Genomic DNA, 107388 nt, shown 5'->3' with positions numbered 1-107388 from the left:
TTAAACTGTCTTTAAACGGATTGAGCCCGGTAAAATACCGAACTCAATCTAAATATAGTTAATAATTTATTGTCCAACTTTGGGGGGGCACTTCACTTTCCCGGCTTTTGTGTTTATTTCAGTTTGTCGAACATTTCTTGTAACGCCTTATCAAGCCCGTCACTGTTTTTGCCTCCGGCTGTAGCGAAGTGAGGTTGTCCTCCGCCTCCGCCTTGTATATGCTTGGCCGCATCGCGTACTATTTGTGATGCATTGAATCCTTGTGCTACAAGGTCGTCCGAAAGCATTAGCATCAGGGTTGGCTTGCCTCCATTGTCAGTTCCCCCGATGAAAGCGGATGCTTTAGGATATTCGCCACGTATCTGGAATGCTATATCCTTCATTGCTTCTACTGGTAAATGCCCTCTTTGAGAGAAAGTCTCAACACCATTGATGATTTGCTTATTTTTTATAATATACTCCTTCATCTGGACTGTTTTTTCTTTCATATATTCTTCGATGCGTTTTTTCATCTCGGTGTTTTCTTCGAAGAATTTTTGAAATGCCTGTACCAGATTTGGGGTATTATGCATCAGTGTCTTTAATTCGCTGATAATATCTTGTTGAGCATAGAAGAATTCTTCACAAGCTACAGCTGTGATTGCTTCTATACGTCTAATCCCCGCAGCGATAGAGCTTTCGTTTATGATGCGGAAAGAGCCTATGCGGCCTGTTGATGATATATGTGTACCTCCGCATAGTTCTACTGAACTTCCGAAGCGGATTACACGCACTTCGTCTCCGTATTTTTCACCGAATAAAGCCATTGCTCCCATGTTTTTAGCCTCTGCGATAGGAACTCTGCGAGCCTCGTCGAGTGTTATGTTTTGGCGGATTTTGTCAGTAACGATTCTCTCTATTTTCCTGATTTCTTCGTCCGTTAATTTCTGGAAATGAGAAAAGTCAAAACGTAGTACTTGAGGAGAAACAAAAGAACCTTTTTGTTCGACATGAGTACCCAATACTTCGCGCAAAGCTTCGTGCAACAAGTGTGTTGCTGTATGGTTGCATTCTGTAGCCGTACGGTTTTCCGTATTAATCTTTGCTGTAAAATGTGCTGTTATGTCAGCGGGAAGTTGTTTCGTTAGGTGTACCGATAGGTTATTCTCTCTCTTAGTATCAATTACTTCAACTTTGTTTTCACCATCAATAAGCCAACCGGTATCGCCCACCTGTCCTCCCATTTCGGCGTAGAAAGGAGTACGGTCCAGTACAATCTGGTAAAAATCATTGTTTTTCTGCTTAATCTTCCGGTATCGAAGTATCTCAGCATCACATTCGATATAATCGTAACCTACAAATTCGGGTTCTCCTTCTTTGATGACTACCCAATCTCCGGTTTCAATAGCGGCCGCATTTCGTGCGCGGTCTTTTTGTTTTTGCATTTCAGACTTAAAGCCGTCTTCATCTACAAGCATGCCATTCTCACGGAGGATAAGCTCTGTCAAGTCAAGTGGAAATCCGTATGTATCGTATAGAGTAAATGCGTCTATACCATTTAATATGGTAGAGTTTTTGCTTTTTGTTTCTGCTATTTGTTTGTCTAACAGTTTTATCCCTGTTTCGAGAGTTCTAAGGAAAGATTCTTCTTCTTCTTTTATTACTTTCTCGATTAGAGTATGCTGCTGGATAAGTTCGGGATAAGCTTCGCCCATTGTTTCTATTAATGCAGGCAGTAATTTATACATAAAAGCATTGTGCTGGTTCAGGAATGTATAACCATAACGAACTGCACGGCGCAGAATACGGCGTATAACATATCCGGCTTTAGCGTTCGATGGTAATTGACCGTCGGCTATAGAGAAAGCAATTGTACGAATATGGTCTGAGATCACACGCATAGCAATGTCTTTCTTTTTATCCTGGCCATATGTAGTATTCGATAATTTGGCAACAGCATTGATCAGAGGTTGGAATACATCGGTGTCGTAATTTGATTTTTTACCTTGTATTGCCATACAAAGACGTTCGAATCCCATTCCTGTATCGATAGTTTTAGCAGGTAGAGGTTCCAGTGATTTATCTGCCCTCCGGTTATATTGCATAAACACGAGGTTCCAGATTTCGATCACATCCGGGTCTTTGTTAACCAAAGTTGCTCCGTCTATCTTAGCTCTTTCTTCGTCAGAGCGTATATCTATGTGAATTTCGGAACATGGACCACATGGACCTGTTTCACCCATTTCCCAGAAGTTATCTTTTTTATTACCATTGATTATCCTGTCTTTGGGTAAATGCTGTTCCCAATATCCGGCTGCTTCGATATCTCTTTCGAGTCCATCTTCGGGGCTACCTTCAAATACAGTTACGTATAATCTGTTCGTATCTAGTTTAATAACTTCGGTGAGATATTCCCAAGCCCAATCGATCGCTTCTTTTTTAAAGTAATCGCCAAATGACCAGTTACCCAACATTTCGAACATTGTATGATGATAGGTGTCGTGGCCTACTTCTTCGAGGTCGTTGTGTTTTCCACTTACCCGGAGGCATTTTTGAGAATCCGCGACTCTTGGATATTTAATAGGTGAATTACCTAATATAATATCTTTGAATTGGTTCATTCCTGCATTCGTGAACATCAGCGTCGGATCATCTTTAATAACCATTGGTGCAGAAGGAACTATTTGATGTCCTTTCGATCTGAAGAATTCTTTGAATGAATTACGGATTTCTTTAGAAGTCATCATACTCAATTTTAAAATATGTATTTTGTTTTACAGATTCTTAATAAATAATAGTTTGCAAAAATAAGCTAAAAACTTTACTTTTGCGCTTATCTCGAAAAATAAAATCGGGAGGCACTTTTATCATACAGAATGGCTAAAAAAGTATATTATATATATAACCCTCAATCTCTCACGTACGAGCGCGTCTATCCTAGTATTGGTAAAAAGGTATTTATTATAATCCGTAATCTTTTGGGAGGTATAATCTTAGGAGCAGTCGGTTTTTGGGCTCTTATGTATTATGTACTGGATTCTCCAAAAGAAATGGAGCTTAAGAAAGAGAATAAACTAATTCGCGCTCAATACAATATATTGTCGAAGCGTTTGGAGAATGTGTCTGAAGTATTGAAAGACATTCAACAACGTGATGATAATATGTATCGTGCTATTTTCCATGCTGACCCTATTGCTTCTGCTATTCGGAACTCAACCGGAGGTGGAGTAGGAAAGTATGACTATTTGATGGAGTTGTCGAATCCGGATCTTATAATGCAGACATCCAAAAAGATGGACTTGATATCACGTCAGTTATATGTACAATCTAAATCATTCGATGAGATACTGAATTTTTCTAAACAACAGAAAGACCGTTTACAACATATTCCAAGTATTCAGCCTGTTGCGAATAAAGATTTGTCGCGTGTAGCCTCTGGCTACGGTACCCGTATCGACCCTATATATGGTACTCTGCGTTTCCATGCCGGTATGGACTTTACAGCTAAAGAAGGTACAGATATTTATGCTACGGGAGATGGTGTTGTAGTATGGGCTGAGTGGCGCCAAGGCTATGGAAACTGTATTATTATTGACCACGGTTATGGTTTTGAAACCTTATACGGGCACATGAGTGCTTATGTTGCGAAAGCAGGGCAGAACGTGAAACGTGGTGAGTTGATCGGTAAAATCGGTAGCACAGGTAAGTCTACGGGACCTCACTTACATTATGAAGTACACGTGAAAGGTAAACCGGATAATCCTGCTAAATATTACTTCATGGATCTTACTCCTGAAGAATATGATCAGATGTTGCGTATTGCAGATAATCATGGTCAGGTTATGGACTGATGTAAAGTGGAGGATTGTTGTATGATTGATTTTGAAAATAATAAGAAACTTTACTATTCAATAAAAGAAGTTGCAGCTCATTTCAATGTAAATGAGTCGTTACTGCGCTTTTGGGAAAGTGAATTTAAAGAGATTAAGCCCCGGAAAACATCCACAGGTATCCGTCAATATACAAAAGAGGATATTGATGCTATAACTTTAGTTTATTCTCTTGTAAAAGAAAGAGGGCTGACCCTAGAAGGCGCGCGCCAAACATTGAAGATAAAGAAAGACGAAGAAACCCGGCGTTTGGAGCTTCTTAATCGTTTAGAAAAGATCAAGTCTGAATTGAATGATTTGAAAAGCGGTTTCGATATTTAACGGCCTCCGGAAGAAGCAACGCTTCCTTTTTCTTTTGGTGAAAATTTACGTTTACGTATTTGCCCGGGGGTAGCTCCAAAGTATGATTTGCAAAAATCGTTGAAGTGTGCCGGAGAAGTGAAGCCATGATGGAAACTGATTTCTTTAAATGTTTTGTTTCCGTTATTAATATCATGATAGATAATTTTTGCCCGTTGTGATTTCATCCACTGGCTGGCAGACACACCAAACACTTTCTTGAAATGCTTTTCAAACCCTGATAAGCTATAATTTGTGAGTTCTGCTAATTCTTTAACTGTCCTTACTTGGTGATAGTTTTGTAAAATGAAGTTAGAGAAAGACAGATTATTACTAAGTAAGGGATAAAAGAAATATAGAAGGTCTTTCTTATGATAATATGCTCTAAGCAGAAATAATAATTCTTTTATTTTGATCTCGTAAAAGTGGTAGCATCTGAGGCCTGCTTTTATATGCTTAATCAGGCTATCAAGAAATTCGGTCATAACCTCATTAGACTCTAGTATTCCTATGTCATTAAAATCATCTTTGTCTGTCTTCTCTAGTAAGAGCTGCTCTAATGCAAATCTATCGCAGAGTTCGATATGAGTCCTGATGCGTAAGATCACAAATTCCGTGTCATCGAGGGCTTTTGCTATTAATTGAAATCCTGCAGGAAGGATAATCATTTGACCTACTGTTAAATGACGGTTCAGATACTCACCGAAGGAAAAATCTAAAGTCCCTTTTCGAACAACAACTACTTTGTTTTCAATAGTATCTATTGTAAAAGTTTCATTCTTAAACAAATTTATAGGTTCGATTGCAGGGCGATCGCCTTTCTCATAATTGTAACAATTGAGATGTTCTTGCGGATATAATAATTCCATATCTGTACTTTAAAGGGTCAACTCAGTTAAGAGTTTATAAATGCGAGTCTATGTAATTGTATCAGTGTTGAATAATATTGAGAATAATCTTTCACAATTTTGTGCTGATTATCTTAATATGACCTTTGCGTCATATTGACAATAAAAGTATCGGAGCCCACTATTTTACATTACTACTACTCGGTAGTGCAAATTTATTCATAAATTTAAATATTTGACCTTAAATTATAAGAAATATATGTTAATATATTAATGAAAATGAATATTTCGTACAAAATCTATTGGTTTTTTAGTTAAAATCAGAGTTTGTTTAATAAAAGTATTACTTTATTAAGCTAATCTTTGTCAGGGATTTTATATTCTTTTTTATTATAACCAGTTTAGGGTTGTATGTTTAACTCATGATCTTACTCAAAAGGTTAAAATAGTTTTTCTTGAAACTTTGTCGGATATTTTGGTTGATTTTATTTTCAATATTAAATTATAAATACTTACTTTGCATTTCAAAGTTGATGTTTATGGAAAGTAATATTGATGATTTGAGATTTATTCGCTCCACAATGGAGCGATCTAGCAAATTTTTGACTCTTAGCGGAATATCTGGAGTTGCTGCCGGAGTAGTTGCAATTATAGGGGCATTTTTTGCATATAAGATTGTATACAATGATTTGTCATTCACCGGAAATTCTCTGATCGATATGATTATCGTGGCAGCTATTGTCTTGATATTGGCTGTCGGACTCGGATTTTATTTTTCATTGAGAAAGGCTAAGAAAGTAGGAGAGAAGCTCTGGAATAGTATTACTATACAAATATTTAAAGACGGATGTATTCCTCTGATAGTAGGCGGAATTTTTTGTTTTATTCTCATAGTCGATCATAGTTCTCATTTGGTCGCTGCTGCAATGTTGATTTTTTACGGAATAGCCTTGATTAATTTCGGTGCGCGTAGTTATAGAGATATTCGTATTTTGGGAGCATGTGAAATCGTCTTAGGTGTAATTGCCGGATTTCTGCCTGAGTATGGATTATTACTTTGGACAATTGGTTTTGGCATATTGCATATTATATATGGGACTTTTATGTATCTGAAATACGATTATAAGAGAAACTCGAGTAATACTGATTAATATGAAAGATATAATATCGGGCTTGAACAAGGTTTTCGATAGCAGGGTTCGATTAGGTATAATGTCGGTATTGGTTGTTAATGATAGTGCCGATTTTAATACGATAAAAGAGCTGTTGGATATTACCGATGGTAATTTGGCCAGCCATCTGAAAGCTTTGGAAAAAGAAGAAATAATACTGGTAAAAAAACAATTTGTAGGACGTAAACCCAATACTTCCTATAGTGTGACTGGTACTGGGCGAAAAGCATTTCAGACACATATAGATGCTCTTGAGAAGTTAATAAATCCGACAAGATAGTGATCGTTACTTGTATAGTTGATGTATGTTTAAATATTTACTATTAGTTATATCTATTTTTTTTACAATAAAACTTTGAGATACAAAGTTCTTTTAATTTATAATATTATGGGAAGATTAAATCCAATTACAAAAAAACATTCGATTACTATTAAAGCAGTAGTAATAGGTATTCTGATTTTACTGATGTTAATTCCGGTAAGTATGGTTAAGTCATTGATTCGGGAAAGAGAAGATCAAAAAGAGTCTGTCCGGAACGAAATAACCTCCAAGTGGGGTGGACGGCAACAAATTTTAGGGCCGGTGTTAGCCATTCCTTATATTACAGGAACAGGAGATAAAGCAAGGGTGAGTTATGCTTATTTTTTACCGGATGAATATAAGGTAAATGGAACTATGGAACCGGAAAACAGATCGAGAGGTATATACGAAGTACTATGTTATCAGTCAAAAATGAATATACAAGGAAAGTTTAGCTATCCGGAGCTTGGTAAATTAAATATAGCTTCTACTAATATTCTATGGAATGAGGCTTTTATTACAATGGGAATACCTCATTTACAAGGAATAAAGAACAAGATTATTTTTAGTGTAAATGGAGTTCCTCGAGAAATAGTATCAAGTGTTGTGAATAATGATCTTGTGCAATCGGGGCTTACGATTAAAGTACCGATTGATGCTGAAAATAAAAGTAAAACTTATAGCTTTAGTTTGGATTTATCGTTGAATGGTTCTAACGGACTTTACTTTGTTCCTATAGGAAAACATACCAGTATTGAAATGAAATCGGATTATAAAACTGTTACTTTTATTGGAGATTTGTTACCTAATAAACGCAATGTTGATAAGGAAGGTTTTGCGGCGCAGTGGGACATTTATGATTATAATCTAAACTATGTTCCGGCATGGACAGGCTCTAATCCTGATTTAGGAAAGGTAACTTTAGGTGTGGATTTATTATTGCCAGTCGATCAGTATCAAAAAACAATGCGCTCTGCGAAGTATGCAATTATGTTTATTGCTCTTACTTTTCTTGTCTTTTTTATGGTAGAATTACTAAATCATAAGCAAATACATCCGGTGCAGTATCTATTGGTTAGTTTAGCTTTGGTTTTATTTTATAGCCTGCTATTATCCTTGTCCGAACAAATTGGTTTTGGATTGGCGTATATAATATCAGCATTCGCTGTTGTGGCATTGATTGCATCGTACTCTTATACAATCTTCAAGGAAGTAAAACGGGCTGTTGTAGTGGGGATATTTCTTTCCGTCCTGTACATGTTCTTATATGTTGTGCTACAGCTTGAAGATATGGCTTTACTTTTAGGTAGTATAGGCTTATTTGTGATATTGGCTATTGTGATGTTTGCTTCGCGAAAAATAAATTGGTACAGAGAAGAATAAGATCTTAATAACTGCAGATAAAACACAGATTTACATGATAATAAACAAAGAGCATATCCCGATTTGGGGTATGCTCTTTGTTTATTATCAGCTTATTTCTTTTTTAAAACAACCATATCACTAAACTGTTTTATGAGTACACTGAAGGAGCCTTTAAGACGAGCATAGTCTTTGGCGTCATATATATTGGTGTTGAATTCGTAAGTAGCTGTGATGATTATTTTATTGTTATTAATCTCGCTTTTATAGTTGATATCCATAATTCGGCTGCTATGTTCTAAGGGGTTGGGTATATACTCAATTTCATATCCGTTCGGAATTGTTATTTCTGATTTATATGCTTCTTTTTGTAGGTATATTAAGTCTATAGGCAGCATCCTTTGTTTTTGTTTAAATATATTGGACGATATAGATAGATTACAGAATGGATGAATAAAGAGTTTATCCGGTGTACTTTCAAATCCGGTAGAAGAGGTGAATGTAAATTTGAAAGGTTTTTCGGGGTTCTCGTAATTAAAAATATGCAAACTGTCAATCTTATTTATATTGTTCTTTTTACGGAAGTTTTCAATCAGATTCTCTTCTTTTCCGCTATATATAGAACGATAATCATACGCTTCCTGACCTGAAAGGGTATATGTTATTTGTACATCCAGAAGGCTTTTGGGTGGAATAACCTTTATTTTGAATTCTTTTTCTATAGAAGATATCTCTTTTTGTGTAGTTACGAGCCATTCTTCCTCCGATTTAGCTTTTACAACCAGACCTTCAACATTGGTACATCTGGTAGGTAATTCGTCGAAATGCCGCAGCGGATCAGTTGCGTCAATGAAATATGTTTTGCCGTCTATAACTACACGGGCAATAACATAATTCAAAAATTGTTGGAAGGGGTGTCCTTTACTGACAGATCCATTGTTTCTGGTACTTAAGACTAAAGGCTCAGTGTCTATTTGGGCAGATTTCAGTAATCCGATAAGAAAAAGGTTAATGTCGGCGGCTGTACCTCGTTTTGCTTTGAGAAAAGAAGATAATTTGTCAGTAGAATATTTTGTATTATATCCATCCCAGCTATACATGTTTTTTACGTATTCCGAAATGATTTTAGCTTGTTCTAATTCGGATTTATCAGATAGGTTGAGGGTTGATACTATTTTCTTCCCTTCTTTTTCGCTGTCTTTAATGTATTTGCCAAAATCTGGATCTTTTAGAAATTCGTTGCACATTTCGGGCCACGTAGACATGTAATCACGCTTGGCTCCGTTATAAAAGGAATAAGTGCGTGATATTTGAAAATTAATACTTGCAATAAAGTCTTTTTCTGAACTGATGAATTCCTCGTCTCTGAATGCCGGTAAGTCTTTCATCCCGAAGGTGTATAGTTTTTCTTTGTAAGTGAGTCCGGCAAAAGAGATATCGCGGTTTATAGTCTGCGAGTCGTATTCATCAAATTGTTTTGCGCCGCGGACAATGTATGTATATTCGAAATAAGGTATTGCTTTATATATAAGTTTACTCTGTATTACCGGAATTTTTTCTTGAAAATTCCATTTTCTCATATGGAAGAAAAAGGGTGTTTCTATTTTATATTTGTATTCGATGATAGATCCTTCCCTGACATCGGGTAAAGCAATTTTTTTAATAGATAATTCATTATTAATTTTTTCATCGAAAATTTTTTTCGTGTCAAATTTACTTTTGACAAGCTGTCCATTTTCCATATTATAAACAGTTGCGTCTACATCTTGCAGATATTCAATCTCACTATCCTTCTTATAAAGAGGGATTTCTATATTGGCATATATTACACCGGCTTGTTTCAATATCTTAATTTTTCTTTTAACCTCCATGTACAGAAAAAAGCCCTGTCCGTCCACTCCTCGAAAATAGTTATTACCTAAGCTATATAAAACTAAGGCTTCGGCATCGGGATCGTCCGGATATTCAGTGATTGACATCTCATATTGAGTGATTTTTCCATATTGCTCCGAATAGTTTTCCTGAGAATACAAGTTTGGTAAAAGTGCTGTTGTTAGCAACAAAATAATAAACTTCTTCATAGTATTTCGATATAATATTTTTTCGTTTGAATATTTCTGACCTGTTGGATAAAGTCATAGAATTTATCATATTCAGTTATTGGATATCTGCCTGATTTAATAAGTAAAGATTTTTTTATAAGTATCTTATTTCCATCCAGATCGAAGTTAAGTGAAAAATTACCATACTTTGTTTCCAGAGTAATATTGTCAGGTATTTTGGATACAGATGTATTGTTTACTTCGTACGTCTCGGTATATTTTTGAAAGTATGGATAATCTATTTGTATGTCACGCTTCCTATAGCTGATACTTTCCATGGTAGGTAAGTCAAACGAAGAGATAGGTGATATAGAGATATTATTTCCAAAATATTTAAATAGATTATGGATATTTCCCGAAGCTTCTATTTCGATGAACAGACTGTCTCTTGAGAGTTCATTTATACTATAATCGACTAGTTCAGTTATATTTGGAATAATGTTTTGGCGAATATATTTATCTGTAGTATTTTTGTTTTTACTGCTGATTATATAGTTTGTAGTCTCAAAATCGGGCCCACGTTGAATCGCTTTCGTATGGATTACGGTTAGGTCATTGGAATTTAATGTTGTTTTACTTGAATCTTCACATAATACGTCTTCATCTTTCAAAGACGGAATATTGATAAGGTGACTGGTGTTTTCGGAAATTAAAAGAGCTTTCCGGCCTTGTATCGATGAATGGATGTATCCAAAGGGAAGTGTTTTACTTGTACACTCCAGAAATAGTGTGTCATTTTCGACAGGGATCGTTAATATAGCATGATTAAAGGCTTGAGATGCAAAATCAGGATCTATGTCTTCAATACGGTTATCCGAATTTATGAGTGTATAAAAAGATTCTATACCAATGTATTTTAGCATTGCTTGCATGTAGTTGGTCAGGGCTTTACAATCTCCATAATGATTGTTCGATACATATTCGGCAGGGTAGGTCTGTAGGCCGCCAATGTTTAGAGATATATTAATATAGCGGTTATAATCTTGCAAATAATGATATAAAGTTCTTATTTTCTCTCTCTTTTCGGTAATATCTTTTGTAAATGCGTCAATCTTTTGTTTCTCGAGGTCAGGCAGTATGTCCCGTCCTTTATTCAACCTGTATATCCAGTTACCGAAAGTTTGCCAGTTTTCAAAACTTCCGGTTACTCCATAAGTAAAATTTAAGGGGACTACATGTAAATATGGTTCTTTGCTATCATTGATGGATGCATAGCGTTCCCATTTTTGAGGTTCGAAACTATATGTCCATGTGTATCTGATACTTTTATTAAGCTTCTCTACACTAGGGTTGGATATATTTTTTTGTTTGTATCTGATCTGATTATTATCATCTGTTTCAATAACTATTTGAGCCTGTTTAATAGGAGTTTGTTTGCCGGTATAGTCTAGAGATGCAATTTGGAAAAAGCGTGAACTTGTGGTCTTATACGAATATTTTATTTTGTACGGATATTGGTTATGTGTAAGATTAAACTCTTTTACAAAATCGTCTTCATATAAAGAGAAATCAGAAATAGAGCTTCGGTCTGAAATCTCCTTATTTTTTAATTTTCGAATAATATTGCCGGACATATCTTCGATCCATGCATCACCAATATCTACTTTTTCTCCTTTTCTATAAGGTATTATTATGTGTGCCAGATCAGCCCCGTCCCGATTGTTTATTTGTATGGTTACCGAATCCGTGATTATTAGTTTATTACCTTGTAACTGCCTATAGGAAATTAAACTAACAATTTCGCTATCTCTTTCGTCGTTTGCAGCTAGAGACAAGGTGCTTAGTAATATTGAAATTAAGGTTATAAAATGACGCATAGGTTTAATCAGTTAGATTTTTGTCAAAAGTAAATATATATTGTTAATAAAACTAAGAATATGTAAAAGGATTTTAATGGCAAATGTGAAGTAAGAGAAGAAGTTTTTTGTGTTTCATCAGAAAATAAGTTGCTTTTTAATTATATCTGTAATTATTAGATTATGGATAGTCAAAATGTAATCTTATAAAGTGAAAATAATAGCAAGTTTGAAAACTACAGATTGCATTTTGCTTGTTCATATGTCATTCTGCTATCAAAACACAATTAAATACATTCTTAAATATTTTTTTCTCGCTTTATTTTTTTATTTTTGTATAGGTTATTCGAGTATAATCAGTATTTATATATAATTAATATTAAAAACAATGGTAAGTTACAAAGAATTAGGTCTTGTAAATACAAAAGACATGTTCGCAAAAGCTGTAAAAGGCGGATATGCGATCCCTGCGTTCAATGTTAATAATATGGAGCAATTGCAAGCTATCGTACAAGCTGCATCAGAAACAAAATCTCCAGTTATTGTTCAGGCATCAAAGGGTGCACGTCAATATGCTAATCCTATCTTATTGCGTTATATGCTTCAAGGAGCTGTAGAATACGCAAAAAGTTTAGGATGGGAAAATCCACAAATCGTTCTTCACTTAGACCATGGTGATACTTTCGAAACTTGCAAAGAGTGTATCGATTCAGGTTTCTCATCAGTAATGATCGACGGATCTCACCTTCCTTACGAAGAAAATATTGCTCTTACTAAAAAAGTAGTAGAATATGCGCATCAATTTGATGTGACAGTAGAAGGAGAACTAGGAGTATTGGCTGGTATCGAAGATGATGTTGTTGCAGAACACCATACATATACACAACCTGAAGAAGTTGTAGATTTCGCAACAAGAACAGGATGTGATTCTCTTGCTATTTCTATCGGTACTTCTCATGGTGCAAACAAATTTACTCCAGAGCAATGTACAAGAGATGCTAACGGTGTATTAGTTCCACCTCCATTGCGTTTCGATATTCTAGAAGGTGTAGAGAAAGAACTACCTGGATTCCCTATCGTATTACATGGTGCATCTTCGGTTCCTCAGGAAGAAGTTGCTACAATCAATAAATATGGTGGTGCATTGAAAGATGCGATCGGTATTCCGGAAGATCAATTGCGTAAAGCTGCTAAATCGGCTGTATGTAAAATAAATATCGACTCTGATAGCCGTCTTGCTATGACTGCTGCGGTTCGTGAAGTATTTGCAACTAAACCGGGTGAATTCGATCCTCGTAAATATCTTGGACCAGCTCGCGACAATATGAGAAAACTATACAAGCACAAGATTGAAGCTGTACTAGGTAGTGCAGGTAAAGCTTAAAACGCTTGTCCATAAATAAAAAAGCGGAATCTTTTAAGATTCCGCTTTTTTTATAATAACAATTTCATGTTCCCCTGAATTATTATATTCTCACAACAAACTATTGTAGCGAATACAGGCTTTTACTATCCCTATACGATTTATCCTTGATTTTAATACGTCCAGTGGCGGATATATCGGATTGTAACTATGAAGAGATATGTAGTCATCACCAAGCTCTGATTTGAATATATATTTCAAAGTAAGATAGTTTTCATCTTCGGGTCTTTCTAAGTCCATAACGTACATTTCGCCCCAATATAATGAATCCAGATTGGTTATTCTTTTATAGAGAACTATGTCTCCTGTTTTTAAAATCGGATACATAGTATCGGCTTGTACATATAAGGCTGCATCACAAGGTGGCATATGCGGAATCGAAACCGTTTCATTACTCCGCCAAGGGCCAATTCCCGGATGTTTCGCTTTACTTATTTTGTCCAGAGTGTATAAGGGGATAGGTTTGTCCGCCTCGCTATTTTCGGAGTGGGATGAACTTTTCTGCTTATTTATCATATTTCCCTTTCCTGTAATTAACCATTCGAGAGAAAGTTCGGGGTATGTCGCAATAATCTTAGCAAGTAGTTGGTCGGATACGCTGGCGTCAAGTTTGTCTTTATCCAGAAATCCTCGCTTTATATTAGTTGTAGCCAGGAATATTGTCTTACTAATGTTTTTGTAATTAATGAATTGAATAATTCTGTTTTTAGTTGTTGGATCCATAAGATTGATAAAATGTTGTTCAAGAGTGTTTGCAAATTTAGTGAAAGGTTTCGAGAAAAAACGTTTTTTTTTGCTAAAATGATTTGGATGGTATAAAATATTTCTGTTTTTAGTCTCTTGTTATGCAAGCTTTTTAGTTTATTTTGTTCTTTTTATTTGACTTTTTTCTCTTTTTTGTAGAAAAAAAAGATATTTTGTATAGATTTTGAATATTTAATTGCTTGTTTTATAGTGTTTTATTTGATGGAGAGTATTTGTTTAATTTTTTTTCACTAAAAAGCCTGATTTTTTTTACCTAAATACTATGTTTTTAGTAAAAATGTACTACTTTTGTACATGTCAATTTAATATTTAGTACATAATTGATGTATTAATAAAATTACTTGAAAATAATTAAGTCAGAGATGGGTTTTGGTATTTCTTTAATTGATATTATTGCAAGAATTTCTTTAAAAAAAGAAATTATATGCTTTGGAAGAAATGCAAAAAGATGTATGCCTGTTTCTGTGGATGATCAAGAAGATGTAAAACGAAAAAAATATATTCCGAGTACATGTATAAATAATTGTATTGGTATTTCAAAATTCAAAAAGAATTGTTTGTTTGAGTGTTGTTCAAATTCTATGCAAATACCACTGACACAATTATATTTGGCAGTAGGGTGTAGTGATTACACTCTGCTGTTTACTTTTTTGTCAGAAAAAATGAGCGGATTCTCATTTTTCCCCGAAAGAAGGTTCTCGGTTGCTGTGGCGTAATATATATAAACAAGGAATTAAACAGAAGATGAAAATATATAATAATGAATTAGACTACGTGAATATCCCTAATATACGTTCATTGGTTCTGTTTGTGTATTAATGCTTTAGCATACAAAGATATAAACAAACCAATAAGGCAGTAGTGTGTAGTGATTACACGCTACTGTTTTTTTTATAAGATAGAAAAAACAAGAACGGAAATATTAACAAATATTTCCGTTCTTGTTTATCAGATTTTTTAATTATTTATTCAGTATCTACATCTTCATCGTATTTCTGGAATAGGAAGTCATTATATGGATATCTCTCTATATGTATTTCCTTAACCTTGTTGTATAACATCTCTTTTAGCTCTTCGATGTTTGTTTTGTTTTTTGCCGATATAAAGATGCAGTTGTTTTGCATTTTGGCCATCCATGTTTTACGTAAGTCATCTAATGAGAGATTGGCTCTTGTAGATGGTGTTAGATCAAATTCATCCTTTTTGACGTATGAGAATGCATCTATTTTATTAAAGACCAGTATTGTCGGTTTTTCTTCACCATCAATTTCAAGTAAAGTTTTCTCCACAATTTCGATTTGTTCAGCGAAATTAGGGTGTGAGATATCAACGACATGAATTAATAGATCGGCTTCGCGAACTTCGTCTAATGTTGATTTAAATGATTCGACCAGATGGGTTGGCAGTTTGCGAATAAATCCGACTGTATCCGATAATAGAAAAGGAAGATTGTCTATGATAACCTTTCGGACTGTTGTATCCAAGGTTGCGAAAAGCTTATTTTCGGCAAATACTTCCGATTTGCTTAGCATATTCATCATAGTTGATTTTCCGACATTGGTATATCCGACTAATGCTACCCGTACCATTTTACCACGGTTTTTGCGTTGCACAACCATCTGTTTGTCAATGGACTTTAATTGGTTCTTCAGATCCGAAATTTTGTCTAAAACAATACGGCGGTCTGTTTCGAGCTGGGTTTCACCAACTCCACGCATAAGTGCGCCTCCGCCTCGTTGTCTGTCGAGGTGAGTCCACATCCGGGTTAATCGAGGTAAAAGGTATTGGTATTGAGCTAGCTCTACCTGAGTTTTTGCATATGCTGTTTGTGCCCTCATTGCAAATATATCAAGAATAAGGCTTGTTCTGTCCAATATTTTTACTTGAAGTTCTTTTTCAATATTGCGTATCTGTTTCGCCGAAAGTTCATCATCAAAAATAACGAGGCCGATCTCGTGTTCTTCCATGTATTCTCTGATTTCCTGAAGCTTTCCTGTTCCAACAAAAGTCACAGGGTTGGGGTGGTCGAGTTTCTGAGTGAAATATTTTACAGATTCGGCCCCAGCTGTGTCAGCGAGAAAAGCTAGCTCATCAAGGTATTCTTCTACCTGTTCTTCGGTTTGTTGCTGAGTAATTAATCCGACAAGGATAGCTTTTTGGTTTTGTATAGTAGTTATAATTGAATCGATCATTTATTCGTTCCTTTTTCTGTATAAATTGACTAAATTAATTTATTAAAGACTACTTATAGCCTATACTGTGTAGCGACAAGATTCTCATCTTATCCTTTAATAATCACATTTAGTGATTAGGTCTGAACTTCTACTTTTGGTGTGAATTAAGGTACATTGTCAATTATTTTAAATGAATATCTGTGCAAAGATAATAAAAAAAGGTGTTTGATTATAAAAGCTTTCCAAGAAGATATAGTATGTTTCTTGTGTCGGTATTGAATGCGTATTTATCAATTTAGATTCTCGTCTGAAAAGAGATCTTTGCTTGTTAAGCATATATAGAGGAAATCTGAATTAAAGCTAAAAAAAACTAGGTTTTAACTCAAAGCTTGTTATTCTTTAATCAGCATTATGAGATTTGCGGCTAATTTGTGTTATTTTTAACTTGTACTAAAGAAATCTTAAAGCTATGGAAAACATTAAAGGCAAAACTATTTGGATTACAGGTGCGTCATCTGGACTTGGAGAGGCTTTGGCTGCAGCGTTAGCTAGGCGTGGAGCAAAGATAATATTGTCAGGAAGAAATGCAGAGGCTCTGAGCCGGGTTCAGGTTTCTGTAGGAGAGAGTAAGGTGATCGTTATGGATATGGAAAAACCGGACACTTTCGAAGATAAGACCCGCGAAGCTATATCTGCATTCGGGCAAATTGATATTCTTATACATAATGCAGGGATTGCCCAGAACTCACCTGCGCAAAAGACTCACCCTGAAATAGAACGAAAAATAATGCAGATTGATTATTTTGCACCTACAGAACTAACGAGGTGTGTGGTGCCTCATTTTATGGAGCGAAAGAGTGGGAGAATAGTTGTTATCTCCGGGTTGTTGGCGTATGTCAATCTGCCGGGGAGGTCTAGTTATTCGGCAGCTAAAGCTGCTTTGGTTGGTTATTTTGGTTGTTTACGGGCTGAATTACAGAATTATAATATCGGAGTATCAGTTATTGTTCCGGGAAGCTTACAGACTGATTTAGTAAATAAGGCATTGAGTGGAGATGGAAGTGTTACTGATAAAAAAAGAGCAATTGGTGGGTTTCCGCTGATTAAGGCTGCAGATCAGATAGTGAAAGTTATACGAACCGGAAAGAACCAAAGTTATATCGGAGGAAAAAAAGAATTTTATATGTGGAAGTTGTCCGGATTGTATCCTGATTTCATGATTAAGAAGATTCTAAAGATGAGCTCGCAAAGATAATATGTGAAAGTTATTCCATTTTTTGTATTTGGGTTAATTTGATTTTTTTTATTAAAATTTGTGGCGTAATTTAAAAATGAAAAGTTAATTTTATATAGTAAAAAACATGTGCAAGCTTTGTATATTGTGTGAATTATGCTTTTTTTTTAATTGTTAACTGTTTTGGGTTTTGGGTTCTTTGTTTTGACTATAATTAACTTAATTTGCTTAAAATTAAATAAAATTACATCTATTTTCTTGTAATTGGTGATTTTTTATTTATGTTTTTAAGATTTTATTTGATGTTAATTGTTTTATTTTAACAACCTGTTTTTTGTTGATGGTAGATATTATGTAAATTTGTACAAACAACGAAACAATGTTTTTACTATTTAGAAATTCAGACAACACAATGAAAAGAGTATTTTCTATTATCCTATTTCTATTTAGTGTAGGATTGCTTAATGCACAAATTGGAATAAATACGAATGATCCGAAAGCAAGTTTAGATATACGGGCTCAGACAACAGATGGTACTACAGCCGAAGGGTTGATTGTGCCTCGTCTTACACTGGCTCAATTGGTTTCTAAAGATGCGAAATATACATCAGATCAGACAGGTTCTCTTATCTATGTGACGGATGCTACTGGTACGACAACAACCAAAACTAAGAAGGTTATTGCTCCCGGATATTATTCTTTTGATGGAACAATGTGGCAAGGTATGTCTCCGGACCAGAGTCTGAGATTTTTCTATATGCCCTCTATTGTATTACCAACAGATATAAATGACGGTTCTTACAATGCAGGCACCGGGACATTTACAATTGATCTCTATAAAGCATATTCGGAACAGTTTGGTTTAGCGTCAGCTAATGCAAGTTCGTGGGTCAAAAGTCCAAGTGCGACAGCTTTACCTGTGCTGGCAAACAGTGCATTTGAGTACCTTATTACTTATTATGATAATACCGTTTTTCAGAATGTTGCAGTGACAGATGCTGGTGTGTTAACGTATAAACTGCCCACAACTGTAGCTGTTTCTGAAAAAACATTTATGAATATAATATTCAAGCTTAAATAAGGGAGTAGACAAATTATGAAACTATTTTATACGCTCATATTATGCTTATGTGCCGGATTTGTGTATTCTCAAACAGAACAACAAACGACGGTGGCAGATGGAGATTATATCTTCAAGAAAGCAACTTTTACAGTTCTCAATTATGATGGACAATCTATTGTTGATACTCATGATATAGATGATCCTAAAATGCTGGATAAGACTGAAATATTTTATTATAATGTGTTTTTAGAAGCAACTATTTATAATGGTTTTCTGCAATCTTGTGTGTTACCCGATCAGCAACCTTATTCAGTAAAAGATGGAGGAGGTGGATTGATTCCGGCTAAAGAATATGAAAAGGATGAAAAAGCTGGTGATATCGAACTTCAATTGGCTCCTTATTCATTCTCAGCAAAAGGAAATGAACTGACTTTTATAGTCTGTTATTTATATGGGGACTCACGGTATAGTTTTCCGTTGGAAGGAAAACTAACGCTCGTTCTTACTAAACAGTAATATCTATGAAACTATTATATTCATTAGTGCTTTTTTTTAGTTTGTTTGCCGGCTTTACGGGGACAATTGACGCGCAGACAACCTGTAACGAAAACTTTACTGTAACAACTACATCTACACCTTCTACCTGTCAGTCTAATGGAACTATAACCGTTACATTAGGAGGGGATATTACAGATATATTTAATGTTCAGTATGGAGTAAGCTCTCAGGATGGATTTCTTATCAATCCTCAGGAAAGTAATGTTCTGACCAATATTCCTCCGGGAACTTACGAGGTGACAGTACGGGCTTTTTGCCGGATTAATTCGGATTATGATGTTGTAAAAACAATATCGAATGTTGTTGTCGGTGGAAATTATATTGTACCTACCGCATCCTTTAACGCTACATCTTCACGTAAATCTTATGATATATGTGATACCGGTATCATTGCTCTGAATGTGAATAATGGTAGTGGAACGTTTACATTTACTATTACATCAGCGCCAACGGGTGTACCAACAGGTGTAATAACTCCAACAAAGAGTGGAACTCTTTATACATTCCCTGGGGAGAATTATCCTTCGGGTAATTATGAGGTTCAGATAAACGATGGATGCTACACTACAGTGTGTGCTTTCGAATTGGGGCAGGTTACCGGATTCCCTGCATTTACTTATAGTAGTTATACAGGATTCAGACCTACTCTTGTTGATAATACATGTACTACTGTTTATTGGTACGCAGGTGCAGTCACTACCGCAAATGCCGATTATTACAGATATTATCAGGATGGAATGTATCAAGTGGGAGCTGCGCCATATAACACAACAATACCTACAAATTGGACAGATTGGACAGCAGCAAATTTATCTAGCTCAAGATTATTGCTCGACATATCTCCTAATAATTATATTAATTTTTATCCGGGTACTACAACTACTATATCGGTTTATACTCGTCTGAAGGGATGCGATACTGGATATAGTATTATTAATACATATATCAAGGCTCCTTCTATGACTAATGCGGTAACACTTCGTACTTGTGAAGATTATGTATATACAATTAGGCCATGGACAGATTACGATGGTGTATTTTGTTATCCGTTGTCTGTCGAAGTAACTAAAGTTAGTGATGGCTCAGTTGTTTTTACTAATCCTAGCTGGTCATATAACTCATCAGGTATACCTGTTACCTTGGAATACAATGTGAACTACCGGGTAACTATGACCGGAGCTGATAGTAAAGTCGCATCTACTACTACTAATCAAAACCGTAATTTGGTTTTTACAACTGATATTCTCAATTGTGATACGTATCAGATTCGATATTATGCTCCAACTTATACCACTTGTTGGCCTGTTACGGTGACTATAACAGATGAATCAGGGAACTTAGTATGTACAAATACATTCTCAACTACTGCAACACAAACGTCCTGTGAATTACAGTATGGCGTAAACTATACTGTTACGATGACTTATGATACAGATCCCAGCTTCGTTTATACTGTCACGAAGAAATTGGATTCTGCTTTCCCTACTGCTTATACAATGTCTTTATATTCGAGTACAAGTTATTGTTATGAAAATTATGGATATATAAATGTAACAAGAGTGGGGTCCGGAACTTATCCTGCCGGAACAAAAGTTACTATTACAGGACCAGCCGGATATACTTCTCAGACAGTGACAACTTCATCTTCCAGTACAAGCAGTATCTCTATGGGGTATACAACTTTACCGCCGGGAGAGTATACAGCTACTATTGACCACGGTTGTGGGACACCTATTACTGCTGTTGTGACCCTGAATGGAGCCTATAGTGGAAATGCGCTGGATTACACTACTGAAAATACGTGTTCGGGAATGAAAGTCACCCCTACAGGTTTAATGACTTATCAGGGTTCATCTACTACCACCTATTATAGGTTGATAAGCGGCCCTACCGGATATGATAAAACGGTAATAACTCCCGGTGGATACTTTGTCTTTTCGGCTCCCGGAACTTATGTACTGGGAATCATGGTAACTAACAGTGCAACGGCATGTGCATTTAAACAGGTTACTATTGAATATACAGCTCCTCCATTGGCATTAAGTGGAACGGAAACAAGTGCTTATGTATGTACTGATGATGCAACCGGTGTTATCCGCCTGAAGGCGATTAATGGGGTCGCTCCGTATACTTATCAATTGTGGAATGAGGAAAATACCGCTAAAGTAGGTGTGGCTGATATTGAATCTTCGGGTGCTGTAAATTTTATGTATGGTACAAGCGGTGCTACTTATACGGCACGAATAATAGACCAGTGTGGTAATATGTTTAGCCAGCAAATAACTATGGCAAGGCTCAAGGATGCCCGTGTAGTATATACTCCAAATAACAATGTATGTACAGATGGTTCGATAGAATTGAAATGTATTACACTGGGCGAAACCATGTATAAGTGGACTGGTCCTAATGGGTTTACTTCTGATAGCCAGAGTCCTACAAGACCTGATGCTGATGTAAGTATGTCGGGCTGGTATAAAGTTACGGTTATGCCTGAGTTTTGTGGAGATCCGATGCAGGATAGTGTTTATATTAATGTTTATCATCCTTTAATAGCCGGGCAAGTAACAGCTCCACAGGAAATATGTGTGAGGACATTGGTGCAAACGCCTTTAAACTGTACAGTAACTGGTGGTAGTGGAATATATACTTATCAGTGGCAAATTAGTACTGATGGAACTTCGACCTGGTCGAATATTACTGGAGCAAATACAGTAAGTTATACACCGACAGTTCAGATAAGATCGGGAATTTATTATTACCGTGTATTGACAACGGATATTTGCGGAACGGTTGAAAGTGCCCCGATAACGGTGAATGTGACTCCTTGTTATATTCCTATAAACCCGCATATTAGAGGTCGGGCAGATCAATAATAGATCATATCTGATTTATACGAAAAAGGAGGATAGTAGATAATAACTCACTATCCTCCTTCTTTGTGTATTAAGCTAAGTTATTTTTTTACTTAAGTCAAAAGTAGTTTATATGTAAACTATGTTTGGCTTTTCTTGTTATATTTGTAAGTATAAACCTGCATCAATATTTACAGAATGAAACAAAAGATATCGTTAGTTGCTCTAGCCTTTATAGTAGTATTACTGAGCGCCTGTTCGGCTAAAGACTCTTTCGAAAAAGTAGCAGAGTCGGATTATCAGTGGACAGGCATTGCTGTATCGGGAGAGGGGCGTATTTTTGTTAATTATCCTACATGGCAATTGGCTTCTCCTTTCAAAGTTGCGGAGATAGTTAACGGAAAAGAAATTGCATATCCGTCAGAAGAGATAAACAATTTGTTCGTTTGTGTTCAGAGCGTCGTTATAGATAAACTGAATCGACTTTGGGTGCTTGATCCGGCTAATCCTCAATTTAAAGGAGTTGTTGAAGGAGGCCCAAAACTATATCAAATAGATATTCAAACAAATGATATCGTTAAGATTTACAACTTTCCTGAAACAGTTTATACCCCTACAAGTTATCTGAATGATGTGAGGATAGATACGAAAGACGAAATTGCTTATATGACAGATTCGGAAGACGGAGGAATTATAGTTCTCGATCTGAAATCGGGGAGTTCTTGGCGTGCATTGAATAGCGGTTGCCCTGCTGTATTGGCTAATCTGGATGGGATTGATTTTAAATCGACAGGCAAATCAAAAGGTATAACAAATAGTGATGGCATTGAATTATCGGAGGATAACCAGACTCTTTATTTTTCGGCGTTAACAGCTAATATATTATATCAGATACCGACATCGGTATTGAGAGATACGATGCTTGTGCCCGAAGAAAGATGTAAAGAAGTTTCTGTTTTGAATAATAAAAATGTACCTACCGATGGAATGGTTCTGTATAACAATTCGTTGTATATGGCTGATCTACCTAATGAGAGCCTATGGGCTTTTGACTTGAAAACGAAAGAGGGTAGAAGTTTCGATTTCGGTACTACGATCCGTTGGGCGGATAGTTTTGCAGTAGGTGCTGATGGTTATATTTATTTCACGACATCGCAGATAAATTATCCCGAGAAAGAAAGAGTTCAATATGGTATCTATAAGTTTAAACCACAATAAATATGAGGAAAAATAAAATTGTAGCAGTTCTAATTTCTTGCTTTGTAACTATGTCGTTATGGTCGCAAACCAATCAGAGTGTCTTACCAGAAGAAGATAATACTACAATTTCGGTTATACATAAGAGAACCAGTATACGTCAGTTTACTGATCAGAAGCTGACAAAAGAGCAATTGGAAACTTTAGTGAGGGCGGGTATGGCTGCTCCTTCGTCGGTTAATGCCCAACCATGGCATTTCATAATAGTTGACGACCCTGAGCTTTTGCAGCTGATAGGAGGAAGTGTCAATACATCAAAATCGGTGTCTGAAGCTCCGGCAGCAATACTGGTTTGCGGAGATATGCATAAGGCAAAAGAAGGATGGCTTCAGCAATACTGGATACAGGACTGCTCTGCTGCAAGCCAGAATATTTTACTGGCGGCAACAAGTATGGGACTGGGGGCTGTATGGACTAGTATATATCCGGCTGAGGATAGGATAAAGAAAGTTGCGGAAATACTAAGCCTACCCAACTATATTATTCCACTGAATGTTATACCTGTAGGTTATCCCAAAACTCCAAAACAACCCATGGATAAATGGAAGCCCACAAATGTAAGCTGGAATATCTGGAAATAATTTAATAAAAACCTAAATATATACTAAGGTGAAAAGACTGATTTCTTTTATGGCATTATGCTTTGTTGTTACTACATGGCTTTCGGCGCAAGTAACAGAGATAGGAATACTCAATTCAGATAATATGAAAAAGAAAGTATTGTTTGTTATCACTAGTCATGGCACTAAGGGAGATACCGGACAAAAAACAGGTTATTATTTAAGTGAAGTTGCTCATCCATGGAAGGTTCTAACCCAGGCTGGATATGAGATAGATTTTGTCAGTCCTCTGGGCGGAAACTCACCCGTTGATGGATTTGATCTGAATGATCCGGTTAATAAGGAGTTTTGGGAAAATGAATACTATTACGATAAAATTAGCAATAGTATGAAACCTTCTGAAGTTGATCCTGAAAATTATGCAGCCATATACTATGCAGGAGGACATGGTGCTATGTGGGATTTGCCGGATAATATTGAGATTTCTGGTATTGCTGCGAAAATTTATGAAAATAATGGTATCGTAGGAGCTGTTTGTCATGGTCCGGCAGGATTGGTAAACATAGTGTTAAGTGATGGAAGTAACCTTGTGTTCGGGAAGAGAGTCAGTGGTTTTACAAACGAAGAGGAAGCTATTGTAGGGCTTACGGATGTAGTCCCTTTTCTGCTAGAAGATAAATTAAAGGCACAGGGAGCTATTTTCGAAAAATCAGCACCATGGCAGGTACATGTCGAGTCTGATCAGAGGCTTATTACCGGACAGAATCCTCAGTCGGCAACAAGTGTCGGGGAGGCAATCAAAGAAGCATTAAAGTAAATATTGAAATTAATTAAATAAAATATATTCAGCACTTTATAATCATGGAAAAAAAAGGATATCAGTATAAACTCAGATTACAGGCTTTAAAAGATTTACAAGGTGAAGAGGTGAATAAAGAACCATTGGAATTTGAGTTCGTGAATCACGATGATTTATTTAAGGTTATTGGATTTATGAAAGAGAAAAACCTGTTTCAAAATTCAGACGAGAGTGTTCAGTTTGCGTTGGGATTGAAACTTTTCAGCGAGGTAATGCTCCATAATCGTACCCATCCCATATTTGAAGAATTAGGCCCGGCATTTGGCTCGTTTATGAAAAGGCTGAAAGGATAATAAAGAGTATCATCCGATGAAGAATATAAGAATAATTATAACAAATTTGTTAGCTGTTCTTTCATTAGGTCTATTTGCTCAGAATGGCAGCTATAAATTAGAATTTGATTCCCAAAAGTATAAGAAACAAACGCTTGAGTATCGCGGGCAGAAATTTAATATACGGGCATTTGAAGGCATCGTTTATGTCGCTAATCCGGTAGATACAGTTTATCATAAGATGAATATCTATATCCCGGAAGCTTATTTTCAGGGAAATAGTATTAATGGTTATTCATCCGAAACTGCACCTGTCTTTTTTCCTAACCAGATAGGTGGTTATATGCCGGCTACACCGGCATCTACACAGAACACCGGTTTCGGGAATGAAAGACCGATGAATAATAGAGCTAACAGGGATCGGCGCGAAGGCAGACCGAGAAGCGACAGGCCAAGAACAGGTAACAGGGATGGGCAGTTCAGGCATGCTGATAATAGACCGTCTATGATGGAAACTGCTCAGAAAGAGAATACCGTAATTGCGGCATTGTCTAAAGGATATGTGGTTGCTTCGGCAGGAGCCAGAGGACGTACCAATAAAGATGGAAATGGACGGTTTTATGGAAAGGCTCCGGCTGCCATTGTTGATTTAAAAGCGGCTGTCCGTTATTTGAAATACAATGACAAAGCAATGCCCGGAGATGCGAATAAGATTATTTCAAATGGAACGAGTGCCGGAGGGGCAATGTCTGCTTTGTTAGGAGCTACCGGGAACAATCCGGATTATCAACAATATTTAGATGAACTGGGGGCCGCTAATGGCAGCGATGCTATTTTTGCGACTTCGGCATATTGCCCTATAACAAACCTCGATAATGCTGATATGGCTTACGAATGGCAATTTAACGGTATTGATCATTACCGCAAAGGAGGAATGTTCGCTTCTGAAGGTAATAATACGGAGATGAACTTAACAGAACAACAAACCGGAGTCTCCACAGCTTTGAAGAACATGTTTCCGGACTATATCAACAGCTTGCAACTGAAAAATCTTCAAGGTGATATTCTGACTCTTGATAAAGACGGTAACGGCAGTTTCAAGACTCTGGTTAAATCTTATGTTATCGCGTCTGCTAATAAAGCATTGAAAGAAGGTACTGATATATCGCAATATAAATGGATTGTTATACAAAATAATGTAGTAACTGATTTGGATTGGGATGCTTATATCCGTTATATGGAGCGACAGAAAACCCCTCCAGCTTTTGATGCTCTGGACTTATCCAGTGGAGAGAACAACCTGTTTGGTACGGATATTATCGACAATCAGCATTTTACTGAGTATGGACAACAAAATACTACCACCAGTGCAAGCAGAGCTGACAAACATATTGTGAAGCTGATGAATCCGATGTATTATATCGGTACCCCCGATTCAGAAACGGCTAAGTACTGGCGAATCAGGCATGGCTCTAAGGATAAAGATACCGGATTAGCTATTTCGGCTATACTGGCTACCTACCTGCAGAACAGAGGATATCAGGTCGATTATGCTCTGCCTTGGGATAAACCACACAGTGGAGACTATGATTTAGATGAATTATTCCAATGGATAGATAGCATTTCAAGATAAGAAGGCTTTCAGGGTAAACCAGGAATCGCAGAAAAAGTATATCCGTTAGATGTTTCACTTTTCCCGATTTCTCCGACACCCGAGTAAGGAACATGCATTCCGGCAATCTTGATCTTATTTTTAGCTACATATTCCAATACTTTTAAACGGCTATTGCGTGCCATATCCGGATCTATGTCATAAGTGACAGATATCTCAGGGTGTGGCATTTGTATTGCCAGTGCATGAGTAAGGTCGCCCCATATAAGCAGTTTATCCTCTCCGTCTTGTATTAAGTACATTACATGTCCCGGCGTATGCCCGTAAGCCTCCAGCATATGGATACCGTCTGTAAACTTGCTATTAATATCATAAGGTTGTTGTATCTTGACCTTATCTCCGTATTGGCGGAAGACGTTTTGTGCGGAAAGGAAATTTCCTCTGCGGTTTTCGGGCATTTCCATCATTTTTTCTTCACTTCCCCAATATTTTTGCTCATTTTCGGATACAGTTACATCTGCATTCTGAAAAGCAGGTTTGTCTTCCCTGAGCATCCCTCCGATATGGTCACCATGCATATGAGTTAATAAGACATGGTCGACATTCTCGGGCGAAATACCTATTGATTCCATCTGTGTAAATATATTTCGACCGAATCCTGTATCGACAAGCCAGATTTCATCTTGCTTTTTTATTACGATCGCATGGACGGCATTTGGGAATGTGCCGTCGGGAGTATATTCGTCAGTAACTTCTTTAGGAGCATCAATCAATATCTTGATATTGCCCTGTCCTTCATTTTCGGTCAATACATAAATACTGTATTCTCCTACCTGATATGACCGTGGTTCTTCAGCTTTAAGCTCAAATAGATTCATTGTTGCAAAAAGGCAAATTATAACTAAAATATTCTTGTTCATAATATATAACTTTTATCCAAAGATATAGTTTTTATGCGAATCAATAATTGAAAACATTCTTTCTTTCTGTAGTTGTAATCTTTATAAGAAAGGTGACAGTTACTAAACAAATGAGACATTAGAGTGTCACCTGAGTGTTTCCTTTGTTACCTCTTTATTTTGTTTTATATCAATTGATTATTCTCTGTAAAGTGACAAAGGTGACAAAAGTGACACCATTTTTGAAGATTTTTTTATTCTTCTTTTTGGGTTTTTTATTCTTAGTTTCAATATACCAAAGATCTCTATTTATATAATAGATAAAAACAACACGGATTTTACAGTTGAAAAACATACTTTATAAAAAACGATTAAAAAAATACGAGGAGGTTGAGTTTAAAAATGAAAAACCACTTGCTTCTGGTTTATATGTAAACTAAATTTGTGATATTAACAGAGATGATATGATAAACAAGAAAGCTGATAAACCGGATGAACAATTAGGCTATTTGTTGACACAGGTGACCTTTTTGAAGCAGCGTATTGTTAATGCGGCTTTGAGGGAACTGGATATCACCTATATACAGTTCATCATTCTGGCCGGGACTATGGAGTTGGGCAGTGAGGATACTATGGTTACGCAACAAATGATTTCCGACGAACGCCGTCTTGATAAAGCGATGGTTTCGAATGTCGTGAAATCTCTGGTCGAAAAAGGACTGATGGTAAGGGATATTCACCCTACGGATAAACGTGCATATATTTTATCGCTGACAGAAAAAGGTATCGAGAAAGCTCTAAAAGGTAAAGAAAAGGCCTTGATGGTCGATGAGACTTTTTTTTCCGCGATTGATAAAGAGAAGTTACAGGAAGCTTTAGTAATACTTTTGAAGAACGATTTGTCTCAAAGTTAACTTCTTTAAAAAGATCAGGCTATCTTATTTTTTGTATATTTGAGACTGTTACAACCTTATCTTATATTTTAAGTGAATAAATGATCTGTCAATTTGTAGAAAGAATAAACAGATGGTGTGCTTTTATTCTTACAATTATTGCCTTAACTCATACTTATAATCTCTCAGGGCAGGATAACAATAAATATTGGGAGCTGGAAACAGTTCCTTTCGACGATTTATTGTTTGTAAATTGCTTTGTGCAAGATCCTTTAGGCATGATCTGGATGGGTACGGATAAGGGTGTTTATTCTTTTGATGGATATGCAACATATAAAGTAAGCCCGGCTTCCGAAGTTCCGGTAAATACGAACCATGTAAGTTGTGGTTTTATCTGGGATAGTGAGAATATTTGTTTCGGATCGGGAAACGGCCTGTTCTTTTTCAATTATAAAAAAAATAAGTTTTCGCCTCCTCCGATAGATATCTCTTTTGATATACGATCTTTATTGCGGGATGAAAATACTCTATGGATTGGTTCGATACAGGGATTGTATAAATACCACACAAATGACAATACTCTAGAGGAGGTAAAGAACACAAATATTCCTCATCAGGCAATTTATTCCATAGTACGTTCAAATGATGGAGACTTGTATATAGGCACATACGATGGATTATGTGTGTATATATCGGATTCGGATAAGTTTGAAAAAATTGAACTACCGGCAATTAATCTTAAAAACAACCTCTGCATTTATGTATTATATTACGATTCGTTGCGCAATTGCGTATGGATTGGGGCTGATGGAGCACTTTTTGTATATGAACTGAAAAACCGGAGAATTGAAAGGTTAGATCAGTTCAACGGTAGTACCGTGAAGGCAATAAACTTGGATAATGACGGAAAATTATTAGTTGGTACTGACAATGGCCTGTATGTATATGAACCTGAGAATAAGCAGACAAAGCACATTATGCATGATTCGAGATATTCTCAGTCGCTGGTCAATAATTCTCTTACCAATATATATTTAGATAAAAGCAGGAATATTTGGATAGGAACAAACGGTGGTGTTTCTCTTCTCAGGAACCAAAATGCTTATCATTTTATACCTATTTCTTATATTACAAATATTGGAGATGGAAATACATTTTCGAAAGTATACAGGGATTCACGTAATAATTTATGGCTGGGTGGTACGGATGGATTAATCCTCACAAAATACAACTTCAATTTTCAACCCGGAAACTATATATGGTATCGTGTTGGTGGTAAGCGTTATTCTTTGCAGCACAATCATGTAAGGGATATTTACGAAGATAAGGAACAGAATATTTGGATAGCCACAGATGGGGGTATTGGGCGATATATAGATGAAACACAAGAATTTGTTTATTATAATATAACAGACAGTACAAATCATTATAATGCGAACTGGGCATATAGCATAATTGAAGATGATAACAGGCGACTGTGGATTAGCACATGGCTGGGAGGTATTTTTGTGGTAGATAAGGATGCTTTGGTAAATACAACAAAAGGAGATTATGTAGCCATAGACCACTATTCAAAAGCCAACGGATTGGACAGAAATCATATACATAAGATTCTGCAAGACAGATCGGGGCATATATGGGTAATAGGACAGGGGCTGTTTAAAATAGATATGGAAACAAGCCATGTCACTAGTATCAGGTTATATAATGATCGTAAGAAAGAGGTATTTCCCTTATTCAAACAAATGCTTTTGGATAGTAATGGTTATATATGGACTGCTGTAAATAAAGGAGTATGCAAGATTGATACCCGCACGGATAAAGTTACTTATATAAAGTTTAAGGGCTTTGAGAGCGGCAATATATATTCTATGGTAGAGGTTGAAGACGATATTTGGGTATCATCTTCTAACGGGATAATTCTTATAAATAAATTATCGGGAACTATTAATTATCTGGATTATCCGGAAAAATATTTCTCGGGTGGATATTATGATAAGATATCAGATCAGGTAATTTTCGGGATGGTCGATGGTATTGGTGTCTTCTCTAAATATCTGGCTAAATCAGAGATATCCGAATCCCCCATTTATTTGACAAGGCTGTATGTTGACGGCAAACCTTTCAGATCAAAAGGTAAAAGTATAAGATATGTTCAATCTGTGGAGTTAAATTACAATCAGAATAATATAATTATCGAGTTTTCGGATTTAAAGTATTCTTCCCGGTCCGGAAAGTTTATGTATAAGATGGATGATTTTGATGATAACTGGCAAATGGTTGAATCCGGATCAAACAGGATATCATATTCGCATATACCTCCCGGTAAATATATCTTATCTATTTGTTTACTTGATGCGAATGGTAAACCATCCTCCGCGAAAAATAAATTTGAATTTATAATTCATTCACCATGGTATCTTTCCGGATTGGCTAAATTTATTTATGCCTTACTTTTAACTTGTTTGCTTTTGTGGATTTTGAACTACAATATGGTAAGGCACCGTTTAAAGATTGAACGTATCGAAAAAGAAAAGACTTTGGAATTATCCAAGCTCAAGATTGACTTTTTTACAGATATTTCACATGAGTTTAAGACTCCTTTGAGCCTTATTATTGCACCTGTAAGTAAATTGATACATGAAACTAAGAATGTGGAGTTGAGAAAGAACCTGAAAATGATAGAACAGAATGCTTTACAATTAAACAGCTTAATCAATCAGGCATTGAATCTCCAGAGAAATGATAAAAATGAACAAAGCCTTATCTGTTCGATTGTAGAGTTTGTAAGTTTTGCCCGAAAAATAGTAGATGCACATCAAACCCTCTTTTCGGGTGGAAATGTGAAGGTCTCATTTGTTTCGAATGTTGACAAACTGTATATGAAGATTGATGTAATCAAAATGGAATCAATCTTAAATAATTTACTCTCGAATGCTTATAAATATACTAACTCTGGCGATGAGGTCGAATTATCTGTAGAGTATCAAAAAGAAGACAGGATTCTGTCTGTAAAAGTAAAAGATACCGGAGAGGGGATTGCCGAATCGGAGCTTCCTTATATTTTCGATCGTTTTTTTCAATCGAAAAATGCAAAAGATAAAGAAGGTACCGGCATCGGATTGGCTTTAGTAAAGAACTTTGTTGAATTGCATGACGGCAAAGTATATGTTGAATCTGTCGAAGGCGAAGGAACATTATTTACCGTAATCTTACCTCTTGCTGTAGAGGAAGACAGTGAATCGTCGGAGAATGAAGATGTCCTAGCAGACACTGATGAAAGAAAGTATCTGATCTTAGTTGTAGATGATAATATTCAGATAACCGATTTCCTGTCTCAATATTTAGGCACATACTACCGGATCGCCATAGCTAATAATGGCAGGGAGGGTTTAGACTTGTGTTTGAAAGTAAGGCCCGATCTTATTATTGCTGATGTAATGATGCCGGAGGTAGATGGCTTGGAAATGTGCCGTCAAATAAGGAAACATGTGCCGTTTGCAACAACGCCCATCATTATGCTTACAGCGAAAGACGATATGCAAACCGAATGGGAGAGTATTGATATTGGCATTGAATATTTTATAGCAAAACCTTTTGATATTCAGGTATTACTGTCGCGGATAAAACAGCTTGTATCTAAACAGGACATTTTAGAAGAAAAAATCAGGATCGAGACAGTTACAACCCCTTCCAAAATGGATGTGGTTTCAATAAATGAAAAATTTCTGACCAGGATAACACGGATAATTGAAGATCGAATTGCCGATCCCGATTTTAATGTAAATGCATTGTCCTCTATAAGCCGGACGGATACCAAACAGCTCTACCGAAAAATAAAACAACTTACAGGAAAAACACCTGTCGAATATATTCGTACGATCAGATTGAAAAAAGCAGCAATGCTACTATCCGAAAAGAAGTTTTCGATAGCAGAAGTTGTTTATTTAGTAGGATTCTCCAATCATTCTTATTTTACCAAATGTTTTATCAAAGAATTTGGGAAAACCCCGAAAGAGTTTCTCGAAAAGTCTTAGGCTGATTCTATATTTAAACTACTATTCAAAAATACAGGGTAACGATAACAACTGATATATGAGTGTTTGCGCAATGCGTTTCTGTCCGTTTGTACTGGGATGTAGCCGGTCGAAGCCCGGATCATAAAAATAAATGAGTTGTTCTTCTATCATGGGATTCATTCCGGTGGCAGCATTCATGTCGATAACAGGTATTCCCCATATATTTCCGGCCTCTTTTGTTACCTGAACATAGGCATCGATATATTCGCCGCATCTATTTTGATAGCTTTCATCCGGCTGGACATTCTTCTCTCCAAAGTCGGCTAATGACCGGTGCATTGGAGTTAATAATATTATCTGTTTGTCAGGATATAGTTTCTTTAGTTCGGTTATACCTATATTGATACGTCCTTTATATGTGTCGTTATTCATGATAGGTGTACGTTTTTTACGTGTCACCAATTGCTTAAGTTCTCCATTGGCGGCCATAACCTGTTCTTCTTTTTCGGTAAACCATTCGCCGATAGGGACACCATTATTAAAATCGTTGGTTCCCATAAAGACAAGTATAGCATCAACATCATTGCCGTGATTCTCTTTTAATTGCTGTGCCTGATGGGGTACGTCATTCCACTGACGGCCACTGACTCCATATACATAAGGGGTTATATTAAGCCATTCCTGTAAAAAAGACCAATATTTCTGAATCTTATCTCCATAACTATTCGGGTCAGTAAAAGAATCTCCGATGTATGCTACCCGTTTTCCATACCAAGGGTGCATAACCCAACCTCTGAGATTATTTGCTTCTGGAATTTGTTGCTGGGAGAATAAGGGGGAAGAACAAAGCAACAAGCATATTAATATTAGTCTATAATTTTTCATTGGGTTGATCCGAAATATGATTAGTAAAACTCTTATCTGGTATTATCAAGTAACGAGTGCAATTTATTAAAAAATGTTTATGTAATCAAATCCGGGATGTTTAAGTGTATTCCTTCTTCTATAAGATTATTACCAACGTTTTTTGTCTCCTCTATGTATTTGGTATACTTGTATGTTATTGAAATATAACGTGATAAATTGGTTGTCCGATTTGTTTTATTTTTTGTCCGAAATATGCTTTTTACAATATCTTATCATTTTTACATTTGCTTCGCTCCTAGGGAATTATGATAATTTAATAAATTTTGTTTCTTTTTTCAATGACATATACTGCTCTTATTTTTGAGAGAAGAGCGGAAAAGTAACCAACCTTATTAAAACTATATTCCTTTATTATTAGTAAAGTTTGAAACACAATGGCATGAATTAGAATTAACCTGGTCATGCTGTCAAAACTGAAATCTTAACCATTTAGTACCCATGAGAAAATCGAAGAAAAGAAAGCTTTTTAAGGCAAAAGGCATGTTAACCCTGATCTTAGGATTCATGTCTATGTTTGTTTTTGCACAGACAAAAACGGTAACAGGGACAGTAGTCGATGAACAAGGCTATGAAGTTATTGGTGTATCTGTTTCTGTGAAAGGTTCTGCAACCGGAACCATAACGGATATGGACGGGAAATTTAGTATTAACGCAAGCCCCAAAGATGTTTTACTGGTCAGGTACGTAGGATATGTTGAGCAAAGTGTGCTCGTAGGTACACAAACCAATATCCGTATAGTGCTGCAGGAAGATACTCAACTACTCGATGAAGTTGTTGTAGTCGGTTACGGGACTCAGAAGAAATCTGACGTAACAGGTGCGATGATCAGTGTCGGTGAAAAAGAATTGAAATCACGTCCGGTATCAAATGCCTTTGAAGCTTTACAGGGAAAAGCAGCAGGGGTTGATATTACATCAAACGAACGTCCCGGTGAGATAGGTAACATTAATATCCGTGGGGTGCGTTCTCTTACTGCCAGCAATACGCCTCTGTATGTTGTCGATGGAATTCCGATCATGTCTTCCAGTGGTATCGAGACTTTAAATACCAATGACATTGAATCTATAGATATCTTGAAAGATGCTTCTGCTACAGCTATTTATGGATCTCGCGGTGCTAATGGGGTTGTGTTGGTCACTACCAAACGGGGAAAAGAAGGCCGATTAACCCTGAATTATACAGGAACGGTAACTGTTGAAAACATACAAGACCGCATGAAAATGATGAATTCAGACGAATATATTACGTGGCGTCGTTGGGGATACTATTATTTAGATCCTAATGTTTATCCACGAGGAGACCAACCTACACAAGATAATGACTATAAGATCTTCCTGGGGGCAAATGATTCGTATGCATGGAATAACATTATGAAAGGGTGGGCGAGTGGTACTTGGGATGGGTCGAAAGTAGCTACTACCGACTGGACAGATATGGTTACCCGCACAGCCATCAGTACAGAGCATAATTTGAGTGTCAGTGGAGGTACCGATAAAATGAGTGCGTACGGATCTTTTGGATACCTTAATAATCAGGGTACTCTCGAAGGTCAGGAATATACCCGCTATACTGCTAAAGCGAGTATTGATGTAATGGCTACAAAATGGTTCCGAATGGGAGTTACAATCAATGGTACTTATAGCCTTCAACAATATGGACAGTCCACTACCGGAGGCAGTCCTTCGGGTCCTAACAGTATTTATGCGGCTGCTAATGCAAATCTTCCGTATGCAGTACCATATGATGACGAAGGAAACCGCATAATATATCCTGGTGGGGATGATGCGATAAAAACTGCTATCGACGAGTGGAAATATACCGATGACGAGCGCCAGATGTTCAGAGCTATAGGAAGTGTTTATGCTATGCTGGACATTGGTAATTTGGTTCCTGCCGTAAAAGGCTTGAAATACCGTATGAATTTTGGACCGGACTTCCGTTATTACCGTAGAGGAATCTTTTTGGATGAAGAGTCGGTTAACCGCAATGGTACTAATTATGCATCGAAGGAAAATCAACAGGATTTTTCGTGGACATTGGATAATCTGATCTACTACGACCGCACTTTCGGGAAACATAATCTGGGAGCTACTTTACTCCAAAGTGCCACTAAATATAATTATGAGCAGACGTATTTGCGTGCTATAGATATCCCTTTAGCCAGCCAGAAATGGAATGCTTTGAGTAAAGCTAATATATCATCTCTGGATGATTGGAACTCTGATATGACGGAAAAGCAATTATTGTCTTATATGGGACGTATAAACTATAGCTTTGACGATAAATACTTATTAACGGCTTCCGGACGTTGGGATGGAGCTTCGCAGCTTGCCGAAGGCAATAAATGGGCATTTTTCCCTAGCTTGGCATTGGGATGGCGCCTGGAGCAGGAAAATTTTCTGAAAGAGGTTAATTGGGTGAGCCAATTAAAACTTCGGTTAGGTATGGGAACAACAGGTAACTCTGCTATAGATCCTTATCAGACAAAAGGTGCGATAGTCTCACTTTTCTATCCATATGGAAATACGGCAATTCCCGGTTATTCGGCCTCCGAATCGTTGATCTCCAACGGTAATGTCGCAATGGCTAATCAAGATCTGACGTGGGAGAGAACAACCCAGTATAACTTAGGGGTGGATTTTTCTTTCTTTAAAGGCCGTTTGTCTGGTATTCTGGATGTGTATACTTCAAAAACAAAAGACCTTTTGATGGAAATGACTATTCCTGCATTGACAGGGTATACGTCGACTTATGCCAATATCGGGGAAACATCGAATGTCGGTTTTGACCTCACATTAAACACAATCAATGTAAAAACAAAAGACTTTGAATGGTCTACCAGTATAAGTGCTGCATGGCAAAAAGATAAAATAGATAAACTGGCCAATGGTAAAGAAGATGACATTGTTAATGGCTGGTTTATAGGACATGGTGTAGGTTATAGGCAAGGTGATACTAATTATTCGGGTGTAATTTATAATTATGCAAGTGCAGGTCTCTGGAAAGAAGAGGATGCAGCAGAGATGGCCAAATTTAATGCCAACGGGCATAGTTTTCAGGTAGGTATGGCACGTCCGGTAGACCAGAACGGAGACTATAAGATAGACCCGAATGATGACCGTGTAATTATCGGGCATACCCGTCCCCGTTGGACAGTTGGCATGGGTAATACATTCACATATAAGAGCTTTGAATTCTCTTTTTTCTTATCCGGACGTTTGGATTATACTTATGACACGGGTGGTGAATGGCAAGGTGGACGCTATGTACAACGCAGTATCAGTTACTATAACGAAAATAATAAAAATGCCGACTATCAAAAACCTATCTATAATGTAGCCGGAGGTGATCCGTACTATAATATCCTTGGATATAAAGATGGTTCATTCATCAAACTGCGTAATATTTCTTTAGGATATACATTGCCTGTAAAAACGGCCCGGCAGTTGGGAGTAAATAATTTGAAAGTGTATGTACAAGCTAAAAATCCGGGGTTACTTTACTCGAAGATCGACTGGATTGACCCCGATCTTGGAGGTTCAACATGGAATCGTGGCTATACTTTCGGTCTGAATATTGAGTTCTGATGCATACACTGATTATTACTAACAAATAAAGATTATCAAAATGAAAAAATATAATACATTGGCCAAAGGGTTGCTGGTTGCAATACTATTAGGTTACACTACTGTTTCGTGCAGTGACTTTCTGGATGAAGAGCTGACAACGCAGAGAGATACTGATTATTTAAAAACACCCGAAGGTATCGAATCTTTAGCTGTAGGCCTTTACTATAATCTGCGGTTTGACTTCGGATGGGAGTGGGGCTTTGCTACTACTAATTATGGTACAGACGAATTTCGTGTCGGCGGCGATGGTTCAAATGCGATGTGGAATTCTTATGACGGAAGTTTCAACTCTATGATAACGGCTGTAAATGTAAACACAGCAATGGCTGAAACCCTATGGGATAATATGTATACGGGTATTAATTCTGCTAATATCCTTATTGAGAATGCATCTTCAGAATCATATACTGATGCTAATAAAAACACTTATTTGGGCGAAGCTCATTTTCTTCGGGGATACAATTACCTGAAACTGGTACGCCAATATGGAGGAGTTCCGCTAAAGCTGGTTCCAAGTACAACTGCCGAACGCGAATTTTCGCGGGCGTCGGCAGAAGAAGTTTTGAAACAGGTTATAGATGATTTGACACAAGCTTATCAATTGCTGCCAGCCAGTCCGTCAATGACAGGAAAGATGACCAAATATGCAGCTGCCCATTTTCTGGCAAAGGCTTATCTGACCCGTGCCAGCGAAATAAACGACTCATGGAACAGTACAACTAAGCAGTCTGATAGTCAAATGGCATTGCAATATGCCGATGAGGTTATAGGACGTCATCAATTGGCTTCTAATTTTTCTGAATTATGGAATTATACTGATCCTGATGGGGCTAACGAATTGTTAGATGAAATTATCCTTGCAGCTCAATTTTCTTCGATTAAGTCTACCCTTGGTACTTACGGAAATCAAACCCATCTCTATTATCTGTCTCAATACTTGAATTTGCCGCAAATGGAACGAGATATTGCGGGTGGACGCGAATATCAACGTCTTCGTACCTCTTACTATATGTACAATGTATATGATATGGTAAATGATTCGCGTTTTTGGAAAAGTTTCAAAACAAAATATGCAGTGAATAATCCATCAGGAGATTATTATGAATCGGGAGACCTTTCTATAATGTATGTTATTAACCGGCCCGGAGATACCCGTTTTAGTAATGTGCAACTATCAGATGAAGTGAAATATGAGAAAACGGGTAAGACTATACCCACCGTGTTTGCTGCTTATGTAAAAGGACGTGCTGAAAGTGAATTTCCATTATATGACTTTACAAACAGGTTTCCGCCGTTAAGTAAATTTATTGACGGGTCGAGAGAAGCAATCCCGGATGGGATTGGCTATCGTGACGGTATTCTGGCAAGGGTAGCTGATACTTATTTACTTGCAGCGGAAGCCAAAATTCGTTTAAGTGATTATAGTGGTGCATTGTCATATATAAATAAAGTACGCGACCGTGCAGCATACAAGTCAGGGGAAAACCGTGCAGCATATTGCGACGGAGGTGCTGCTTACCACGAAGGTTCACTTGGATATAAAAAGAGTGCTACTTCTTATATGCCTGAAAATTCGTATTATGAATCGAATAATATCGCTAAAACTACCGAAGCAACTTCACTTACTGTTTCTAGTATAAGCAGCCTGCCTGCAGAAGATGAAACGATTATCAAAAAGTTGGGCTATTCAACAGATTATGACCGGATGATGTGTTTCTTACTAAACGAACGTTCGCGTGAGTTATGTGGAGAATTCCAGCGTTGGGAAGACTTAGCACGGACTAAAACTCTTGTTGCACGTGCTACAGCATATAATCCGGATGCCGCTAAGAACGTTGATGATCATCACTGTCTGCGACCAATACCGCAGAAATACCTGGATTCTATTCAAAAGGATGGGAAAGCTTTAACCTCGGAAGAGAAAAAAGCAGAGCAGAATCCCGGATATTGATCTGATATAAATAAAGATGGAGGCTCATCCGGTCAGAATAGTTTATGCCCTATTAATCCGAATGAGCCTTTGTTTGTCTATAAAAGTGTAAAACAAGAGAATTAATTATGACTAATCTATACAAATATATGATAGCAGGAATTTTGAGTATTGGGCTCATTTCCTGTAATAACCAACAAAGTACATCTACAGAAAAGATAAATGATTCTAATACACCCCTTCATTTGTTGACTCCCGAATACAATACCCCTTACAGGGAATGGAAAACAGAAGATATAAAAGTTCCGCTTGACCGGGTATTGAAATATTTGGAATCATCTACACCGACCCGGGTGATAGATAGAGAGACAGGGAAGGAAATCAAAGACTATACACAAATAAACCGAAACTCGGAACTCGAAAGGGGCGATTTTCGTTTAGCAAGTTATGAGTGGGGGGTAACATATTCGGGTATGATGCATGCAGCGCAAGCCACTGGCGATGCACGGTATATGAAATATGTAGAAGACCGCTTTCGTTTTCTAACGGCTGTATTTCCGTATTTTACATCTATTGTAGATAAGTATGATACAGTAGACGAGCAGATGCGCCAGATTATACGTCCTCAGGCTTTGGACGATGCAGGTGCTGTATGTGCCGCTATGATAAAAATGAACAGAATTGTACCCGAGATGGATTTCAATATAATGATCAATAATTATATGGATTTTATTGAGCATAAAGAGCATCGGCTGAGCGATGGTACATTTGCCCGCATGCGTCCTCAGGCTAATACTTTGTGGTTGGACGATATGTATATGGGTATTCCTGCTCTGGCTCAGATGGGAGCATACAGTAATGATACAAAATATTATGACGAAGCAGTAAAACAAATAGTATCATTCTCAAAACGTATGTTTGTAGAAGAAAAGGGATTATATATGCATGGCTGGGTCGAAGGTGTGGAATATCATCCGGCTTTTCATTGGGGGCGTGCCAATGGCTGGGCATTACTTACTTTGTCGGATGTACTCGATATTCTACCGGAGACTCACCCCGGATACTCTCTGGTATTAGAACAATATAAAGCTCATGTTAAGGGAGTAGTAGCCCTTCAATCGGGCGAAGGCTTCTGGCATCAGTTGCTAGACCGGAATGATTCTTACTTGGAGACATCTGCCACTGCTATATTTGTATATTGTATTGCCCATGGTATCAATAGAGGATGGTTGGATGCAATATCATTCGGGCCTGTAGCCCAGCTTGGGTGGAGTGCAGTTTCGTCCAAGATAAATGATAAAGGGCAGGTCGAGGGTACTTGTGTAGGAACAGGAATGGCTTTTGATCCTGCATTCTATTATTATCGTCCCGTAAATGTATATGCGGCACATGGTTATGGCCCGGTACTTTTAGCAGGAGCGGAAATGATAAATCTGGTGAATAAAGTATATCCTAAAATGAATGATAGTGCGATACAGTATTATTCCGTAAAACAAGATACTACGGAACCTATTTTTGCAGTCGAATGAATAAATAATATCATGATAAATGTCTGAATAAGGAGATTCTGTGTTATTCGCGTATTATTTCCTTATTCAGATATTACGTGATGGTCACGAGTATGGAATCTGATATAAAAGGTTGTGACCACACCAATAGCTGAGTTTATTCCTATTTGACCTTTATGTATTTTAATTACTTTATCAACAAGAGCTAACCCGATACCATTGCCGGTTATAAACTCTTTATTCTTGCCCCGGTAAAATGGCTTAAATATATTTTCCATGTCTTCGGGCAAAATACCAATACCTGTATCGGAGAAACTAATACATATTGCATTCTGTTCCGAAGATATCTTTACAGTTGATGTGTTATTCTCCGAAAACTTACAATTATTTTCCATCAGATTAGAAAAAGCAGTTTTTAGAAGATACTCGTTTCCTTCAATAATCAACGCTGTGTCGTCCTCTGTTAAAGGAGCTAATTGTATATCGATTTTATATTGAGGATCGGCCTTGAGTACATCTTTACGTGCATCCAGAACAACTTCGTCGATACGTATCTCGGTCATAGATATTCTACTTTCTTCATAACTGGCCTTAGCTAAATCTAAAAGACCGTTAACAAGCTTGATTAGCCGCGAAGCATCGTATTTCGAATTTTGTAGAGTCTTAATATAATCTTGGATAGTACGTTCTTTCAACAGTGCATAATCAATCTCACCAATTAAGGCGGCAAGTGGAGTCCGCAACTCATGGGAAACGTTACTAACGAACATTTTTTGCGATTCGAAAGAAGACTCAATGATATCTAATGCTTTGTTGAAAGAAGTAGCCAGTTCTCCAAACTCATCATGTTCATTGTAATTCAACAGGCGCAAGTGTAGATTATTTGCCGTAATATCTTTCATCCTGTCCGATATTTCGGAAACGGGTTTTAAAGCTCTTCGGGCAAGGAAATATCCTAATGCAAAAGATAAGATAATGCATATAAAGGTCAATATAATCAGGTTGATAGTAAGCCTATGCAGTTTGGCATATCCGTAACCGTCATAGGCTACTGCCGTAATTACATATTGGGAATTGTTATGGTGAAAGATAAAACCTACCACCTGATGCTGTTTTAAATAAAAATTGATATTCTTCTTACTCTGGATTATGTAATTGATCAGTTCAGGTGTTTCCTTTACAATATCGATGTCTTTGGCATCATGATACATCAGGTTGAACTTTGTATCATAAATAGCAATCTCTACTTCGTCTATATATTCGATGTTATTCTTATATATGGAGTGCATTATTTCGGGTGAAGCTTTTGCTTCGAAGTATAGATTCGCTTTTGATACGCCTTCTTTGTACAAATCATCATAAAATTCGGTTTCTCTATCGTGAGCCGATACGAAGTAGATAATTGCAGCAAAGACCGTCATCAATATGGCAGTAACAATAGAATACCGGAGCGCTATTTTTGTCTTTATTTTCATTCTTCCGATTTAAGGATAAATTCCACTCCGGTACTTGTCTGGATAAGTTTCTGATCGAACCCTTTGTCGATCTTTCCCCTCAGATAGTTGATATACACATCAATAAAGTTCGTTCCTGTATCGAAATGGGTATCCCATACCTTTTCGGCAATCTCTGCACGGGGCAAAACCCTTTCTGGGTTTTCGAGCAGGTATTTCAATAAGCTAAATTCTTTTGGGGTCAGTTTTATTTCTTTTCCGGCACGAAGCACCTTGCGGCTATCTAGCATCATAGATAAATCGTTGTACCTTAATTCATTTCTTGTGATTTTTCCCGACAGATTACTGTGTCTTTTTAATAAGACATTTATACGGGCATATAATTCGCGCAGATCAAAGGGTTTTACCATATAATCGTCTGCACCTGCATCAAAACCGTCTAGTTTGTCATCTGTAGCCCCTAATGCGGTGAGCATTATTACGGGTAACATCGGATATTTCTCCTTAATGAAACGGGTGAGTTCAAAGCCATTGTGATGTGGAAGGATAATATCTGTAATGATCAGGTCGTATAAATTGGAATTGATCAGGCGTTTTCCGGTATCGCCGTCAAAAGCTATACTGACTTCCAATCCAAACTCCGTTAAACCTTTTTCCAGAAGTTCGGCTATTCGCTTTTCGTCTTCTATTACAAGTATTTTCTTCATGTAGATTTTGAATTAAGGTCTCAGACCTTTTTTTTATTTACAAGCCAAATAATAACAATCAGTTATATTTTTATCGAAAGCTGTCTGTTACTTGTATAATGAGTATAACAAAGATACTTTTTTAGAGTTCAATATCCCATATTCCGCATGCTTTTTGCAGATTAACTAATGAAGAAGCATACCCTTTTATCGTTTCGAGATACTGTTCCTGAACCTCATTATATGTTCGTTGGGCAATTAATACTTCCATGATATTGGTTTCGCCGCGTTTATACTTATATACCATTCCATCCAGTATTTTGCGGGATTCTTCTAGTAATCCCGTTTGATATTGCTTTACTTTTTTCTTGGCAGCTTCGAAGTAAAAAAAGGCTTGAGATATTTCTGTTTGAACTTGTAATTCTAACGTTTTTTGCTGTGTTTTCGATTGTTCTATACCGTATTGTGCCACTTTTATAGCACCCTTATTCAGATTCGAAAACTTTAAAGGAATGGAGACACCTGCAGTGTAGGACCGCGAAGGTGGCAGAAATCCGTGCCAGTCTCGTTCATAGTTAACTGAAAGGCCTAAGTCCATTTTACGCTCGGCCTTTACCAGTTTTTGCTGGTTGATTGATACTTCTACATTCTTATGTGCTGCAAAAAGGTCTATACGGTTAGTTATCCCTTGGGATGCAAGATCCGGAAGGTTGTATTCCCTATTCAGGGTATCCCATTTAGCCAGAGGGATATTGAAGGTATCGGATGTTTTACCCATAAACTGGTTTAGAGATGCTAAAGCCGATTTGTAAACCGCTTCCTGCTCGAAGACATCGTTGAGAAGAGTGGTCGCTTCCAGTTTCGACTGGCGTGCATCAACTTCTGTTATTTCTCCTAATCTGAAACGGATACTGTCCGACCGGCTTAGTTGTAACATATATTCGTATGAGCTCTCTTTTACGGACAAAAGTTCTTTTTGCTGAATCGCATCTAAAAACAGATTCGCTGCTTCGGCTCGCAATTCCTGATAATAATATTCTAAAGCCAGTTTTTCAAGTTCCGCCTGACTCTTGGCGAGACGTACCCTTGCACCACGTTTGTTTCCCAGTTCCCAGTTATAGGATACTCCTAGCTTAAAAGCATCATTGGCAGCCTCAAAGTCCAGATCGGGGTCGGGTAATACCTTCTGTGCTATAATCTCTGCTTCTGCTATATTTACATTGTACTTTTCGGCTAAATAGCCGAGGTTATTTTTACCGACCTGATTCAGAAATTCGGAAAAAGACAATGTGTGCTGTGTGTTGTTCTCGGAATTCTCAGACCGGAGCATAGTCCCGAAATTTATAGAGATAAAACTGATTATCAATATTGTTTTTAGTTTATTTATTTTCATAATCTGATTTTTTTCTTAATTTCTCTACTCTGGATTCTATCATATAATAGAAAGCCGGCAATGCGAATAGTGTTATAATGGTAGAAAACATTAGACCGTACACGATAACTGTGGCCAGGGGACGCTGAACATCAGAACCTATACCTGTAGCCAGAGAAGCCGGTAATAAACCTAATATAGCTACAGTTGCAGTCATTAATACCGGACGGAAACGGTGGCGTGCCCCGTCGGATACAGCTCCATATAAAGGCATCCCATCTTTCCGTAGACTATTGATATGTGAGATCATAATTACTCCGTTTTGAATAGCTACTCCGAACAAAGCAATGAAGCCGACCGCCGAAGATACATTCAGTGTCATACCCCGTATATTCAATGCCAGCATTCCTCCGAACAAAGCCAAAGGCACAATTGCTAAGACTAACCCTGCCTGTCGGAATTTACCGAATGCGGAATAGAGGAGCACGAACATAATCGCTAACGCCAGCGGAACAATTACTGCTAAGCGCGAATAAGCCCTGTTTTGATTTTCGAACTGTCCACCCCATTTAATATGGTATTTATTATGATCATACACTATATTTTTCTCTATTTCAGATTGGCTTTCCTTTAGAAATGAGGCAAGATCCCGTCCACGGAGGTTTAGTTTTACAGTCAGGTGGCGTTTATTCATTTCCCGGGTTATGGTACTTTCTCCTATACTCAGTTTTATATCAGCAACTTGCGATAACGGAATTTTAGCTCCGGTTGCAGATGTTAGCATCAATCCTGCTATTTTTTCGGGAGTATTACGCGAGTTCTCATCATATTTGCAAGTAATATCGTATACCCTGTCATTCTGATAAATTTGCGATATAGCTTTTCCTCCTATAGCTACTTCTATCAGGTTACTTACATCCGAAACATTCAGCCCGTAACGCGCAATGGCATCTCTGTTCATATGAACTTGGAGTTGGGGTAGAGGGGGCTCTTGATCGATGTCCAGATCTACGGCTCCATCTACATTTTTCAATGTATTCAATATGTCTTCTGCTATCCGGCGGGTTTCTTTGAAATCATCCCCATATATTTTTACAACAAGTTCGCTATGTGCTCCTGCTATTTTGTCCATGACTCCGTCGATCATAGGTTGGCTAAATCCGACACGGAAACCCGGTAATGACTCATATTCTTTAGACAATTCTTCTATCAGGTCGTTTTTTGTTTTTCCGCCAGGCCACTCATTATATGGCTTTATCCCTATCGAAACTTCGAAGTGCGAAGGGGTGAAGGGATCGGTGCCGTCATCGTTTCGTCCTGCCTGAACGGCAATATAAGTAACCTCGTCATACTTCATAGTTCGTTGACGGAGCGTGTCGGATAATTCTCTTGATTTTTCTACTGTTATTCCGGGTGGAAGATTTACCTGTAACCATATGGAACCTTCGTCCAGTACAGGCAAAAAATCTTTTCCTACAAATAGAGTCAATCCGATTGCACAAATGAAAATAGCGATAACAGATGTTATTATTTTACGGGGTTTAATCAGTATCTTATTTACTGCTGATGAATATTTCAGAGTTAGTTTTTCGAGCCATTTATTATGATATATTTTCCTCGGTTTACGATAAAGGGCATATCCGATACCCGGTATAAGGAATAAAGCAACCAGCAGTGCGCCTAAGAGTGCGTAACTTACAGTAAATGCCATCGGTGTAAATAATTTACGTTCGACCCGTTCGAAGGCGAAAAGCGGCAGATAGGCTGTAATGATAATGATTGTAGCAAATGCAATGGGTTTGGCAACGTCGGTAACTCGTCTTGTAATACTCTTCTCTTCCAGATATTCTTGAGGATGATCTTCCCGTTTCTTCAATATTGTTTCCATCATCACAATGGCACCATCTACTATAATACCAAAATCGATTGCTCCCAGAGATAATAAGTTAGCCGGAATATCGGTCAGGTGCATCAGTATAAAAGCGATAAGTAATGATATAGGAATAGTAACAGCAACTAATAAAGCCCCGCGCCAATTACCCAAAAAGATAATGAGAACAACGATTACCAGTATCATCCCTTCCAATAAAGTACGGGAAACTGTAGACAAGGTGGTGTCAACTAATTCGGTACGGTCGAGGAAGGTGTGTATATTTACACCTTCGGGCAGAGTTTCTTTATTCAGTTCCTCTACTGCATTCTTAATGCCTTCAAGAACTACAGACGGATTCTCGTGTTTCAAAAGAAGGACTATTCCTTCTATACTTTCCGAGTATTCGCGTTTACGGTCACTATATCCGAAAACACCTTTGCGTTCGAGATTTCCATACTTGAGTTTACCTATTTCGTTCAGGAAAACAGGGACGCCGTTTTCTGAGCTGACAACAATCTTGCCCAGATCATCCAAATCGGAAATAAGTCCGATACCTCTTACCACATATCCTAAATCTCCCCGATTGAGTATACTTCCTCCTACATTCGAATTATTATTCTCAATTGCTTCAATTACCTGATCTAATGATAAATGATATTGTTCCAGCTTTTGAGGATCTATTTCTACCTGATATTGAGTTGTTATTCCTCCGAAATTACTAACATCGGCTACTCCCGGTACTTGCTTTATACGGGGAATGATCACCCAGTTCTGTAAATCAGTAAGTTCCCTTAGCGAATGTTTATCGCTTTCTATAATATAACGGTAAATTTCTCCTGTGGGCGAGGTCAACGGATCTAATCCGGGTATAGCTCCATAAGGAAGTTCAACCTCGTTTAATCTTTCCTGTACCCGTTGGCGGCTCCAATAATCTTCTATCCCGTCTTTAAAAACGATAGTGATCATCGATAATCCGAACGTACTTTTACTCCGCATTACATACATACCCGGTAATCCGTTCAGAGCCCTCTCTATAGGTATTGTTATTTGTTGTTCAACCTCTTCGGCTGCCAGTCCCGGAACTTGAGTCACTACCTGTGACGTAACATCGGCAATATCCGGATATGCTTCGATGGATAATTGCTTCCATGAATAATATCCGAAGATGCAAAGTATGATAAACAGGCAGAGTATTACCCACCGTTTTTGTATTACAGTCAACATTAAATCTTTTTTCATAATCTATTTTGAACAATGGTTATCACATACTCGGAAATGATAATTCCATTGGATTTTTGTGATGTTATTTTAAATAGTACCCTCCTTCGCTTATTATCTTACTGCCAGCATCAAGTCCTTTCGATATTACAGCTTTCCCGTTTTTCAAAGCTTCTACTTCCACAGGTGTGCGTAAATATGTATTCGCTGCTATTTCGGTGTAGATATAACTGTCTTTTTCTCCTTGTAGTAAGGCGGTTTCGGGGATGTGGATAAAATCAGAAGCTTTATGAAGAAAATGTATTGTACAATACATCCCTATTTTGAGAAGCTGCTCTTTGTTTTCGCAAATAGATAATACTTTTATTGAACGCGTGGCTTCGTCTACAGCTTCCTCTATATGAAATACTTTACCACTGATAATCTTTTCGGGATAAGCTGACATATGCATTTCGATGTTGTCTCCTTCGTGGATAAACCGTATATCTTTTTCTTTCACCTGCGCAGTGATCCATACCTGCGAGAGATCGGCCACAATTGCTATAGGTTCAGAATCGTCTTTAATGTATTGACCTGTTACAATATTGTTTTCAATAATATACCCTGAGATTGGAGAACGTACTGTAAGAGATTGTCCTAATACCATATTCTCCGGATTTATCTGATAGACCAATAAAGCAGCATAGGAGTTTTCGTATTCTTTTTCTGCTATTTGTAAGGCACTTAATGCTTCTTCCAGTTCTTTTTGTGAACCTACTCCGTTTTTTATCAGATCTTTCTTCCGTTTCAATTCCTTTTGAGCTAACTCTCTGGATGAACGGGCTTGAAAGAAATCTTTTTGAGTTGCAGTGAAATCGGGGGAAATTATTTCGAAGAGGGGAGTATTCGCTTTAATTGTTTGTCCCAGTTTTATATATGATTTGATAATCCTTCCGGAAAAGGGTGGGGCAATGTAGGCAAACTGGGTAGGGATTGGCTGAACAGTACCTGCTGTTATTACTTCTTTCGAATGTGATTCAATTTCGACATCCGATAGTTTTATTTTTGATGCGAGAATATTATTCCCGCTTACATAAACTGTGTCGCCTTTTATCTGATAAGCCGTAGCTTCGCTGTCTGCTTCTTTATTCTTACAGGTGATAAAGCATATCAATGGTAACAATAATACAATCGTCAATTGTTTTTTGTTTTTCATACATTCTCTCTTTTTTGAAACTTATTTTATTGGGAGGCAAAAGTAACCTGTTCCTTTATTTTGCCCTGTTAGAGAGGTATTAGAATGCTATTAGAAAACTATTAGAAAATGCCGTAGTGCGTGATTAAGTACTGTAATAAGCTTGTCAGCAAAATACAATGAGCCTTACGGCAAATAACAAAAACAGTACTTTTTATATATTTGCATTGTTCAAAATGACATTAGTAAAAAAAAAGAAAAATGAAGAGAATATTAATCGTTTCGGGTCATACTGACCTGAATCAGTCTTTTGCAAATAGAATAATTCTGGATAAGTTACAAAGCATTTTACCTCAGGCTGAATTTGCGCTTCTTGATAAATTATACCCTGACTTCTGTATTGATGTATCTGCCGAGCAGCAGCGATTGACAGGTGCAGATGTAATTGTACTCCAATTTCCATTCTTCTGGTATGGAATGCCTTCATTGATGAAAAAGTGGATGGAAGACGTCTTTGTTCATGGTTTTTCACATGGCTCAACGGGAGATAAACTGCATGGTAAGAAACTATTATTATCGTTCACTTCCGGTGCACCGGAGGAGATGTACAAACACGGAGGACTACAAAACTATACAATTGAAGAGTTTATGCCGGCTTTTAAGCAGTTTGCTGTACTTTGCGGAATGGAATGGCAGGGTTATGTTTATACTGGAGGATTATCTTATGCGAACCGGAATGATGAGGAGAAACTGGAACAAATGCGGATAAAGTCTATTACTCATGCCGAAACATTACTGAAACAGATAGAATTGCTTTAGCATAAATTATATTTTATATATCATAGATTTTATCAATAAGATCCAACTTAAAGAGGACTGAGATTGGACGTAACCTATCCACACTTTCGATAGTAGAGTGCTTCTACAATTAATCAGGAATAAAAAATACTATAAGCGGCAAAGTTGTTAAACACAATGCCCAAAATTGATTATACCTTTCTTTTTATAATTGTTTGGATAAATAATTATCTTTGTTAGTAAGGGAATGAAAACCTCTCCGGTATTTAATTCCCGTTCATTTTCAGCAATGGAAATTAAAATCACAGATAATCAATGAATTCAAATCAGGAAAATGCTTCCCGATGGCTGGGTCAAAAATTAGCTGAAGCAAAAGGTGAGTATATCTTAGCTTCGGTATTTACTATTATAAGTGCAGGTTGTTTTGTCTTTTTTTGCTGGTACTTGTCCGGATTCGCTGCTTCGTGGCTCAATGACGGACTTATTTTGCCCAATGTCCTTTTATATGCATTGGCGTTTCTTACCGCCAGATATATCTTTGCTCATTTTGCATCGCAGTTTAATTACAATGCAGGAAATATCATTGTTTCGAAAATAAAAAAGAAGCTTTATCCGATCTTGTTGAACAGCAACGAGTTTGATTCTATTTCGAGTACATTGCTCGTAACCCGGGTAAGCGATGACTTAAAACCTTTCTATGCTTTCTTCATTCCGTATGCCGTTGCATCGGTTTTAGTTAGCGGAATGTTATTAGTGGTCTGTTTTTGGGTCGAAAAATGGGTTGCCCTCGTACTATTGGTTTCATTTTTGGTTATACCGATGCAAATGATCGTTATTGGTGTTGGTGCCGAAGCGCTTCATAAGAAGCATATCAATCTTTTCTTGAAATATTCGGCTGTTTTTTACAATCGCCTGCAGACTGTCGCGGAGATTGTCAATTTAAACAACTTTAAAGCCCAATACGGTTTTTTGTCCGAAAAAAGTAAAGAATTGAACAAAGCGACCACCAATGTTATGCGGGTAGCTATTCTTTCTTCGGCAGTATTGGAGCTTTTTGTTACAATTTCTATAGCTGCTATTGCGATATATTTCGGGATGAGCCTTCTCGGGATTATGACGGGACCTAATTACGGAAAAGGTTATGATTTCCGTATTGCCTTGTTCTTATTAACCCTATCTCCTTATTTTTTCTTTTATTTACGGAAATTTGTAAGTGCTTACCATGATCGTAATAAGGCTTTAGCATCTGCAAAACTAGTGATGCCGATACTAAATAAAGACATAAGCACTACTAAGACAGAGATGGACGAAATGTTGAGGGCTCTTGACATCAAAGGGTTGAACTTTGCTTATCCCGATTCGCCGGTGAAAGTACTGCATAACATACACCTGAAATTACCCGATAAAGGATTAGTATTGGTAAAAGGTATTTCGGGCTCCGGTAAATCTACTTTATTAAAAATCTGTGCAGGGAGTTTATTTGCCGAAGATGGTACGATCTCTGTAAACGGAAAAGACAATGAGTGGTCTCAACAATGGCTCAATGTAAATTCATCGTATATGAATCAGTTTCCTTTTATCTTTGACGGGACACTTCAATACAATATTTTTCTGGAAAAGAAAATAGATGCAAATGACAGCTACCCCGAATTTTTGGATAAAATTCTGGATAAAAAGGAGGATGGCTGGCAGACCGTATTGAGCCATAATGGAAAGCAACTTTCAGGAGGTGAAAAACAATTAGTTACTCTTGCCCGTATGATGCTGCATCCGAAACCTATAGCTATTTTGGATGAACCTACCGCTAATCTGGATGCCGGTACTATTGAAATTATACTTCCACAAATAATGAAATTGGCTGAGAGCCGATTAGTTATTGTAGCGTCACACGAGAAGATGTTCGACCCGGTTGCCGATACAATTCTGAATTTAAATTGGGGGGAGCAGATGAAGTTATGAACAAATTTATCGTAAAATATATCTTACAGCCCTTAGCTGGCAAATGGTTAAAGGGGCTTTTTTTATTGCTGCTCTGGACAGTGGCATTTGTTGCTCTTCCGGCTATTTCCGGATGGTTTCTGGCTATCTGTAGTGTAGTGTTTGTTACTGCGAATACCTTGTTTTCGTATTTGGTTCCGTCAGCTATTATCCGTTTACTGGCACTGTCGCGTACAGCAACCAGATATTTCGAACGATTGGAGAATCATAAGTCAACGCTGGATGCCCAGCAAAGGCTTCAATTGAATATATTCCAATCGGTTGCTAAGTTTTCTTATTTCAGAAAGCAAGTTAATAACAACTCTGCATTACTCGAAAACAGTACATATGGTGTCGACCAGATTTTGAACCACATTCTATTGTGGCTTTTGCCGTTTGCCGCGCTTATACTTACACTTAGTATATATTTTTTCTTCCTTATTGTTTTTTCGCAGGTTATAGCTATCGAATTTGTTATTTCTTCGGCTATTCTTTTGTTTATTGTTCCCCAATTATTCTTTCGGAAAAACAGGAAACTATATGAAAACCTTAAATTGCATCGCGAAGAGAATAATCAGGCTCTGATTCAAAGTTTCAGAGGCAGGATCGAAATTTCGAAATACAATCTGGAAGAGAAAGCAATCGGACAATATGAACAAAGGATGCTGGAGTTGGAACAATCGGAAAATAAGCTACAGACCAATTCGTTTTGGCTGCAACTGGTTGCCGGACTCGGATTTAGTTATATTGCAGCATTCTTACTTTGGAATTTGGGCAATTATGGAATAGATGCCCCTGTAGCATTAGGTGTTTTCTTTGGTATTATGGCACAAGCTGAATTGTCGGAAATGCTCTTTTCCGGAAAATCAGAAAAAAGTTCCGTAGCACATCAGATTAAAGACCTTGACTCGATTCTCGCTGAGGGAGAGCAGCCGGTCGAAGATGTAAAAGTGAATTCGCATCTGGCAAATATAAGTTTAAAACATATAGGTGCTAAAATCCCTGAAACAACTGTATCTACCAACGAAGTATCATTAGAAATCAAAAAAGGAGAATGGATTGCGCTTTTCGGAGAGACAGGGAAAGGTAAAACCACTTTATTGAACAGTTTATTTTATCCCGAATATCGCCGTACAGGAGCATTGATCTGGAATGACAATGAGGTGTTATCGCATTTACCTGTGCCCGAATGTATTTATGTTACCCAAAAAGCTTATTTGCTTACAGGGACACTACGTGAAAACTTTGAGGGTTATCCTGATGAAGAAATTGAACACGTTTTGGATACGGTCGATCTGGCTAGCTGGCGTTCGTCCCTTCCTGATGGTCTGGCTAGTTGGTTAGGCGAAAACGGCGAAACATTGAGCGGAGGACAACGGAAAAAACTTTTATTGGCGCAGGCACTACTCAAGAATCCGCAACTGTTGGTTGTAGATGAGCCTACAGCAGGTATCAGTACTGAAAATGCGATTGCCATCTTCCAAAATATAAAGAAGCAATATCCGGATATCACTATTCTGATGGCTACCCACCTAAAATATTTTGAATATGTGGTGGATAAGGTAGTACGTATTTAGGCATAAGTTTTATTATTAGATCCCGGTTAATTATTTCCCTTACTTAATCCGGATGCAAAAAATTATCGCCTCTTAATGCAAGTAATACGACATCTAAAGATGAGAGGATTTTACGCGAGGTACTTGGGATAAATATCCGCCCTAATAAATTCCGGCGTTGTGTATTAACTGACACAACATCAATGTTCTGTTTTTCGATGAATTCTTTTACAAGAGGAATTGCATCAATGGTTTTATTAACAGTTATCAACTTATACTCAATATTCAGTTTCGAATATTTTTCTTTGAAAAAATCTTTTAAATCCGACATATCAGCCTCTGTCCATCTTGTTTCTTTCTTTTTGATGTTGTGAACATGAACCAGTGTTATATTAATATTCTTATAGGGTAATATGGAATTGACCAGATAATCGAAAGATATTAAATCGCGCTTATACATATTTGTAAAAAAAGCAAGTTCTTTAACGCTGTTGATGTCCTTAATAAAAGCTTTCTCAGGCACTGCCAATACAGGTACATTTGTCATCTCGATAATATCGGCGGTAACGCTGCCTAAGAGGTTTCTCTGGTTATTATTTTTTCCTTTTGTCCCAACTACAAGTAAAGCAGGCTTATATTCCCTGATAAAACTTTCTATTTCTTCTTCAACAATACCTTCTCTTAGCGAATACGAATAATTTACAGAAGGAAAGATTCCCTCCGTAATGTTTTTATCTATTTCAACACAAAGATCCAGCATTTTCCTCCTTGTTTTGTCAAGTATCCCGGGATCGTCTTCTTCTTTTAACATATCGGCAAAAGGCATATGTAAAGGGAAAAGGATTCTGTTGAAAACATGGAAAATTTTTACTTTTGCCCCCATACTTTTTGCTATGCTGAAAGCAATATGACACGCTTTCATAGAATACGAAGAGAAATCGACAGCAACCAGAATCCGTTTGCGTCCGTCATCTATTTTGTAAGTTTGTGCGTCGTTATAACTGAATAGTTTATACTCTTCTATAACAGACAAGGCGTTGAATAGCTGCGACTTGTTAATCTTTACAGCGATTCCCTCCGTGTTTTTTTCTGTATTATCCCGGTGCAATACTTCGAATGAAACAGGGATACCTGCGTTTTCGAGTATCTGCTTTAGTTTTAATGCCTTCCCTTGAGTATGTATGGCAATTGTTATTGTTCTGTTCTCCATATGATTGTTGTCTTAATTAATAAATACCGGAGGCAATAAATCATGTCCGTCAAGCCTATCCTCAGGATAAAATCTGACTCCGAATTGTATAAACAAAGGTTTTAAATTAATTGAAATAAACCTTGTCTAATATTTCCAACAAAATGTTCTATTTTCTTCTTTTAGTATTTATCCGGCTAAAAGAGGAACGGATTATGTCAACTTTCACGATATCGTAATGGTGTCATACCCGTATGTTTTTTAAAGTAATAACCAAAAAACGAAGGATTAGGAAAATTCAGTTCATCAGCTATCTGGGAGATAGACATAGGAGATGTTTTAAGCATAGACTTAATAATAATTATAGTCGATCCGTTAATCCATTCCATAATAGGTTTCCCACTGATTTGCTTAATTAACTGCGACAAATATTTGGGACAAATGCAAATCTTATCCGCATAAAACTGTACTGTCCTTTCCTTTTTGATATATTCAATTAATAGTTTACAGAAATGCCGGTATATCTCTGCCCTGCGCCCATAGACATCGCTATAGGACTTATGCTCTCTCGGTTCGCCGTAAATATTACACATTTCCGTCATAAATGAAGCTAGGAGATTTTTGGCAAGATGTTCCCTGAATTTGTGTTCTTCATTCCCATGGTGTTTGGCCATAAATGAATGAAAGTCAAGCATAGATTCAAACTGAACTTCTGCCAGATTGACCACGGGGAATCGTGATACCTTCTCCAATAAATCAATATTTACAGGAATATTCAGTTCGAACGAAAAGTCAATAGAGTAGAATAGAAACTCGAATGTGAAATCATCACTAATCTCAATAGTTTCACAAATACTTCCGGATAATAGGGTGAGTAAAGAGTATTTTCTGATTGTATACTCTATAGAGTTAATCTTCATGGAGAGTTTACCTCCTTTGCAAAGCATAAATATCATGCCTTGAATAGCTGTTGGTTGTTCTAGAAAGAAAGGTTTACAACTGCCTTTTCCATCGGAAATAATATAGTCTTTAATAATAGAACAACCCATTTCGCCAGACGCATTATCTGTTGAAATACTTGATAATATGGTATTCATAGTATTCGAATAAAGTCCTAAATCTGATAACCAACCTATCCAGCCAATATAAGTAATTTATTTGGATAAACCAAAATAGAAAACTGAAAAACAAGACATTTTTCGGGAAAAATAAGAATAAAGTATCGTCTGTAAAATCTTCACTTTTGTAAAAAGATCTTTTACACTAGAGGTTATCGCTTTCCATTGTAAGCGTATTTATAATAATTCAAACAATAAGTACTATGAGCCAAATGCAAATGATAAAAGATTCGTTTTTAACGGTTAACAGTTTGATGTGGCAGGTTATTAAGCAATTGACTAAAATCAAGAAACAAGACCTTGATAAATTCGGGTTGACGTGCTCTCAGTTTGAAATTCTATCTGCCATATATCACTTTTCGGTGAATGATGAAGAAATTATCCAGATTGACTTGTCTGAAAGAACACAGATCGATCCGATGACAACTTCTACTATTTTACGAAATCTACAAAGAAAAGGATTTATAACACGGACTCGCAGTCCGGTCAATACTCGGACGATTATTGTAAGGATTACCCCTTTGGGTGAAGAACTTTACCGCAAAGCATTATCCAAAGTTGGGAAAACCTCTAAGCTAATCTATCAGAATATTGATAAGAAACTACTCGTGTCGCAATTAATAATCTTATCTGATAAGCTAAACAAACTAAATTTTTAAAGATATGAAACTAAAAGAGATTGTTTTCGGAATAACAGTTTTCATGTTGCTTGTGCCATCATGTAGAAAAAAACAGGATATACCACAAGGGCAATTGCAAACATATCCAACAATGCTAGTTAGTCAGCAGAATACCCAACTGACATCTGTATATCCGGCTACTATCAAAGGACAGGAAGATATTGATATCCGTCCGCGCATTGATGGATTTATAGATGCCATATATGTGGATGAAGGTGCTGTCGTTAAAAAAGGGCAATTGCTGTTTAAGATTAATTCGCCACAGGCGGAACAAGCTTTGACTACTGCGGAGGCTAATGTGAAGAGTGCAAAAGCTCAGGTTAATACAGCTAAAATTAATGTTGACCGTATTCGTCCATTGGCCGAAAAAGGGATTATTGGTAATGTGCAGTTACTAACGGCAGAGGATTCATATGAGACGGCAATGGCAGGCCTGGCACAAGCTGAAGCTGCTTTGAAAAATGCCCATGCGACTATGAGCTGGACAAACGTAAGTAGTCCGGTGGATGGGGTTGTCAGTTCTATACCATTGCGTTTGGGGAGCCTTGTAAACTCAGCTAATGTTCTGACTACTGTTGCTAACACCAGCAATGTGTTCGCTTATTTCAGCCTGAATGAAAAAGAACTTGCAATCTTCCTCGAAAATATAGGTGGAGATACTCAGGCGGAAAAACTGAAGAACCTGCCTGAAGTAGCTTTAATACTTGCAAATGGGACTGTTTATCAGGAAAAAGGGCGGATCGAAACTATAACAGGTACAGTTAATATAACGACAGGCTCTGCCAGTTTGAGAGCAGAATTCCCCAATAAACAAGGCGTATTGAGGAGCGGAACAAGCGGGAAAATATCAGTTCCCAGAAATTTAGAAAATGTATTTGTAATACCTCAGAGGGCAACGTTTGCGCAACAAGATAAAGTGCTGGTATTTACAGTTCAGGGAGACTCTGTTGTGCAAAAAATAATATCGGTTGTTTCAACTCCCGATGGGCAAAACTATGCTGTAACCGGAGGTTTGAATGATGGTGAGCGTATTGTCACTGAAGGTATTGCTACACTGAGTAATGGAAAAAAGATCAAGTTCGAATAAGTTAATTAATCGATTTATTGAAAACATAAAAAGGAAATACAATGCTAAAGACTTTTATAGAAAGACCCGTATTATCTACCGTGATATCTATTATTATAGTTGTACTGGGTATCATTGGTATCGCTAGTCTACCAGTTGAACAATATCCGGATATTGCACCGCCGACAGTGGCAATATCGGCAACATATCCCGGAGCTAATGCCGATGTGGTAATGAATAGCGTGGTAATACCGATCGAAGAACAAGTAAACGGAGTTGAAGGTATGACTTATATGACTTCGTCGTCGGCAAATAATGGTATGGGAATGGTCAGGATCTTTTTCCGGCAGGGAACTAATCCCGACATAGCTGCTGTAAATGTACAAAACCGGGTTTCGCGGGCTACGCCTGTTTTACCTCAAGAGGTGACACAAATCGGTGTTATCGTTGCCAAACAACAGAATAGTACAATATTGGCTATTGCCCTGACTACTGAGAATAAGGATTATGACGGAGAATTCCTGCAGAATTATGCTAATATAAACATCCTGCCGCAAATTAAGCGTGTATACGGGGTTGGCGATGCCAGTGTTTACGGAACTAAAGACTATTCGATGCGTATCTGGTTGAAACCTGATGTAATGACCAGCTATAAGTTGTCGGTACAGGAGGTAATAGCCGCTCTTCAGGATCAGAATATTGAGGCTGCTCCCGGTGAATTGGGATCAAACAGTAATCAGTCGTTCCAATACACATTGAAATATACAGGACGTTTAAAATCTGTTGAGGAGTTCGGTAATATAATTATCCGTTCACAAGATGAGCATATACTAAAGATAAAGGATATAGCTGATGTGGAACTGGGGGCACTGAATTATACGGTAACCACAATGACCAATAAGACAGAAGAGTCTGCTTTTATGTCTATCAGCCAGACTGCAGGATCTAATGCGCAGGAAGTGATTGAAGGGGTTAAAGCTGTTATTAATGAAGCGGAAAAATCTTTTCCCGAAGGGATAAAGGTGCATTATCTGATGGATTCGAGTGAATTTCTTGAAGCATCTATCAGTAAGGTATTTATAACTTTAATTGAAGCTTTTATCTTGGTATTTATAGTCGTTTTTGTATTCTTGCAAGATTTCAAGTCTACACTCATTCCGGCTATTGCTGTTCCGGTTGCTATTATAGGAACCTTCTTTTTCCTTCAACTGTTTGGCTTTTCTATCAATCTGCTTACATTATTTGCGATGGTACTGGCCATTGGTATAGTAGTCGATGATGCTATTGTTGTCGTCGAGGCTGTTCATGCGCAGCTGGAATCTGGAATGAAAGACCCAAGAGAAGCTACGCTGAAGGCAATGAAAGAGATTGCTCCCGCAATTGTATCTATTACCTTGGTTATGTCGGCTGTGTTTATCCCGGTCAGTTTTATTGGCGGAACTTCCGGAGTGTTTTTTAAGCAATTCGGGTTGACTTTGGCTATAGCTATCCTGATATCGGCGGTGAATGCTTTAACATTAAGCCCTGCTTTATGTGCTATATTACTGAAACCCCATGATGAAGAATCTCAAAAGAAAGGATTACTTCAGCGTTTCTATAGTAATTTTAATATAGCTTTTAGTGCCGCAACACAAAAATACAAGTCGAGCCTTCATTTCTTAGGAAAAAAAGGGCATCGATGGATCACTTTTGGAATCATAGGCGGTGCGTCCTTACTATTGTATGGATTGATGAAAACTACTCCGACAGGGTTTGTTCCACAGGAAGATAGCGGTGTTGTTATCGGATTTGTAACCTTACCACCATCTTCGTCTCTTGAGAGATCGGATAGTATTGTTAATCTGGTAGTTGATGCTGCAATGGAGATAGAAGGAATAAAAACAGTTACCAACATATCGGGAGTTAACTTTATGAGTGGTATAGGTAGTTCGTATGGTACGGTGGTTATCAAGATGGATCCATGGGGAGACCGTAAACTTTCTACAGACGCGGTAGCAGCCATTTTGTCCCAAAAAACAGGAGGTATAAAAGAAGCTACGTTCTTCTTTATGGCGACTCCTACCTTACAAGGGTTTGGTATGGGTAACGGTGTAGAATTGCAATTACAGGATAGGATGGGAGGCGATATTCAGAAATTCTATAGTGTCACTCTCAACTATGTCGCAAAACTGAACGAACGTGAAGAAATCATGATGGCTATGACGAACTTTAACCCAAACTTTCCACAAAAGCTAATTGAGGCCGATATGCCTAAGATAAAAGCTGCAGGGCTGACTCTTAATGATATAATGAGTACCCTTCAGGCTTATATTGGTAGTTTTTATGCTTCGAATTTTAATTTGTATGGCAAGCAATTCCGGGTAATGCTTCAGGCCGGTCCGGAATACAGGACTAAAGAAGAAGATCTTAGCGGAATCTTTGTGCAAACCGGAAACGGAGAAATGGCTCCGGTTACGGAATTTATCTCTATAACAGATGTTACAGCTCCGCAGACTTTGAGCCGTTTTAATATGTTTCAGGCAATGGATGTGGTAATAATGCCCAATTCGCTCGAAGGATACAGTACCGGAGACGTTATTCGGATAGTGGATGAAATGTCTTTGGACAAAACTATTCTACCTGATGGATATAGTCATGAGTATGCAGGTATGTCGCGTGAGGAAGCTAATAGCACCGATCAAACGATAATTATATTCATCATTTGCTTCATATTCGTTTACTTACTGCTTGCAGCACTTTACGAAAGTTATATTCTTCCATTTTCGGTATTGTTTTCCTTACCGGTTGGTTTAGCAGGGGTCTTCCTATTCTTGAGAATATTCGGAATATCACAAGGCATTGTAAACAATATATATGTGCAAATTTCCATGGTAATGCTTATTGGTTTGCTTGCTAAGAATGCAATCTTGATTGTGGAATATGCAATACAAAGGCGTCAGCAAGGACAAAGTATTATTGATGCCGCGATCAATGGAGCTGTAGCCCGTCTTCGTCCGATTCTGATGACATCTTTCGCTTTCATTTTCGGGTTGCTACCTCTGGCTTTTGCTTCGGGTGCGGGAGCTGTCGGAAATGCATCTATTGGTATCAGTGCGATCGGAGGAATGCTTATAGGTACGATGATCGGAGTATTGGTAATCCCTTCTCTTTATATCATATTCCAGAGTTTACAGGAGCGTTATAGCGGGAAAAACCCAAGGTTGGATAACAAACAACAATTAACAGAAAACAGACATGAAGAATAACTACATAAAAGGATTTGTTCTATCAGGGCTTATAGCTCTGATAGGACTCTCGTCCTGTCAGGTAATGAATAAGTATGAGTCTCCTCAGATAAACAGTGATAATTTATTCAGAGACGCAAATCAGACTGATACTACGACCATTGCAGACATTCTGTGGCGGGAATATTTCAAAGATCCCCTTCTTCAGGCATATATCAATGAGGGATTGAATAATAACTTTGACATGCTCATTACTACTGAGCGTATCAAACAGGCAGAAGCGATGTTGGGACAAGCCCGTGCTGCATATTTTCCGGATGTAGCTCTTTCCGGTCAGGTAGAACAAACGAGATTAAGTAATGCCGATCCTCTTACCGGAATGCCTAGAAGTAAAAACAATCTGGGATATCATAAGGAAACATATACATTAGGTATTGTTGCCAGTTGGGAGTTAGATATTTGGGGGAAACTGAACCGGCAGTCCAAAGCCAAATATGCAGATATGCTGAATAGCTATGCAGGACGGAACTTGATACAAACCTCGTTGATTTCCAATATCGCTAATACATACTATTCGATACTGGCTCTTGACGAACAACTTATAGTTACCAATGAAATGATTGGATTGATGGATGATAATCTTTTAACAATGGATGCTCTGAAGGAGGCCGGATTAGCTAATGGAGCAGCGGTGGAGCAGAGTAGGGCGGCATTATATAGTGCAAAAACATCGATTCACGATTTAGAAAGTAATATCAGTCAACTCGAAAATGCCTTATGTGTAATGTTGGGACGGGCTCCCGTTTCTTTGAACAGAGCTACACTATCGGATCAGATAGTTCCTGCCCGGTTAACTTACGGAATACCTGCGCAAATGCTGGCAAAGCGTCCGGATGTGCAACAGGCTGAATTATCTTTCCGGTCGGCTTTCGAATTAAGGTACGCAGCAAAAGCCGGTTTCTATCCATCGGTAACATTAAATTCAGGGACGTTGGGCTTTTCTACTGTCAATGGCTTGAGTAATTTTTTCAAACCGGAAAATCTGTTTGCCAGTATTGTTGCAGGTTTAACACAACCATTATTCGCAAAGAAAAGACTTATAGCACAGTATGATGTAGCAAAAGCCGAACAACAGGCAACTCTATTGGCATTCGAAAAAACAGTTCTGGCTGCAGGGCAAGAGGTATCCGATATAATGGCAATTTATGAATCTGCTACTAAGAAGATGGAAACACGTGCTATCCAGGTAGAATCACTGATGAAAGCAGTAGACTATACCAGAGAGCTGTTGATAGCCGGTGAAGCCACATACCTTGAAGTTCTAACTGCTCAACAAGGGTTGTTGGATGCACAACTCAATCAAGTCAATGATAAATTACAACAACTTCAGGCTACATCTAACCTCTACCGGGCTTTGGGAGGAGGTATAGAATAATTAAACTTAAACCCTTTGTCAGATATAAATAAAGAGCCTTTGTAATTTTTACAGAGGCTCTTTTTGATATGAATTATTACTTATGTAATAAATTTGCAACTAAGTTGCACCGTTTTTGTTGTATCTTTGTGCATATAAGAAAGAGAAAATGAGACCATCTGTATTTATAATAGGTATTTACTTTCTGATCCTTGTAGTGTTGCCTTGCCACTGCGATGTTCAGATAGCAGATACTTTCGGACAAAGTACTGAATTGGTTCCTATGGCAGATACAGAGCATGACGATTCGGGGCTCGAACTGTGTATCCCGTTTTGTTCATGTACAAGCCATCATAATTCGAGTATTACCACAAACTACGAGATACCTCTCTACAATGTCAGCCTGCATGTAAAGCATGTGGCGATATATGCTGATAGGGAGATTCCTTCTTTTCCATCTACACTCTGGCGTCCTCCACAAGCTTAAAATATAGCATCTGATTGAAATATTGATGTGCCTTAACAGGTATATCTTAATATTTAATTGTTATATTTTAATTCCCAAATTATGTTTCAGAAACTGATTAAATTCTCGATAGAGAATAAATTGGTAATTGGAGTTATGACTGTAGCCCTTATTATCTGGGGAGGTTATTCGTTATCACAATTACCATTCGATTCGTCACCTGATATAACCAATAATCAGGTACAGGTTATTACACAAGCCCCATCACTGGGAGCGCAGGAGGTAGAACAGTTTATTACTACTCCTCTGGAAATGGCTCTGGCCAATATTCCTAAAGTTGTTGAAAGAAGAAGTATCAGCCGTAGCGGACTTTCGGTGATCACTATTGTGTTTAAGGAAGATGCCGATATATATTGGGCGCGTCAACAGGTAAGCCAGCAGTTGAAAGAAGCCGAAGAGGTTATACCCCAAGGTCTGGGGAAAATCAGCCTTGCTCCGATATCCACTGGACTGGGAGAAATATACCACTATACAATCCGGGCAAAAGAAGGATACGAAGATAAATACAGTATCACCGATCTGCGTACTATGCAGGACTGGATTGTACGGAAGCAACTTTCCGGTACGGAAGGGGTTGCCGAAGTAAGTGGCTGGGGTGGTTTTGTAAAACAATATGAAATAGCCATCAATGCCGATAAACTGAATGCGGCAGGTATAACCATCCCCGAAATGTATACAGCCCTCGAAAACAATAATGAGAATACAGGAGGTAGCTATATAGAACAATACAGTAACCAGTATTTCATACGTGGCATCGGTCTGGTCAGCTCTTTGGAAGATATAGAGAAAATCCCTGTAAAAACGGTAAATGGTACTCCCATATTGATAAGGGATGTTGCTAAAGTACAATTTGGCAGTTCCATGAGATACGGAGCCGTTACCCGCAATGGCGAAGGGGAGGTTGTAGCAGGTATCACACTGATGCTGAAAGGAGAAAACTTTCAGGAAGTTATCAAACATGTAAAAGAACGGATGGAACAGGTTCAGAAGAGCTTGCCCGAAGGTGTTATTATAGAACCGTTTATTGACCGGACACAACTGGTTGATAGAGTAACCCATACAATTGCCAAGAATCTGATAGAGGGAGGTTTGATTGTGATATTTATCCTTGTCCTATTCTTGGGAAATTACAGGGCAGGTCTGGTCGTGGCTTCTGTTATCCCGCTTTCCATGCTATTTGCATTTGGTATGATGAGGCTCTTCGGAGTCAGTGGTAACCTGATGAGTCTTGGGGCTATTGACTTCGGATTGATTGTGGATGGGGCGGTGATTATTGTCGAAGCGGTCTGCCACCATATAAGTGTGATGAAAGACCGGTATAAAGGACGGTTATTAACACAAGCGGAAATGGATACGGAAGTGTTCGACTCCGCTTCCAAAATAAGGAACAGTGCCGCATTCGGAGAAATTATTATTATGATTGTTTACATACCACTTTTCACATTGGTAGGTATTGAGGGCAAAATGTTCAAACCCATGGCAATGACCGTGTTCTTTGCGATACTCGGAGCATTCATATTATCCCTGACTTATGTGCCGATGGCAAGTGCCCTGTTTTTAAGTAAAAGAACAGAGCATAAACGGAACTTCTCAGATAAAATGATGAACAGGATAAGCCAATTTTACCGTCCGATTATAACTAAAAGCCTTAATTGGAGTAAGACTCTGATTGTTAGCATGATCGCTCTCTTTGCTGTAAGCCTTTTCATTTTCAACAGAATGGGGGGCGAATTTATACCGAATCTTGAAGAAGGGGACTTCGCAGCAGAAATAAGTATGGCACAGGGAACCTCATTATCGCAAATGGTAAAGAGTACTACGCAAGCTGAAAAGATTCTAAAAGACAAGTTTCCTGAGGTCAAACAGGCTGTATCCCGTATAGGTAGCGCTGAAATTCCTACAGACCCGATGCCTATCGAAAGGGCGGATATGATGATTGCCCTGATTCCGAAAAAAGAATGGACTTCGGCTAAGACCAAAGAGGAGTTGATGGAAAAGATGGAAGAGGCAGTCAGTGTTATTCCCGGACTGGAAATAGAAATGACGCAACCTATACAGATGCGTACCAATGAATTGATCACAGGTATTAAACAGGACGTGGCAATTAAGATATATGGTAATGACCTTGACGTCCTTGCCTCGGCAGCCAATAAGGTAGCTTCTCTTATTAAGAATGTGGAAGGGGTTACCGATCCTTTTGTCGAAAAGGTTACGGGGTTACCACAGATACAAGTGATATATAATCGCGATCAGCTAGCCAAGTACGGTATTTCTATCAAAGATGCCAATATGGTGTTAAAGACAGCTTTTGCGGGAAATGAAGCAGGTTATGTATTTGAAGAAGATCGTCGTTTCGACCTCGTATTGCGAATGGAAAAAGATTTAAGGAACGATATCAGTTCTCTGGAAAATCTATATCTGCCTCTTCAATCGGGTGGTTCCATACCACTTGCACAGGTAGCTGAAATAAAATATCAGGATGCACCTGCACAGGTAACCCGTGAAGATGCCGAAAGGCGTATTTATGTCGGTTTTAATGTAAGAGGGCGCGATGTACAGAATACTGTATATGATATTCAGAAGATACTAGATAAAGAGTTTAAGTTACCGGCAGGGTATTATTATACATACGGCGGACAGTTCCAAAATCTGAAAGAAGCAAAGGACAGGCTAATGGTAGCCGTACCATTGGCATTGCTACTGATATTATTTCTATTGTACGCTACATTGAAAAGCGTCAAAGAGTCTTTGTTTGTGTTTACGGCTATACCTCTATCAGCTATCGGCGGTATTTTCGCCTTATGGATCAGGGGAATGCCTTTCAGTATTTCGGCGGGCGTCGGCTTTATAGCACTCTTTGGTGTGGCCGTATTGAATGGTATCGTACTTATCGGACAGTTTAACATATTCGAAAAAGAAGGTGTTAAGGATATAAAGGAAAGGGTCATTAAAGGGTGTATGTTACGTCTTCGTCCTGTAATTATGACAGCTCTTGTAGCATCGCTCGGATTCTTACCGATGGCTCTGTCAACGAGTGACGGAGCCGAAGTTCAGAGGCCGTTAGCTACTGTTGTTATCGGAGGCTTGCTAACCGCAACGGTACTTACGTTAGTTGTCTTGCCTTCTATATATAAAACATTCACAAAAAAGGAAAAGGAGTTATGAAAACGAAAATAAATATATCAATACTTGCACTTCTTGTGATACTGCTTATTGTACCATCAGGCGTTTCGGCACAAGGGAATGTGAGTACATTGGACGAATGTATCCGCCTGGCAATGGAAAATAATCTAACCATGAAGTCCGGCAGAATATCTATAGAAAGAGCAAAGGATTTGCAGGGTACAGCATTCAATATAGAGAAGACTGGTTTTTCATTGAGTCAGGATCCGACTTCGGGGGGCAGTCCTGATAATAGTATTTCATTAAGTCAGGATTTCGATTTTCCGACAGTATATACGACTCGCAGTAAATTGCTTAAGGCGGAAACAAACCTTGAACGTAGTAACCTCGAAGTAACGCGTAACGAACTTGTAAAAGAGATTACTGCAACATATTATCAGTTACTGTATGCAAAAGAGAATATTAAGATTCTGCAGGATCAGGATAACATATATTCGAAATTCTTGTTTTTGGCATCGACTAAATTCAGAGTAGGTGAAACAAGTCGTTTGGAACAAATGAATGCTGAAAGGTTGTATAACGAGAATAAAATAGAGTTGCAAAAAGCTGAGAAAGATTATCAGAATATACAGCTTACCTTGCAGCGTTGGATGAATGCTGAGGTATCAGTGTCTCCTCTTGAATCCGAGCAGCCTGTGATGGAAGCAAATTATCCATTCAATAGTTTCAGTGCGGAACAAACTCCTATCGGCAGGGTGATGCAAAACCAGAAGGAAGTAAGTGAAAAGAATCTGAATGTGGTTAAGCAGGGATATCTGCCAAGTTTCAGCTTTGTACTTAAAAACCAGTTTCTTATAAAAGGTTTTAATCCGTATGATGTCGAAAGGGAGCGTTTTGATAAAGGAAACTTTATGGGATTTGAAGTCGGTATCAGTATTCCGTTGTTCTTCGGAGAACAAAAAGCTAAAACCAAAGTGGCTAAAAAGGAAGTCGAGATGGCAAGAGTACAACAGGAAGAAGTTGCACAGGCTATGCAAAAACAATATCAGATGTACATCAACGACTATCTTAAAGCAAAGAACAGTCTGGATTACTATACTTCTCAGGGAATCACCCAGGCGGATGATATCACCCGTATATCTCAAATATCGTACGAGAAAGGCGAAATAGGTTATCTGGAGTATATTCAGAATTTGAAAACAGCTGTTGAGATTCACTTACAACGAGCCAAAGCGGTGAATGACTATAACCAGACAATCATTATGTTAAACTATATACAAGGAAACAAATAAAATTATGAAGAGAATATATATATCCTTAATAAGCCTGTCTTTGATATTATTGATGTCATGTGGACAGAATAAGCCAGAGAACGGTGGAGCTTCGGAAGAAAATACTGAACAAACTCATGAGGGCGAATCAGAAAAAATAGCTGTTTCGGAAGTACAAATGGATGCTGTTGGTATTCAGTTGGGGAAAATAGAACAGAGAGAACTGAATAGTGTAATACGGGTAAACGGAGAAATGGACCTCGATCCCCAGAAGAAAGCAGAAGTTACATCACTTGTCGGCGGAATAATAAAACAGGTATTAGTGATTGAAGGTAAACGAGTTTCGGCAGGGCAAGCTGTTGCCTATCTCGAAAATACCGAGATAGTGGAACTTCAAAAAAATTACCTGACATCACGGAAAGAAGCGTTGATTGCAGAACAGGAATATAACAGGCAAAAAGAGCTGTCGTCTCAGGGAGCAGGTGTTCAAAAAACATTTCAGCAAGCTACTGCTGCCTACGAAATAGCAAAGGCTCAGCTTATAGGATTAGAGAAACAATTACGTCAATTGTCCATCAGTCCCGAACAGGTTTCGGCAGGTAATATGGTCACTCAAATTCCTATTAAATCTCCGATATCAGGAACTGTGAGGAAAATAAATATCAGTACCGGGAGTTATGTCGATACCCAAACATCGTTGATGAGTGTATCAGATAATTCGGCGATACATTGTGATATGAAAGTTTTTGAGAAAGATATAAACGCCGTAAAAATAGGTCAGGAAGTAGATATTCTACTAACTAATCAACCCGGAGTAAATCTGAAAGGTGAAATTTACGAAATCAACAAATCTTTCGAGAGTGAATCAAAAGCAATATTAGTACATGTCCGAATTAAGAATCAGGGTAGTATTGAATTAATACCGGGTATGTATGCTACAGGATTGATTAATACAGGAAAACAGAAAACGCCGGCCGTCCCCAATGATGCAGTTATAAGCAGTGAAGGGAAAAAATACATTTTTGTACTTGAAGATAAAGAAAACGGACAGGAAGGGAAAAATTATCATTTCAAACGGGAAGAAGTTATAACAGGGATTAGTGAGTTGGGTTTTACACAGATTACTCCCGTCAATCAATTGAAGGATGATGTAACTATTGTTACTGCCAATGCCTTTTATATAGCATCAATGGCCAGTGATCATGGTGAACATGGGCATTAATATATGATTGAAACTAAAGTTCTTTACTGAAAATGAGAAACCCCTCCAAAATACCATTTTAGAGGGGTTTTTTGTTTTGATTAGTGAATTAATAAGCTTTTTTACCATTGTCTATAAACAAGAGTTATATCCCCGCTTTGTAACGCGTTATTTAATTTAACTGTCTTCATTTATTTTTATCTTTATTATTTATGTAACTGTTATATTCATCATCAGTTACAGGTTCAAACCATGCTGTAGGTCCGTTTTCTCTTCCGGTGATAGCCACCTGTATAAACTTGCTGTCGGGACTTGCTCCGTGCCAGTGAGGTATATTATGCGGGCATTTTACGACTTCCCCTTTGCGGATAATCTCTACTAGTTTCCCTTTTTCCTGATAATAACCTACGCCAGCCAGAGCAAGTATAATTTGTCCTGCCGGATGTGAGTGCCAGCTTGTACGGGCTCCCGGTGCAAAGGTTACACTACCTACTGCATTTTGATTCTCGTCGTCAGCAGTAACCAGATTATTCAGCCATGCGTTGCCTGTGAAATTGGGACTGTCTATTTTATCGCCCCTTTCGAAGATAAGTTCTTTCTCTGTTTGAGCACCTACCGGCTCATCTTTTGTTGTATTTGCATTATTGCAGGATGTCAAGGCAAATACTGTTACTGCTATTATAACTATACTAATCATCTTCATATATTATCGTTTGCTATTATTTCAGATATTGTTTAAAAAAGGAGTCTAGCTTTAGTAACGATATAGCCTGATACTCCGGTTTGTCGTATAAATCCACATGCGAAGCATTAGGTATGACAAACAATTCTTTCGGTTCAGCGGCTCTGCTGTAAGCATCTTCACTAAAGTAAGCGGATACAGCACGTTCTCCTACGATAAACAATAACGGTCTTGGTGAAATAGTTTCTATTTGTACGAATGGGAAGAAATTCATCATTGGAGCAAGGCTGGTAAACGAATAGCTCGCTGTTGAATTAGGATGCCCGCCGCGTGGAGTACGGTAATAATCGAAAAATTCACGAGTGTTCTCTGTATCGTTTTCACTTAATTGAGTCGGGATGGCGACAATATCCTTTTTTGCTTGTCCTGCAAATTCTTTGGTACGTTGCTCACCTATATCGTCCAGTGTTTTCATTCGTTGTTCGTAGGTAAGTACATCACCCAATCCCTGACGGCGGGCACGTCCCATGTCATACATACTAATCGTTGCAACTGCTTTTATCCTGTGATCGATTTGGGCTGCGCTGACAGAATAGCCGCCACCTCCGCAGATACCGACTACCCCAATACGGTTAGCATCTACGTTTTGATGATTACTTAGGAAATCTACTGCTGCACTAAAATCTTCTACCCGTGCTTCTGGTGATTCTATATAACGTGGATAGCCGCCGCTTTCTCCGTAATGAGTAGCATCAAAAGCAAGGGTGATATAACCCAGTTCAGCCATTTTCAGTGCATGCAGTCCTGAGGTTTGCTCTTTGACACCACCGAAGGGGTGACCGATAACAATGGCTGAATATTCCTTATTGGCATCATAATTAGGTGGAAAGCAGAGATTGCCTACTACATTATTGTAAAACCTATTCGGGAAAGATACTTTCACTACCTTGACACCATTTACCATTTCTGTTAGTTCCGTGTCTATGCTCAATCCTTTACTTTGTAATAACTCATTTAATACAACGTTTGCAGCATCTGCATTTTCTTTACTGATATTCACTTCAATGATGTTTATCATTTGCTGTAACTGCTGAGGAGTTATCCCTACGTTCAACGAGAGATTCATGTGAGAGTTTAACATCGGTTCTAATCCTCCTAAACTTGCTATCACCGAAACGGTTACCATTTCACGTTGTGCATAAGTCAGTACATCACGCTCAAAGATATCGGCAAAAAGGTGTTCTTTGAGGAATGTTTCTATTTCAGGGCTGAAGCCTGCATAACCTGCCGTTGCCCTTCCTTCGGGCGGTATGATGCCTTGAAGTTCGGAAAGTATATCTTTTCCACGTTCATACTTGTCGCGGGTATCGGTGATGGGCGATGCTTCACGCCCCCAGTTATCGCTTATGCCTGCTGTTTTACGTTCATCCAGTACACTCATAAAGGTTTGCAACCCACGAAGGCTTCTCGGAAATCCGGAGTAAGCATATAGGTGCACCAAGACTTCTTTAATTTCGTTGACTGTTAATCCAGCTTCAAGTCCTGCAACCAATTCCGGTTTTAGTTTATCTAAATCACCCCTCGCAGTAAAGGCGGAGATAGTTACTATTTTTTCTTGTTTTTTACTTAACATATCTTGTGCATTTGTGTTACCGGATACTCCCAGCAACAATATTATTATTCCAATGTATAAATCTATTTTTCTCATGCGTTATTTTTTGATTATACTATTAATCTTCCAATACCCAATTAGTTGCCATTTCTTTAACCTGCTCATAAGTCATGTTGAAAAAACGTTTTTCTTTATTAAGCGAACGCATAGCTGTCATCTCGTCATCGCTTAAAGCAAAATCAAAAATGCTTATGTTTTCCTTGATATAATCAGGATTGGTTGCTCCGGGAATTACGGAGAAACCTTCTTGTATATGCCAACGGATAATAATCTGTGCCGTAGTCTTACCATGTGAATCAGCAATCTTTTTTATAACCGGATCTGCGAGTAGATCCTTGTTTCCACTTCCTAACGGATACCAGCATTCCTGAGCGATGCCGTAACTTTTTAATTTCTCCTGTACATTTTTGCGCTGCGCATAAGGATGGCATTCAATTTGCATCGCAACAGGTTTAATTTTCATATTATCCACAATGGCGTGAAAACCTTCATCTGTAGCGTCAAAATTACTGATCCCCAATGAACGTACTTTTCCGGAAGCAACAGCTTTCTCCATCTCTATCCATGCCTCTTCATAGTTACCTACAGGCTGGTGTATATACAGTAAGTCGATATAGTCTGTCTGAAGGCGTTCAAGCATTTTGTTGATAGATTCGAGGGTATTGCCATTTGCATAATCGGATGGCCACAGTTTGCTTGTAATCCATAATTCTTCACGTGGGATGCCACTTTCCTTTATAGCTTCACCGATGGCACTTTCGTTATTATAAGCATGGGCAGTATCTACATGTCGGTAACCGCTTCGGAAAGCCACTAAGACTGCTTCTTTAGCAACTTCGTTTGATGGCGTATTGAAAGTTCCGAGTCCGAACTGAGGCATTTCCAATCCATTATTCAGTTTTATGGTTGGTATATTTACTTTCTTTTCTTGCGCATTCACTTGACCAATAATATTGAATAGGAATAATGCGATCAATGGAAAACAATATTTTATATTTTTCATTTCGTTTTATTTTATTAATGTGAATACTATTAGTTCCCCAATAACCTGGTGAAGGATAATGAACCTAACTTCCATTTTCCCTCTATCGGCACGTACACTTCTGTAACCATGAAAGGATTGACGACTTCATTGCCTCCGACAATAGCTGTCAGGCGTATCTTATTAAGGACAATAGCCGTATTACCCACAAATCGTATAGAAGTTTCTTGTATTTCGGTATGTTTATATTGGATTCCACCACTTCTGATTGTATTCAATTCCTGTTCTTTGTTCATCGTTGCACCCATATGGACAAAAACGGATTCCTGATGAAAAAGCTCATCCAGTGATTCTATCTTTTTATCTGCCATCCATTGCCATTTTTGTTTCGATAAGTCAATAAGCTCCTGCTTTGTTTTCTCATCATAGGTTGTCTCTTGTGCATAAGCAACAGGTATACTCATCACTATACTTAAAATAAACAGCAACAGTTTGTTTTTTAATACTTTCTTTTCCATCTATAGTTTTTTATTTATTAGAAACGATACCTATCTCTTTCAGCCAACCCGTTACATCTGCATTTTTATCGGTTGTTCCAAAACCTTTGAGATGTTTAGAATCAGGTGTAAGTTCTACTATTTTTGCTAATGTTTCATCCCTGTAAGTGGCAGCATATGTACAGAATGGAATGATAGTTTTTCCTTTAAAATTATAATTTTCATTTTCGAGGAATGACCAGATAGCCATTGGTGCTGTATGCCACCAAACCGGACAACCGATAAAAATGGTATCGTATTGTTCCATATTTTCAACAACAGTTTTTAATTCGGGACGGATACCTTCATCACGTTCAACTTTTGCCACTTCAGTACATGGAACATAGTCTGTAGGGTAGGAATTTACTGTTTCAATTTTGAATAGCGTTCCTCCGGTATGCTCCGCTATATTTTCAGCGACTTGTTGAGTACTTCCACCCCAGCTGAAATAAGCTATAAGGATTTTACGGTTTGTTACCTCAGGAGTTGTTTCTGATTCAGATCTATTATTGGGGGTTGAACATGCTGATACCGGGAATATTGCCCATGTCAGAGATAGTATTAAAATTAAACTTCGCATTCTTTTTTCTTTTTATTATTTATCAAGTCCTTTTTCTTTCAGCCAGTTGGAAAGTAAATCAGCTATTTTAATATTATTCAAGTCAGAGAATGGGAAATGTGTATTTCCGTGAATCCCTATTTCCGGTAGGTGTATCACGGTGACATCTCCGCCATATTTGTTTACGGCATCTCTCCACAATCTTGCCATCTCAAGGCGGACACGCCAGCCGTCAGCTCCCTTATTATCTGAATACTTATCCGGAATATTATCTCCATAATAAATAATGATAGGTATTTTGGTGAGTTTCATAAAATCCTCCATTGATACACTATTTGCCTGTAATGCTCCGGCCGAACTTGGCAGTGGTGAAGGAACTTCACCTTCGGGAGATACAAAACCGCTACCCGGCTCATAAGACGCAATAGCTTTTATACGATTGTTATTAATAGCAGTCAACCAGCCAAAGCCTCCTGAATGTGAATGAGTGACAAGTATTCCGTCGCCGATCTTATCGAAAAGCTTGGAGATTGCATCTGTTATTACCTCCGTATCAAAAGGTCCAATGTTAGGCGTCATTTGACGGAAATATTGGTTAAGGCTTTCCTCGTCTTTCGGAAATTGTACTCCTTCAAAATAATCCGGCCATACACCGACACGAAATGTGTTAAACCATTCCTGTTCATCAGGTGTGGGTTTTATGGTTGCTTCTACCGTACTTCGTCCGGCATTTCCTCTTCGAGGTTGATTGATAAGGTAGACACCAAAGCCTCTCCTGAGAAATATATTCTGAAAACCTTCGCGCCCATCCGGAGTCGTTTCCCATGTTTTGGAGAATTGCCCTATACCATGCCAAAACACCAAAGGTAGTTTACGGGCTTTGTCCGGTATCTGATAAACAATATAAGCATGGTCACCGTGATAGGTTTGTCCTTCGGGAGTTCTTGTAATTGGGTCGAATGTGCCAGGATTAGTGATTACACTTCCACCAACAGCAAAACTGCCTTGCTCTTTTATTACAAGTAGTGCGTTTTTTTCATTATCAGCTTGTTGCTTGCATCCAACCAGTAAGAGAAGAAGGCTTGCTGCCCATAGAACTACATTCTTATTTTTTCGCATCATATGTTAAGAATTTAAAGTTTATAATTTTCATTTTACAAACTTACCCTCAATAACTCCTCCTGTAAATAGACAGATTACTGATTCTTATACCATAATTACTGATTGGTACTTTATAGAATATCAGATATATACATATATTACGGTTTCTTCTACCATTTTTACTGATTTATGATAGTATATAGTATACTTCCAGAATGGATACTTTATTTTTGTAATAAATAAAACCGGAACTTATGGGAGAGATAATGAATTTTGATACGATACATGATTATAATACCTTTTTGGGAATTGAAACATTACATCCTTTAATTAATTCTATTGATTTTACCGAGATAGGAAAAGAATACAGGCATGCACGTAAGAGGTATGGATTTTATTTTATCTTCTTGAAAGATGTCAGGTGTGGCGATTTAATTTACGGACGCCATACTTATGACTATCAGGAAGGCACTCTTGTGTTTATAGCTCCCGGACAGGTTGCAGGGAAAGACGATACTGGTGAAGTATTTAAAATGAAAGGTTGGGGATTGTGTTTTCATCCGGATCTACTTCGGGGAACATTGCTTCAGGAGAAAATGAAAGATTATTCATTCTTTTCGTATGAAGCGAATGAGTCTTTGCATATGTCGGAACGTGAGAGGCAGATCATTGTCAACTGTTTTAGGGAGATTAGAGAAGAGTTAAAGCATTCTATCGATAAGCATAGTAAATCAATTATCACAGCTAATATTGAAGTTTTTCTAAACCACTGTATGCGTTTCTACGACCGTCAGTTCATTACCCGTGAAAACGTAAATAAAGATGTGTTATCCCGGTTTGAAGAATTATTGAATGGTTACTTTGAGTCGGATAAACCTCAGACAATAGGCTTACCATCTGTTCAGTATTTTGCAGACGAATTGCTTTTATCTGCTAATTATTTCGGGGATTTAATAAAAAAAGAAACAGGCAAGTCAGCACAGGAATATATTCAATTGAAGGTAATTGAAAAAGCAAAAGATAAACTGTACAATCCAGATAAAACGGTGAATGAAATTGCTTATGAATTAGGCTTCAAGTATCCCCATCATTTCAGTCGGATGTTTAAAAAAATAGTGGGAAGTTCTCCGACGGACTTTAGGGGGATGAATTGAAAGAAAATAAATAAGGGAAACTATTGCTGTCAGAAATAGGATGGACAAAAGAGAGAAGATAATTCTTATAGATAAGCGAATGATACTAAACATACTACGCACAAGTATATAGTCTCCGATTACAGAGATAACCGAGATGCCCACTTTGTAGGCAACCAAAGCATCAATCATCAGCAAAACTATTCTTAAACCAATTTTTATGTTAATTCCAGAGGCGAGGGAGCTTTCTTTATTCCGTTACTTATATTCATAATTTAAGAAGGCTTATATAGACTGCCGACAAACACCAAAACTTTGTAGTAATGAAATTCGTTATTACTTTTACTTCCCCAAAACAAAATAGGGAAGGAAAATAAATACATTATGTATCAGATAGAAGTAAAAGACATATATAAGTCATTCAAAGATGTACATGCCGTAAGAGGTATCTCTTTTGCAATACGCCCCGGAGAATTTGTGGCTTTACTCGGCCCTAACGGAGCAGGAAAGACAACAACGGTGGAAATGATGGAAGGATTAAAGAATCCGGATTCGGGAGAAATTCTGCTGCAAGGAAAAAGTTGGCTAAAGAATGAAAAAGATCTTCGGTCAATTATTGGTCTGTCATTGCAAGAAACACGTTTTTCAGAAAAGCTAACTATTTTTGAAACCTTATGCCTGTTTGGCAGTTTCTTCCGACTTGGCGAAAAACGAGTGAATGAGATTATCGAACTGACCGGACTTGAAAGTAAACAAAAATCTATGGTGGGTACACTTTCAGGGGGGCAACGACAACGACTTGCTTTAGGTGTAGCATTGTTGAATACACCACAAATTCTATTTCTGGATGAGCCTACTACCGGACTCGATCCTCACTCGCGACTCGACCTTTGGAAAATTCTAAAGCAATTAAAAGATAGTGAAAAAACTACTCTCATTTTGACAACCCATTATATGGAGGAAGCGGAATCACTTTGTGACCGCATCATCATTATTGATGAAGGGAAAATATTAAAGGACGGGAAACTCGAAGATTTATTAGACGAAGATTCTCGTAACCTAGACGAATTATTTATCAATCTCACAGGGAAAGCTCTTCGTGAGAATGGGAATGTAGTGCTGTAATTAAATACTTTTATATTTTCAATTATTTCAATAATGAGATCAATCAAAAACAATCAATTATATCAACTTTTTAAGACTCAGTTACTACTGACAATCCGTGAACCAGAAGTCCTTTTTTGGGGTATGGTATTTCCGGTACTTATTTCTATAGGATTGGGCTTGGCTTTTACACAGCAAACAGAATCTAAGTTTAATGTTATACTTGTTGAGAAAAATAAGACAGAGCTAGATTCTCTTCTCAATATTTATGCTACAAAAGCACATAGCAAAGGAGAGAATATCCAAAATTGGGAGATAAGCAACAAAACACTTGGTAATACTATATTTAAGTTTTCAGAAAGCGATTGGAATTCAGCAATCATATCACTAAAGAGAGGAGAAGCAGATGTGGTTGTTACCGATTCATTAGGAAAAGCCGTATATCATTTTGATCCGCTTAACTCTCAATCTCAATTAGCATATATGAAGCTTTCGGCATTGGTAAAATCGCCAGCTTCGAGTATGAGCACGGAGAATACGGATATAGAACCACTAACACTGAAAGGGGTTCGTTATATCGATTTCCTGATTCCGGGATTGATTGCTTTCGGACTGATGAGCTCCATCATGTGGGGAGTTAGTTATACAATCATTGAACGAAGATCTCAGAAATTATTGAGACGGATGGTGGCAACTCCAATGAAAAAATCGAATTTTTTGTTTGCATTGATGTTTGTCCGCATCCTGATGAATGTAGTTGAGTCTCTTATTTTATTCTTTTTTGCCTGGTTAATATTCGATATCCATATTCAGGGAAACATCGGAGCATTAATTGTATTGTTTTTAGCCGGTAATCTCGCTTTTACAGGAATTGCTATCTTGGTCGCATCTCGTACTACCAAGACAGAGGTCGGCTCAGGATTGATTAATGCTGTACAAATGCCCATGATGTTGTTATCAGGTATTTTCTTTAGTTACCATAATTTCCCCGAATGGAGCATCGGAGTTATTAAGTTACTTCCTCTGACTGCACTAACCGATGGAATCCGAAGCATTTTTAATGAAGGAGCCGGATGGATGGAAGTCATTTATCCGACTTGTATATTATCAGCTCTCGGAGTTATTTGTTTTGCTGTAGGAATGAAACTGTTTAAGTGGAATTGAAAAATAAATAAATCAGGGTTTTGTATCAGCCTTTTGCAATTTGATGTAAAAGGCTGATTATTGAAAAGCAGATCATTTCATCTTGCACAAACCCGACTCTCTTTCGTGGTTTATCCTCCAATTCTTTGATACTGGCTAATTCCGTCAAAGCCTGATATACCTCATTGAATTGCATATTGGTTAATCATAAAAGCTTCTAATTTATTGTTCAGCTCTGCATATCCCAAAGCATATTTCCTTTGCGTAACAAAAGCCCTGATTATTGAAATATTTACCTGAATAGCCAAAGGACTGTTCAATACACTGGATAACTGTGCTATACCTTGCTCTGTGAAAACGAAAGGCATATACCGTATTCCTCCCCAATTTGAGGTGCCAAAATTACACCTCAACATTTCCCATTCATCAGCTGTCATCTCAAACATAAAATCGGGAGGAAATCTGTCTATATTACGTTTAACCGCTCTTTTCAGGTTTTTCGTTTCAACCTGATACAATTGCAAAATCAAAATCAAGCATGACACGTTCGCCTCTTATCTCAAATGTTTTGTTTTGTATTGCCTGTAATTCCATATCAATTCAAAGTATTAAGTGAATGTTTCTTTGTTTTTGTATTATATATCACAATAATCTCATGGCTCTTCTGGCTTTCGCCATATTTCCGAAAAGCATTCTTTCGGAGGTAAAACAACACACGAAAAGTTAACTTCATAACATTCATAACATATCATTTTTTAGTGTTCAAAACTAGAATTAATTGTTAGAAGTCAGGAAGACAAATGACTGCCAATATTCTACAAATAAGAATCTTACAGTCTAAATCGTTACGGTTTTTGTCTTTTGTGAAAACCGTAACGAATAACTGTCCTGTATCGGTATTTTAATGACTGATTATGTCTAAAGGAGAGAATAAAAAAACTCCCTAAGAATCTATCTTAGAGAGTTTTGTCTTGTTTTGTCAGAAATAAGTCGCTTATTTACTGAACTTAAAGTGATCCCGAAGCGATTCGAACGCTTGACCCACAGCTTAGAAGGCTGTTGCTCTATCCAGCTGAGCTACGGGACCTCACCTTATTGCCAAAAGCGAGTGCAAAGTTAAGATATTTTTGATTATTTGCAAGCCATTTCACCGAAAGTTTGAAGGGTAAATGATATTGAAACAATAAATCTATTCAGGATCAAGAGTATAGTTATGGGCGGAGTGGGAGAGGTATAAACTGTCTATTTTATTTCAGTGCCCTTATCCTGCTAAGTGAAACTTGAGTGATGCCCAAATAAGATGCAATGATACTCAGAGGAATACGTTGAAGCAGTTGAGGCTGGCTTTTTATTAAATTATCATATCTTTCTTTAGCGGTTAAAAATTGCTGGGCTATAAGTCTGTTTTCAGTTTTCATGATCTCATATTCTGCAAATTTTCGCCCCCAGTTTGCTATTTCTATGTTTTGCTTATATAACTGTTGTAGATCCTGTGCTTTTATTCGGTACAATGAACAATCTTCTAATGTTTCTATTGTCTCGTAACTAGGTTTACTTTCGACATAGTTTCTCATGGAGCAGGCAACAGAACCTTCTTCACCTATCCAGAACGTTACTTCTTCATCTTTTACGATGCTGAATGTTCTTACAATTCCTTTCGTAACGAAATAAAGATACTCTTCGATAGTTCCGGCTTTAGTCAAAATATATCCTTTGGGTTTTTCTATAGGACCGTAACAATATTTGAGTAACTCATTTATCGAGTTCTCCGAGATAGTGTATATGGAAAGAATAGCAGTATTTATATCCATCGTTGAAAAGGGAATTGAAATTATAATAAAATAACTAAGTTAATCTTATTTTTGTTTTTTCTAAAAAAGAATTTCTATATTTGTCACACCAAACAACCCTTTACTAATAAGGAATGACCGATATTTTCACACATAAAAACATAAACAATCCTCTAAATTTTAACAGTTTAGATTTGCCTTTGTGTGCTGAAATATTAGAGAGAGAGAGAGAGAGAGAGAGAGAGAGAGAGAGAGACGCATCACAGGGCGTTAACTAAACAAAATTTCTTATTGTGTCAAAATAACGGGACATTTTTTTATGTCTTCGTTTGCTTCGTCATATATATCCATTTCCAAATAAGTTGGCTGGGCAGACTGCGTCCGGTAGGATCATTGTTGTTTTGTTGTCGTTCGAATACTATTTCGGGTAACAGGTTATGCTTGGGCCAACTAATCCATGCAGCAGGGTGCAGTGTATGCACTTTGCTGCTTTATTTTCGAGATATTCTTTTTAACGCAAAGACACTAAGATACAAAGGTTTTACACAAAGACATACCATAGGGGTAAGGCTCTGCTTTACCCATTATCCTGAAAAACAATATAGTGCCTTTTGCATCTACTTTGTGCCCTTTGTGATAAAGTACACATTATCGGGCAGAGCAGAGCCCTGCCCCTACAAGCACCACATTCTAAATCAACAACTTTTTATAAAAACAACAAGTAGGTCTGCGACCTTAAAAACAACAAGAGGGTCTGTGACCCAAACTCAAACAAAAACAACAATGAAGAAAAAAAATCTTTTACTGATGAGTGTATTCTCATTAGGGCTGCTCAATGCTCAGGTGGGAATAAATACTCAAAATCCGCAGGGAGTATTTCATATCGATGCTTATCACAATACATCTTCTGTTCCTACAGATGCTCAATTGGCAGATGATATTATTATTGATTCGAATGGTAAGATCGGGTTTGGAATGATGCCTTCGTTGACCGATGATTCTAAAATACAGGTGAAAGGCGGGATTACTATTGTCGATGGAAATCAGAGTGTTAATAAGGTGCTGATCTCCGATGCAAACGGAACAGGCACATGGCAAACTAATAAAATTAGTTATCAGAATGTTACGCTTAGTGGATCCGGTGCTACATTACTTTATAATCAGCCTGCGGGAACTTTTCTTCTGACAGGTACAACCATAACATTACCTCCCGGAAGGTACGCTGTTAATGTGTATATGATTCTACGGGCTTCGGCATCAGGAGGAACTGTAAGTGGAATTTCGCCGACAGGTTCTTATTTCTTGTTGAGGAGCACTTTCTCTGACTCCAATGTTACTCTGGCAGCTTCGTCTGATATTGAGGGTGCAACCCATATTTCGGGTGTGCTACAAGGGGCAGTAGCATATGGACAGTTGGCGGGATGTGTTTTTATTAATAATTCGGGAACAGTTAATAAGACGTATTATTACATAGCCGGAGATCCCCGCTCGGCAGGTACAACTGAAGGTGTACGCCTATTCGGTGCAGGGGCTTTTCCCGGATATAATAGTATGATTATCTATAAATTGGAAGATTAAGTTGAAATGAATGAAAATATGAACTTGACAAAAAAATACATACAGCTTACATTCTTTTTATGTGCTTCGGTATTAATGCTGGAAGCACAAGTGGGAGTTAATACAAAGTTACCGGCAACAGTACTCCATATCGATGGAGGAGGGAATAATACAATGGCAGTTGTAGATGCAGATGATGTTGTGATAGACAATTTGGGACGGGTAGGAGTTGGGATGGCACCTTCATCTGGATATTCATCTAAATTACAGGTTGTAGGAGGACTTACAATGATAGACGGGACTCAGGCAGCAGGTCGGGTATTGACTAGCGATGCCAGTGGAAAAGCCTCTTGGAACGAAGTTGCGGTGTATGCCGGAAGAGTTGAATTGACTTCGGTAGGTGTGGATATACCTTATACAACGGCGGATTTTTTACAGACAGGAACTTCCATTGTTTTACCTCCCGGACGATATGCGGTTAATGTGTCTATGGTGCTGCGATTCAATGGATATCTTCTTCCGGATTCGGGCTATTTTTTTCTGAGGTCAACTTTCTCTGACTCAAGTGCAGCATCAGGAGCAGCACCTTCGCCGGATTTAGAAGATACAGTATATCTGAGTGCTGAAATAACAGAGAATACTTACTACGGTTTCCTTTTAGGTACATTGATAATTAATAACTCAACCGGAGTTGATAAGCGTTACTATTATGTAGCGGGCAATACTACTTACAGGGGGATTACAGGTACACCGTATATTCTCCGTTTTGGAGGATATCATTTTGGTGAAGACAATATTGTTTTTTATAAGTTAAGTGATTGATAAGGTTTAAAATGAAGATAATAAAGATGAAATATTTTCGATTTCTATTGGTTTTTCAGCTGATTGGCATATTTATTTCGGGGTTGAATGCCCAGATAAGCATTTTAAGCGAGAACCCACAAGGTATATTTATGATAGATGGGGCAGGGGATGATCCTTCAAGTGGTGTATTGTCAACAACACAAAGTGCTAATAATGTATTTGTTGACACTGATGGGCGTATGGGAATTGGTATGTTCCCGAATGCAACAGATAACTCCCGCCTGCAAATTAATGGATCTATAATGCTTCGGGATGGTACGCAAGCAGAAGACCGGCTGTTAATGTCCGATGCTAATGGTAAAGCATCGTGGCAAAGTATCGGGTTGTCATATGTAAATGGTTATTTGCATCCGACAGGGTTGGCTACAGGATTGTATCCTAATTCGTCAAGTACCGAATATTGGACGGGTAGTTATATAGATCTTCCTCCGGGAACATATGCTGTCTCTCTGATGACGATGATGACAACAGCTTCGGGTGCAGCATGGAATGGGATTCAGTCGTTTTGGGCACGTATGAGCTTATCGGATAGCTCCACCGGCGGCACATATTCGGCAGATATACAAGGTTCATCTATTTTGTACAGTGGAAATTTACATGTAAATGCCATTTATGGGCTTGTAAAAGGTATGTTGATTGTAAAAAACCAAAGTACAGCTACTAAACGGTATTATCTGATTACTTGGTATGGGTATGGGCATGGTACTATTCCCACTACACTAAAATATTATGGATCGGGATATTATCCTGAAAATAAGTTTTATGCTTTACGGATAAGTGACTAATGTACTAAAGGGTAATCTTATCAATATTTAAAGAGAAACAGCCGGATTTTTCATCGGGCTGTTTCTCTTATTATATATATACCATATCTCCTTACTAAATATACCATATGTGCGGTATATATTAGTTAATAAATATTAGATTATTTTGTACTGTGGTTAAAACTTATGAATTATTTAAAGTTTAAGGTTATGAAATTAATGGTTACAGTGTCTCAAATGGTTCAGGGAAAACGAATTACTGACAGGATATCCTTTCTGAAAATATTATCATCTTCAAACGCACGAATGTGCATGTGTTGTTGTATGTGCTGAGACTGAATAAAGAATATATAAATATTCAAAAAAACATAACCCATTTTTATATTAAGTAACAGTCAGTATTTAATGATATATTTTGATAACATAACTAACTGCTGTTATTTTAATTTACCAAAGTAATAAATAGGTCTGAGACCTTATCAATTAGATATCAAATTATGAAAACTTCGAAATATACCAATTATATAGTAGCAGCCTTATTAATATTAGGCTCTGCTTCATTATTTGCACAGAATACCAAAGATGTATTATATATAAAAGGTGCAAATTTTACACATCCTATATTAAATGCATGGATTGCTGAATACAATAAACAGAATCCGAATGTAGAGATAAAGCTGGCAACAAAAGAAACTGCCGATGATGAAGTTGCTATCCGTGTTTTAGCTGATGATGTAGAAAAAAATCAAACACAGCTGTCGTTACAGGTTGCCCGTTATGCAATACTTCCTGTAACTAACAACCAAAATCCGATTTTAGCGGAAGTGGATAATAAAGGATTGAATAAGGATAAAATTCAGAAACTGTTTTTCGAAAAAGACATCGATAATGACGGCAAATATCCATTCAAAAGTGAACCTACAGTATATTCGGGCAGCTTATCAACATCTAATTCGGCTGTAGTGTCTGAATACTTTGAAAAAGAAGCAGCCCAACTGAAAGGTAAAAAGATAGCCGGTGACGATATCTTCCTTATTACTGCACTGGCAAAAGATCAATCGGGTATTGCTTTCAATTACTTGTCATATATCTATGATACCAAAAGTAAAAAGCTGAAAGACGGTATTGCTATTTTGCCTATCGATTTGAAAAAAGATCAATGGCAGACAATTAGTTCAGGGATTGAGGGTACACTTCAGTTATTGGAAAAAGAAAAAGTGAATCTTATTCCTGTTAAACCGTTGAGCGTGGCTATCGATTATGTGAATTTAAATAAAGATACTCAGGACTTTTTAGAATGGGTGGTAACGGCAGGGCAACAGGTCAACCATGCCCAAGGTTTCCTTACAGTAGACTCTCCTCAACAAGACAACTTGAAAAAACAAATCAACTACGCAAGCCTTCAGGGCAATAAGTAAGACATTATACAATAGAACAGATTCTTTCAGGTAAATAATTTACACACATATGTATAGAATAACTTTAAAATCGCTACAGCAAGTAGCGAACAGGGGAGCTATAGCCTTTTTCTTACTTGCTTTTTCTCTGGCAACTTTTGCTCAGAATACATTACGGGGAGTTGTTATCGATCGTTTGCAACAACCATTACCCGGTGTATCAGTGGTGTTGAAATCGTCTGCGAAAACAAATACAGTAACAGACATTGACGGTAATTTTTCATTAAATGTTTCTCAGGAATTACCTGTAACATTAGTAATTAACTTTTTAGGTTATCGAACTCAGGAGGTCGATGTTTATGATGCAGCAGAACCTATTCATGTAACATTGTCTGATAATACCAATGTATTGGATCAGGTTGTGGTAACAGCCTTAGGTATCACCCGCGAGAAAAAATCATTGGGATATACTACTCAGGAAATCAAAAGTGATGCATTGGAAGGCAGTAAGGAAACAAACTTACTGAACGGGCTTTCGGGTAAATTGGCAGGTGTACGTATCACTAATTCACAAGGTGATATGGGTTCGTCGCGTATCGTGATCCGTGGAGAAACTTCAATTGCAGGAAAGAATGACCCTTTATTTATCGTGGATGGTGTTCCTGTAGATAACTCTCAACTTTCGGTTGGTGGGGCAACCCGCGATTTCCGTAATGCTATTGCCGACCTTAATCCTTCGGATATAGAATCGATGAGTGTATTGAAAGGTCCTAATGCAGCAGCACTATATGGTTCGCGTGCGGCTCATGGTGTAGTACTTATCACTACTAAAACAGGTAAAGGACAGAAAGGTATCGGAGTTACTGTTAACTCGGGAATCACTTTTGCCAGAGTAGCTACACTACCTGATTTTCAGAATGTATTCGGACAGGGAGCCAGCGGGCAATTCAGTTATGTTGACGGAAAAGGCGGTGGTGTAAATGATGGTGTGGACGAAAGCTGGGGACCTCGTATGGATGGTCAGCTTATTCCTCAGTTTTACTCAAACGGAGTAGCTGTGCCTTTCGTATCACATCCTGATAACGTAAAAGACTTCTTCGATACAGGTATTACTTATGATAATGGTATTTCGATAGCAGGATCGGATGAAAAATACGATTTCCGTCTGGGAGTAAATTATCAGGATCAGAGAGGTACTGTACCTAATACTCAGATCAAGAAAACCAACTTCTCGTTAAATACTAACTATCAATTAACGAAACGTATAAAAGTAGGAGCCACTGCTAACTACATTGTTACGGATGTACCTAACCTTCCGGGTGGTCCTTCGGGTAACAGGGCAGCAGGGGTAATGCTTCAGTTCTTATGGTTCGGTCGTCAGGTAGATATGAACGAGTTGAAAAAAGACTGGACTAACAACTGGAACAACAGCTATTATAGCAATCCTTATTGGAGAGCAAATTACAATACCGTAGAACAAAAGAGAAACCGTATTATCGGTGATATTCATGCAGAAGTGAATATTATTGACGGTCTTGATTTCAGATTCCGTACAGGTACTGATTATTATAACGACAGCCGTAAATACAAAATTAAATACGGTACTAACGGAACGCCTTACGGATCTTATTCGGAAGACCGCTATACTATCAGCGAAAATAACACCGAAGCTATCCTGAATTATAAAAAGGACTTGACTGCGGATCTTAATTTGGATGCATTGGTTGGTTTCAACTTACGTAACAAAACGTATGAAAACAATTATCAACAGGCTCCACGTTTGGCAGTACCTGATTTATATACATTGACAAACTCGCGTGACCCGCTTGTATCGTCTAATGATTACAGCAAACAACGTGTATACAGTACATATGCATCGGCACAGTTAGGTTATAAAGGTTATGCGTTTTTGAACCTTACAGCCCGTAACGACTGGTCGTCTACTTTGCCTCGTGATAACCGTTCTTACTTCTATCCTTCGGTAAATGCCAGTTTGGTATTAAGCGAAGCTTTGGATATAAAGAGCTCTACGCTTGACTTCCTGAAAATTCGCGGAGGTTGGTCAGAAGTAGGTAGCGATGGTGATCCTTACCAGTTGGCTAACGTTTATAATTTCGAGACTGCTTATACAGGTAATCCTATACAAACGTCATCTAAGATTAAAAATAATCCTGATCTGAAACCCGAAACTACCCGTTCGACCGAAATCGGTGCTGAATTAGGTTTATTCGGTAACAGGGTACACTTGGATGTTGCTCTATATAATACAAACAGTATCAACCAGATATTAAAGATAAATACAACAGCTGCCAGCGGATATACAACTCAGTTATTAAATGCAGGAAAGATAAACAATAAAGGGTTGGAAATTCAGTTCGATGTTACTCCTGTAGAAGTAAAAGACTTCAAATGGAATATAGGTCTTAACTACGCGATCAACAAAAGTGAAGTAACTGTATTGGATGACGCCGGACTGATTAAAAACTATGTGATTGCCACATCAGGTACTACACAGGTTTTGGCTTCGGTAGGTAGTGCATACGGAGCTTTATACGGAACTGCTTATCTGAGAGATGATGATGGGAATATTATTGTCGATTCTAAAGGGTTGCCCCGTGCCGATTCTCAAAACAAAGTGCTGGGACATTATACTCCTAAATGGACAGGAGGTATCAGCAATACATTTACTTATAAGAATATAGAACTATCGGCTTTGATAGATGCAAGCATAGGTGGAAAAATCTATTCGGGTACAAACAGAACCGGAGTATATACCGGAGTATTGGCTTCGACTCTTCCCGGTCGTGATGCAGAACACGGAGGCTTGTACTATTATGTAGATGCTAACGATACTAAAGTACTATTGCCAACCAATCAGGCTCCGGCGGGACAAACAGTATACGAAGATGGTATAATTGTGAATGGTGTAACAGCCGATGGACAAAAAAACTCGACAGTAGTAAGTGCCGAAGATTATTACAAATCGCTATATAATATTTCAGAAGCGTTTACATATAAAGCGTCTTATATCAAATTCCGTGAGATAAAGGTAACATATACTTTTGCACGTAGTTTAGTAAAAAGAATCGGGCTTGAAGGCGCCAGTATTTCGGCTGTAGGACGTAATCTGTTCTTCATCTATAAGGATGCACCGAATATCGACCCCGAGACTGCGTTCAATACTGGTAACGGACAGGGTATCGAAAGCCTTTCTTTACCTACAACCCGTTCTTACGGATTCAATGTGAATTTAAGATTTTAAGGTTATAAGTAAGTATTTAAAGATATATTTAGAGTATACTGATTATTGCAGTTCTACTTACAAAATCAATAAAAAGGTCTGAGACCTTTAATTAAAAAAGAAGAAAAGTCATGTATAAAAATATAGTATCACTTTTGGCTGCTACACTGGTATTATTCAGTTCGTGCAACGATCAATTGGATAAGATTAACGAAAATCCGAATGCAACAGAAAATCCATATCCTAACTATCTGTTGACCGGTAGCCTGAAACATGCAGCAGACCTCTACTGGGGTGCTGATGCCGGGTTCAATACATCATTGCTGTTTGTTCAGCACTGGGCATCTATCCAGTATACCGAAACAGACCGTTATGAATTTGCAAATTCAAGTACAAGTGTAACCACACTTTGGAATACAGGATATGCAACACTGATTACCGACCTTGATAAGATAATATCTCTGGCGGATGAAGGTTCTGCAAATGATAATTACAAAGGTACAGCGCTGGCACTACGCTCTTGGGTATACCTGATTCTTACTGATGCGTATGGCGACATTCCTTATACGGAAACAGGAAAGAGTGTAACCCCCGCTTATAATACTCAGAAAGAAGTATATACCGGTTTGTTGTCTGATTTAGAGCAGGCTCAAACACTCTTAAGCGCTTCGGGTGAAGCTATCAGCGGAGATGTTGTATATGATGGTGATATAAGCAAATGGAAAAAACTGGTGAATTCACTTCGCCTTCGTATTGCATTACGTATTGCAGATCGCGAAAGTGATCTGGCTAAACAAACTATTAATGCTGCGGTAAACGATGCTGCCGGATTGATTAGCAGTAACGACGATATTTTCCAGTTTGTCTATACCAGTTCGCCACAGCAGAATCCTCAGGCTGCGCGTTTCGAAACCCGTGATGATTACCGTGTTTCTAAAACAATAGTCGATAAACTGACTGATCTGTCTGATCCCCGTTTGCCGGTCTATGCACAGTTGCCAACCGATACATCGGTAGGTAAATATGTGGGTGCAGCTAACGGACTTTCGAATAGTGATGCGAATAATCAGGGTTTTGCCAAGACATCTAAACCGGGAACATTCTTTTTGACAGATGTTTCTCCTGCTGTATTCTACACATATTCCGAAGTATTATTCGGGTTGGCTGAAGCTGTTGCCCGCGGATATATTTCGGGAAGTGCCGAGCAATATTATAATCAGGCAATAACAGCATCTTTGAATCAATTCGGAATTACAAATGCGTCGGAAGTATCTGAATATCTGAATCAGGCAGGCGTAAAATATGATGCTGCCAATTATAAGAAATCAATAGGTGAACAAAAATGGATCGCCTTTTTCGGACAAGGTCTGGATGCTTTTGCCGAATGGCGCCGCTTAGACTATCCTCAATTGGTAGCAGGCCCCTCAAGTGTGCTTGAAGGACAATTACCTTCGCGCTACTATTATCCGGGAACAGAGCAATCGTTGAATGGTGATAATTATAAAAAAGCAATAGCTGATCAAGGAGTCGATTTACTGACTACCAAACTATGGTTTGATGTTTATTGATCGAAAAAATAAGAAGAGATAATTACAATTAGTATAAGTTGTAAAAGATTAGGTTATTATATGAATACGGCTGTCAAGGAATTGACAGCCGTATTTTTATCTATAAATTAAAAGTAGTCGGAAAAATAAGGCTGTTCTCTCGGGATAATCTGCTCAAGAATCCGTAAAGTAGTATCGTCGGTACGGAGGCGTTCTATTTTATGCAGATAAGTCGGAGTACGGTACGACATTAACATCGTTGTTAGAGTTTGGATATCAAGGCTGACCTCCTGTCCTGTTTTTTCTCTGGTAACAATAAACTCTCCCTGAGCATTTCTGATAATAGAGAATATGCCTTCGTTCCATTTGGCTAATGGGTCTGATACCTGAAAATGGAATGGAGTAAATATCTCTGCTGATTTGAATGGATAGTTATTCAGAAAAGATGCCACATCCACAATGCGTGCCATATAATATGGTTCAAGAGTTTCGCTTATTTGCCCGTCTTCCAATAGAAAATGTATAGGCTCGTTGTTGTACAGGTTACCTTCTACCTTATCTACCATTGAATAGTGGGCATATACGAAGTTCCAAAGCCCTTTCCGGGCTTCCTGATCCAGATATATAATGTCTTTGATATGAAAGATATCGTCAGATATCCAGTATAATATATATCCTCTGGGTTGATCGTTCTGGTCATAGTAGATTACAGCGATTCTTTCCTCTTCGTTTTCCCATCTCCAGTATTCTTCCCATTCGAGCTTATGACGTATTAATGCTCCGTGTGTGGAACGGGCAAATTTATCGTACACGCTTATAACATCCTTATCTGTAACGGCTAGCCTCTCTACATATCCACTGACAGTTCTGCTTTTGGGTATCTGGTTGTCTTTTAATTCGAAAGTCAAGTGATCGGATATAATTTCCCATCCTTTTTTCCGGTAGTAGGGAATTGAATAGGGGTACAGGTACGAAATACACTGACCGTTATCGCGCATCATTTCCAAGCCTTTTTTTATCAGATCGTTCATCAATCCCAGATTAGAGTATTCGGGGTATGTACCGACTCCGGTCAGTCCACCCATCGAAAATATCTTCCCATGTACATTAACCTCACAAGGATAAATACATAACTGTGATACAAGCTGGTCGTGATTAAACCATCCGATAACATTTGCATTTTTGAGAATAGGGCGTTTGGCTTTGGTTATTTCGCCGTCTTCGTAACCGCTTTCTAATAAATCGTTATTTGTTACCTGAAAAACATACCGGAGCAATTGGTTAAACTGATCGAGATACTCAAGTCCTACGGGCTTTAAAATTAAGCGTTCTTTTATCGTATTGTTTTCCATAAATTTTAATCTGAAAAATAGCGGCATAAATTGGATATGTCGCTATTTATTCATGAAACAAGTGAGATTATCCAATTGTTGTAAAAATCACAGTTTCGAGCCTTTTTATTTATAGCTTCGTTCGTATTGCAATGGATATTGTCCTGTATTGTCGAGTTCTTTGGAGGCGGCCAATGCAAAATACGGATTACGCAGTAGCTCGCGTCCCAAGAATATCAGGTCGCATTTGTTTTCTGTCAATAGTTCTTCTGCTTGCTTTGCCTGCGTTATAAGTCCTACGGCTCCGGTTATGGTCTGTGCTTTCTCTTTAATTTCGGCAGCGAAAGGTACTTGATAATTAGGCCCGATAGGCATACGCACATGCGGTACATTTCCTCCTGTAGAGATGTCCATAACATCTACACCTTTAGATTTGAGGATTGCACTCAGTTTAACGGACTCTTCCAGATTCCATCCGTTATCGACCCAGTCGGTAGCCGAGATACGTACCCAGAGAGAGTGGTTACTACTTAGTGTAGGTAGGATACTATCTACAACTTCGAGTAGGAACCGTATCCGGTTTTCAAAACTTCCTCCGTATTCATCTGTTCTGTGATTGGAAACCGGAGATAAGAACTGATGTATAAGATAACCGTGAGCAGCATGTATTTCTATTATTTGGTATCCCGCTTTGACCGCTCTTTCGGCAGCTTTTTTGAAATCTTCGAGAACAGTTTGTATTTCATCTATATCGAGGGCATGAGGTATTACCTCTCCTTCATCAAAGGCTAGGGCAGAAGGGGCAACCGGTAACCAGCTATTATCCCCCGAATGAAGTTGTTTTCCACCTTTCCAGGGTAACTCGCAACTGGCTTTTCGTCCGGCATGTGCTAGTTGAATTCCGGGAACAGCTCCATATTTGATAACGGATGTTACAATCTTTTTTAATTCGTCGATATGTTCATCTTTCCAGATTCCTAAATCGGCATAAGTTATACGTCCATCGGGTCTTACCGCCGTTGCTTCCTGAATGATAGCTGCACAGCCTCCGATGGCACGAGTGGTATAATGTACATAATGCCACTCGTTGGCAAAGCCGTCTGTTGCAGAATACTGGCACATCGGAGCCATAACAACCCGGTTTTTTAGTGAAATATTATTGATCTGGATAGGGGATAATAATTTGGACATAGTAGTATGTTTTTGTATTTAAAGTAAGTGATTAATTATTTATTGAATATAAAAAGCAGGATATAGGTATATATCCTGCTACAATTTATATATTTTTATTCTAGACAGCTACTTCACCTTTGATGTGTGGATGAGGATCATAGCCTTCGAGTTTGAAATCTTCGTATTCGAAATCAAAAATACTCTTTACATCCGGATTGATTACCATTTGTGGAAGAGGACGCAGCTCTCTTTCTATTTGCATATTTAGCTGCTCTATGTGGTTGGTGTAGATATGCGCATCGCCCAATGTATGGACAAAATCTCCTGCTCCGAGCCCTGTTACCTGAGCCATCATTTTCAAAAGTAAGGCATACGATGCAATGTTGAACGGTACTCCTAAGAAAATATCGGCACTGCGTTGATAAAGTTGCAGGCTCAATTTTCCGTCAGCAACGTAAAACTGAAAAAAAGCATGACAGGGAGGAAGTTTCATTGTCGGTATATCCGCAACATTCCATGCACTGACAATAATCCGGCGCGAATCAGGATTATTTTTGATTGTATTGATTACCTCGCTTATCTGGTCTATATGGCCGCCATTATAATCGGGCCATGAGCGCCACTGGTAACCGTAAATATGACCTAAATCGCCATTTTCGTCAGCCCATTCGTTCCAGATACGGACTCCGTTGTCTTGTAAATATTTGACGTTGGTATCACCTTTCAGGAACCACAACAGTTCGTATATAATAGACTTCAGATGCAGCTTTTTTGTGGTGACAAGAGGAAATCCTTCCGATAGGTCGTAACGACTTTGATGTCCGAATACGCTGATTGTACCTGTACCTGTACGGTCTTCTTTATGAGTGCCTTCAGCAAGTACTCTTTTTACTAAATCAATATATTGTTTCATGAAAACATGCTTTATAAATATGTTCCAAAATAGGGTAATTTTAATGTCCGGCAATCATTTATTTTTATAAATTGCAGAATCAACCAACCTGTATTTATAGAAATACAGAATACACACATCTTACAGAATCTTCAGTTGCTAAAATCTAAAAAATATATTATGGATTACTACATTTTTTCTTATGCTGTAGATATCGGACAAATAGCAAAAGCCATTGGCTCTAAAGATGATTTATTGTTCGAAAATATACAAAAAGAAGAAGTTTTCAAAAATTATTCGGAACAAAATACCGATCTTAATTTATCGTTGGAGAAGGCACTCTATCATATTATTTACGGAGAGCCCTACCGGAAGCGTTCTGAGAGTACATATTGGTATGCATTAATAGCATTGTGTGCCTACTATTCGGAGTCTTTGCCGTTCTTTCGGGATATTATTCTCGGAAGAGAAACAGATTTGATCGATGATTTTGTAAAGAACGATTTTGGTATTGACCTCACTACTGTTCAATTATTATTAGATAAGTATCCTTACTTTAACTTGCCCCAGAATGACGGTATTCCGATGGTGGGGATAATTCCCCCGACAAAGATGAAATCTGTTTGCCGTATGATGAACAGGATATTAATAAATGATCTGGATATAAAAGTATTACTGGATCATGAAGATAGAGACGATGACGAAAAGGCGATTATTTATGAGGCAATTAAAGGCGTTAAGTCTAATATTGACTTTTGTAGTGAACGGAATCTGAGCTTGATTTCGTTTTGTCATTGAATGACAACTGTTTAACCGGACTTTATAACATAATACTTTCATTTTGTATCGACCGAAGCAACTATTGGCAAAGGTTATTTGTTGTTTATTTCATACAGAGGGAATCTGTTGAAGTAAAGCAATTCCTTTTATCTATATATAAATCAGTTGATTTTATAAGTAGATAGTACAATTATTTTTTGATGTAAAAAGTGTCACTTTTGTCACCTTATTAGACTTTATTATTTCATTATTAATAAGATATCAGGGTGACAAAGTAAACAAAAAGGTGACAAATACGGTGCTTTTTCTGTATAAGTTTGTTTAGTTAATGTCACCTTATTTTACCTATTTGAACATAAGAATGTAAAGGATTCTGATCTGACATTTTGTCATATAAAAGACTCTGGCAAGTTATTTGAGCAAATATACCTGAAAACGTAAATCAGAAATAATTAAAACTAAATATATGAATTTCAATAACTTTACTATTAAATCTCAGGAGGCTGTACAAAAGGCTGTTGAGATAGTTAAAGAAAAAGGACAGCAATCGATCGAAACTTCACATCTACTGTTAGGTGTGATAATGACTGGAGAGAATGTTGTGAATTTTCTTTTTCAAAAGTTGGGAGTGAATCTGTCTCACCTAATAGGAATATTGAATAATGAGATAGAATCTTTTCCCCGGGTTTCGGGTGGAGAGCCTTATTTAAGTCGCGAAAGCAACACTGTTTTAGACAAAGCTTCGGAAATAGCTAAACAGATGGGAGACCAATATGTTTCGCTTGAGCATATTCTGCTCGGTATTTTGACTACCCGCAACAGTGCTGCTCAGATAATGAAGGATGTAGGTGTATCGGAAAACGAATTGAAGTCTGCTATTGCAGAGTTGCGTAAAGGAGCGAAGGTTGATAGCCAATCGGCTGAAGATACATACCAATCGTTAGAGAAATACGCTATAAACCTTACACAAAGGGCAAAGGATGGTAAACTGGATCCGGTAATCGGGCGTGATGAAGAAATCAGGCGGGTATTGCAGATTTTGAGCCGCCGTACTAAAAATAACCCTATATTGATAGGAGAACCGGGAACCGGTAAAACTGCTATTGCAGAAGGTCTTGCACACCGCATAGTAAGAGGTGATGTGCCTGAGAATCTCCAAAGCAAGCAGATTTACTCTCTCGATATGGGTGCACTGGTTGCAGGTGCAAAATATAAAGGAGAGTTTGAAGAGCGCTTGAAATCAGTAGTGAATGAGGTCACTAAATCGGAAGGAGAGATTATTCTTTTTATAGATGAGATACACACACTGGTAGGCGCCGGAAAAGGTGAAGGAGCTATGGATGCTGCTAATATACTAAAACCTGCATTGGCCCGTGGAGAACTCCGTTCGATAGGAGCTACTACATTAGATGAATACCAGAAATACTTTGAAAAAGATAAGGCTCTCGAACGTCGTTTTCAAGTAGTTATGGTTGATGAACCTTCGGAAATGGATACTATTTCCATATTGAGAGGATTGAAAGAAAAATATGAAAATCATCATAAAGTCCGTATTATGGACGAAGCCATTATTGCGGCAGTTCAGTTATCGAGCAGATATATTACAGACCGTTTTCTACCGGATAAAGCCATCGACCTGATGGACGAAGCTGCAGCAAAACTGAGGATGGAGGTTGACTCGGTTCCTGAAGAATTAGACGAAAAAAGCCGCCGTATAAAACAGTTAGAAATTGAAAGGGAAGCTATTAAGCGTGAAAACGACAAGGATAAGGAGGCTTTGTTATCCAAAGAAATAAGTGACCTGAAAGAGGAAGAGAAAGACCTGAAAGCTAAATGGCAGGCCGAAAAAGAGGTGATCAATAAAATTCAACAAAACAAGGTTGATATTGAAGATGCCAAATTTCAGGCAGATAAGGCGGAGAGGGAAGGCGATTATGGCAAAGTAGCAGAGCTTCGCTATGGAAAGATCAAAGAGTTGGAATCTGATATAGAAAAACTTCAGGATCAATTACATAGTATGCAAAGTGGCAATGCTATGGTGAAAGAAGAAGTAGATGCTGTGGATATAGCGGATGTTGTTTCGAGATGGACAGGTATCCCTGTGAATAAAATGCTACAGAGCGAAAAGGATAAATTGCTGAATCTTGAGTCCGAACTGCATAGGAGAGTGGTGGGACAGGACGAAGCCATAGAAGCTATCTCGAATGCTATACGGCGAAGCAGAGCCGGTTTGCAAGACCCTAAACGCCCAATAGGTTCTTTTATATTTCTGGGTACTACCGGGGTTGGTAAGACTGAGTTGGCTAAAGCATTAGCTGAGTTCTTATTTGACGATGAGAATATGATGACCCGTATTGATATGAGTGAGTATCAGGAAAAGTTTAGTGCAACCCGCTTAATCGGAGCTCCTCCCGGATATGTAGGGTATGATGAAGGCGGACAATTGACGGAAGCTATCCGGCGTAAACCTTATTCGGTTGTACTTTTTGATGAAATAGAGAAGGCTCATCCTGACGTATTCAACATCTTGTTGCAAGTATTAGACGATGGTCGTTTAACAGATAATAAAGGACGTGTAGTCAACTTTAAGAATACAATTATTATCATGACATCTAATATGGGATCGTCTCTGATTCGTGAGAACTTCTCGACAATCAATAAGGAGAATCACGATATGGTTGTTGAAAAGACTAAGAATGATGTGCTGAATATGCTGAAATCGACTATCAGGCCGGAGTTTCTGAACCGTATAGATGAGATTATCATGTTCGAACCGTTGAAACGTTCCGAAATAGCTCAAGTTGTGCGTATCCAATTAGATAGTTTAGCAAAAATGCTGAAGAATAACGGAGTCCGTCTTGAGTTTACGGATGCAGCTGTGGATTTGATTGCAGATCTGGGATTTGATCCTGAATTTGGAGCACGTCCGGTCAAGCGGGTGATTCAACGTCAGGTTTTAGATGTTCTGTCCAAGAGATTATTAGCAGGTATAGTAAATCATTCAGAACCTATAGTTATTGATGCAAAAGATAATATATTAGAATTCCGGAATTAAACCAAGGAGATATTAAGGATATGTGAGGAGAATATTTTATGGTTCGAATAGAACTACATAAAATGTTCTCCTTTATTTATACTCCGGTCAGTTTGTTCAGTACAGGTATTTTATTAAGTATATATAGTAGTCCGATTGATAAAGCCAGACATATTATAGTCAATAGAGGTATACTAAATACCGGATGTATAAAATTGTATGTAATACCTATGTGTTTAAATGCGATAAGTATCAGAACATGATTGAGATAAATTCCATATGAATAACGGGATAATAAGTCTATGATTTTGTTCTGCTTAGAACATAGCTTACTGTATTTTGCGAATAGAAATATTGCAATACTTGAAACGAAAACAAGAGGGCCTGAATAATTATAGGCATTGTCTATAAACACACCACCATTTTTATTTAAAAAAGCAGTCCAAAGTGCAATGCCAATACAGGATAAGACAAATGTAACAATTGAATAATAGCCTATTTGTTTGGGGTTCTTAAAGCTCTTATTGAATAAGTAATAGCCTAATACGACAAAAACTGTAAAACCGGTGAAAGGAATAAATATAGAATTGATGTTTCCTAAGTTTATAACCATAAGACAAGACGCAATACCACATAATATTAAGAAATAAAGGATACTTTGTTCTGTAGCAGATTGTAACCATGTATTAAGGAGTGGAATTATGAGATATATACCTATTAATACATAAATAAACCAGAACTGAAATGACGAGCCATTTAAGATATTTGCAATTGTCAGATTTAGAAATGCAGACAAATCTACTAATGTCCCAGCATTATAACTGGTATATATATTATATATATAATAAAGAAATCCCCAAAAGAAGAGTGGATATATAATTCTACTTAATCTTCTTCTTAGGAAAGGCTTTATTTCGGTATTCTTATTGCTGGAAAGTAAAAATGACCCAGAGAGCATAAAGAATATTGGTACTGAAAATCGACTGAAGCTATTCCATAAATTTGCCGAATGCCAGCTAATGGTAGAAGTATTTAAAATGACAACTTCACCTGATACATGTATCATAATGACTGCCATCATAGCTATTGCACGCAACCAATTAGGCCAAATAAGCATATCCCGTTTCTGAGTCATTAAAAGCTTTAATCTTTATTTGGAGTCAAAGATATGAAAATTGGTTCAAAATATTAAGATCGGACATGGGAGTCAGCTCGTTTTTCTATTTATGTGATCTTCCTAAATAATAGGAAATAACAATTGACCCTATCTGAAATGCTGTTAGCATAAGAAACAGCCTTTGCCTTCTATTTTTGCGTTTCAGTTCTTTTAAAGCCTGTTTTGTTTCTGTTATATCATTCTTTTCCATAATTATAACGTATTTATGAAATGTGTGAAAATCTTAGTTTATTATACAAAACAAAAAAATACAGGCTTTGGTTGTGTTAAGAATCGTTAGAAAGTGGTATTCCGGAATATTCGAAATAGATACTTATTGAGTTTTTCTATTTACTCTGATTATGACTTCTTGTTCGAGATTGCTAAATAATTCATCTTTAGTATAGCTGAAAGTTTCGTCATAAAAACGGTCTTTATATTCGCCATTCTTTAACTCTTTTAATCCTGTTATTCGGTCTGTAACATATTCTCCTAGTTGCATTAATATAGAGTCTCCTTTTATATCAGAAATTCGCATAAGGCCATATTCTTTTTCGCTGAACTTGACTTCGTAGATATCTCCTACTTCCGGTGTATTAATGCATTGTATACTAAGCTCTCTTGTTTGTTTTTTGTCGATATATATGTAAGATGCAAACACTGTTATGGCTAATACGATTAGTATAAGTCCTACAAAGCTTAGTATTGGATAGCGAACGCTATGTTGGGTTGTATTAGTCTTGATTGACTGGTAATTGATACCTTCTTCACAAGCTTGACAATATCCTCTGATGTCTTTTTTAATCGGAAAGAGGGAGATTCCATAAATATGAGCATATTCATATTGATATATTAAAGATACCGAATGCATTACTCCACAAATAGGGCATATTTCCCTCGTAGGTATTATTTTCTTATTAGACCAATTGGTGCCGTATACTATCATTTTAGAAAAGGGTTGTTATCTGAGCTAAGATAAATATAATATGAAGATTATGCTACTTTATATATTGAATTTTACAACATATAAAAAAAAGAAAAGTATTCTGATATTTTGTTTTTATTCTTTGTAAATTTGAGTAAAGATTAAGATTGTAAAATCAAAAAACATAAAGGCTATGGATATTAGTAACATTTTGTCAACCTTAGAAGCTAAACATCCGGGAGAACCGGAGTATATACAGGCTGTTAGAGAGGTTTTGATTTCGATAGAAGATGTTTATAACCAGCATCCTGAATTTGAAAAAGCTAAAATAATTGAAAGAATCGTTGAACCTGACCGTATATTTACCTTTAAGGTACCTTGGGTAGATGATCGTGGTGGAGTTCAGGTTAATCTGGGCTTTAGGGTTCAATTTAATAATGCGATTGGACCATATAAAGGAGGATTAAGGTTTCACCCATCCGTCAATCTTTCTATTATGAAGTTTTTGGGATTTGAGCAGACATTTAAAAATGCTCTGACAACCCTTCCTATGGGAGGAGCAAAAGGAGGATCAGACTTTAACTGTAAAGGAAAATCAGACGCTGAGATAATGCGTTTTTGCCAGGCTTTCATGCTCGAACTTTGGCGAAATATCGGGCCCGATACAGATGTGCCTGCCGGAGATATTGGTGTAGGTGCACGAGAAATAGGTTATCTGTATGGAATGTATAAAAAGCTAGCCCGTGAAAATACAGGAGCTTTTACAGGAAAAGGGCTCGAATTCGGAGGCTCTTTGATCAGGCCTGAAGCCACAGGGTTCGGAGGATTATATTTCGTAAAAGAGATGCTAGCTAAAAAGGGGCATACTTTAGAAGGTAAGACTGTCGCGATTTCCGGATTTGGTAACGTTGCCTGGGGAGCTGCTCTTAAAGCTACCGAGTTAGGTGCAAAGGTTGTGACTATCTCAGGACCTGATGGCTATATCTATGATCCGGAAGGAATTTCGGGAAATAAAATTGATCATATGCTTGAATTAAGATATTCGGGCGAAGATATTGTTGCTCCTTATGCTGAAGCTTTTCCTAATGCAAAGTTCTATGCTAATAAGCGTCCTTGGGAACAGATTGTGGATATAGCATTACCATGCGCTACTCAAAACGAATTGAATGAAGATGATGCAAAAACTCTTTTAGCTAATAATGTATTATGTGTAGCGGAAATCTCAAACATGGGATGTACTGAAGAAGCTATCAAGTTATTTTTAAATAATCAAATATTATTTGCTCCCGGTAAGGCAGTTAATGCCGGTGGAGTAGCAACTTCGGGTTTAGAAATGACCCAAAATTCGATGCACTATCAGTGGTCGGCCGAAGAAGTAGATCAAAAACTCAATCATATCATGAAAAGCATCCATGAGCAATGTGTTACTTATGGTACTGATGCTTCCGGATATGTGAATTATGTAAAAGGAGCAAATATAGCAGGATTTATGAAGGTCGCAAAAGCTACTATAAGTCAAGGTATTATTTAATTTATTAGTGTCTGTTAACTGGGTGAGAATTTAAATTTTCTTGAAATATTAATAAAGGTCTGAGAATATAGTGCTCTCAGACCTTTGTAATTATAGATTCTAGTTTTTTAGGTGTTAATATTTCGTGAGTGAAAAATTGTCCGTTGATAAAAACACTATAAGTTGTTATAGGGCATATATGATTTTGTGCTTCTTCTCTTGTTTTAATTTCGTGAATTTGTATTGGTATATTTGAGTCTATTATTATAGTATTCAATAGTTCTATATAAACTCTTGTAAATGGGCATTGAGCTGTATAAAAGATATCTATGCCTTTTCTATTATTACTCTTTACTGGTTTAGTGGAATTTCTGAAAGAAGGGAGCTTTTCATTAATATTGAATCGCTTTACAAGCAGCTCAAAATAGGGTGGAGCTGTATCGGCTATTTCGTACCCATATTTCACATAAAATGATTTATCAGAAATATATGGCTTCTTTTTGGTACTGGTAACGACTACAACACCCTTTTTATTTAAAGCTTTAGCCTCTTTCTCGCATTCTGATAGTAGTTCTTGTCCGTAGCCATGTCCTTTGTAGCTCCCCGATACCCAATGACAATTGATTAACATGTATCCATCTGCATTCAAGGGCATCCAACCCATTTCTGCCGGAATGTATTCAATAAATACTTTTCCTCTAGAGTTTAGCTTTTTGAATTTCAAACCGTCATTGAATCTTTCTCTTAACCATTCTTTCTTGCTTGAGACTCCTACATTTGAGTTTTTATTGTCCAATGAACAACAAATATGTTCCGAATCTAAATTTTGATTGTTTAATGTTATTATTTCCATGTATTAATTAGTTTAAGATAATAATTAATTACTGTTTTATATATTGGTGTATTAATGCTATTAATTAGTATATTATATCTTATTTTTCATCTAACTGAAATAATCGAATTATACTTATAATATCCTCGATAAAAACGTATATTTTTTATTTTTTAATCGATGAAAAGGGCATTTTTAGCTTTCGACCGGATAATTTACTAATTATACTTATATATACAAGTATATTATTTATACATTTTGAATATTACGGGTAAGACAAAATTAGTATTAATTGTATTACCTCTAGCTTTTGCCGGTATCCATTTAGGCATTTTATTTATTACACGTAATACTTCTTTATCGCAATATTTATCTAAAGATAAAATAATTAGGGGGTTGATAACCCTCCCTGTTTTGTCTATTGTAAACTGAACGATAACACGACCATCAATATTGTCTTCTAAAGACATTCCGGGATAACGTATATTCTTGGAAAGAAATTTTCTAAACTCTATTTCACCACCCGGAAAAGCAGGCATTGCTTCTACAGGATGAGTATGTCTGTTGTGCCAATCTTCATCTTCGTATCCATCTATATGAGATTTAAGCTCTTCATATAATATTGGCTCAAGATCTTCTTCTTTGAAAAAAGAAGTATTCTTTAACTTTATATTTTCAACACTGATGCTATCTTTTATTATAGTATCGGGGTTGGTGTGTTCGTCGAATATTGCACAATAGTCTCTCGGGCCTGATTGTTTGGTGATACAACTATCACAAACCACATCTAACGGAGGGTCGGGAATTGTCGGATATGTAAACAGATTATCAGTTGGAGGTTCCGGATATGGAGAGGACATGTATTCAATAATGCCACAGCCACCGTCTATTATTTCCCAATCTATGAGAGGCTTTGGTTCTAAAGCCTTAATTAACCAAGTTAAAAATACAAGAAAGAAAACCGCGACGATGAAAGCCCGGATATGATCATTTGATGTTGATTGGCGGAATTTATAAGCTCCGTATGATTTATTCCTGTTGGCAAAAATCATATCACACCATTTGTCCGAATTTAGCTTGATCCGTTTATTCATAGTACTGTCTCTTTTGCAAAGAAAAGTAATTTATTAAAGATAGCTGTTCTTTTCCTTCAATTTGAATTTAACAGGAATCGCATGTCTCATGCTCACTCGTCTTCCGTATTGCATTGCCGGTATCCATTTGGGCATTAGTCTTATTACCCGTATTACTTCTTTATTACAAGTATAGCTGAGTCCTGATATTATTTCAATATCTTTTATCTTGCCATCTTTGTCTATTATAAAGGAGGCGATAACGTCCCCCTCAATTCCCATTTCAATAGCGTTATATGGATATTTGATATTTGTAGCTATAAACCTGTATAATTCATCTTTTCCTCCGGGAAATTGAGCTTCTTGTGCCGTGAGTAACGAAGCCGAATTTCTCTGTTTGGGAATTTCCTCTATGATAGTTTTGTCTTCGCAATATGAAACAATATCTATTTCTCTTTCTTCTTCAAGTATAGAAGTGAGCTCGGGGGATGACTCAAAAAATCCTTCTTCATATAAGATTCCCTTGTCATAACTATCTTCGGGTTCCATTTTGATAATCAGGCTATCAGAAGTAATCTCCGGTGGTGTAAATCTTATTATTGATGACTTTACTTTAGGCGGTAATGGTAGTTCCGGTAGTTCAGCAACTGGAATATCATAAATAGGAGGACATCCTTCATCGGGGATAAATTCGTATGAATTGCTGTTATTGTTAATTGGAATAAATACGCTTGTTATAATAAAAATAACAAGCGTAACCATAAATCCACACCAATAGTCGATTCGTAGGTGATATGCTCCATAGTTCTTATTTCTGTTCTCGAAAATAAGATCGCACCATTCTTCAGAATGTATGTTTACCTCTTTGTTCATCTTTCATGCTCTTTACTTAAATAGATAGTTGCAATGATGAAAATCCATAAATGAGAGAAAGAAAAACTAAAAGGTTATTAACGATCTATTTATTATATGGAACGAAAAGAATATCTATATTTGCACAATTGAATTTTAAATAAATGATTGAACGGATAATTGTACTTGACAATGCAGATGCTGCCTTATTTTTCGGGGTTAACAACAGTAATCTGCAACTATTGAAAACACTTTTTCCCAAATTAAGGATTGTAGCCAGAGGAAACGTTATAAAAGTTACCGGAAATGCAGAAGAAATGCCTCTATTTGAAGAAAAGATAGCTGAATTAGAAAAATTTTGCGGAGAGCATAATACCCTTACCGAAGATAATATTGTAGATATAGTTAAAGGAAAATCGCCGAATGTTATAAAACAGGACAACCTGATTATATTCGGGATGAATGGTAAGCCAATCTCAGCCAGAAATGAGAACCAGCAACGCTTGGTCAATGCTTTTCAGAAAAACGATATGGTTTTTGCTCTCGGGCCTGCGGGAACAGGTAAAACCTATGTTGCAATAGCTTTGGCTGTAAAAGCTCTTAAGAATAAAGAGGTAAAGCGTATTATTCTCAGCCGTCCGGCAGTAGAAGCCGGAGAGAAGTTAGGTTTTTTGCCCGGTGATATGAAAGATAAGATAGATCCTTATCTTCAACCATTATACGATGCTTTGGAAGATATGATTACCCCCGCAAAACTGAAAGATTATATCGAGAATAAGATTGTACAGATTGCTCCGTTGGCATTTATGCGTGGACGTACACTCAATGATGCGGTTATTATACTGGATGAGGCACAGAATACGACTATTCATCAGATAAAGATGTTTATGACACGTCTGGGCATGAATGCTAAAATGATTATCACGGGTGATATTACACAGATTGACCTTCCTCCTTCACAGCTTTCGGGTTTGAAACATGCCCTAAGGGTACTTGACGGAGTAGAGGGAATTGCAAAAATAGAGTTTGACAAGAAAGATATTGTTCGTCATAAACTCGTTCAGCGGATTGTCGACGCTTACGAAAAAGAAGATGAGCGCAGAAGACATGAGAAAGTGAGCGAAACAGATAGTCCCCGGTAAGAAATTACGGGGGTTTTTTATTAACCGGAACGAGTAAAGAAATATGTAATATATAAACAAATCATTCCGAATATTGTTAATAAATTTGCATTTTAGAATGTGCAAAAATTCATCAAAACTTCATATAATTAGACATAATGAAAAATACTTTAGTTACAACAGATTACAAGTTTGAGGGACAAACTCATATTTATCATGGCAAAGTAAGAGATGTGTATTCGATAGGAAAAGACCTGTTGGTGATGATCGCAACAGATCGTATCTCGGCATTCGATGTGGTATTGCCTCAGGGTATACCGTATAAGGGACAGGTTCTGAATCAGATTGCAGCAAAGTTTTTGGATGCCACATCAGATATTGTTCCCAATTGGAAGCAAGCAACTCCTGATCCTATGGTAACTGTTGGTCTGCGTTGCGAACCATTTAAGGTAGAAATGGTTATCCGTGGTTACCTGACCGGTAGTGCATGGCGTGAATATAAGTCTGGTGCACGTAATCTTTGCGGAGTAGCTCTTCCTGATGGAATGAAGGAAAATCAGAAGTTTGCAGCTCCTGTAATAACACCAACGACTAAAGCCGACGAAGGGCATGACGAGAATATATCAAAAGAAGAAATTATAGCTCAGGGTCTAGTTTCGAAAGAAGACTATGAGCAATTGGAAAAGTATACTTATGCTCTTTTTCAAAGGGGTACTGAAATGGCAGCTCAAAAAGGGTTAATATTGGTTGATACTAAATATGAGTTTGGAAAAAAAGATGGGAAAATTTATCTGATAGATGAAATTCATACACCGGACTCATCACGCTATTTTTATGCAGACACTTACCTGTCTCTGTTTGAAAAAGGAGAGGAACAACGCCAGTTGTCTAAGGAGTTTGTCCGCAAATGGTTAATGGATAATGGCTTTCAGGGGAAAGAAGGACAACAGGTTCCCGAGATGACCGAGGAATATTGTAATTCGGTATCTGAACGCTATATCGAATTATACGAAAAGATAGTGGGTGAGCCGTTTGTGAAAGCTGATATTTCGGATGTAAGCTCAAGAATCGAGAGAAATGTGAGCCAATATTTAAAGAAATAATAGTATCTTCGGTTTTAACTAAAAGAAGTCGTATTTAAATACAATAATATAGTTATGCCAAATCTTTACATAATAGCCGGTTGCAATGGAGCTGGAAAAACAACAGCCTCATATACAATGCTTCCGGAAATGCTCGACTGTAAAGAGTTTATCAATGCAGATGAAATAGCAAAAGGGCTTTCTCCATTTCAACCGGAGAAAGCCTCTATTGAAGCAGGACGGATTATGCTCCGCAGGATGGAGGAGATGCTCAAAATGCAGGAAGATTTTGCCATAGAAACGACACTTGCGACGAAATCGTATACGCTGTTTATTAAAAAAGCACAAAAATTAGGCTATTTCGTAACATTATTGTATTTTTGGCTAAGTTCTCCTGAATTAGCTATTAAGCGTGTCGAAGACCGCGTTAAGTCAGGTGGTCATAATGTTCCGGTAGATGTGATCCGGAGGCGTTATGCAGCGGGAACCGCTAATTTGTTTTCTCTATATACACCTATTTCCGATTATTGGTTGGTGGTAAATAATTCCGAAAATCCATTCAGCCTTATAGCTGAAGGTAAACGGGATAATATGATAGAGATACACAATGAAGAGATTCTAAATCAAATAAAAAATATATGACTTGTGATGAATTGGCCCTTCGGGGTAGATTATTAGTTGGTCTTAATTTATCTTATACCCGTTTGATTGAAAAGAAGCAAAAGGAAGATGGTAATCTCATCTTCTCTAAAAATGGGAAAATCGTAAAAGTAAAAGCCCGTAGGTTGGCTAACGTCAGAGTAGGAGAATCTATCGGCGTTATTTAAATTTTTCAATGACATACCAGGCTGAAAAAATTGTTCCTTACGAGAGCTCCGAGAATAAAGGAGTTCAGGTAGAACGTATGTTTGATTCCATTGCGGAAAATTACGATACGTTAAATCATACGTTGTCGATGGGTATAGACCGTGGATGGCGTAAAAAGAGTCTTTTGGCATTGAAGGACCTCAATCCTCAGAATATTCTCGATATTGCTACCGGAACAGGAGATCTGGCTATACAAGCGTATGACATTTTACGCCCTCAACATATTACCGGAATTGATATCTCGGAAGGAATGATGGACGTGGGACGTAAGAAAGTTGATAAGCTGGGGCTATCGGGCCATATTTCTTTTGAAAAACAGGATTGTATGGCGTTGGATATTCCTGACAATACATTTGATGCAGCTGTAGTTGGGTTTGGTGTTCGCAATTTCGAAGACCTTGATAAAGGAATGAAGGAAATTTTGAGGGTATTAAAACCCGGAGGCAGACTGATGATTTTGGAATTGACCACACCGAAATCTTTTCCGATGAAACAAGGCTACTGGATTTATTCGAGGCTGTTTATTCCTTCTATCGGAAGGCTGATATCAAAAGATAAGGTTGCTTACAAGTATTTACCAAAGTCGATTGAAGCTTTTGTACAAGGGAAAGAAATGGTTGAAGTTCTGGCAAAAAATGGTTTTCGTAATGCCCGCTACAAAAGTTATACCTTTGGAATTTGTTCTATGTATATTGGTGAAAAATAAAGACTAAAATAGATAAAGAAGAAAAAGCCATCTGTGAAGGATGGCTTTTTTTATTATTTTTGTTTCGGAATATAAACAACACTTATGAAGAAAATTATTACTGCATTTGCTTTGCTGTCACTTTTTACGATATCGCAAAGCCTACTCAATGCACAGCGTAAGATACAAGTGCTTAGTGCTGTTGTGAAAGATAAAAAGATAGAAGGAGCCGAAGTGCTTCTCCAGAAAAATGGAGAACAAACTGTTGTCGGGCATACCGATGCTAATGGAAATGTAACGCTCAGCCCTGCGTTTTCGGATAATTCGGATGCTATGGTTATAATCAAAAAGGATGGTTACTCCACATTAGTAGCTAAGTGTCCCTGCGAAGGTTTGACTTACGCTATCAGCCCTACTATGAAAAATCTGGATGGTATGCGTGTCGTTCTTTCTTGGGGGAAAAATCCGAGCGATCTCGATTCGCACCTCTGGTATAGTAATCAGCATGTATTCTGGAGAGAAAAAGTCGGACAAAAAGCAAATCTGGATGTGGATGATATGGACAGTTATGGTCCCGAAACTATTACTATTGAAGAAAAAAAGTTTGGGACAGAATATATCTATGCAGTACATGATTATACGAACAAGGAGAATATGAGCAATTACGCTTTGGCTCGTAGTTCGGCAAAAGTGTTTGTGTATATTGGTAATTCTTTGGTAAAAACATATTATGTTCCATCCGATATTAAAGGTAATCTCTGGACTGTATTCAGGGTTACGAAAGAAGGCGAGATAGAGGACGTCAATAGTATGGTATCATCTAATATCACAGATCCGGGAGACATTCGTTACAATACAAGTAACTCTATGCTGATAACTACTGTTGTGGATAAGCAATCAGCTTTGCGCTTAAACCGTCTGGGAACAGAAGAGTATAACAAGCAGAATTACCATAAGGCTATAGAATATTATTTAGCAGCTATAGATGTATATCCAGACTTTGGGCAAGCATACGGTAACTTAGGATTATCGTATAAGAAAAATAATCAGTACGCTGAAGCTCTTTGGGCAAACCGTAAAGCAATTGCTTTAGCTAACGGAAATACAGCGCCTGTAACCCGTGCTGGGGCATATTACAATATAGGACGGATTTATGAAGAGCGTGGCGAATATGCAAAGGCAAAGGAGCAATATAAACTGGCCAAATCGAAAGTGGACAGGAGCGCCTATGATGAAGCTATTAAGAGAATGGAAAATTTGATAGATTAGGTCTCAGACCTTTTTATTGACTTTGCAAGTATAACCCACAACAGATAGTTTTCCTTTGTAAATGTGTCATTAAATATTCACTGTTACTTAATCGATCTTGATATGAAATAAAAGAATCTGAGTTCAATACGAACTCAGATTCTTTATTTTTATATGACTTTACGATTTTATTTTACCATATAATTCGTCGAACTTTTCGCGGTCGAAGCGTTCGTACCTAGGCTTAGTCGGTACATAATCTTCATTATCCCACAGAGGGCTTGTGAGCATAAGGTCGGCACTGTAACGGTTACATGCAATAGGCACATTGTGTACCCGACACTGGCGAAGCAACATCATAATGTCGGCTTCGTGAGGCTGGGGGTTAAGATCATCAATTAGAAATACTGCCAGGTCGATTTCGTGTCGAACTACCATCGCTGCTATTTCGGCGTCACCACCCAACGGTCCCGAGTTCATACATGTAACTTCGGCATTGATTCCTTTATCAAGAAATGATTGTTGGATCAGATGTCCTGTAGTTCCTGTACAAACAAGGTGGTGCTTAGCTAAAAAGTCTGAGTTATAGTAACACCAGTCTACCATATCGGCTTTTCGGTGATCGTGTGCTACAAGTGCAATCGTAAGTCTTTTTTTCATAAATTCATGTATATATAAGTTGAATTATTTATTTGAATCCTCTGCAACCAGTTCTGCAATTTTTACAATTACCTGAGTTGCTTTTTCTAATGATGGAATAGGAACAAACTCATAGCGCCCGTGGAAATTTAGCCCTCCTGCAAAAATGTTAGGGCAGGGTAGTCCCATGAAAGATAAGCGTGCGCCATCTGTGCCTCCTCTGATTGGTTTTACAATAGGTGTAATATCTAATTGTTGCATGGCTTCGAAGGCATAGTCAACAATTTTTATAACCGGTTCTACCTTTTCCCGCATATTGTAATACTGATCCTTGATTTCGAGATTGATTCCGCTCGAAGGATAGAGTTTTTGAAGGTAAGCTACAGTATCTGTCAATAATTGTTTCCTTTTTTCAAATAGCTTGCGATCGTGATCGCGGATAATGAATGAAACATTGGCAGAGTCCACAGAACCGGACATTCCGACTAAGTGGAAAAATCCTTCGTAATTACAGGTATGTTCAGGACGTTGGCTCTCAGGTAGGAACGATATCAGTTTATTTGCAATGATTAGAGCGTTTACCATTTTGCCTTTGGCGTATCCCGGGTGTACACTTCGTCCCTGAATGCTGATTTTTGCTCCGGCAGCATTGAAATTTTCATATTCAAGCTCTCCTATAATTCCTCCATCCATGGTATAAGCCCATTCGGCTCCAAATTTTTCAACGTCGAAATGATCAGCTCCTTCGCCTATCTCTTCGTCAGGGGTAAAGCAGATTCTGATCTTTCCGTGTTTAATTTCGGGATGTTCTAACAGATATTGCATTGCTGTCATTATTTCAGCAATTCCGGCTTTATCATCGGCTCCTAATAATGTTGTTCCGTCAGTTACAATCAGGTCTTGCCCTTCGAATTGTAATAATTCGGGAAAGTCTATTGGTGATAAGATGATATTGTTTTCTTTATGTAGAAC

At 37.7% G+C, this 107388-nt stretch carries 83 protein-coding genes, 1 tRNA gene and 1 pseudogene (1 of these 85 cut by a window edge); 50 read left to right on the top strand and 35 right to left on the bottom strand.

Going from position 1 to position 107388, the window contains the following annotated elements; all coding sequences use genetic code 11:
• Positions 1–113 precede the first annotated feature (113 nt).
• Positions 114–2726: an alanine--tRNA ligase gene (alaS, locus tag BUC12_RS10220; RefSeq protein ID WP_062180023.1), complete on the bottom strand. Its 2613-nt coding sequence runs from the start codon at positions 2724–2726 to the stop codon at positions 114–116.
• 129 nt (positions 2727–2855) lie between these two features.
• On the opposite strand from alaS, the gene BUC12_RS10215 reads away from it, so the two are divergent.
• Both BUC12_RS10215 and BUC12_RS10210 read left to right on the top strand, forming a co-directional pair.
• A complete protein-coding gene (locus tag BUC12_RS10215) occupies positions 2856–3830 on the top strand; it encodes a M23 family metallopeptidase (RefSeq protein WP_062180026.1) in 975 nt (324 codons plus the stop codon).
• A 21-nt stretch (positions 3831–3851) separates the two neighbouring features.
• The gene (locus BUC12_RS10210) at positions 3852–4190 is read left to right on the top strand and encodes a MerR family transcriptional regulator (RefSeq protein ID WP_062180029.1); all 339 of its coding nucleotides are present in this window, start codon (positions 3852–3854) and stop codon (positions 4188–4190) included.
• Here BUC12_RS10210 and BUC12_RS10205 read toward each other — a convergent pair.
• Positions 4187–5077: a helix-turn-helix domain-containing protein gene (locus tag BUC12_RS10205; protein ID WP_062180032.1), complete on the bottom strand. Its 891-nt coding sequence runs from the start codon at positions 5075–5077 to the stop codon at positions 4187–4189. The two genes, BUC12_RS10210 and BUC12_RS10205, sit on opposite strands and share 4 nt — an antisense overlap.
• Before the next feature lie 518 nt (positions 5078–5595).
• Between BUC12_RS10205 and BUC12_RS10200 the strand changes: the two genes are divergently transcribed.
• From BUC12_RS10200 to creD, 3 genes are all read left to right on the top strand, one after another.
• Positions 5596–6207, top strand: coding sequence for a hypothetical protein (locus tag BUC12_RS10200; RefSeq protein ID WP_062180339.1), 612 nt, complete (start codon positions 5596–5598; stop codon positions 6205–6207).
• Between the two features lies 1 nt (position 6208).
• Entirely contained in the window at positions 6209–6508 is a 300-nt protein-coding gene (locus tag BUC12_RS10195; RefSeq protein WP_062180035.1) for a winged helix-turn-helix domain-containing protein, read from the top strand.
• Between the two features lie 108 nt (positions 6509–6616).
• Positions 6617–7912: a cell envelope integrity protein CreD gene (gene creD / locus BUC12_RS10190; RefSeq protein ID WP_062180038.1), complete on the top strand. Its 1296-nt coding sequence runs from the start codon at positions 6617–6619 to the stop codon at positions 7910–7912.
• 92 nt (positions 7913–8004) lie between these two features.
• On the opposite strand, the gene BUC12_RS10185 is transcribed toward creD, so the two are convergent.
• Both BUC12_RS10185 and BUC12_RS10180 read right to left on the bottom strand, forming a co-directional pair.
• Complete coding sequence (locus BUC12_RS10185) at positions 8005–9972, bottom strand: DUF3857 domain-containing protein (RefSeq protein WP_062180042.1); 1968 nt, start codon at positions 9970–9972, stop codon at positions 8005–8007.
• Positions 9969–11810, bottom strand: coding sequence for a DUF3857 domain-containing protein (locus BUC12_RS10180; RefSeq protein ID WP_062180046.1), 1842 nt, complete (start codon positions 11808–11810; stop codon positions 9969–9971). The genes BUC12_RS10185 and BUC12_RS10180 overlap by 4 nt, the downstream gene beginning before the upstream one ends.
• Positions 11811–12177: 367 nt before the next feature.
• Here BUC12_RS10180 and BUC12_RS10175 point away from each other — a divergent pair, with 367 nt between their 5' ends.
• Complete coding sequence (locus BUC12_RS10175) at positions 12178–13173, top strand: class II fructose-bisphosphate aldolase (protein ID WP_062180049.1); 996 nt, start codon at positions 12178–12180, stop codon at positions 13171–13173.
• Between the two features lie 90 nt (positions 13174–13263).
• On the opposite strand, the gene BUC12_RS10170 is transcribed toward BUC12_RS10175, so the two are convergent.
• Positions 13264–13935, bottom strand: coding sequence for a S24 family peptidase (locus BUC12_RS10170; RefSeq protein WP_062180052.1), 672 nt, complete (start codon positions 13933–13935; stop codon positions 13264–13266).
• A 383-nt stretch (positions 13936–14318) separates the two neighbouring features.
• Here BUC12_RS10170 and BUC12_RS10165 point away from each other — a divergent pair, with 383 nt between their 5' ends.
• A complete protein-coding gene (locus BUC12_RS10165) occupies positions 14319–14693 on the top strand; it encodes a hypothetical protein (protein WP_139262044.1) in 375 nt (124 codons plus the stop codon).
• A 249-nt stretch (positions 14694–14942) separates the two neighbouring features.
• Here the strand turns inward: BUC12_RS10165 and hflX are convergent, their stop codons facing one another.
• The gene (gene hflX / locus BUC12_RS10160) at positions 14943–16169 is read right to left on the bottom strand and encodes a GTPase HflX (RefSeq protein ID WP_062180059.1); all 1227 of its coding nucleotides are present in this window, start codon (positions 16167–16169) and stop codon (positions 14943–14945) included.
• A 451-nt stretch (positions 16170–16620) separates the two neighbouring features.
• Between hflX and BUC12_RS10155 the strand changes: the two genes are divergently transcribed.
• From BUC12_RS10155 to BUC12_RS10115, 9 genes are all read left to right on the top strand, one after another.
• Positions 16621–17406 carry an SDR family NAD(P)-dependent oxidoreductase gene (locus BUC12_RS10155; RefSeq protein ID WP_062180062.1) on the top strand — a complete coding sequence of 262 codons (786 nt, stop codon included), beginning with the start codon at positions 16621–16623 and terminating at the stop codon, positions 17404–17406.
• A 391-nt stretch (positions 17407–17797) separates the two neighbouring features.
• Positions 17798–18466 (top strand): hypothetical protein, encoded by a 669-nt coding sequence (locus BUC12_RS10150; RefSeq protein WP_062180066.1) that lies wholly within the window; start codon positions 17798–17800, stop codon positions 18464–18466.
• A gap of 15 nt (positions 18467–18481) precedes the next feature.
• On the top strand, positions 18482–18964 hold the full coding sequence (locus BUC12_RS10145; protein WP_062180069.1) for a hypothetical protein: 483 nt from the start codon (positions 18482–18484) through the stop codon (positions 18962–18964).
• Between the two features lie 5 nt (positions 18965–18969).
• The gene (locus BUC12_RS10140) at positions 18970–21879 is read left to right on the top strand and encodes a hypothetical protein (protein ID WP_062180072.1); all 2910 of its coding nucleotides are present in this window, start codon (positions 18970–18972) and stop codon (positions 21877–21879) included.
• A 177-nt stretch (positions 21880–22056) separates the two neighbouring features.
• Positions 22057–23076, top strand: coding sequence for an L-dopachrome tautomerase-related protein (locus tag BUC12_RS10135; protein ID WP_062180075.1), 1020 nt, complete (start codon positions 22057–22059; stop codon positions 23074–23076).
• Between the two features lie 2 nt (positions 23077–23078).
• The gene (locus tag BUC12_RS10130; protein WP_073357306.1) at positions 23079–23696 is read left to right on the top strand and encodes a nitroreductase family protein; all 618 of its coding nucleotides are present in this window, start codon (positions 23079–23081) and stop codon (positions 23694–23696) included.
• A 28-nt stretch (positions 23697–23724) separates the two neighbouring features.
• Positions 23725–24492, top strand: coding sequence for a type 1 glutamine amidotransferase domain-containing protein (locus tag BUC12_RS10125; protein WP_236689388.1), 768 nt, complete (start codon positions 23725–23727; stop codon positions 24490–24492).
• 44 nt (positions 24493–24536) lie between these two features.
• Positions 24537–24827 carry a DUF3861 domain-containing protein gene (locus tag BUC12_RS10120; protein ID WP_062180081.1) on the top strand — a complete coding sequence of 97 codons (291 nt, stop codon included), beginning with the start codon at positions 24537–24539 and terminating at the stop codon, positions 24825–24827.
• A gap of 16 nt (positions 24828–24843) precedes the next feature.
• Entirely contained in the window at positions 24844–26439 is a 1596-nt protein-coding gene (locus BUC12_RS10115; protein WP_062180084.1) for a subtype B tannase, read from the top strand.
• An 8-nt stretch (positions 26440–26447) separates the two neighbouring features.
• On the opposite strand, the gene BUC12_RS10110 is transcribed toward BUC12_RS10115, so the two are convergent.
• The gene (locus tag BUC12_RS10110) at positions 26448–27338 is read right to left on the bottom strand and encodes an MBL fold metallo-hydrolase (protein WP_070808585.1); all 891 of its coding nucleotides are present in this window, start codon (positions 27336–27338) and stop codon (positions 26448–26450) included.
• A 443-nt stretch (positions 27339–27781) separates the two neighbouring features.
• On the opposite strand from BUC12_RS10110, the gene BUC12_RS10105 reads away from it, so the two are divergent.
• Positions 27782–28231 (top strand): MarR family winged helix-turn-helix transcriptional regulator, encoded by a 450-nt coding sequence (locus BUC12_RS10105; RefSeq protein WP_062180090.1) that lies wholly within the window; start codon positions 27782–27784, stop codon positions 28229–28231.
• Positions 28232–28311: 80 nt separating this feature from the next.
• A complete protein-coding gene (locus BUC12_RS10100) occupies positions 28312–32247 on the top strand; it encodes a hybrid sensor histidine kinase/response regulator transcription factor (protein WP_062180092.1) in 3936 nt (1311 codons plus the stop codon).
• A 21-nt stretch (positions 32248–32268) separates the two neighbouring features.
• Here the strand turns inward: BUC12_RS10100 and BUC12_RS10095 are convergent, their stop codons facing one another.
• The gene (locus tag BUC12_RS10095) at positions 32269–33114 is read right to left on the bottom strand and encodes an SGNH/GDSL hydrolase family protein (RefSeq protein WP_062180098.1); all 846 of its coding nucleotides are present in this window, start codon (positions 33112–33114) and stop codon (positions 32269–32271) included.
• A 480-nt stretch (positions 33115–33594) separates the two neighbouring features.
• Between BUC12_RS10095 and BUC12_RS10090 the strand changes: the two genes are divergently transcribed.
• The 3 genes from BUC12_RS10090 (at position 33595) to BUC12_RS10080 (ending at position 40245) form a co-directional block, all read left to right on the top strand.
• A complete protein-coding gene (locus BUC12_RS10090) occupies positions 33595–36744 on the top strand; it encodes a SusC/RagA family TonB-linked outer membrane protein (protein WP_062180101.1) in 3150 nt (1049 codons plus the stop codon).
• A gap of 40 nt (positions 36745–36784) precedes the next feature.
• Positions 36785–38737 (top strand): RagB/SusD family nutrient uptake outer membrane protein, encoded by a 1953-nt coding sequence (locus BUC12_RS10085; protein ID WP_087880254.1) that lies wholly within the window; start codon positions 36785–36787, stop codon positions 38735–38737.
• A gap of 107 nt (positions 38738–38844) precedes the next feature.
• Positions 38845–40245, top strand: coding sequence for a glycoside hydrolase family 88/105 protein (locus BUC12_RS10080; protein ID WP_236689389.1), 1401 nt, complete (start codon positions 38845–38847; stop codon positions 40243–40245).
• A gap of 62 nt (positions 40246–40307) precedes the next feature.
• Here BUC12_RS10080 and BUC12_RS10075 read toward each other — a convergent pair whose 3' ends face one another.
• From BUC12_RS10075 to BUC12_RS10055, 5 genes are all read right to left on the bottom strand, one after another.
• Positions 40308–41699 carry a sensor histidine kinase gene (locus BUC12_RS10075; protein WP_062180107.1) on the bottom strand — a complete coding sequence of 464 codons (1392 nt, stop codon included), beginning with the start codon at positions 41697–41699 and terminating at the stop codon, positions 40308–40310.
• On the bottom strand, positions 41696–42385 hold the full coding sequence (locus BUC12_RS10070; RefSeq protein ID WP_062180110.1) for a response regulator transcription factor: 690 nt from the start codon (positions 42383–42385) through the stop codon (positions 41696–41698). Before BUC12_RS10070 ends, BUC12_RS10075 begins: the two co-directional genes overlap by 4 nt.
• 121 nt (positions 42386–42506) lie before the next feature.
• Entirely contained in the window at positions 42507–43694 is a 1188-nt protein-coding gene (locus tag BUC12_RS10065) for a TolC family protein (protein WP_394333931.1), read from the bottom strand.
• Positions 43695–43743: 49 nt separating this feature from the next.
• Positions 43744–46848, bottom strand: a complete 3105-nt coding sequence (locus BUC12_RS10060) for an efflux RND transporter permease subunit (protein ID WP_062180117.1) — start codon at positions 46846–46848, stop codon at positions 43744–43746.
• A gap of 64 nt (positions 46849–46912) precedes the next feature.
• Positions 46913–48022 carry an efflux RND transporter periplasmic adaptor subunit gene (locus BUC12_RS10055; RefSeq protein WP_062180120.1) on the bottom strand — a complete coding sequence of 370 codons (1110 nt, stop codon included), beginning with the start codon at positions 48020–48022 and terminating at the stop codon, positions 46913–46915.
• A 240-nt stretch (positions 48023–48262) separates the two neighbouring features.
• Here BUC12_RS10055 and BUC12_RS10050 point away from each other — a divergent pair, with 240 nt between their 5' ends.
• From BUC12_RS10050 to BUC12_RS10040, 3 genes are all read left to right on the top strand, one after another.
• Positions 48263–48820: an NAD(P)H-dependent oxidoreductase gene (locus BUC12_RS10050; RefSeq protein WP_062180123.1), complete on the top strand. Its 558-nt coding sequence runs from the start codon at positions 48263–48265 to the stop codon at positions 48818–48820.
• 294 nt (positions 48821–49114) lie between these two features.
• Positions 49115–50758 (top strand): ATP-binding cassette domain-containing protein, encoded by a 1644-nt coding sequence (locus BUC12_RS10045; RefSeq protein WP_062180126.1) that lies wholly within the window; start codon positions 49115–49117, stop codon positions 50756–50758.
• On the top strand, positions 50755–52353 hold the full coding sequence (locus BUC12_RS10040; RefSeq protein WP_062180129.1) for an ATP-binding cassette domain-containing protein: 1599 nt from the start codon (positions 50755–50757) through the stop codon (positions 52351–52353). The genes BUC12_RS10045 and BUC12_RS10040 overlap by 4 nt, the downstream gene beginning before the upstream one ends.
• Before the next feature lie 43 nt (positions 52354–52396).
• Here BUC12_RS10040 and BUC12_RS10035 read toward each other — a convergent pair whose 3' ends face one another.
• Positions 52397–53542 (bottom strand): universal stress protein, encoded by a 1146-nt coding sequence (locus BUC12_RS10035; protein WP_062180132.1) that lies wholly within the window; start codon positions 53540–53542, stop codon positions 52397–52399.
• Between the two features lie 197 nt (positions 53543–53739).
• Positions 53740–54618 (bottom strand): helix-turn-helix domain-containing protein, encoded by an 879-nt coding sequence (locus tag BUC12_RS10030; RefSeq protein ID WP_062180135.1) that lies wholly within the window; start codon positions 54616–54618, stop codon positions 53740–53742.
• 224 nt (positions 54619–54842) lie between these two features.
• Here BUC12_RS10030 and BUC12_RS10025 point away from each other — a divergent pair, with 224 nt between their 5' ends.
• From BUC12_RS10025 to BUC12_RS09990, 8 genes are all read left to right on the top strand, one after another.
• On the top strand, positions 54843–55298 hold the full coding sequence (locus BUC12_RS10025) for a MarR family winged helix-turn-helix transcriptional regulator (RefSeq protein WP_062180138.1): 456 nt from the start codon (positions 54843–54845) through the stop codon (positions 55296–55298).
• A 4-nt stretch (positions 55299–55302) separates the two neighbouring features.
• Positions 55303–56406: an efflux RND transporter periplasmic adaptor subunit gene (locus BUC12_RS10020; RefSeq protein WP_062180142.1), complete on the top strand. Its 1104-nt coding sequence runs from the start codon at positions 55303–55305 to the stop codon at positions 56404–56406.
• A gap of 41 nt (positions 56407–56447) precedes the next feature.
• Positions 56448–59630, top strand: a complete 3183-nt coding sequence (locus BUC12_RS10015) for an efflux RND transporter permease subunit (RefSeq protein WP_062180145.1) — start codon at positions 56448–56450, stop codon at positions 59628–59630.
• A complete protein-coding gene (locus BUC12_RS10010) occupies positions 59620–61044 on the top strand; it encodes an efflux transporter outer membrane subunit (RefSeq protein WP_062180148.1) in 1425 nt (474 codons plus the stop codon). Before BUC12_RS10015 ends, BUC12_RS10010 begins: the two co-directional genes overlap by 11 nt.
• Before the next feature lie 148 nt (positions 61045–61192).
• On the top strand, positions 61193–61510 hold the full coding sequence (locus tag BUC12_RS10005) for a DUF6660 family protein (protein WP_062180151.1): 318 nt from the start codon (positions 61193–61195) through the stop codon (positions 61508–61510).
• A gap of 81 nt (positions 61511–61591) precedes the next feature.
• Positions 61592–64714: an efflux RND transporter permease subunit gene (locus BUC12_RS10000; protein WP_070808586.1), complete on the top strand. Its 3123-nt coding sequence runs from the start codon at positions 61592–61594 to the stop codon at positions 64712–64714.
• A complete protein-coding gene (locus tag BUC12_RS09995; RefSeq protein WP_083557593.1) occupies positions 64711–65964 on the top strand; it encodes a TolC family protein in 1254 nt (417 codons plus the stop codon). Before BUC12_RS10000 ends, BUC12_RS09995 begins: the two co-directional genes overlap by 4 nt.
• 4 nt (positions 65965–65968) lie before the next feature.
• A complete protein-coding gene (locus BUC12_RS09990) occupies positions 65969–67165 on the top strand; it encodes an efflux RND transporter periplasmic adaptor subunit (protein WP_062180154.1) in 1197 nt (398 codons plus the stop codon).
• Positions 67166–67331: 166 nt separating this feature from the next.
• Here the strand turns inward: BUC12_RS09990 and BUC12_RS09985 are convergent, their stop codons facing one another.
• From BUC12_RS09985 to BUC12_RS09960, 6 genes are read right to left on the bottom strand one after another with little or no spacing between them, the layout of a single operon-like run.
• Positions 67332–67841, bottom strand: coding sequence for a cupin domain-containing protein (locus BUC12_RS09985; RefSeq protein ID WP_236689390.1), 510 nt, complete (start codon positions 67839–67841; stop codon positions 67332–67334).
• Positions 67842–67863: 22 nt separating this feature from the next.
• Positions 67864–69534, bottom strand: a complete 1671-nt coding sequence (locus BUC12_RS09980; protein ID WP_062180160.1) for a carboxymuconolactone decarboxylase family protein — start codon at positions 69532–69534, stop codon at positions 67864–67866.
• 22 nt (positions 69535–69556) lie between these two features.
• Positions 69557–70501 carry an aldo/keto reductase gene (locus tag BUC12_RS09975; protein WP_082141910.1) on the bottom strand — a complete coding sequence of 315 codons (945 nt, stop codon included), beginning with the start codon at positions 70499–70501 and terminating at the stop codon, positions 69557–69559.
• A 29-nt stretch (positions 70502–70530) separates the two neighbouring features.
• Positions 70531–70998, bottom strand: coding sequence for a nuclear transport factor 2 family protein (locus BUC12_RS09970; RefSeq protein WP_062180163.1), 468 nt, complete (start codon positions 70996–70998; stop codon positions 70531–70533).
• 10 nt (positions 70999–71008) lie between these two features.
• Entirely contained in the window at positions 71009–71596 is a 588-nt protein-coding gene (locus tag BUC12_RS09965; RefSeq protein ID WP_073357305.1) for a flavodoxin, read from the bottom strand.
• Between the two features lie 15 nt (positions 71597–71611).
• Positions 71612–72694 carry an alpha/beta hydrolase gene (locus BUC12_RS09960; protein WP_062180166.1) on the bottom strand — a complete coding sequence of 361 codons (1083 nt, stop codon included), beginning with the start codon at positions 72692–72694 and terminating at the stop codon, positions 71612–71614.
• Between the two features lie 236 nt (positions 72695–72930).
• Here BUC12_RS09960 and BUC12_RS09955 point away from each other — a divergent pair, with 236 nt between their 5' ends.
• From BUC12_RS09955 to BUC12_RS09945, 3 genes are all read left to right on the top strand, one after another.
• On the top strand, positions 72931–73830 hold the full coding sequence (locus BUC12_RS09955; protein WP_062180169.1) for a helix-turn-helix domain-containing protein: 900 nt from the start codon (positions 72931–72933) through the stop codon (positions 73828–73830).
• Between the two features lie 363 nt (positions 73831–74193).
• On the top strand, positions 74194–74934 hold the full coding sequence (locus tag BUC12_RS09950) for an ABC transporter ATP-binding protein (protein ID WP_062180172.1): 741 nt from the start codon (positions 74194–74196) through the stop codon (positions 74932–74934).
• A gap of 33 nt (positions 74935–74967) precedes the next feature.
• Positions 74968–76077: an ABC transporter permease gene (locus tag BUC12_RS09945; protein WP_236689391.1), complete on the top strand. Its 1110-nt coding sequence runs from the start codon at positions 74968–74970 to the stop codon at positions 76075–76077.
• A gap of 25 nt (positions 76078–76102) precedes the next feature.
• On the opposite strand, the pseudogene BUC12_RS09940 reads toward BUC12_RS09945, so the two are convergent.
• From BUC12_RS09940 to BUC12_RS20040, 4 genes and pseudogenes are all read right to left on the bottom strand, one after another.
• Positions 76103–76650 (bottom strand): annotated as a pseudogene (locus BUC12_RS09940) (ORF6N domain-containing protein).
• 419 nt (positions 76651–77069) lie between these two features.
• A tRNA-Arg gene (locus BUC12_RS09935) sits at positions 77070–77143 on the bottom strand.
• A 160-nt stretch (positions 77144–77303) separates the two neighbouring features.
• Positions 77304–77867 carry a Crp/Fnr family transcriptional regulator gene (locus BUC12_RS09930; protein ID WP_062180178.1) on the bottom strand — a complete coding sequence of 188 codons (564 nt, stop codon included), beginning with the start codon at positions 77865–77867 and terminating at the stop codon, positions 77304–77306.
• Between the two features lie 296 nt (positions 77868–78163).
• Complete coding sequence (locus tag BUC12_RS20040; RefSeq protein ID WP_157257527.1) at positions 78164–78328, bottom strand: hypothetical protein; 165 nt, start codon at positions 78326–78328, stop codon at positions 78164–78166.
• A gap of 301 nt (positions 78329–78629) precedes the next feature.
• Here BUC12_RS20040 and BUC12_RS09925 point away from each other — a divergent pair, with 301 nt between their 5' ends.
• From BUC12_RS09925 to BUC12_RS09900, 6 genes are all read left to right on the top strand, one after another.
• Positions 78630–79424, top strand: a complete 795-nt coding sequence (locus BUC12_RS09925; protein ID WP_062180182.1) for a hypothetical protein — start codon at positions 78630–78632, stop codon at positions 79422–79424.
• 18 nt (positions 79425–79442) lie between these two features.
• Positions 79443–80225: a hypothetical protein gene (locus BUC12_RS09920; RefSeq protein WP_139262043.1), complete on the top strand. Its 783-nt coding sequence runs from the start codon at positions 79443–79445 to the stop codon at positions 80223–80225.
• A 26-nt stretch (positions 80226–80251) separates the two neighbouring features.
• Complete coding sequence (locus BUC12_RS09915; RefSeq protein WP_062180188.1) at positions 80252–81052, top strand: cadherin repeat domain-containing protein; 801 nt, start codon at positions 80252–80254, stop codon at positions 81050–81052.
• A gap of 476 nt (positions 81053–81528) precedes the next feature.
• The gene (locus BUC12_RS09910) at positions 81529–82449 is read left to right on the top strand and encodes a hypothetical protein (protein WP_062180191.1); all 921 of its coding nucleotides are present in this window, start codon (positions 81529–81531) and stop codon (positions 82447–82449) included.
• A 49-nt stretch (positions 82450–82498) separates the two neighbouring features.
• Positions 82499–85690: a SusC/RagA family TonB-linked outer membrane protein gene (locus BUC12_RS09905; RefSeq protein WP_062180194.1), complete on the top strand. Its 3192-nt coding sequence runs from the start codon at positions 82499–82501 to the stop codon at positions 85688–85690.
• A 110-nt stretch (positions 85691–85800) separates the two neighbouring features.
• Positions 85801–87237 carry a SusD/RagB family nutrient-binding outer membrane lipoprotein gene (locus BUC12_RS09900; RefSeq protein WP_062180196.1) on the top strand — a complete coding sequence of 479 codons (1437 nt, stop codon included), beginning with the start codon at positions 85801–85803 and terminating at the stop codon, positions 87235–87237.
• A 107-nt stretch (positions 87238–87344) separates the two neighbouring features.
• Here the strand turns inward: BUC12_RS09900 and BUC12_RS09895 are convergent, their stop codons facing one another.
• The 3 genes from BUC12_RS09895 to BUC12_RS09885 form a co-directional block, all read right to left on the bottom strand.
• A complete protein-coding gene (locus BUC12_RS09895; protein WP_062180348.1) occupies positions 87345–88568 on the bottom strand; it encodes a GNAT family N-acetyltransferase in 1224 nt (407 codons plus the stop codon).
• A gap of 105 nt (positions 88569–88673) precedes the next feature.
• The gene (locus tag BUC12_RS09890) at positions 88674–89738 is read right to left on the bottom strand and encodes an NADH:flavin oxidoreductase/NADH oxidase (RefSeq protein ID WP_062180206.1); all 1065 of its coding nucleotides are present in this window, start codon (positions 89736–89738) and stop codon (positions 88674–88676) included.
• Between the two features lie 100 nt (positions 89739–89838).
• Complete coding sequence (locus BUC12_RS09885; RefSeq protein WP_062180209.1) at positions 89839–90633, bottom strand: thymidylate synthase; 795 nt, start codon at positions 90631–90633, stop codon at positions 89839–89841.
• Between the two features lie 159 nt (positions 90634–90792).
• Between BUC12_RS09885 and BUC12_RS09880 the strand changes: the two genes are divergently transcribed.
• The gene (locus BUC12_RS09880) at positions 90793–91410 is read left to right on the top strand and encodes a DUF7691 family protein (protein WP_062180212.1); all 618 of its coding nucleotides are present in this window, start codon (positions 90793–90795) and stop codon (positions 91408–91410) included.
• Positions 91411–91858: 448 nt separating this feature from the next.
• The gene (gene clpB, locus BUC12_RS09875) at positions 91859–94447 is read left to right on the top strand and encodes an ATP-dependent chaperone ClpB (RefSeq protein WP_062180214.1); all 2589 of its coding nucleotides are present in this window, start codon (positions 91859–91861) and stop codon (positions 94445–94447) included.
• Positions 94448–94523: 76 nt separating this feature from the next.
• Here the strand turns inward: clpB and BUC12_RS09870 are convergent, their stop codons facing one another.
• Together BUC12_RS09870 and BUC12_RS09865 are read right to left on the bottom strand one after the other, a co-directional pair.
• Complete coding sequence (locus BUC12_RS09870) at positions 94524–95561, bottom strand: acyltransferase (RefSeq protein WP_062180217.1); 1038 nt, start codon at positions 95559–95561, stop codon at positions 94524–94526.
• Positions 95562–95916: 355 nt separating this feature from the next.
• Positions 95917–96528: a hypothetical protein gene (locus tag BUC12_RS09865; RefSeq protein ID WP_062180220.1), complete on the bottom strand. Its 612-nt coding sequence runs from the start codon at positions 96526–96528 to the stop codon at positions 95917–95919.
• A 172-nt stretch (positions 96529–96700) separates the two neighbouring features.
• Between BUC12_RS09865 and gdhA the strand changes: the two genes are divergently transcribed.
• Positions 96701–98038, top strand: a complete 1338-nt coding sequence (gene gdhA, locus BUC12_RS09860) for an NADP-specific glutamate dehydrogenase (protein WP_062180223.1) — start codon at positions 96701–96703, stop codon at positions 98036–98038.
• Positions 98039–98114: 76 nt separating this feature from the next.
• Here gdhA and BUC12_RS09855 read toward each other — a convergent pair whose 3' ends face one another.
• The 3 genes from BUC12_RS09855 to BUC12_RS09845 form a co-directional block, all read right to left on the bottom strand.
• Complete coding sequence (locus tag BUC12_RS09855; RefSeq protein ID WP_062180226.1) at positions 98115–98870, bottom strand: N-acetyltransferase; 756 nt, start codon at positions 98868–98870, stop codon at positions 98115–98117.
• A gap of 224 nt (positions 98871–99094) precedes the next feature.
• The gene (locus BUC12_RS09850; protein WP_062180230.1) at positions 99095–99943 is read right to left on the bottom strand and encodes an energy transducer TonB; all 849 of its coding nucleotides are present in this window, start codon (positions 99941–99943) and stop codon (positions 99095–99097) included.
• A gap of 33 nt (positions 99944–99976) precedes the next feature.
• Entirely contained in the window at positions 99977–100795 is an 819-nt protein-coding gene (locus BUC12_RS09845) for an energy transducer TonB (RefSeq protein WP_062180234.1), read from the bottom strand.
• A 143-nt stretch (positions 100796–100938) separates the two neighbouring features.
• Here BUC12_RS09845 and BUC12_RS09840 point away from each other — a divergent pair, with 143 nt between their 5' ends.
• From BUC12_RS09840 to BUC12_RS09815, 6 genes are all read left to right on the top strand, one after another.
• Positions 100939–101916: a PhoH family protein gene (locus BUC12_RS09840; protein WP_062180238.1), complete on the top strand. Its 978-nt coding sequence runs from the start codon at positions 100939–100941 to the stop codon at positions 101914–101916.
• A 137-nt stretch (positions 101917–102053) separates the two neighbouring features.
• Positions 102054–102998, top strand: coding sequence for a phosphoribosylaminoimidazolesuccinocarboxamide synthase (locus BUC12_RS09835; protein ID WP_062180241.1), 945 nt, complete (start codon positions 102054–102056; stop codon positions 102996–102998).
• 54 nt (positions 102999–103052) lie between these two features.
• Positions 103053–103619 carry a zeta toxin family protein gene (locus tag BUC12_RS09830; RefSeq protein WP_062180244.1) on the top strand — a complete coding sequence of 189 codons (567 nt, stop codon included), beginning with the start codon at positions 103053–103055 and terminating at the stop codon, positions 103617–103619.
• Entirely contained in the window at positions 103616–103804 is a 189-nt protein-coding gene (locus tag BUC12_RS09825; protein ID WP_062180247.1) for a hypothetical protein, read from the top strand. The genes BUC12_RS09830 and BUC12_RS09825 overlap by 4 nt, the downstream gene beginning before the upstream one ends.
• An 8-nt stretch (positions 103805–103812) precedes the next feature.
• Complete coding sequence (gene ubiE, locus BUC12_RS09820; protein WP_062180250.1) at positions 103813–104550, top strand: bifunctional demethylmenaquinone methyltransferase/2-methoxy-6-polyprenyl-1,4-benzoquinol methylase UbiE; 738 nt, start codon at positions 103813–103815, stop codon at positions 104548–104550.
• A gap of 84 nt (positions 104551–104634) precedes the next feature.
• Positions 104635–105798 carry a tetratricopeptide repeat protein gene (locus tag BUC12_RS09815; protein WP_062180254.1) on the top strand — a complete coding sequence of 388 codons (1164 nt, stop codon included), beginning with the start codon at positions 104635–104637 and terminating at the stop codon, positions 105796–105798.
• Positions 105799–105957: 159 nt separating this feature from the next.
• On the opposite strand, the gene BUC12_RS09810 is transcribed toward BUC12_RS09815, so the two are convergent.
• Positions 105958–106437: a methylglyoxal synthase gene (locus BUC12_RS09810; protein ID WP_062180257.1), complete on the bottom strand. Its 480-nt coding sequence runs from the start codon at positions 106435–106437 to the stop codon at positions 105958–105960.
• A 24-nt stretch (positions 106438–106461) separates the two neighbouring features.
• On the bottom strand, positions 106462–107388 hold the 3' portion of the coding sequence (gene pepT, locus BUC12_RS09805; RefSeq protein ID WP_062180260.1) for a peptidase T. 306 nt of this gene lie beyond the right edge of the window; only the last 927 of its 1233 coding nucleotides appear in the window; its start codon lies beyond the right edge, outside the window; the stop codon is at positions 106462–106464.

It is taken from the genome of Indolivaga macrotermitis (genome assembly GCF_900128985.1).
Lineage (GTDB): Bacteria > Bacteroidota > Bacteroidia > Bacteroidales > Dysgonomonadaceae > Dysgonomonas_A > Dysgonomonas_A macrotermitis.
The sequence above is the reverse complement of the archived record's forward strand: the minus strand, read 5'-3'. Positions and strand labels throughout refer to the sequence as shown.

What these genes read in the sequence shown, in the direction of transcription:
- BUC12_RS10155 (WP_062180062.1), top strand. Translation starts at nt 16,621, where the DNA reads ATGGAAAACATTAAAGGCAAAACTATTTGGATTACAGGTGCGTCATCT.
- ubiE (WP_062180250.1), top strand. Translation starts at nt 103,813, where the DNA reads ATGACATACCAGGCTGAAAAAATTGTTCCTTACGAGAGCTCCGAGAAT.
- BUC12_RS09845 (WP_062180234.1), bottom strand. Translation starts at nt 100,795, where the DNA reads ATGAACAAAGAGGTAAACATACATTCTGAAGAATGGTGCGATCTTATT.
- BUC12_RS09965 (WP_073357305.1), bottom strand. Translation starts at nt 71,596, where the DNA reads ATGCGAAGTTTAATTTTAATACTATCTCTGACATGGGCAATATTCCCG.
- BUC12_RS09920 (WP_139262043.1), top strand. Translation starts at nt 79,443, where the DNA reads ATGAACTTGACAAAAAAATACATACAGCTTACATTCTTTTTATGTGCT.
- BUC12_RS09915 (WP_062180188.1), top strand. Translation starts at nt 80,252, where the DNA reads ATGAAATATTTTCGATTTCTATTGGTTTTTCAGCTGATTGGCATATTT.
- BUC12_RS10055 (WP_062180120.1), bottom strand. Translation starts at nt 48,022, where the DNA reads ATGAAAAACAAAAAACAATTGACGATTGTATTATTGTTACCATTGATA.
- BUC12_RS10095 (WP_062180098.1), bottom strand. Translation starts at nt 33,114, where the DNA reads ATGAAAAATTATAGACTAATATTAATATGCTTGTTGCTTTGTTCTTCC.
- BUC12_RS10130 (WP_073357306.1), top strand. Translation starts at nt 23,079, where the DNA reads ATGAGGAAAAATAAAATTGTAGCAGTTCTAATTTCTTGCTTTGTAACT.
- clpB (WP_062180214.1), top strand. Translation starts at nt 91,859, where the DNA reads ATGAATTTCAATAACTTTACTATTAAATCTCAGGAGGCTGTACAAAAG.
- BUC12_RS10085 (WP_087880254.1), top strand. Translation starts at nt 36,785, where the DNA reads ATGAAAAAATATAATACATTGGCCAAAGGGTTGCTGGTTGCAATACTA.
- BUC12_RS10110 (WP_070808585.1), bottom strand. Translation starts at nt 27,338, where the DNA reads ATGAACAAGAATATTTTAGTTATAATTTGCCTTTTTGCAACAATGAAT.
- BUC12_RS10135 (WP_062180075.1), top strand. Translation starts at nt 22,057, where the DNA reads ATGAAACAAAAGATATCGTTAGTTGCTCTAGCCTTTATAGTAGTATTA.
- BUC12_RS10045 (WP_062180126.1), top strand. Translation starts at nt 49,115, where the DNA reads ATGAATTCAAATCAGGAAAATGCTTCCCGATGGCTGGGTCAAAAATTA.
- BUC12_RS09895 (WP_062180348.1), bottom strand. Translation starts at nt 88,568, where the DNA reads ATGGAAAACAATACGATAAAAGAACGCTTAATTTTAAAGCCCGTAGGA.
- BUC12_RS10175 (WP_062180049.1), top strand. Translation starts at nt 12,178, where the DNA reads ATGGTAAGTTACAAAGAATTAGGTCTTGTAAATACAAAAGACATGTTC.
- BUC12_RS09855 (WP_062180226.1), bottom strand. Translation starts at nt 98,870, where the DNA reads ATGGAAATAATAACATTAAACAATCAAAATTTAGATTCGGAACATATT.
- BUC12_RS10185 (WP_062180042.1), bottom strand. Translation starts at nt 9,972, where the DNA reads ATGAAGAAGTTTATTATTTTGTTGCTAACAACAGCACTTTTACCAAAC.
- BUC12_RS09900 (WP_062180196.1), top strand. Translation starts at nt 85,801, where the DNA reads ATGTATAAAAATATAGTATCACTTTTGGCTGCTACACTGGTATTATTC.
- BUC12_RS10065 (WP_394333931.1), bottom strand. Translation starts at nt 43,694, where the DNA reads ATGCTCCGGTCTGAGAATTCCGAGAACAACACACAGCACACATTGTCT.
- BUC12_RS09970 (WP_062180163.1), bottom strand. Translation starts at nt 70,998, where the DNA reads ATGGAAAAGAAAGTATTAAAAAACAAACTGTTGCTGTTTATTTTAAGT.
- BUC12_RS09880 (WP_062180212.1), top strand. Translation starts at nt 90,793, where the DNA reads ATGGATTACTACATTTTTTCTTATGCTGTAGATATCGGACAAATAGCA.
- BUC12_RS10105 (WP_062180090.1), top strand. Translation starts at nt 27,782, where the DNA reads ATGATAAACAAGAAAGCTGATAAACCGGATGAACAATTAGGCTATTTG.
- BUC12_RS09945 (WP_236689391.1), top strand. Translation starts at nt 74,968, where the DNA reads ATGAGATCAATCAAAAACAATCAATTATATCAACTTTTTAAGACTCAG.
- BUC12_RS09955 (WP_062180169.1), top strand. Translation starts at nt 72,931, where the DNA reads ATGGGAGAGATAATGAATTTTGATACGATACATGATTATAATACCTTT.
- BUC12_RS10035 (WP_062180132.1), bottom strand. Translation starts at nt 53,542, where the DNA reads ATGGAGAACAGAACAATAACAATTGCCATACATACTCAAGGGAAGGCA.
- BUC12_RS10180 (WP_062180046.1), bottom strand. Translation starts at nt 11,810, where the DNA reads ATGCGTCATTTTATAACCTTAATTTCAATATTACTAAGCACCTTGTCT.
- BUC12_RS10200 (WP_062180339.1), top strand. Translation starts at nt 5,596, where the DNA reads ATGGAAAGTAATATTGATGATTTGAGATTTATTCGCTCCACAATGGAG.
- BUC12_RS09815 (WP_062180254.1), top strand. Translation starts at nt 104,635, where the DNA reads ATGAAGAAAATTATTACTGCATTTGCTTTGCTGTCACTTTTTACGATA.
- BUC12_RS10030 (WP_062180135.1), bottom strand. Translation starts at nt 54,618, where the DNA reads ATGAATACCATATTATCAAGTATTTCAACAGATAATGCGTCTGGCGAA.
- BUC12_RS09960 (WP_062180166.1), bottom strand. Translation starts at nt 72,694, where the DNA reads ATGCGAAAAAATAAGAATGTAGTTCTATGGGCAGCAAGCCTTCTTCTC.
- BUC12_RS09905 (WP_062180194.1), top strand. Translation starts at nt 82,499, where the DNA reads ATGTATAGAATAACTTTAAAATCGCTACAGCAAGTAGCGAACAGGGGA.
- BUC12_RS10080 (WP_236689389.1), top strand. Translation starts at nt 38,845, where the DNA reads ATGACTAATCTATACAAATATATGATAGCAGGAATTTTGAGTATTGGG.
- BUC12_RS10070 (WP_062180110.1), bottom strand. Translation starts at nt 42,385, where the DNA reads ATGAAGAAAATACTTGTAATAGAAGACGAAAAGCGAATAGCCGAACTT.
- BUC12_RS10140 (WP_062180072.1), top strand. Translation starts at nt 18,970, where the DNA reads ATGAAACTATTATATTCATTAGTGCTTTTTTTTAGTTTGTTTGCCGGC.
- BUC12_RS09995 (WP_083557593.1), top strand. Translation starts at nt 64,711, where the DNA reads ATGAAAACGAAAATAAATATATCAATACTTGCACTTCTTGTGATACTG.
- BUC12_RS10010 (WP_062180148.1), top strand. Translation starts at nt 59,620, where the DNA reads ATGAAGAATAACTACATAAAAGGATTTGTTCTATCAGGGCTTATAGCT.
- BUC12_RS09825 (WP_062180247.1), top strand. Translation starts at nt 103,616, where the DNA reads ATGACTTGTGATGAATTGGCCCTTCGGGGTAGATTATTAGTTGGTCTT.
- BUC12_RS09850 (WP_062180230.1), bottom strand. Translation starts at nt 99,943, where the DNA reads ATGAATAAACGGATCAAGCTAAATTCGGACAAATGGTGTGATATGATT.
- BUC12_RS10150 (WP_062180066.1), top strand. Translation starts at nt 17,798, where the DNA reads ATGAAAAGAGTATTTTCTATTATCCTATTTCTATTTAGTGTAGGATTG.
- BUC12_RS09910 (WP_062180191.1), top strand. Translation starts at nt 81,529, where the DNA reads ATGAAAACTTCGAAATATACCAATTATATAGTAGCAGCCTTATTAATA.
- BUC12_RS09840 (WP_062180238.1), top strand. Translation starts at nt 100,939, where the DNA reads ATGATTGAACGGATAATTGTACTTGACAATGCAGATGCTGCCTTATTT.
- BUC12_RS09835 (WP_062180241.1), top strand. Translation starts at nt 102,054, where the DNA reads ATGAAAAATACTTTAGTTACAACAGATTACAAGTTTGAGGGACAAACT.
- BUC12_RS09890 (WP_062180206.1), bottom strand. Translation starts at nt 89,738, where the DNA reads ATGTCCAAATTATTATCCCCTATCCAGATCAATAATATTTCACTAAAA.
- BUC12_RS10210 (WP_062180029.1), top strand. Translation starts at nt 3,852, where the DNA reads ATGATTGATTTTGAAAATAATAAGAAACTTTACTATTCAATAAAAGAA.
- BUC12_RS10115 (WP_062180084.1), top strand. Translation starts at nt 24,844, where the DNA reads ATGAAGAATATAAGAATAATTATAACAAATTTGTTAGCTGTTCTTTCA.
- BUC12_RS09975 (WP_082141910.1), bottom strand. Translation starts at nt 70,501, where the DNA reads ATGAAAAATATAAAATATTGTTTTCCATTGATCGCATTATTCCTATTC.
- BUC12_RS09870 (WP_062180217.1), bottom strand. Translation starts at nt 95,561, where the DNA reads ATGACTCAGAAACGGGATATGCTTATTTGGCCTAATTGGTTGCGTGCA.
- BUC12_RS09985 (WP_236689390.1), bottom strand. Translation starts at nt 67,841, where the DNA reads ATGATTAGTATAGTTATAATAGCAGTAACAGTATTTGCCTTGACATCC.
- BUC12_RS10015 (WP_062180145.1), top strand. Translation starts at nt 56,448, where the DNA reads ATGCTAAAGACTTTTATAGAAAGACCCGTATTATCTACCGTGATATCT.
- BUC12_RS10195 (WP_062180035.1), top strand. Translation starts at nt 6,209, where the DNA reads ATGAAAGATATAATATCGGGCTTGAACAAGGTTTTCGATAGCAGGGTT.
- BUC12_RS09865 (WP_062180220.1), bottom strand. Translation starts at nt 96,528, where the DNA reads ATGATAGTATACGGCACCAATTGGTCTAATAAGAAAATAATACCTACG.
- BUC12_RS09830 (WP_062180244.1), top strand. Translation starts at nt 103,053, where the DNA reads ATGCCAAATCTTTACATAATAGCCGGTTGCAATGGAGCTGGAAAAACA.
- BUC12_RS10090 (WP_062180101.1), top strand. Translation starts at nt 33,595, where the DNA reads ATGAGAAAATCGAAGAAAAGAAAGCTTTTTAAGGCAAAAGGCATGTTA.
- BUC12_RS10215 (WP_062180026.1), top strand. Translation starts at nt 2,856, where the DNA reads ATGGCTAAAAAAGTATATTATATATATAACCCTCAATCTCTCACGTAC.
- BUC12_RS10205 (WP_062180032.1), bottom strand. Translation starts at nt 5,077, where the DNA reads ATGGAATTATTATATCCGCAAGAACATCTCAATTGTTACAATTATGAG.
- BUC12_RS10050 (WP_062180123.1), top strand. Translation starts at nt 48,263, where the DNA reads ATGAAGAGAATATTAATCGTTTCGGGTCATACTGACCTGAATCAGTCT.
- BUC12_RS10040 (WP_062180129.1), top strand. Translation starts at nt 50,755, where the DNA reads ATGAACAAATTTATCGTAAAATATATCTTACAGCCCTTAGCTGGCAAA.
- BUC12_RS10000 (WP_070808586.1), top strand. Translation starts at nt 61,592, where the DNA reads ATGTTTCAGAAACTGATTAAATTCTCGATAGAGAATAAATTGGTAATT.
- BUC12_RS09950 (WP_062180172.1), top strand. Translation starts at nt 74,194, where the DNA reads ATGTATCAGATAGAAGTAAAAGACATATATAAGTCATTCAAAGATGTA.
- BUC12_RS09980 (WP_062180160.1), bottom strand. Translation starts at nt 69,534, where the DNA reads ATGAGAAAAATAGATTTATACATTGGAATAATAATATTGTTGCTGGGA.
- BUC12_RS09990 (WP_062180154.1), top strand. Translation starts at nt 65,969, where the DNA reads ATGAAGAGAATATATATATCCTTAATAAGCCTGTCTTTGATATTATTG.
- BUC12_RS09885 (WP_062180209.1), bottom strand. Translation starts at nt 90,633, where the DNA reads ATGAAACAATATATTGATTTAGTAAAAAGAGTACTTGCTGAAGGCACT.
- gdhA (WP_062180223.1), top strand. Translation starts at nt 96,701, where the DNA reads ATGGATATTAGTAACATTTTGTCAACCTTAGAAGCTAAACATCCGGGA.
- BUC12_RS10060 (WP_062180117.1), bottom strand. Translation starts at nt 46,848, where the DNA reads ATGAAAAAAGATTTAATGTTGACTGTAATACAAAAACGGTGGGTAATA.
- BUC12_RS09925 (WP_062180182.1), top strand. Translation starts at nt 78,630, where the DNA reads ATGAAGAAAAAAAATCTTTTACTGATGAGTGTATTCTCATTAGGGCTG.
- BUC12_RS10100 (WP_062180092.1), top strand. Translation starts at nt 28,312, where the DNA reads ATGATCTGTCAATTTGTAGAAAGAATAAACAGATGGTGTGCTTTTATT.
- BUC12_RS10145 (WP_062180069.1), top strand. Translation starts at nt 18,482, where the DNA reads ATGAAACTATTTTATACGCTCATATTATGCTTATGTGCCGGATTTGTG.
- BUC12_RS10025 (WP_062180138.1), top strand. Translation starts at nt 54,843, where the DNA reads ATGAGCCAAATGCAAATGATAAAAGATTCGTTTTTAACGGTTAACAGT.
- BUC12_RS10005 (WP_062180151.1), top strand. Translation starts at nt 61,193, where the DNA reads ATGAGACCATCTGTATTTATAATAGGTATTTACTTTCTGATCCTTGTA.
- BUC12_RS10075 (WP_062180107.1), bottom strand. Translation starts at nt 41,699, where the DNA reads ATGAAAATAAAGACAAAAATAGCGCTCCGGTATTCTATTGTTACTGCC.
- BUC12_RS09930 (WP_062180178.1), bottom strand. Translation starts at nt 77,867, where the DNA reads ATGGATATAAATACTGCTATTCTTTCCATATACACTATCTCGGAGAAC.
- hflX (WP_062180059.1), bottom strand. Translation starts at nt 16,169, where the DNA reads ATGATCGATTCAATTATAACTACTATACAAAACCAAAAAGCTATCCTT.
- BUC12_RS10020 (WP_062180142.1), top strand. Translation starts at nt 55,303, where the DNA reads ATGAAACTAAAAGAGATTGTTTTCGGAATAACAGTTTTCATGTTGCTT.
- alaS (WP_062180023.1), bottom strand. Translation starts at nt 2,726, where the DNA reads ATGATGACTTCTAAAGAAATCCGTAATTCATTCAAAGAATTCTTCAGA.
- BUC12_RS09810 (WP_062180257.1), bottom strand. Translation starts at nt 106,437, where the DNA reads ATGAAAAAAAGACTTACGATTGCACTTGTAGCACACGATCACCGAAAA.
- BUC12_RS10120 (WP_062180081.1), top strand. Translation starts at nt 24,537, where the DNA reads ATGGAAAAAAAAGGATATCAGTATAAACTCAGATTACAGGCTTTAAAA.
- BUC12_RS10170 (WP_062180052.1), bottom strand. Translation starts at nt 13,935, where the DNA reads ATGGATCCAACAACTAAAAACAGAATTATTCAATTCATTAATTACAAA.
- creD (WP_062180038.1), top strand. Translation starts at nt 6,617, where the DNA reads ATGGGAAGATTAAATCCAATTACAAAAAAACATTCGATTACTATTAAA.